The sequence below is a fragment of the Streptomyces atratus genome (assembly GCF_900119365.1).
Classification (GTDB): domain Bacteria; phylum Actinomycetota; class Actinomycetes; order Streptomycetales; family Streptomycetaceae; genus Streptomyces; species Streptomyces atratus_B.
On the sequence record NZ_FPJO01000018.1, the window covers coordinates 1 to 109,532 of the forward strand.

The following is a 109,532-nucleotide window of genomic DNA, read 5'->3' on the forward strand; positions in this document are numbered from 1 at the left end:
ATACCGGTGACTTTGTTGGTGGTGGGTCGTTGGGTGTGGTGTGCCAAGGCCTGGACAGGTGAAGTCGTCGGGTGAGCGGTTGTCGGACCGGATCGCTCTGGGTGTGCTGACGCGGGTGTTTCCGCCTGAGTTGGTGGATGAGGTGGTTGTTGGGTGTGGGCGTCTGGAACAGCGGTCGCGGCTGTTGCCGGCCCGGGTGGTGGTCTATTTCGTGCTCGCGATGTGTCTGTTCTCCGGGCAGGGCTATGAGGAGGTGGCCCGGCTGCTGACGCAGGGGCTGGAGCGGGTGCGGCGGTGGGAGAAGCCGTGGCGGGTGCCGACGACAGCGGCGATCGGCCGGGCCCGCCGACGGTTGGGGGATCACCGGGACCCGGTTCCCGCCGGCTCGGCGCCATCAGCATCATCGCGCGCCGGAACCGCACCGAACTGGTGCTGCCCCGGCGCACGATCTGCTGCCGCTTCTGCCCCTCCTGGTCGGTTATCTGCGCACACGGACAGGCTCGGCCATCGCGCCTCCAACGGTCGGATCGGACGTCACCGCGCACATCCAACCGCCGCGACCACGAGCCGGGCGAACCTTCCTGGTCCGAGGGCTACTTCTCGCGCAGAGTCTCGACTTCGGCGGCCAGCACAGTCATGTCGCGGACGCGCGTGTAGTACCTGGTCGCGTACTCGTCGTCGATCGCCGGGAGAACCTTCTCGAACACCGCCGTCAGCCGGATCAAGCCTTCACCGCGCTGTTCGTCGAGCGGGCCTTCGAGAACGCCCAGGGCGTAGCCGTAGACGTCCGCATCAAGCATCACCATGTCCTGGTCCTGAATGTCCAGGCCGCGGAAACCTGGCGGGAACGGCATGGCCATGTGCTCGGCCATCACCTGCGAGAGCGCTTCGAGCTTCTCTTCGAACATGCACGAGATCCTGCCGTATCCCACCCGGCGAACCAATGCGGTCACGGCACTAGCCAAGCCTTCGCAGCACCTCGGCAATGGTGGCCCGGTACGTCCGCAGCGCCTGCAGTCCGGCGGCGTAGTGGTCGCGGTGCCGTGTGATGTCCACGGCCTGCTTCCGCGCCCGTGCAGCGTGCCAGAGCTCGGCCGTATGGTGGCGGCGCTTGCAGGTGACGTCCGCGACGGCGGTGGCACGCTCCCGCTGTGTATGCCGGGTGTTGCCGTCACTGCCCCGCTGCCAGACGGTGTCTGTGTACGCCGCGACGGGGTCGGGATAGCGCCTGAATCCTTGTTCTGCCACACAGCGGGACCACACGTCCCAAGCCGCGCGGAGGCGCGGGTCGCGCTTGACCGCCTTGTCGATCCCGATCGCCCGTGTGCTTGCGTAGAGCCAGTCCCGCTTGAGATTGATGCCGCGCATCAGCCGCCGACTCGCCTCGGCGTTGCAGGCGGGGAAGTCCGCATACTCGGCATTGGTCATCCGGCGGCCCGTCGGCCGGAGAGCCCGGGACTTTGCTGGGTCCCAGCCGTAGCCCCAGCGGCGGGCGGTGGCGAGATCCAGGGCGCCGTAGTCGGTGCTGACCGCGGTGGCGACGACGGGGTCGCTGGGGTAACGGGGGTCGAGCGGGAAGTCCGAGTGACCGCGCTCCGCCATGCACTGCCGGACCAGCAACGCCGAGGCCCGCTGCGATCGCTGGTAGTCCTGCGGCGTGTAGTCGTAGCGGTCGGCCGGCAGGGGGCCGAGGTCCGGCGCCGTACGGATGGCCTCCGGGCGTCCTGGACCGGAGATACATATCGCTGCCAGCACCGCCACGACACCCAGTCGCCACCCCCGCTTCGTCATGCGAAGGGATGCTAGCGAACAGCGTGCAGTGGTCGGCGGTGGCCCCCCGGCAATCCACGCCCGCCAGGAATTCAACGCGCTGGCGATCTCCACCGGGGCGGCACCGGCATAGTTCGCGAATGCCGCCGAGGTGGAGAAGCGGTGAGCCCGTCCGGTGCGGCCGATCAGCCGAGCGGCCATGACCGGCCCGATGCCCGGGGTGTCCATCAGCGTGCTGCTCGATGCCTCTACCAGGCTCTGCATCCGGGCAGCGTTGTCCGTGAGCTGCTTGTCCAGTTTCCGGGTCTCGGCGACCAGGTCCCAGGCGATGTCCTTCCGGACGGTCTCGATATCGCCGGCGGGGCGGACGGATCGCAGCAGTTTGGCGGCCAGGTCCGCGGACAGCTGGGTCGGGGCGCCGCCGGGCAGCAGGTCACGCAGCAGCGCGTGGAGCTGGTTGACCGTGCGCACCCGGGCCTGGGCCAGGTTCACACGCCGTTCGTCCAGGAGGGCCAGCGCCGTGGTGTGATCCTCGGGCGCGAGATCCCGCCCTTCTCCCTGCAGATTAGCAACGGTGGCTGCGGCCGCTGCGTCTATCTGGTCGTTCTTACGCCGTCCACCGCGGGAAAGTTCGCGCACCCGGCTGGTCGCCGCGGCAGGCACGTCGACGACGCTCTCACCGCGGGCGATGAGCCACTGGGCGAGATGCCGGCCCGGGCCGTTGGCGTTCTCCACAGCCCACTTCCGCTGTGGCCACCGCTTGGCCCAGGCCAGCAGCCGCCGATAGTCCGCCAGACTGGCCTCGATCCGCATCGACCCGACCTGCTGGTTCGAGACCGGCTCGACGGCGGTGGCGGTGTGGGTGGACTTGTGTGGGTCGACACCGAGCAGTATCACGGGACCTGATTCCTCACAGTCGGACGACGGGGACAGCCACGGTCGACACGCCGACTTCCGGAACCAACCTGGCCGGGACACGCCTCTGTTGAGTCAGACCGCGGACGGACACCGGACCGGCGACATACCCCGGGAGAGCCAGCCCCGAATCACGAGTCACCCGGACCGGCGTCCTACGGCACGCCACGAGCGGCCAACCCGACCGCGTCCCGCTTTCCCCATATAAGTCGGCGGTTCACTACACCCAGGCAGCCCGGTTGACACCCGAACCGACGGCCAAGTACCAGCGGGGCGACCGGCGAGCGGGTCGGGCAGTCGTTCACCCTGCAGGAGCTCCTCGGCGAGTGCGCCACATTTCCCCCGCGGTAGTCGACTGGGGATGGGACCCTGAATACGAGAACCAAGGCCCGGACGTCTTCCAGTCCAAGTTCCTCGGGGCAGCTATCCCCTTCGGGACAGTCCTGGAAAACGCCGGCGAGCTGTCCCGGGAAGGACGCGGCACCTCACTGCGCCTTGAGGCGCTATCTCTCCTGGAGACCGCGGTGGCCAACAGCAACCCGCGCCGGTTCGTAGTCGGTCGCGGCGAGCAGCAGGCCCTGGCAGGCAACCAGGTTGGCGCTGGCAGCCAGCGGACGACACCGTCACGGGTTCACTCGGACGGGTGTTGTACCTCGCGCCTCGGCCTGCCCCGGCTAGGTGAGGGGGCAGGTGAGCGGGAGGACCCGCTCGGCCAGCCGGCCGGTGAGACGGGTGGGTGTGAGGGCGGGTTCGGTGAGCCAGTCCGCTGCGGCCAGCTGGTCGGCCAGAGGAGCCAGTTCGCCGGGGCCGACGGCGCACCAGGAGGCGAGGTGGTCCAGGTCGATGCCCTGGCCGCCGGGGCCCAACCGTCCGTCAGGGAAGCTGTGGGTGGCCAGGACCAGGGCGAGCAGCCGGGGGCCGGCGCCTGCTTTGGTCTTGCGGAGTTTCTTGTCCGAGACGACTTTCTGGGCCCATCCGGAGAGCTTGGGCCGCAGTTTCTTGCCGAACGTGAACGGTCCCGAACCGCCATCGTCGGGAACCAGGGAGGGGACGGTGATAGGGGTGGGGTTCTCGGGCCGGGAAGCGAGCAGGTCACTAGGGGTATTGGGCAGGCGCAGCCAGCCGCAGTCGGCCAGCTGCGTGACAAGGTCCTCCGGATCGCTCAGGCCCAGCCCGGTGAGGTCCTGGCCGACGAGGTTGCCCGTGCCGGTGTGCGCGGTGCGCAGAGTCAGCATCACCACCAGCAGGCGCGCCTCCGGCCCGGGCAGCGGGACGGTGTCGGTGACGTGGGCCAGGACGGACCGGGCGTGGCCCCACTGGGCGGGGCCGGCCAGCAGGCGGGCCACGGCTGCGGTGTTGCTGTCTGGGTCGGTGCTGCTCGTGGCCAGGCCGGTGCGCTGCTGGTGCTGGAGACGGGCGGCGGTGGCGGCCTGCTCGGCACGCTGGGCGTCCAGTTTCAGGCGGGTGTCGCCGGTGGCCTCGGCCCAGGCTGCGAAGGCGCTCGCCTTGCGGGTGTGGAGGTCGGCCAGAAGCGCCAGGTCGGGTTGGTCGCGCTGTTGGTAGGTGCGGAAGAGGTCACCGAGTTCGATGAGTTCGTCCCGCAGGGCGATGGGGCGCAGATTGCGCGGGATGACGCGCTGGGCGATCTTCACCTGCGGTGGGCGGCGCCGCACGGGTGCGGAGCGGGGAGTCGGCCCCCCCGTCCCGGCTGCGACCTGGTGGTCGGAGAACTGCGGCGTGCCCGCGCCCGGGGCTGCGGGGGCCGGGCGCTCGGAGAGCTGGGGCCCGGGGGCCTGGGAGGTGGCTGCGGTCTTCGCTCCGGGTGTGGCGGCCGCACACCGAGAGCAGCACTCCATGGCCTGCCACCAGCGTCCTCCCCGGTCGGTGATCACGGCCAGGACGATCGGCCCGCCGCACCGCCAGGGTTCGGCACGCGCATGCCGGCCGGTGTCGGGCAGATGAGTGTGGCAGCCCTCGGCCCTGCACGCGCAGTACGTCCCGGCCCTGGGGGCGGGGGCGGCGCGCAGGTGGGCCTTGAGGTGGGCGACCGCGGCAGCACGGCCGGTGGTCGCGGACGGCAGACGCTGCTCGGCACATGCGGGGCGGCTGCATGAGATGCGCACCGCCGCACTGTCCCGGCCGGCGGCGTCCAGCCGCACTGTCCACCGGCGTCCTGGCACCCGCTCGTCCAGCTCGCTCCCCGCACCCTGTGTCATCCCGCTCTTCCTTCCCGTTCCGTGTCCCTGACTGCCACCCGCTGCCTGCCATGGCCGACGGCGCGCGGCGGGCCTAGCGTATGCGGCTCACCGAGCCAGCAGGGGCGCCCGCGAAGCGCACGTCCGCGACTGATCCGCCGCGTGGTATTCGGCCAGGTCCGATGGCTTTGTGCCATTCGTCGGCAACCCGCCTCCAACATCACTGAGGCCGGGCTACACAAGAAGGCGGGGTGGCACGTAGCGGCCTCATCTGTGTGTAGGCCGGTCGTACGGGAGGTCTGGGCGGTTGCTGACTATCAACGTAGCTTTGCTGCTTGCAGTCATCGTCTTCTTCCGGCTGCGCCGGCGTACGGAGGCCCGCAGCCGCTTCGACGAGAAGATGACCGTCGTCATCGTCCTGGCGCTCGGGATCCTCCTGGCGCCCACCCCGGTGGGCCAGGGCGTCCTGAGCTTCCTGGGGCAGCTCGCGAGCGGCGTGACACAGGCCAGCCGGTGAGCCCCCGCAGGCGCCGGCCCGCGGCCACCAGGCGCACGGCGGCGCGGCGGCGTACCCGCAGGCGTGGCAGGCGGCAGCGTGCGAATGACCGGCTGGTCGTGCTCCTCGTGGCCGCGGTTCTGGCCGTCGCCCTGGTCAACTGGCTGCTGGTTCACTGGTGGGTCCTGGTCGCCATCGGTGTCCTTGCCGTGCTGGCCGGCGGCGTCTGGCTCCACCAGAAGCAGCAGCGAGCCCGGTGGGAAGCGGTCCGTACGCAGGGCCTGCGCTACAGGCTGACGCAGCTGGATGGCCTGCACCACGCCCGGTTCGAGGACGCGGTGCGGGAGCTGATGCAGCGTGACGGCTGCCAGGACGCGGTCCGCGTCGGAGGCGGCGGCGACCTGGGCGCCGACGTGAAGGCCACCGACCCCTACGGACGGCGCTGGGTCATCCAGTGCAAACACCGCCGCAACGGCCTCGCCGGCTCCGCCGTGGGAAGCCCGGACCTTCAGGTCCTCAACGGCACCGCCCGCCAGGTCCACGGCGCCGACGTCGCGGTGATCGTCACCAACGGCCGCGTCACGGCGCCGGCCGTGGCCTTCGCCGAGCAGCAGCGCCTCCATGTCGTCGACCGCCACACCCTCGGTGTGTGGGCGGCCGGCTCACGCCCCTTGTGGGAACTGCTCCGGGCCGTCCCACCGCCCCGCAAACCGACCTCGCTCTCCTGAAGCCGCGCGCGGCGCCCTCGTGCGCCCCGCCTTCCTGACCGTTCGAGAGCGAGACAGGCAAACGAACCAGCAAAAGGCCCCAATCATGCCAAGTGGGCTGCCTGCAGGCCTGGTGACGCGGCGTGATCGGCAGAAAGGCCGGGGCAAGAGGGGGCGGTGTGGCGAAGCCGAAGAAGAAGCGGGGTGTCGGATCCCATTCGTGATGGACGCCCGCGAGGACAAGTACGACCGGTCCGCGATCGATGTCCAACCGCATCCCCCGTACGTGGAACCGCTCAAGTGCTGGGAGTGCGGAGTCGATGTCCACGTCCGGCATGGCAACGCCGATGACCTGGACTCCAAGTCGTCGCACTGCGTCAAGAACCCCGGCAAGGACCACGGCCCGCGCTGTCCGTACGACCTGGAGCGCCGCGGCAAGGAGCTCGTGGACCCGAGCCAGAACGGTGGTCCGCAGGGACGGGCAAGGCGAGGCCAAGGAACCATGTTCCCTAATAAGACCTACCGAGGCTCCAACCGGCAGACTCGGTGCCTGGTAGCCGCCGGCAGGTGAGCACTCTTTGTTCCCTGGACACCGAGTCCTGAGTCGGCCGGGGCGTCGGGCGACGTGCCAGGCCAGAGACCTGCCTGTGTCCGCGGGGGTCGTGTGCGGTCGAGTGCGTGTTGCCAATGAGCAGGTCCGGTGTCGGCGCCGCGTTCGCGACGATGACAGTGGCGTGTGTTGCATTCTAGCCCCGCCGATATGACGCAATTCACTGCAGAGGTCCTGGTGGCGGAAGGTGAGGGCGGAGGGCGTCCTCTGTGGCAGGGTCGGACCATGCTCTTTGATCACAACGACCACTATCACCGCCTGCTGTTGCGCCAGGTGCCACGAAATGGGGGTGCGGCACTGGATGTCGGTTGCGGGACCGGCCGGTTCGCGCGTCGACTCGCTCACCTGGGCATAGAGGTCGATGCGATCGATCCGTCGGAGGAAGCCATCGCGGAGGCCCGCGCGCTGTCCGGGCCGATAGCCGGTGACCGGAGCCCGCGCTTCCAGCACGCGGACGTCACCGAAGTCGAACTTCCGAAGGAGCACTACGACTTCATCTCGTGCCTCGCCAGCATCCATCACATGCCGTTCGACACCGTCACTGCATTGCGTGACGCGCTCGCGCCCGGCGGCGTCCTCGTGATCTTGGGCTGCTATCCGGAGAGGACCCGGCTCGACTGGGCTTGGAGCCTGGCAGCCGTGCCCGCCAACGCCGTCGCCAGGCTGGCCGTAGCCGTGAGGGACAAGCTTCGCCCCGTCTCTACTGCGGCGACTGGTCGAGAACAGGTGCAGGCGCCAGTGAGACAGCCGGCCATGCCCCTGCTCCAGATCCGCCGGGAGGCCGCAGTGCTCCTGCCTGGATGCAGCATCCGCAGGCTCCTCTTCTGGCGCTATCTGCTCGTCTTACGTAACAACGACTGACAGGACCACGTGGACTCTCCCCTCTGCTTCGCCCGTATCAACTGCAGCTTCCGATCACGGTGGTTCGCAGTGCGGGAAAGTGGCTCACTCGGGTGTCCCGGCGGAGATCTCGCGGAGCCGGACGATCTGTTCATGTTGGGCGGCGAGCCGGGCCAGGGCCTGGCTGCGGAAGTCGGTGAGCTCGTCGATCATCTGCTCGGACTTGGCGAGCCGTTCCCGGAGATTGGTGTTCTCCGCCTTGAGCCGGGCGACCCCGGGCTTCGCGAGGATCGGGGATCTCGCCGGCCTCGCGCATGACGTTCAGGCGGCGTTCGAACTCGACGCGGGGGTGAGCGTAGGGGCGGGTGCCGTAGAACGCGGTGCGGACGACCGCGGCCTCGCTGGCAAGGGTCTTGATGTCGTGCCTTCCACCAGGCGGGACCTCGCCGCGCAGGAGCCGGTCCAATGGCGGCCGGGACGCGGTTCTCGTTCTCGGCCCGCTGGGCTGCGGAAATCCTCATGCGGACTCCTCGTCCATGGTGCTGGCGGCGTCGATCTCGGCGACGACGCGGAGGGCCCGGTCGTAGTCGGCCTGGAGCCGAGTGCGTTCAGTCTTGCGTGTGGTGCCGAGCCGGCCGAGGAAGATCTCGGTGCGTTCGGCGTGCTCGGCCCAGACTGGACGGTGGCAAGGGTGACGAGTGGCCTGCGGACAGCGGGGGGAGTCACTACGCGGCGCAAATGGCCTCGACGAAGTGTCCCACCTGCTCCTCCGGGAGGCGACGTGCGAGGTCCGCCTCGCTGATCATGCCGACCAGGCGATGGTTCTCGATGACCGGCAGCCGCCGGATCCTGTGCTCCTCCATGGCCCGCAGAACGTCATCCGTGTCGGCCCCGGCATCAATGCTGATCGGCTTGCCCTGCTCGAGCATGCCCGCGGTCGTGCTCTTCGGGTCCTTGCCCTTGGCGAGACACTTCACCACGATGTCGCGGTCGGTGACGATCCCGTGGAGCCTGTCGTCCGGCCCGCAGACCGGGAGCGCTCCGACGTCCAGCTCACTCATCCGGCGCGCCGCGACCTCCAGCGTCTCGTTCTCCTCGATGCAGGTTGCACCAGCGTGCATGATCTCCCGTGCAATGGTCACGGCCGTCTCCTTCGGGCCTCAGGATCTACGCGGGCAGAGCCCATGGATTCGGGCACGCCCAGAATCGGTCCTCCATGAATCCAGTGTGGATTCTTCGTATCCCGTACGCATGCCGGCCAAGAGGGGCCACCACTTGAGCCCTCGCTGCGAGGAGGCAGATGGCCAGGTCACAGCTGCCGCTGTACGAACCGGCCGCATATGGCTGCCCGGCCCCGGCCCGGCCAGGGGTGACCGGCGAGGGACCGCGTCCGCAGCAGCGCGGGTGACGTCGATCCCAGCACCAGGGCGTGCCGCACAGGGCGCACGCGCCGCCAGGCCAACGATGGGGAACTGATACCTGAGACCGCACGCGTGCTCGGGCCCGGTCGGACCTGACGTCGACGTCAGGTGACACCAGGACAGCCTTGCACAGGTGTCGCCTCGGTACGCGCGCCGCAGCCCAGTGGTGGGCGCTCAGGGCACCGCCGTTCCACGGTAGCCCCGCCGAAGCGGGAGTCCAGGCAACACTGTGGACGGGGCCCGCAGCCGCGTGTCGGCGGGTTCCTTCCGCACCGGACGACCGGCGAGGGCCGCGACGATGTCTGCTGCGGCCAGCACCCCGGCGAGACGCCCGCCTTCCTCCAGCACCAGCACGGCGTCGGCTTCGGTACAGCTCATGAGGTCGGCTGCGTGCTGTACGGTCTGCTCGACATGTACGAGCGCCGACCTGCGGGCGGGCAGGAGGTCGCCCACGCGCAGGCCGGACAGCGAGGCGGCCGGTGCCGCACAGACGACCGCCACGTCGGCCCTGTCCAGCAGGCCGGCACAGCGACCGTCCGGATGCACGACCGGAAGGTGACGGGAGCCGGATCGCTCCAACAACTCCCAGGCCACGAGCACGGTTTCGTCGACATCGATCGTGACCACAGCGGTGCGCATCACGACGGCAACCGTCCGCGCCAAGACCTCCTGCTCACCGTGGACCGGCCCCGGCTGGTTCTTCTCCATGGTCGCTCCTTCTTGTTTGCGAGCGTCGCCGCGGCGTCACGGGGAGGGCGTCGGCTTCCCTTTCGCCGTGTTGTGGTGGCCGCCCGACCGCTGTTGCTGTTGGAGTACGTCCAGGACTACTGCTCCGTCGACGGTCTCGCGGGTGGCAAGCAGTCCGGCAAGGGTGTCCAGCGCCTCCCGGTGGTCGCGCAGCAGAGCCACCGCGCGTTCCTCGGCCTGCCGCAGCAGTCGGGCGGTCTCCTCGTCGACGATGCGTTGGGTCTGCTCGGAATAGGGCCGGTGCAGTGTCTCTTCGGTGCTCTCGCCGCCGAGGTAGCGGGGGGCTCCGGAGCCATACCCGATGGGGCCGAGAGTCGGGGACAGGCCGAACTCGCGGACCATGCGGGCGGCGAGCTGGGTGGCACCGGCCAGGTCGTCGGCGGCACCGGTCGAGCCCTCGCCGAAGACGACCAGCTCAGCCGCGCGGCCGCCGAGCCGGACGGTCAGCAGGTCGGTCAGATAGCCCTCGCTGTACAGGTGCCGTTCGGCCTCCGGGAGCTGCTCAGTGGCACCCAGTGAAGGCCCGGAGGGCAGGATGGTGACCTTGGCGACCGGGTCGGCGTGCTCACAGAGGGCCGCCGTGAGCGCGTGTCCGGACTCGTGGACGGCCACGGAACGCCGTTCCTCCGGCAGCAGGGCGTTGGTGGACTCCCGCCGCCCCAGCAGCAACCGATCGCGGGCGTCGCCGAGACCCTGGGCGTCGATGACGGCACCTCCTGCCCGGACGGCATTGATGGCGGCCTCGTTGACCAGATTGGCAAGGTCAGCGCCGGAGAAGCCGGGCGTGGCCCGGGCGACGGTGTCCCAGTCGACGTCCGGTGCCAGGTTCTTGCCGCGGGCGTGGACGGCCAGGATGGCCGCCCGCTCAGTCTGGTTGGGCAGCGGCACGGTCACGTGCCGGTCGAAGCGGCCGGGACGCAGCAGCGCCGGGTCGAGGGCCTCGGGCCGGTTGGTCGCGGCCAGGACGACGATGCCGCTGGCCTGGTCGAAGCCGTCCATCTCGGCGAGGAGCTGGTTGAGGGTCTGCTCGCGTTCGTCGTTGCCGCCCAGCCGGGCAGCCCCGCCGCGACGGCTGCCGACGGCGTCGATCTCGTCGATGAAGATGATCGAGGGGGCTCGTTTGCGTGCCTCGGCGAACAGGTCGCGCACCCGGGAGGCCCCGACACCGACGAACATCTCCACGAACGCCGAGCCGGTCACCGACAGGAACGGGACCTCCGCCTCGCCGGCCACCGCGCGGGCGATGAGGGTCTTACCGGTGCCTGGCGGGCCCACCATGATCACACCACGTGGTCCCTTGGCTCCCGCGACCGCGTAACGCTCGGGGCTGCGCAGGAAGTCGACGATCTCGCTGATCTCCTGCTTGACGCCCCCGTAGCCCGCGACGTCCTCGAAGCGGGTGGTCGGCCGCTCGGTCTCGATGATCTTGGCGCGGGCCCGCCCGATGGCACTCAGCCCCCCGCCCAGTGTCCTTGCTGCCTGGCGGCCGGTCCACATGAACAGAGCGACGATGAGCAGAAGCGGCAGGAGCAGCACCAGCAGTGTCCCGAGGGGGCTGCCGTTGCTGCTCCGGGACGCGGTGATCTTCACGTTCTTGGATTGCAATTGCTGCTCCAGGCGACTGTTGTCCAAAGCGGTGGGTATCCGCGTGGTGAATTTCTTGCCGTCCTTGAGGGTTCCCTTGATGGCGCCCTTGTCGTCGATGTCGACCGTCTTGACCTGACCGACGCCGACCTTTCCCACGAACTCGCTGTACGAGAGCGAAGCGCCTTCCTGGGGTGCGGAAGTTCGGATCAGCACCACGATCAGCAGGACCAACGTGGCGATGGGCAGCAGCCAGCGGGACCAGGAAGGCCCCGGCGAAGGCGCCGGCGGCTTGGGCGCCTCGCGTGGGGGGCCCGGTTTGGCCGAGCGTGACAGATGCCGGCCTGACAGACGAACTGATGTGATCACCGGACGGCTCCCTTGGCGGAAGGGTGAACCTCGGGCGAGACCTTTCCCGTGATTCGAAGAGGTGTGGATCGCAGACGGGCGTCCCACTTCCAGGATCAACGCCTTCTCCGCCATCGGCAGGAGCGAACGCACCGAGTCGGGTCCGGGTCACGCGCGGTCCCGGCCGGAGAAACCAGCCGACCAGAACCAGGAGTCCTCGGCCCTCCACCACACCGGCCTTGGGCGACGAGTCTGGAAAGTGCTTTTCAGGAGCTTGTTATGAAACGATCCGCACCTCAGCAGGCCCCCGAGCTCCACGTGCAGGTCCTCGGGGAGCTGTCACCGGACGGCCGGGTACGCGCGGGACAAAGTACACCCGGAATGGGCGGAGGCGGACCCGCAACGGGGGCGCAAGCGGACATGAACGGCCGCGGCTACCCCCTCGGCCGACCACCAAGTAAGTCTCCGTCCCACGGCGCTCCCCGCACCGCTCTCCGTCCGCGGTGAGTCCGTTGTGAAGTGAGCACCGGCAGTCAGGGCCGGGGCCTTCCGGGGCTACCCGGGGACCGACGGCCCACGGGTGTCTCACGTCGGTGCTCTGGCGACTGCTGCCACTCGTCGCGCGCTCCCGGGATCAGGCGGCAGCGTCGCCCGCGCCCACCGGTTCTCGGCCGTTCGGGCAGCCTACGGTCCGTGCGCCCATGGCCGGGAGCCTTGGTGCCATGGAGAGGACTCCCTGACGAAGGGAGCTGCCACTCCGGGCACGGCTGTCGCGCAGACTGAGGATGGGTGTCTGCGAGCGCGTTCATCGATGTATTCCGGCGTGCGTACGGATACACGCTGGGGGCGCACCGGCACCCAACTGAGCAGGGGCATCGAGTAGAAGCGATCTGCGGCCTTCGTCGTGATCGCTCAGGTTGAGGACAGACGCCCACTCATGTCCGGGCGGTGCGCGGCTGCGTGGGGCGGGAACGAAGCAGTCACGGTGCCGGTGATCACGTGAGTGTCTACGTCCCATGAACACCGAGCGAGCCCGTGCCTGCCCTGACATCCTCCAGCAGCGTCCCCGCCGTCGCCCAACTGGGCCCCCGGGACACGTCCGATCCCACACAAACCGTCTGTGACCTGCGTGTCTTCCTGGAAGCGATACCCGATCCGAGGAAGGTACGCGGACGCTACCGGCTGGACTCACTGCTGTGCTGCGCCATCGCCGCGGTCCTGGCCAGCGGGCGGTCACTGGCCGCGGCCCGCGAAAGGGCCACCGACGCCCGGCCGAACTCCTGCACTGGCTCGGCCTGCCCCGCGACCCGCTCACCGACCGTATCCGCCCACCCCACCCCGGCACGATCCGCCTGCTCCTCACACGACTCGACGGCAACGCCCTGGACCTGGCCATCGGCCGTATCTCACCGCCCGCGCCGCGCCGCCCGGCCCCGACGAGGACCCGCCGGCCCACAAAACCGTGATCAAACGGGCCATCGCCGTGGACGGGAAGACCCTGCGCGGCTCACGCACCGCCCAGTGCACAGCAACCGTCCTGCTCGCAGCCATGGCACACGCCGGGGAAGTCCTCGCTCAGCAGCAGATCGCCGACAAGAGCTACGAAATCCCCGCCTTCGAACCCCTGCTCGCCCCGCTCGACCTCACCGGCGCGCTGATCACCGCGGACGCCCTGCACACCCAGCACGACCACGGCGGCTATGCGTGGCGGGAGCCGGAACAGGCGCAGCCCGTCGTGGAAGGAGCGGCGGGCTTCTACTTCGGGGTTGGTGGAAGGGTGGAGGGACAAGGCCAACTCGCCACCGTTACCGGGGCCTGGCGATTCCCACTCCCTGGGACGCCACGGGATGAGGGCAATCACCACGATGCCGTCGGGGCTTGAGGAGAGCCGGGCGCGGTGCTCGCATGCCCGGTCACCGACCTGCCCGGCAACGTAGGCGCACAGTTCGGTTATCAGCCACTCGACCAGCAGCAGCGAGCCCTCGCGCAGCCTGCCCGTCCTCCTGCCAGCTCTCCAGCGTTTCCGTCAGCGTGCGGTGCAGCTCCCAGTTGGCCGGCGGCGGTCCGTCCGCGCCCGGAGCGTGCCGGGCGGCTACGCCAAGGAACGCACTGCCCTCAAGAAGCAGTGGCAGCCGGTGAACTGGCACTGGGCCGACGGAACAGCCCCACTGCACCGCCTCTGATGGCGCAGCGCGGCCGGGCCCGGTGCCATGAGGCGGCGTTCCTGTTTCCGCCCGTCCGCCCTCACGGGCCGACGGGCGATTCGCGCAGATTCAGACAGTCTTGTAGGCGACGTATCCCCATTGCTCACTGTCCGCACACGACATCCAGCGGAACAGTTCCAGGCGGGCCAGTGCTTTCGACGTCCAGCGCCGTCCGTGCAGCAGTTCCCGCTTGAGGCCCTGGAAGAACGACTCGGCGGCTGACTTGAACCGGCAGTGGGGCGCCCTCCCCGTGCGGGGCCCCCGCGGCCGGGGCTCACTCGTACTCAGTGCCGCCCTTGCGGGTCAGGTACGCCGGGCTGACCGCCTTGGCGATCGCCCGTCCGCCGACCACCGGGCTGTGGCGCTCGACGGCCGGGCGGATCACCACACCCTCACGCAGATGCAGTTCACGCCCGGAGACGGTCTCCCACCCCGAGGCGAGCTCCAGCACCTTGTCGATGTCGTACGGGCCCTCGTACAGCCTGGGTACGAGCGGCAGTTCACCCTCCAGCAGGTCTGCCGGATTCAGCCGGCGAACCTGTCCGGCTATTTCTGCGGACAGGTCGAAGACCGCGTACCCCAGCGTCTCGCCGCGGGCGTCCGCGCCGTAGTCGAGGTCCTGCACCCCGGCGCCGTACACCTCGCCGAAGATGCCGACGCGTGTCGCGCCCAGCTTCTCGGCGAGACGCGCCGCCGCCGCAGGCACGCCATGGGCGTGGACCGCGCGCCAGCACAGATTGCGCGGGTCCTCCTTCAGGGCGAGCCCCTTGGCCCCGAACCCCTTGGACGATACCCATGTACGACCGTCCTCCACGGTGTACGTGACCAGGCAGGCCGAGCCGTGCACCTTCTCGGTGAGGACGACCGGCTCCCCGGGCTCGAAGATGCCCGGATAGCGCTGGACGTTCTCGATGTCGCACCAGGGCAGCAGATCGGGCGCGGACTCCACCTCTCCGTTCATCGTGGGCGGGATCGGCGGCACCCACTTGGTGATGCCCAGCAGCTCGGCGAAGTCGGTGCCGTCCGCGGCCGCCCGGGCCAGGTCGACGTCCGCCAGCGCCCCCGGGCGGCAGACGATGCCCTGCGACAGCTCCCCGCGCAGCCGCACCGCCTTCACCCGGTCGGCCGTGCTTCCGGCCAGACGGCCGGTCAGGCCCAGCTCCTCGATCAGCCCCTGCGGGAGGACGGACTGCTCCGGAATGTAGACGGCGACATCACCGCTGCGGTACGCGCCCTTGGCGACGACGGCCCGGTACAGGCCCACCTGGGCCAGTTCGAGGGCGTCGGCGTTCGGGTGCTCGTGGATCGTCAGCGTTTCGGCGGTCACATGCAGCGTCGACATGTCAGGGCTCCTCCGGTGTGGTTTTCATCGCCCCCTACTGTCCGGAACGCGGCCCGTCCGATCCACTGAATATTGTGAACGCCGCCGACGTCAACTCCCCGTTGGACACGGCCCGTAGGCCGTCGAGCAGGACCAGAACATCCTTCAGACCGAACGTTCTGTCCCCGCTGTTCCCCGCTGCTGGAGCACCTCGTCACTGCCGGCTGTCTCGGCCGCAAGACCGGCCGCGGCTTCCGCAACTACAGCTGTGCGTCAGTCCAGGCAGAACTCGTTGCCCTCAGGGTCGGTCATCACGATGAAGCCGGCGCTCATCGGGGGAGCGGGCTCATAGCGACGTACCCGCTTTGCTCCCAGTGAGACGAGCCGGTCGCACTCGACCTCCAGCGCCGCCATCCGCTCCTCTCCCTGCAGTCCGGGAGCCGCGCGGACGTCGAGGTGGACGCGGTTCTTGGCGACCTTGTCCTCCGGCACCTGCTGGAAGAACAGCCGTGGGCCGTGCCGCCCCCGCTCCCGCCTCAGGTACGCGAGGGCCCCTCCCTGAAGTGGCCCGCGGGCGCGGGGGAGATCAAGGGCGCCTACACCGACGTCGAGGTCTACCCCACGCACACGACCAAGTAGGGGTGGTGCCCGCGGGCTGCTCCTGGCGGCGGGCCTGCTGAGGGATCACCGGCCCGGACTGCGCGGCAGGTGCCGCGCCGCGGTACGTGGTGGCCGCCGCCCGCTTCAGCGCCTCCTGGCCGCATCCTTCCCGGGGCCGGCCCCGGCGGGACGGACGTCGGAGGTGTGGGGGACCGGGCCGGGCTCGGATCGTCGCTCCGCCCCTGGTCGCGGTCACGGTGATGGCAGGTCCCGCCCTGTTCTGACGCAGACGAGCTGGATCCAGGAGTGCATCCGCTCACTCAGCCGGATGTCTGCGCTCGGGCGGGCGCGCCGTCCAGGGAATGGGCTCGCCTTGCGCGCTGAACCGGGCTCCTGCTTGCCGTCAGGGACGCGATCGCCTCCACGATCACCACGCTGCCCGAGCAGCTGCGTCGCTCGTTGACCTGGGACCGCGGCAAAGAACTCGCACAGCATGCCCGGCTCCGCGTCGACACCGGCCTCGAGATCTACTTCGCGGACCCGCACAGCCCGTGGCAACGCGGCACGAACGAGAATACGAATGGGTTGCTGCGGCAGTACTTTCCGAAGGGCACGGACCTCTCCCGATGGCAGACAGACGACCTCGCAGCCGTTGCACTCGCCCTCAACAGCCGCCCCCGCAAAACCCTCGGATGGAAGACACCCGCTGAAGCCCTCGACGAACACCTGCTCTTGACTCAAGAAGCCGGTGTTGCGACAACCGATTGAGTCCGCGCAAGATACGTCGATCAAGCTCACAACTCGCCTGCTGCGAGCGGGGATCCAGGCGTCCATGGGCTCAATCGGGGACTCGTACGATAACGCCCTCGCGGAGAATCTTTGGATGCTGATCAAGACGGAGTGCATCCGCGGCCGGGTCTTCACCACCCGAGCCGAGACCAACCTCACGCTCTTCGAATACATCGACGGCTTCTATAACTCCCGCCGCATCCAGAAACGACTCGGCTACCTCAGCCCCGTCGAGTTCGAGGAGAAGCACTACGCCAACCAGGCAACGACCGAACGAACGAACCTGAAGCCCCGTCAACCCGCACTGACCAGCTGATCAACACCTCCCGCAGGTCGGGGGAACCTCAAACACGTTCCGGCATGACGGATGGTTACGGCATTCCACTGGGCCGCGTCCTGGCCGGAGCCAATCGCCACGACTCCCCGCTGCTCGTCCCGACCCTGGACCTGCTGGACGACCTCGGCCCCCTGCCCGACGACATCACCGCGCACCTGGCGCCGGCTACGACTCCGACAAGACCCGCGCCCTGCTCGCCGAGCGCGGCCTGCACGGCCGAATCGCTCACAAAGGCGAGAAGGCGCCGATCCAGGCAGGTCAGAGGTGGCACGTGGAGCGTACCCACGCCTGGCAGGACGCCTTCCAGCGCCTCGCCCGCTGCTACGAGCGGCGGACCATCGCGATCAACGCGTTCTTCGATCTCGCCGACACCATCATCACCGTACGCAGCCTGATCCGCCAGGCATGGACAACCCACCGCTGGGACGAACGCCCGCACCGCCGCTCATGAACCCACGCCTATCCGCGCACGATCGATCCATCCGGCCGAATCCTGGTCCACGGGCCGGTATCGCTGGTGCCCTTCGAGGCCACGATGACCTCGGCGACGCCATCGCGGAATGGCCGAACGGCCCTGAACCTGGTGCCGTACGGGATCCGCCAGGTGCCCGACCCGTCTATCAGCCCGTACACGCCGTGATCACCGCCGCATACGCCAGGGCCCACCCAGAACAGGTCGAGGTCTTCGGCGGTGTACGCGGCCTGGTCGTAGGAGCCGCCCAGCGCGTATCCGAGCAGGTGGTAAGAATCATCTGGGCCAACGCCAGCCATGCGCGGCTCGTCAACAGCCTTGTCGTAAGCCATTCGCAGTTCGGCTACCTTCGCATCGTCGAACTCGGCGATGTGCTGCTCGTGCAGATCCATCTCCGCGTCGAGCCATTCGGTGAACGTACCCGCCACGTCCTGGGGCGCACCGTCATAACCGATCCACACGGCGATCTTGTCCTCGTCCCCGGCTGGACCGAACGAGTAGCCCGCGTAATCGGGCAAGTCCCAGCTGGCGAAGAGCGCGTGCAGACACCGGGTTGGCTGGTCCTTGGCAGGACGGGGGAAAGCGAAGTCGGGATCGCATTGATCGACCGACTGTTCGGGACCGCATTGATTGACCGACAGTGCGGCCATGGCCTCAGGGGGAAGAAACGCGAACCCTTCAATATCGCCGCCGTAGTTGAGCACGGGATAGCCGACCTCCGCCACGAAGGCGCGGTAGTCGGCAGGCAACAGGTGCTCCAGGTCCGCCCCCTGCGGGTGCTCCACGCTACGTACGTAGCGAATCTGTGCCGGCGTGTAACGCAACCCCCACCCGAGCCCCCTCCCGACAAGTAGCCGCTCGAACTCCCTCCAACGGGCCACCGCATTCATGGCACCGGCAGCCGGCTCATCCGCAACGCTGGGCTCAGCCCCCAGGCCGTCAACACTCAGATCATCAGGCATGACCGGCACGATAACTGCACGCACCGACAGGTGACGTCCACGAGGCTGAACCGCCGACTTAGACCGACCGGCAAATGGATCACTTGAGGCGTCGGGTGTTGGGGCGGCCGTCCCAGCGGTAGCGGCTCGTCGAGCGTCGAATGAGCATGCGGAGCGTGACGAGTGCGGCGGCGAGGTAGAGGTAGAAGTCCACGACTTCGCCGCTCCTCTCGGTGCAGCGCCGCAGCTTGCCGTAGTCGTTCATCCACGAGTGCGTGCGCTCCACCACCCAGCGCTTGCCGGCCTGGATCGGGGCGGGCACGCCCTTGCGGGCGATCTCGGCCGAGAATCCCAACTCGCTGATCAGCGCACGTGACTTGATGCTGTCGTACCCGCGGTCGAGGTTGACGTTGACGGCCTCCGGCATCGCACCAGTCTGCTCTTTGGCCGCTGCCAGGGTGGGGCCGAGCAGCGGCGAGTCGTGCCGGTTCGCCCCGTCGGACACGATCCCGAGCGGGACCCCGCACGCGTCGGAGGCGACCGAGCGCTTCAGTCCCTGCTTGCCCCGGTCGACGGGCGAGCGCCCCGCTTTCTCTCCGCCGCACGGCGCCTTGGTGATGCAGCCGTCGACCGAGATCTCATCAAGGTCGAGGCCGATCATGCGGTCGTACGCCTCCAGGGCAATCCGGTGCAGCGCTTGCGAGATCCCCATCTGAGCCCACAGCTTGACGCGGCGTCGGATCGTTCGGTCGGAGCATCCGGGCGAGGAGATGCGCTCGTATCCGGAGCCGTGGACCAGCGCCTGGACGACGTGTTCGAACACCACGCGGTCCGGTATGCGCCGCCGATGGCAGCCGAGCGGATGGTTGGGGTCAAACTCGTCCCGGTCGGGCAGCAGGGCCCTGAACTGGTCCCAGACGGGTTCAAGCAGGCATGATGGCAGCGCGGGCACAGTCGTCCTTCGCGGTCACAGAGCGTAGAGAACTCCATGATCACGCGGACCTGTGCCCGTTCTGCTGCCACCCCTCATCGCGACCGTGCTCCGCCACCTACTGCCGGTCGGTCTTATATGGGGAAAGCGGGACGCGGTCGGGTTGGCCGCTCGTGGCGTGCCGTAGGACGCCGGTCCGGGTGACTCGTGAACCGTCTGCCGCTCTTCGGGGCTGGCTCTGCCGGGGTATGTCGCCGGTCCGGTGTCCGTCCGCGGTCTGACTCAGCAGAGGCGTGTCCCGGCCAGGTTGGTTCCGGAAGTCGGCGTGTCGACCGTGGCTGTCCCCGTCGTCCGACTGTGAGGAATCAGGTCCCGTGATACTGCTCGGTGTCGACCCACACAAGTCCACCCACACCGCCACCGCCGTCGAGCCGGTCTCGAACCAGCAGGTCGGGTCGATGCGGATCGAGGCCAGTCTGGCGGACTACCGGCGGCTGCTGGCCTGGGCCAAGCGGTGGCCACAGCGGAAGTGGGCTGTGGAGAACGCCAACGGCCCGGGCCGGCATCTCGCCCAGTGGCTCATCGCCCGCGGTGAGAGCGTGCGGCGGCTTCCTGAATGCGGAGGAAACGGGGTGGTGGGTGGCCTCGTGAAGCGCCGACCGTAGGGGTTGGTGGCCTTCACGTCCGAACCCAATCTATGCGAGTGCCCGGCCTCGACCGGCTCGCCATTCTGCCCGGTCAAGCGCCAAGCACCTCGTCGGCGCTGCGGGGTTCTCTGCGCGGCTGCTGGTTGAGCTTGTGGCGCGCGATGGAGGAGTGCCGGTAGACCTCCTTGCGGGCCCGCATGATGTTGCCCAGGGGTGCGTGCTCGGCGGTGACCCGCCATGGGGTGAAGGACAGTGAGTCCATCTTCTCCAGGTTCTGCGGGCCGGAGATGTCCTGCTGCGGCAGCCGCAGCTTTGCCACGGTGACGGACGGCGAGAGCTGTTCGGGCCACTCCACGGTGGTGTCCTCCACCGGCATGCGCTCCAGGTCGGTGCAGAGCTGGACCTGGATGTCGAAGGCGTAGGGCCGCTCCTGCAGTTCGGCTTGCAGGGCCGGCCGGAAGACCTCCTGCGCGGAGGCCGGGTCGATGGCGCGCCGGACCACCGCGGCGGCGAAGGACGGGTCGGGGGTGATGCGCACCTTGGCGATGTGGTCTCCGTGCCGGACCGCGCCCATCGTCCAGTAGCTCGACAGCAGCAGGTTCGTCGGAGGGGTCTTGGACAGGCGCAGGAAGGCCAGGAACTCGTCCCATGCCCAGTTGTCCTGGTCCAGCGTTCCTTTTCCGGTCACGAACTCGGTGAAGAAACGATGTGCGCCGGGTCGTCCCTGGGAGAAGTAGGCCGGGGCGTTCAGGAACAGTTCCTGGATGAACAGGTAGTGCTCGACCGTGTTGCAGAAGAAGATCGGTGCGTTGATGTTGGCGTAGTCGAATGTGCCCGTGTCCGGTTCGTCTTCCAGCAGGGTCGGGCCGGGGATGTCGAAGATTTTCAGCGCCAGTCCGGTGGCGGCGCCCAGTCTTGCGTCGGCTCCGGCGTGGGGTGAGCCGTTGGAGAAGCGGATGAGTGCATCGTGGGTTCCCGGAGTCGCGTAGATGCCTTGGGCGTACTCGGGGGGAAGCCCGTTCAGGATCTCCACTTCCCCTCGGACCAGCCCGTAGCCCTTGGCGTGGGCATCGCGGAGGGCGCGTCCGGTGCCACCGGCCTCGACCGACTCGGCGATGTATTTCTCGGTCTTTTCGATCACCGTCTGCACGTTGCGGTCGAAGTGGGGGTCGTCGTCTTCGACGTCCGGCGTGTAGCGGACGAACTGTGCTGCCATGACTTCGACCTCTCCTCAAAGACCGTGGTGGGGCCTCGGGCGTGGGACGGTGCCGTCAGTCCTCCAGTTCGGCGAGCCAGCGCAGGGCGCGCAGACCCGGTACGAAGCAGTACTCACCGCCGCGGGTGGCCACGAAGCTGGGCAGGTTCTGCAGGCGGCGCCGGATCGGCTTGTCCGGGATGGTGGCGCTGCCGGTTCCGCCGTGGTGCCCGGCCACCGGGTCCTTCTCGCCGGGGTAGCCGATGAAGTTGCCGTCGTTGACCCACTCGGCCTTGATGAATTCGAACTGCCGTTCAAGGTGTGCTCCGATGAAGACTCCGACCAGGCCCCGGTCGGCGCCGTCGTCCTCCAGCACGCCCTCGGGCAGCGGTGGGCCGTAGGTGGTGCCGCGGCGGATGAGGCGGTGCATCCGCGCATCGCCGATGATGGTGGAATCGCGGGGGTTGGTGCGCCGGATGTGCGCACCGGCGGGGCACCGGAAGCCGCGATCGTCGTTCTCCCGGTACAAGAAGTTGTTGACACGGTGCGGATCGGCCGCCAACTCCCGGTCATCGTGCTCCGGCGTCAGCGTCAGCGGCGCTCCGCTGGGCCAGCGTCCGACCATCTTCGCCGCCAGGAGTGTCTCCTCCTCGGCGCTGGAGCTGTTCGCGCGCAGGTACCGGCGCCAGGCCGCCACGTTGGTGCGGACCTTGCGTACGGCCGCGTAGGTTCCATTGCGCCCCAGCACGTCGGGACTGGGCATGGGCGGCAGGCTGCCGGTTTCGTCGGGGTAGCCGAGGATGAACTCGCCCGCTTTGATGGGGACTTCCTGCGGGTTGGAACCGGGCAGCCCGACGCCCTCGATGTTCGGGTGGCTGATGCCGTCACGGAAGCCGAAGGTGGTGCGCCCGGTCGGCAACTGGTGGACGTCCTGCTGCCAGATCACCTGGACACCGGGCGTGTCCTCGTAGGCGACACGGGCCCGCTCCAGCTCCTTGTCCAGCTGCGCCGCATCGGAAGACAGGGCGCTCAACGCGATATGAACCTCGCCCGTTCCGAACGGTGTCTCCCAGTGGGTCGGAGCACTCTCGCCCACATCCCCGATCAGCTCCGCCCGAGCGGCCATGCCCTCACGAAACGCCCGCGGAAAGCTGTCCAGCGACTCCTGCGGCACCCCCAGGGCCCTCAGCCCCTGGTAGGTGAACGCCACAGCCACCCAGGCATCCTGACTCCGGTCCGCGCCGGGCAGACCACCCGAGGCCACCGGGAGCAGCCGCCGCAGCAAGGCACGCCCGGCATGGCGGTCATCGACGCGCAGGAAGACGAACTTTCCCTCGTACGGCACAGGCCGTGGACGCAGCGCCCCGCTCTGGACGTCGTCGATCTCGACGCCCACGCCGACTGCGCTGCTGCTGTCCGCCGTGTTCATGTTTGCTTCTGCCTCCGCATCGGTCTCTGTCTGGACAGCTCCACAGCGGCCGACCGACGTGCGTCGACGCGGGTCCAACGGTGTTGGGTCGGCTGTGAGGGTTGGCGGGGTCCGGGTGCTAGGCAGCGGCTTCCTCCATCAGCTTCTGGAAGGCGGGCGTGGCCAGCAGCTCGGCGTTCGCCGGGTTGTCGAGCGCTGCACGGAACTCGGGGGTGTCCAGTACCTCCTGGAACGCCTCGTCCACGCGCTGGTCCTTCCAGATCTGCTGAACGGTCAGGTCGGGGTACGAGCTGACGAAGACTCCTGCGGGCTCCTGCTGGGAGACGAACCAGTCCTTCGCCCCGGGATCGGATACGCCGGGGAACCCTTCGGTGTGCGAGAAGACCTTGTCGAAGCGGGCCCCGACTACCGTCTTGGCGAAGTCGTCGATGTAGGTGTCCCAGGAGCCGTCGAAGACGCTGGCGAACATGAACCGGGTGTCGTTGTCGAAGATCACGTGCCGTGCGTCGTGCAGGGTGCCGATCTGGCGCAGCGCCGCACGGGCTTCCTTGTCAGCTGTCGCGTCGGCGAGCGCGGTGAGGTCCTCACGCAGCGCATCGGCGTGGCCCGGCTTGATCCTTGTGAAGACGGTGAACTCGCTACAGACTCCATCTTTCCTGCCCGGGCGCTCGGGCTGAGCTGACTGGGCTGCACCCGTCGTCGCAGTCATCGGAGATTCTCCTGCCGCGGATCGGTGCGAGGGTCGCCAAGCGCCCGAATACGGGGCGCCATCGCCCTCACCTCTTCTATCCTGACGGCATACGCGTCGCGTCGCACCCCCTGCCCGGGATGATGGAGTTACCCTGGGAGGGTATGTTGCGGGGCTCCGGCGCTGCGGGTCCAGACTGATCGGTTCGCCACTCCCTCGCTCCGGTCGGCTAGGTCCTTGCCAGATATGCCGTCCGGGGTGTGCCTCGCCCGCCGTCCGTCACGGTGCCGGGGGGAGCATTCTCGGTTGTCGGCCCCGTGTCGAGCCCTATGGGGCACCACCGCGGCAACGAGTAGGCCGAGGCCCGCGCGCTCCAAGAAGCCCCCGAGGACAGATCCGCAAGGGCGCAGCACCATGGAATGGGGACGTGCCGAATTCGTCGTCGCGTTCTGGAGCAACTGCTTCCGCTTGGCCGAGAAGGAGCAGCCACATAGCCCACCACGTAACCCGCGGCGCTGCTCCGGCTGGACCGTGAGCGGGATTGAGCGGCGAAACACTCAGCAGTGCTGGAACATGGGGCCGAGCTGCGGACGGTACTGACCGCTGAGGATCCCTCTCCGGAAGGACCGGTTACGGAGAGGGTGGCAACCCAGTTCCGGGGCCCTTACAACACGCCCCGGACGCGTCCACGACAGTCCTGTGGCTGCGCATGCAGACGGGTCGGGTCATGCACCCCCGCCTGACCCTGCTCGACTCGGTCACACCCTGACCCCCACCTGGAGGCAATCATGGGCACGGTTCTCGGTGACGTACTGGGTTTCGCGGCCGGCGTCGCGATCAGCCCGCTCCCGATCATCGCGATCATCCTTGTCCTCGCCACGCCTCGGGGACGTCTCAACGGACTGCTCTTCACCGTCGGCTGGATCCTGGGACTGTCGGTACTGGGCGCGGTGATGCTGACGATCGCCTCCCCCGCCGGCGCCTCCACCCACAACCACCCGGCCACCTGGGTAGGAGCTCTCAAGCTCGCTCTGGGCATGCTCCTCGTCCTCTTCGGCGCCCGGCAGTGGCACCGGCGCCCCAGGGATCCCTCGCAGGCCCAACTGCCGAAGTGGATGGGCGCGATCGACCGCCTCACGCCGGTCAAAGTCTTCGGACTCGGAACGGCCCTGGCCGCACTCAACGCCAAGAACGCCCCGCTGACCCTCGCCGCGGGCGCCACGATTGGCTCAGCAGGACTGCCGGTCGGGCAGCAGATCGCATCGCTGGCAATCTTCGTCCTGATCGCCACCCTCGGCCTGCTGGCCCCCTTGGGAGTCTTCCTGCTCGGAGGAGAGCGAGCAAAATCGACGCTCGGCGGTTGGAAGGACTGGGCAGCCCAGCACAATGTCGCCGTCATGGCAGTCCTGTTCTTCGTTCTCGGGCTGAAGCTGCTCGGAGACGGCATCTCCGTCCTCACCTCCTGACAGGCTCGTTCTGTCGAGTCTTTGTCTTTGTGAAGTCACTTCTCGATGGCATTGGGAGGCGCCCGCCGAGCCCGGATTTCGATATCGACGACCACGGGAGGCGCCGTCGGCCAAGAGCCGCCTGTCGGCTGTGGAGCCGGACCACCGTGCCACCCGCTCCGCAGCCAGTATGTTTGTCCGTTGACCGCTTGATACCGACGGCGGACGGCACAGGCCGACACCGCCGAGTGCCGTCCGAACGCGTGGACACTCCCGCCCGCTGTCAGGCGTCCGCGCCTCCCGAACTGCCCGAGAAACGCTGCTCTTCGTCATCGACAGAGCGATCGCTAGGAACGCGCTGCCGCATGCCGTGACCGCCATGTCGTCCATTCGCTTGGGCCCTCTGCCCTGAAAGAACGACATGGCACCCGCTCACCAGCACGTAGATGCTGGCCGCGAACAGCGTCTCATCAGGTGTGTCCTGCGTCCCGCCGCCCTGCGGACGCACCCTCGACGGCGGGACCAGCGGCTTCGCGATCTCCCACAGCCCGTCCGGAACAATCCAACTCCAATTGCCCCGCCCCGTGGACAGCACAACGCGCGATCGCCATGTTAGGACACCATCTTGCTCGTCCATGAATTCCTGATGCTGTACCGGTTCAGCCTGTCTGGGTGTAGTGCTGCAGATAGAGGAAGATCGACTTCCAACCCGATCCCACGTTGACGATGTGCAGCTGACCGCCCGATGGACCGAAGTCCCAGGCGGCGATTCCCTGAACCTCATCTCCGGACTCGACGTCCTGATGGAACTTGTAGGCAACCTGACCGGAGTTGATGTCGATCGAGTGAACTGACTTCGCCGAGTCGTCCACGGACGCATAGAGCTTGCCCTGCCACATCGCGGCGCCCTGGATCCTACTCAGGGGCTGTGACAGCGTCACGGTCCTCACCACAGGAAGCGTCGAACCGGCCGGAAGATTCAGCAGGTCATTCAGGCTATAGGCGACTAGTTTGTTCGTGCCCTGCGCGGCATCCTGATCCCAGGGCGAGGTGTAGACCAGTCCCGCAGCGGCGTCCACCGCGACCCACGGCACCCCGCCCGGCATCTGCGCAAGGGGCAGTTGCACATAGCGACCCGTGTAGCTCAGGTCACTCGCGTTGTACAGCGCCAGCAGCGGATGCTGGTAGCCACTGTCACCATCCTCGATCGGCGCGATCACATAGCCGCCGTAGTACTCCACGTCCCCTATGTGATCGCTGCCGTACGTCCCGCTCAGCTCCCAGGGAATCGGGGCCACCGATGATGCGACCTCCGAGTCGTTGGCGACGGTGGCCTTCACCATCCCGCCGGGTCCGGCATAGTAGAAATACGTCCCGTCCGTCGCCACTCCCTGCCCGCGCTCCAGCGCATTGAGCCCAGTCCACCGCTGATAGTCGGCCGTCCGTGTCCAGGTCGCGGCCATTGCGGGAGACGCCGCACTCCCGATGAGTGTCGCGGCCGCGATTGCCGCGACCGCCGAGACCCTGCCCAGCTTCATCTGATTCCACCCTCCCTTTGTTCTGCAATGCGAAACGTCGCTTTTCGGGGGCGAGTGGATTACAGCAGCGGCGGACGACCACCGTCAATGAGCACTGGATGAATACCGGTTCACCTACGAAGCGGGGCAACGACTCGATGACTGGCCGGTGGCAGTGGTAAAGACGGCGGTGCTGGACGGGCAGCCAGCGGCCGTCGCCGGCAGGAATGCCGCTCGCTCGTCGATGTGCGGGCCGCAAGCATGCGGGTGTGTGTCCGGCACGAGCGGTGACAGCTGGAAGCGGACACCGACCAGCCCCCTGGCCGAGCTCGGCCGACAGATCAGCTGATCACCCTGACACGCTGGCCCGCAGCGGACGGACGACAGGAACCCCCGGGGGTCGGCGATCTCATCGGCGGGCGTACGCCACCCCGTCGTGGATGCTGTCGTTGCCGACGATGCGGGCTTTGTGGAGGCCGTAGAGCAGGTCCTGCGGCAAGTTCGCGACCTGTGCGAGGTTGTCGATGCGGGCCTTGATGTTCTTCCCAGTCGCGCCACGGTCCTTGCAGATCGCCTCGACGACGGCGCGGAATCCCACACCAGCCAGCCGGCAGGCACTGTGGCACTCGGCGATCGCCGCTTCCCGGAACTGATCGCGGTGTGCTGTACCGGTTGAGGAAGGCGGTCGAGGCGATCCCATCGTGACCACGAAGGTCATCCACAAGTCTGTCGGCCGTCATCCATGACGTGCACAATCAGCCACATGACGATCACGGCGGGCGCGCCGCCCACACACAACACGCCTACCGACCTCGCCCTGGGGTTCCTGACGGGCGGGGTGATCGGGGCGTCGCTGACCGCCTTCATCGGCGGTTGCATAGTCGAGAGGGCGCCGCTGATCGTCACGGGGCTGGTCCTGCCTGCGGTCTGCGGGCTGGTCTTCTTCCTCGCCACTCTGCCGCGCCGGGCCCGGGAGGCGGCGGTCGTACCGCGTACGGCGCTCGCGGTGATCGAGGATCTGGAGGCCGTCGGGGGTGAGACCAGCGACGTGCCGGTGCGGTTCGAGCTGTCCGTCGCGCCGGACGACGCGCCCGCGTTCCGCGTCGAGATACGGCAGGACGTCAACCTCGTCGAGCTGCCCGACTACCGGCCGCGCGGGGTCGTGGTGGTCGAGTATCCGCCGGACCGGCCGTGGAAGGTGCGGATCGTGAAACGGCCGACGCCGCAGTGGGAGGAGCGGGCAGCCGGGGCGCGCCTGGACTCGGCGCCCGGTCCGACCATGACGAGCGATCCCCCGGCGGGCTGCGCCGGCGGTCTGCTCACGCTCCTCGGCCTGCTGCTCGGCGCGGTCGCCGTGCTCCTGCTGTTCCGCGTCGATCTGTTCGGCCCCGACGAGAGCAGCGCCTCCCCAAGGCCGTCTGTTTCCTCCTCGTCGTCGTCCACGACCACTGTGACGTCGGCTACCGGCACGGTCACCCTCGGTCCGGGCCAGTCGATGCTGGACAAGGGTGAACTGCGCAAGGCCGTCGAGTCGTTGACGCAGGGCGGGGACAAGCGCCGGGCACTCACCGTGGTCGTGCAGGACCGCCTGCTGACGGTCGTCTTCTCCCCCACCGGTGTGAAGACCGCCGGGTTCGACCCGAGGTCCCTGCCCTACGATCGTGTCTCCTCGCTGGTCGAGGAGGCCAGGACCACCCTCGGCGTCGACTCCCCGCAGAGCTGGCAGCTCACCGCCGACGGCGTCACCGGCTCGCTCACACTCAGGGTCACGGTGACCGGCGACGGGGGCACGGGAACGCTGGAGGCGGATGGGCGGGGCAAAGTGCAGCGGCACAGCGGCAGTTGACCGGAACGGGAGGAGGAGTGCGCATGGGGTGGGACGAGTTTCTGGTGCTGTGGTGTGGGGTGTGGGGTGTGGTGGCGGTGATCGGGTTCGCCCGGTCGCTGGCCGGGGTGACGAAGGCGCAGCGGACAATCCGGCTCACGGGGCGGATCGAGCGGGTGCGGGCGCCGCGGCACGGCGGGTCCCGGGTGGGCGGGATATCGGTGGTCGTCTCCTACCGTGACCCGGCCTCCGGTCAGGAGGTCAGCGTGACGAACGACGGTGAGCGCGGCGAGATGATCACCTCCGCGTGGGAGGGCCGGGAGATCGGGGTCAGTCACCCGCGGGGCAGACCGCACGCCTACCGGTTCTCCAACGTCCCCGAGGAGCCCAGTCGTGGGTTGGGCTGGCCGGGTTTCGCGGTCTTTCTGGTCTACGTCGGGCTGGTGGTCCTCGCCGCGGTCGAGTGGGGGTGGCCGTGGGCGCTGATCGGCCTCGGCGGTCCTTGGGCGGTCTCCGGCGCCGTTCACCTGCCCGGGGCGGTACGCGCCAAGAACCGCCGCGTCGAGAGGCTGGCTGCGATGGAGACCGTCGCGGGACGGGTCGTCGCGGTCCTCAAGGACGTCAGCGTCGACCAGGACGACGGTCACACCTGGACCACGATCACCCCGGTCGTATCGTTCACCACTCGCGAGGGCACGGCCGTTACGGCCCACTGCACGTCGAACCTTCAGGACCCCGCCGGCGCATACGGCCGTGCCGTGACGGTCCACTACACGCCCGCCGACCCGGCCGAATTCACGCTGGACCGCGCGGCCGAACACCGCTCGGAGGAGCGGGACGTGACGTTCAACGTCCTGGTGTTCGTCGTGCTCGTGGCGACGGCCGTGGTCGGAGTGGTGTTGCTCTGAGGCCCAGGAGGGGCTTGGGACCAGGTGGGTTACCTTCTCCCCCACGGAACCGTTCACGTTCGACTACGAGAACCTGCATGCGCGTGTGGACCGGGGGGTGTTCGAGCTGTTCAACCTGGACAGCTCGGCGCACACGTTCCGTGTCCCGCTGCGCTGGCTCGGGGTGTCCCTGCACCACAAGAAGCCAGACCGGCCCGGCACACTGTACTTCGGTGTCGTACGCGATCCGCAGGCCGCCCTTTACAACACCGACCCGCTCGCCTTCCGGCACTCGACCTCGCCCGCGTTCCAAGTGCCGCCCGGCGACGAGCCGTTGTTCCGCGCCTACTTCACCGAGGTGTCGCGGCTCGCCGACCGGCCGGTGGTCTGACGGGGAACCGGTGGTCTTCGAGCAAGACACCGTGCACATGCGGGTCGACCACGCAATCTTCGAGGTGTTCCGGCGCAACCGCGTCATCGCGTCGTACCGGGCCCCTCCGCACTGGGTCGAGGTCCGCGCGGAGACCCGCAGGGCCGGTGTGACCCGGCTGCAGGTCCGCCGGGCTATTTCACCGGTCTTCGCTCCCCCTACCACGTAAAGGGCAGGGTCTCCGCACCAGGTGAGTGTCCCTTGGCCAGCTCTGCCTCCAGCTGCGCGAGCTGTGCCTCGCTCAGCCTCGGCAGCGAAACCGGCCCCCGCGGCCGCAGAGCCTGCGGACCGCCCTCGTTCCATGTCCGCCGCCACCGCTGCACCGACCGGACACTGACCCGCAGGTCCATTGCAATCACCGCTCTCGCCTCACCCAGGGCGAACCGATCCGCAGCCTGGAGCCGTAAACCCTCGCGGAACTCCTACCGTTCGGCGGTCAACCCGCCCCCTTGTGGATGCCTCATGCCCCGGTGATACCCCAGCAGCTGACCATCCGTCGGCTTGTTGGAATAGAACAATCTCTCGCTCTCGAATCGGTCGACTCCTACCCTGATTTCCTTTCTGAACACTGGCATGATCCCCATGAGGGCAAGTCAGGCACTATGTAGCATCTACACAATTCAAGGAGGATCGTGTGACCCGTAACGGTCGCGTGCTGGTGACGGGCGTCGGTGCGATGACGCCACTGGGAGCGGATGCACCGTCGTCGTGGTCGGGGCTGCTGGACGGTAAGTCGGGGGTACGTTTCCTGGAGGAGGAGTGGGCCGCGGACCTGCCCGTGCACGTTGCGGCCGGGCTGACGGTGGACCCCGCCTCCCTGCTTCCGAGGGCCGAGGCCAGGAGGCTGGACCGCGGCGAGCAGGTCGCCATCCTCAGTGCGCGCGAAGCTTGGCAGGACGCCGGTGCTCCGCAGGTCGAGCCGGATCGACTCGCCGTCGTCATTGGTACTGGGACCGGCGGTGTCCTCACCACGCTGGGGCAGGACGACGTCTTCGAACGCGCCGGGATTCGCCGGCTGTCGCCATTCGCGGTACCCATGCTGATGCCCAACGGGCCGGCTGCTTGGGTGAGCATGGACCTGGGCGCGAAGGGAGGCGCCAGGACTCCGGTGAGTGCCTGTGCGTCCGGGGCGGAGGCACTCGCCCTGGGGCAGGACCTGATCCGCAGCGGGCGGGCGGACGTGGTCGTCGCAGGTGGGGTGGAGGCATGCCTGCACCCCTTCACTATCGCGGCATTCGCCCAGATGAAGGCCCTGTCGACGCAGTCCGTGGACCCAGAGACCGTGTCCCGCCCGTTCGACGTCAAGCGGTCCGGGTTCGTTATGGGCGAGGGCGCGGGGATGATGGTGCTTGAACGCACCGGGTTCGCCCGGGCCCGTGGCGCACGTGCCTACGGCACGCTGGCAGGCAGTGCCGTGAGTTCGAGCGCGAACCACATCACGGCCTCCGACGCGGAAGGCCAGGCCTTCACCATGGAACTGGCGCTGCGCGACGCCGGCCTGGCCCCGGCGGACATTGGGGTCGTCCACGCCCACGCCACCTCGACGGACTCCGGTGACCTGGCGGAGGCCGAGGCGATCGGCCGAGTGATCGGCAGCCACGCTGCGGTGACGGCGACGAAGTCGATGACAGGTCACATGATGGGCGCATCCGGAACGGTTGGCGCTATGGCCGCCCTGTTCGCGCTCAAGGACGGCACGGTGCCGGCCACGCGCAACCTCGACGAACTCGACCCTCGCGTGGAACTGGACGTGGTGCGCGGTGAGCGACGCGCCGGTCAGTGGTCTGCTGCGCTGGCCAACTCGTTCGGGTTCGGCGGACACAACGTCAGCCTCGTCTTCACCAAGTGACGACGAGACCTTGACCGCCACGCTGGGCGGCATGGGCCCTTCAGGCCCGGTTGCGGCCCACTCTCGTGATGTCGTGTCGTTCCTCAGACCGACCTGACCATCAGGCCGGTCACGACATCACGAGTTCAACCTCAACAACAAGCGCGCCGGAACTGGCGGCGGCCAGGACGTGTTCCAGCCACCAGTAAAATGGCAGCCGGGTCGCGCTCGCCCAGGCAGAACGCGGAGCCGCCCCGCCCGACCTTCCCGCCGTATGAACGAAGCGCCTGCTTGGGCAGTCCGTTCCCGGGTGCGAGCAGAAACGCCCTGGGCCTCGGGTCCTGTGCCGGGCAGAAGGACCGACACGTACCGACATCAGGATCCGGCAGTGGATACGTGGCGAACCAACTCGGTGGCCAGGCGTCGCATGACCGTACGGTTGGCGCGCCGCATCGTGGCCCGAACGACGGGCGCCAGCAGGCGGTCGGCGAGCGGGGCGCGCGCCCAGGCGTACGTGAACGACAAGTGACTTCCGGCGGTCCGCAGCGGTTCGATGGTGTAGGCGCCGTGGGCCAGGCGTCGGCCGGCCGCGCTGACGTTCCGTTCGACGATGCGCCACGGCGGGTCGGCCTCGACGACCTCGATGGTGACGTCGGTCTTCGTGCCGCCCAGCGCGGCTGTGACCGTGGCGCACGATCCGATGCCTCGGCCGGGGCCGCTGTAGTGCCAGTCGGTCAGGTAGTGGTTGGTGAATCGCTCGTGGTGAGCCATGACATCAAGGAAGTCGTAGACCTGCTCGGGCGTCTGCGGTACGTCGATCGACACGGTGACAGACTTCATGTACCACACGGTACACAGGGTGTGTACCAATTGGTACACTCGCGACGTGGTGAATACAGACGGCTCGCATCCTGAGGGCAAGGCCGCGCCCGGCACAGACGTAGACCGGCGCTCTCAACTGGTGAACGCGGCCGTCGACTACGTCGCGGCACACGGCTTCGCGGACCTGAGCCTGCGCGGCCTGGGCGCCGCGATCGGCGTCAGTCACCGCATGCTCATCCACTATTTCGGCTCCAAGGAACAGCTGCTCGTCGAGATCGTCCGGATGTCGGAGCGGCGCCAGCGTGATCTGCTGTCCCGGTTCCGCCTGGAACCCGGTCTCTCGCCCTCCGATGCTGCGAGGCTCCTCTGGCAGCAGCTGACGGACCCTCGACTGGCCAGTCAGGAGCGGCTCTTCTTCGAAATCTACGGGAACGCCCTGCGGGGCCGCCCCGAGGCCGCCCCGGCCCTCGAAGGGTTCGTGAACAACTGGCTGGAGCCGCTCGTGGCCGCCGAGGTCGCCGCAGGTGCGGACCCTGCCATGGCCCGGAACCGCGCCAGGCTGGGACTCGCCACCGTCCGCGGCCTGCTGCTCGACCTGCTCGCCACCGGTGACCGCGCCGGCGTCGACGCGGCTATGGAGGAGTTCCTCCGGCTGTACTACGGCTCGAAGTGACGGAGTCCCCATCCAGCGTGGCGAACGAACGCGCGATACGAAGCGGGAAACCCTCCGCCGTCCGTGAAGCGGTATGCATCGAGCGCTTCGAAGTCGATGTGCTCGATCGTGGGCGCATCCCGAAGGCGCAGTTCGGTGATTGCATCGCTGTCCATCCCGTCGATGGTAGCGATCGCGCCGAACCGGAGCAGTAGCTGCTGCACACGCTCTGCAAACGTGGTGACAGTCCTGATACCCGTGACCGCGAGTGCGTTCCCAGGCGCCCCGCCGTCATGAGGAATGACTCGTCTGGTTCTCGGCCTTCCACTGCTCTCGGGTGACGTCGTACTCCACACCCCGAAGGTCGGTGCCCGGTGGGAAATGGCTGGGGTCCGCGGTGAAGTCTCGTACGTGCTGCAGTCCGACAGAGACCATCGTCGCTCGGAAGGCCTCATTCGCAGCGGCCGCCATGGCCGGGATCCGGGTCAGCCCGAGATCCTCGAACCCGTAGCGAAGCACCTCGCGCGAGCCCTCCTTGGCGAGTCCCCTGCGCCAGTAGCGCTTGAGTAGCCGGTGCCCCAGCTCGCCTCGGCTGGATCCCGGGTCACCTCGTCGACGGCGCGGGCGGTGGCTACGTCCGTCGGGCCAGTGCCCGACGGACTGCGAATGCGGCGGCGCCGACGGCGAGCGCTGCGGCCCCGGTGACGACGGAGGAGAGCGGCAGGGCGAAGGCGAGGACGAGGCAGCCGGCGAGGCCCGCCACGGGGATGATCCGGGCGGGGCGGCCCTCGGCCGGGGTGAGTGTGAAGGCAGAGGCGTTGGCGACGGCGTAGTAGGCCAGGACGCCGAAGGAGGAGAAGCCGATCGCCCCGCGGACGTCCGCGGTCCCGGCCACGATGGCGACGACGGCGCCGACGAGGAGTTCGGCGCGGTGCGGGACCTTGAACTTCGGGTGCACGGTGGCCAGGGCGTGGGGCAGGTGGTGGTCACGGGCCATGGCCAGAGTGGTGCGCGAGACACCGAGGATCAGGGCGAGCAGCGAGCCGAGCGCCGCGACCGCCGCGCCGGCCCGGACGACCGGGGCGAGCCAGTCGGCCCCCGCCGCCCGGGCCGCCTCCGTCAGCGGAGCTGTGGCCGCCGCCAGCCCGCCCGGGCCGAGGACGAGCAGCACCGAGACGGCAACGGCAGCGTAGACGGCGAGGGTGATGCCGAGCGCGACCGGGATGGCACGGGGAATGGTGCGGGCCGGATCGCGGACCTCCTCGCCCAGGGTGGCGATGCGGGCGTACCCGGCGAACGCGAAGAACAACAGGCCCGCCGCCTGCAGGACACCGCCGAAGGCGGCGTCCGAGCCGACGTCCAGCCGAGCCATGTCCACAGCTGCGGAGGTCAGCGAGGCGGCCACGACGGCGGCGAGGACAGCCAGGACCACCGCCACGATGACCCGGGTGAGCAGGGCTGACTTCTGCACCCCGGCGTAGTTCACCGCGGTCAGCGCCACCACCGCTGCCACCGCGACCGCGTGGGCCTGGCCGGGCCAGACGTAGGAGCCGACGGTCAGTGCCATCGCCCCACACGAGGCGGTCTTGCCCACAACGAAAGCCCACCCGGCCAGGTGGCCCCAGAACTCCCCGAGACGCTCGCGTCCGTAGACGTAGGTGCCGCCGGATGCCGGGTAGAGGGCGGCGAGCCGGGCGGAGGATGTGGCGTTGCAGTACGCGACGACCGCTGCCAGGGCGAGTCCGATGAGCAGGCCGGAGCCGGCCGCGCGGGCGGCCGGGGCGAGGGAGGCGAAGATCCCGGCGCCGATCATCGAGCCCAGCCCGATCAGCACCGCGTCCGACACCCCCAGGCGCCGCTGGAGTTCGTCCGGGGCCCCGGGCGTGGGCGAGGTGGTGCTGCTCAACGGCGTCTCTCCTTGTCGGTTGTGGCCGCCCACGGGTGCTGCGGTCCGCGCAGACAATAAAGGATCGACCTGAACACGCAATGACCTCGGTCCTGCGCCGCACCGACAAGGCCGGACACTGCTGCCGCTGGAACCTGGAGAGCTCTACGAGGACTGCTCACACTCTGGCCCGACAGCACCAGCCCCACCCGGTCGCGAGTGAGCGGGAGCTGGGTGAATCGGACACCTGTCGCATCCCGGAGTGCGTTGGCGAGGGCTGGAGCGGCCGGATCGAAGGGGCTCTCGCTCATCGGCTTGGCGCCGAGTGGCCCGATGGCGTCGGCCGTCTCCATGAAGTGGACCTCAGTACGCGGGATGTCGGCGTACCGAGGTAGCCGGTGGCGGCGGAAGGCAGCCGTCCCGGCCTCGCCCCGCTCGCCGATGCGGACGTTCTCGAAGAGGGTGGCGCCCAACGCCTGGGCAACGCCTCCCTCGACCTGGCTGCGGCACTGCATCGGGTTCATGACGTTGCCCGCGTCGGCGGCGTGCCCGCAGCGCAGGATGCGGATCCCCCCGGCGTCGGGGTCCACGGCGATCCGGAACCGGCGCGTGTTGAAGGCGTCCGAGCACGGGATGCCGCCGAAGTGCCTTTCAGCGGCGAAGCCGACCCCGACGGCCTGTGCGGCTGTGTACAGATCCTTGAGCGTCAGTCGTCCGTCGCGTGATCCGACCGGCCTGCCCGCGGCCGAGGACCTCAGTGCCTACCGGGGTCCTCGGCTGCGAACCCCCCTCCGAACCGGGTCGAAGCCGCTTGGTGTTGCATTTCGGCGAGAAGTGCCGCCGAGGCCCCGGAGTCCACGCCTCACCGGTCGGCAGGGCCCGCTCACGTGGTGGTGCCACTCCCCATGGTGTTGCCACCGACACCCCGTACCCACGGCCTGGAGCCAGTGACCAAGGCTCCGGCTCGGACCAGAGTGGTGCCATGCCCACTCGACGCGAAGCCCTCGCCGCCTCGGCCGCCCTCACCGGCGGCGCCCTCCTGCCCGCCGCACCGCCCGCGACAGCCGTCCCCCGCATGACTCCGGACCGTGCAACGGCTGCCCCCGGTCAGCACCCCGGCCGCGCCATCGCCCTCACCCACGCCACCGTTCTCGGCGCGGGCACCGACCACACCGTCCTCGTACGCGACGGCCGCATCATCCGTACGGGCCGTTCGGCCGAGGTCCCGATTCCCCTCGGGACGACGACGTACGACCTGACCGGGAAGTACATCGTCATGGGCGGACTCGTCGAGTCCCATGTCCACAACCAAGGGCCCGAGACCGTGCTGCCGCCCCTCTTCCCGCTCAACGGTGTGACCACGGTCCGCGAGATGTGGGGCGGCCCCCTCCACCACGAGTGGCGCGACAAGGTCCGCGCGGGCAAGCTCCTCGGCCCGCGCTGGGTGATCGCCAGCTCGATCATCGACGGGCAGCCCTCGCTGTGGGCCAATGACACCGGCGAGCGCGTCGTCGAGGTCGCCGACGCCCCGTCCGCGCGTCGCGCGGTGCGCGAGGCGAAAGCGAGCGGCGCCGACTTCGTCAAGGTGTACTCGCGGCTCACGCCAGAGGCGTACGAGGCAATCGCCGACGAGTCCCGCCGACAGGGCCTGCGCCACGCGGGCCACTGCCCCGACACCCTTCCCATCGCCCGCGCGAGCGACGCCGGGCAGCAGTCCATCGAGCACCTCCACGCCCTCCTCCTCGCCACCTCGGACCGGGAGACCGAGATCAGGCGGGCCATGGCGAAGGTCCGTATCGACCCCACCCTCGGCACCAGCTTCGAGCGCTACGCGAGCTGGTTCCGGCAGGTGCACGCGGTGGAGTGGCAGGCGATGCGGACGTACGACGTCGGCCGTGCCCGCGCCCTCTTCGACCGGCTCGCCGCCAACGGCACCCGCGTCGTTCCGACCCTCACCGTCCACCATTCGCTGGAGCGCACCGACCAATTGCCCACCGACTCACCGGAGTTCGCGTACCTGCCCGGATGGATGACCGACTACTGGCCCGCCATCTGGTCCTCCCTGACCGCGGGCCGCACCGCGCGGGACACCTCCCGCATCCACCAAATCTACGAGCACCGGCTGCGCCTCGTCGCGGAACTCCACCGGGCCGGTGTGCAGTTGGTCGCGGGCACCGACACCGGCACCGGCTACGCGGTTCCCGGCTTCTCCCTCCACCACGAGTTGGAACTGCTCGTCGAGGCGGGACTGCCCACACAGGACGTCCTCCACGCCGCAACCACTGCGCCCGCCCGGATGCTCGGCCTGCCGGCCGACCGCGCCGACCTACTGGTCCTGGACGCGGACCCGCGCACCGACATCCGCCATACGCAGCGGATCCACTCCGTCCTGGTCGACGGCCGATATCTGGACCGTGCGGAGCGCCTGCGTCTGCTGGCCGACGTGGCGCGCGCCGCTGCCGCGAGCGAGCCCCCGGTCACAGGCATCGTGGCTCCCCACATCTGCGTCCACTGACCGCCCTGCTGCCGTACTCGCGGTACGGCAGCAGCCGCGCTTCTGCCCACCGCGAAGGCCATCGGGATCACGGCGTTCGTCGACGCCGACTGCATCGACCCGATCCGGATCAGCGACTCATCCTTCCTCGCAATCGACGGACAGGTCGCAGTCAAGCCCTACAGCTTGCTCCGCAAGGCGCCGGAGCAGTCCGACAAGGCAGCCGTCGCGAAGTTCGCGTGGCACAACCGCGAGAGGCTCGGGCTGCTCCGGGCGCGCAAGGCGTCCGCAGCACCCGGTGCACCTGCGGATGGCAACAACCTGTCCCTGGCCGAGGCCATCGACAGGCTCCCGGCGGTTACTGAGGACCGCACCGGGTACGAGCGCGACTCCTTCCACCTGTCCGTCGACGCGGACAAGAACCGCTGCGACACCAGGAAGGAGGTGGGCGACGGGCCAGGAGCCCCAGCAGGGCGTACTCGAGCTTCACGGACGTCGTCCAGGGCGAAGCCCCGGGTGCCGGGTTGCCGTTCGGCGGCCGCCCGCGACTACGAACGGCTCATTCAGTACTCCGAGTCGCTGATCACCTGGGCTGCGATCACCCTTATGACCAGACGAATCACCCGCCGAAGCTCCCGCAGGAACGGACTGCCGGCCTCCCGCGAAGCCCAACGCGACTCATCGTCCTGGCGCTGACAGTCAGCAGCCTCACCCGGACCCCACACCGGCTTGACGGCGCGGGGTCCGTCCGCCAGGACCGCCAGCCGGCGGGCAGCGCCGGGGCGGCGGAGACGCCGGCAGCGGTTGCCGCTCCGCCGGTCCTCCTGTCCGGCGCGAAGTGATATGCCGACACGCCTGCAACGATGACGGCCACCACGGCGCCGGCGGCGAGGACCAGCCTGCGCCGGTTCTGGGGCGAGGCGATGGACTGGACCCTGCACGAGGTGACTGACGATCAGGCAGTGTTGCGCTCCGCCAAGGGTGTCGGCCCGTATCTCGAGTTCCTCCGCACGCCCGGCGTGAAGACCGTGCCAGACCGCGTCCATATTGACCTGCTGCCGTACCCCGGTGACGGTCAAGAAGCGGAGGTGGCCCGGCTGCGGGCCCTCGGCGCGACCGACCTCGACCTCGGCCAGGGCGACGTCCCATGGAGGTGCCTGGCCGACCCGGAGGGCCACGAGTTCTGCGTCCTCGCCCCGCGCTGACGTGGAGCCTTGACGACACCCCGACACGTAGGCCCTGCCTGCTCATGCACCATGGCCCTGAGCGGGTTGCGCTGCGGCGTCCCCGGTGTCCGCCAGCTGGAAGAGACACTGTCACGAGCCCCGGGTGAGTCGGACAGCTCAGCGGTCATGTCCGCGTTGTGCTGTTCGAGCTGAGTGATCCGCTCCCGGAGTGCATGGATGTTGGTGGGGCCCCCGAAGCCCGATTCTCGCCGGCGATTCGGCTGTTGTGATCGTTGGCGTTTGCGAGGTCTGCCTGCAGCGACGCGGTAGTGACTTCATGCCCGCCGTCGGCCTGTGGCTGCGCTACGGCGGGCTTGGATTCCCTGGAGCAGATCGCCGTGGCGACAGAAGAAGTTGCGGTCCGGGCCGGCTCCGCGGGCGATGCCGGAGACGCTGACAGGTTGGCCTGCGGCAAGTGCATCGCGCAGGGCGGCGCGAGCCCGTCGCGGCGGCGAGATGTGACGGCCTGCCGGCCATGGTGCAGTGAGGGCGTCATGAGCTGAGTCCCGAATGAAACCGAGAAAAAGTGCCTATCCGTACATCGCAGTGCTGTAGACGTACAGGGCGACCACGCCGGTGAGGCAGGCAAGGATCACCCATGAACCGAAACTGGTGTGTTTCCCACGGCATTTGGGCCGCACGGCCTTCCCGGAGCGATTGGACCGGCCAGGCGCCGCCCGCGGCCCGACCGGCGCCGCATCGGCTGCCGCCTCGGCGAGCAGGCGACGGCAGGTCGCGGCGAGCACACCTGTACTCGCGGAGAGGGAAACCACGGCCTCCGAACGCGCCGGAGCGGTGGTGCCGCCGTCCAGGATGCGCCCCGCGCGTACAAGGACCTCGTCCCGGCCGCCCGCCGGAGCAAGGCTGATCCACCGCCGTACATGCTCACCCCGGATGACCACACCGCCGGACCGCTCCCGGTACACGGTGTGTTCCCGCCATAAGATCTCCGCCAACTCACCTGCGGTTTCTCTCAGTTGCGCGCTCATGACCTCTCCCCCTCCGCCTAGCGGCGAATCGAACAAGCATCGCACTCTAGCGGTAGGCGCAGAGGGGGGATCCAGCAGCCCCCGGCGGCCGCGCCCGCCCCCCGGGCCCCGTGATGTTGTCCGGTCCCCGGGTCAAGTCTCTCCGGCCGTCGCGGCAGTGACCCACGCGGCGCGGAGTCAGGCCCCTTGCCGGAGCGCCGCCCGGTAGGCAGCCGAGGTGGTGCCGTAGGCGCGGGTGAACCCTCCCGGACGAGATCCTCACCGAGGTGCGGCATCCGGTAGCGGCACCCGTGGTGGACAGCCGACTGTCCGTCGTGGCGTTCGTCCGGATTGAATGCCACGACCAGTCCGGCCGCGCCGACGTGCCGCTCTCCCCCGCACATGGACGACTGTGCACCGTCGTCGGTGATGCCGAAGGAGTACGTGTCATGGGCGTGCACCGGGTACGCGTACTGCTCGCAGCGGGCGTCCATGGCCTCCAGCGCAAATCCGGGAACCCGCCAGTAGGCGGCGCGTTCTCCGGCAGACGTCATGTTCCAATCGTGCCGCACGAGCGTTCAAGCCCCCACGCGCCTCCATGGCTCACGCTGGACACCAGCACCTCAACCAGCGAAGGAACCGTAGGAATGACCGAGAACGTCTCAGCAGCACCGACGAGCCTTCACAAGACGGAGAAGGTCCGCCTGGCCGTCTACCACGGGTTCGCGCGCACCGGCCGGGCCCCGAGCGTGCCTGAACTTGCCGCACACACCGGACTCGCCCCGGACCACGTGCGTCAGGAACTGCACACCCTTCACGCACGTCATGACGTGGTCCTGGACTCGCAGGACAGCGACCGGGTCGTGATGGCCCACCCCTTCGCGTCGGTGCCGCTCGGCTTCTCCGTCATGGGATCGCACACCCTGTGGTGGGGCGGCTGTGCGTGGGACTCGTTCGCCCTGCCCCACCTGCTCCGGAACGAGCCCGATGTCCTGGTCGCCACCCGCTGCCCGGCCTGCGACACCCCGCACGCCTGGGTGGTCGGCCGAGAGGCACCCCCGAAGGGTGACCAGGTCGCTCATTTCCTCACCCCCATGCACCGGGCCTGGGACGACATCATGCACACCTGCGCCAATCAGCGCCTGTTCTGCTCCACCGACTGCGTCGACTCCTGGCTGCAGCAGACGGGCCAGGAGCGTGGCTACGTGATGGATCTGACCACCCTGTGGCGCTTTGCCGGCGACTGGTACACCGGACGCCTGGACCCGGGCCACACCCGCCGCGACCCCTCCTCCGCCACTGCCTACTTCGCCCAGGTCGGCCTGCACGGATCCTTCTGGGGACTGCCGGAATGAGGTCTCCATTCGCACGATGGGTCTACCAGGAGCGAAGCGCTTGACCCTCACGTGGCGTCATGCCGCATTGTCGGTGGCATGGAAGAGCACCTGACCGTGGGACGCGTGGCCGAGCTGGCCGACGTGAGCGTCCGCACCCTGCATCACTACGACGCGATCGGCCTCGTGCAGCCGTCCGCGCGGACCTCGGCCGGGTACCGGGCCTACTCGGCGGGCGACGTGGAGCGACTGCGGGAGGTGCTCGCCTACCGGCGGCTGGGCTTCGGACTGCGCGAGATCGCGGATCTCGTTGACGACCCGGCCACCGACGCGGTCGCGCACCTGCACCGGCTGCGTGGCCTGCTGCTGGACCAGCGCGACCGAGCTGCTGGCATGGTGACGGCCATAGACAGGGAACTGGAGGCACGGGCAATGGGGATCAGGACGACACCAGAGGAACAACTGAAGGTATTCGGCGCGCAGTTGTACGAAGCCATCGGGTCCGCCTACCCGGCGACGCGACGCACCGAGCCGCGGATCGCCGCGAGGGTCTGGGATGCGCTCGGCGACGCACGGACGGTACTGAACGTCGGGGCCGGCACCGGCTCCTACGAACCCCCGGACCGCGATGTCACGGCGGTGGAACCGTCGGCGGTCATGCGGGCGCAGCGTCCCGCAGGCGCGGCGCCATGCGTGGCCGCCCGTGCGGAGAGCCTCCCGTTCGAGGACCAGTCCTTCGACGCCGCGATGGCCTTCAGCACCGTTCATCACTGGCAGGACCCGATCGCCGGGCTGCGCGAGATGCGGCGCGTGGCCCGGCGCGTGGTGGTGTTCACGCACGACGCCAGTGACACCGGCTGGCGTCAACGGTTCTGGCTCACCCGGGACTACCTGCCTGAGGTCGCCGGCCTGGTCGCCGGACGGCCCTCGGTGGACCAGCTGGCCAGCACGATCGGGGCCCGCCTGGAACCGGTGCTCATCCCGTGGGACTGCGCTGACGGCTTCTTCGAGGCCTACTGGCGCCGACCCGAGGCGTACCTGGACGAACATGTGCGCCGCGCGATATCGGTATGGACCAGAGTCGGGCCGGAGGCCGAGCAGCGGGCGGTGAACCGGCTTCGCGACGACCTTTCCTCAGGCCGGTGGGCCGAGCGCAACCGCGACCTCGTCGCCCTCGACGCGGCAGAGCTCGGCCTCCGCCTTCTCGTAGCCTGAACCATCGTGCGCGAGAACGCCGCAAGGACTGACCCGCCACTTCACGGTCGATCGGTGATCAAACGCCCCGGATCCCCACTGTTGAGAGCGTCTGTACCGGACTTCTGAACCACGGCCTATCCCTTGATCACGCCGGTGATCAAGGCGTGGAGCTGCGCAGCCGTGTGATCGAGGGGGTCCGTGTTGCGCTTGGCCCGGCACATGGCCACCGCGCCCTCGATGGCCGCGACGACCAGCGTCGCGATCTGCGCGGCCTGTTCGGCTTCCGCTCCGTGACTGCGCAAGGAGGTGGCGAGCAGGCCGACCCACGTGTCGAGGACCTCCGCCGCGGCTACCAGGGCGGGCGGGATCTCGTCGGTCTGGGGTTCCTCGATGGCGACCGCCAGGACGGGGCAGCCCGCGTGGAAGTCGCTCTCGACCAAGATCGTCCGGTACACGTCGACGAACGCCATGAGCCCCGTGTCCGGGCCGGCGCCGGGCTCCCCCCGGAACGCGCGGACCGCCCACTCGCCTGCGTACCGGACCGCTTCCGTGGCCAGCTGCTGCTTGCCCTCGGGGAAGAAGTGGTACGTCGAGCCGAGTGGTGTCCCGGCGTGTTCGGCCATCTTCCGGATGCTCATCGCGCTCAGCCCGCGCCGGCTCATCATGTCGGCGGCGCCTGCCACGATCCGCTCGCGCGACGACGTACCGCTCTCCGCCATCCCACACTCCCCTTCTTGCACATAACAACTGTCATATCGTAGCGCGACCACACGTTATAACGGCTGTCATACATCACTCGCATGATCGAAGGAGCCACCATGCCGATGATCAGGCTGACCGTCCCGTCAGGGGCCCTCACCAAGGAGGGGCGCGCCACCGTCCAGCGCGACCTGGCCGCTGTCGTCCTGCGCTGGAAGGGCATGCCCGACACCACGTTCTTCCGCTCCCTGGCCTGGGGTCATCTCGTCGAATTGCCCGAGGGCGCGCAGGTCACGGCGGAGGACGACGCCCCGCGCTTCCTCGTGGACATCACCGTGCCCGGGGGCGCGCTCTCGGAACGCCGCAGGGTCGGCCTGATAGGAGAGGTCACGAAGACCGTTCTGGCGGCTGCAGGACTGCCCGCACAGGAGGCACTGCGGGTGTGGGTGCTGGTCCATGAACAGCCCGACGGCACATGGGGCGCGGGCGGCTCGGTCGTCCGCCACGCCGACCTCGTCGCCCTGGCGCAGAAGAAACGCGCGAACGTGACGGAAGCTCGCATCTGAGCGCCCTGTCGCCGAATACCCGCCTGCTCGGTGGGAGACGACGGGAGCTCGGCGGCAGGGCCTGGCCGGAGAGCTCGTCGCCGTCACCCTCCGGGGGCGAGGCGGTGCTGAACGGGCCACAGAGCCCGCGACCGGGTCTGCCGGCGTGTCAGGAGCGGGGGTCCACCAAGATCTTGACGGCCGTCTCGTTGTGGTGGATCAGGGTCTCGAAGCCTTCGGTCACGAGGTCGTCCAGGCCGATGGTCTTGGTGATGAACGGCGCCAGGTCGATGCGCCCTTCCTGTACGAGCTTGATGGTTTGCGGGTGGGAGTTGACGTAGGCGATCGTGCCGCGCAGGTCGACCTCCTTGAGGACGAGCTTCTGCATGTCGAGCGACGCAGGCTTGCCCCAGATCGAGATGACGGTGATGACGCCACCGGGCCTGATGGCGTCCAGCAGTGTGTCGAGGACGACGTTGACGGACGTGGCCTCGAATGCGACGTCCGCGCCCTTGCCGCCGGTGAGGCGCCGGACCTCCTTGGCAACGTCGGTGACGGCGGGGTCGATGACGTGGTCGGCGACCTTGGCGTCCAGCGCCTTCTGCCGGCGCAACGAGCTGAGCTCGGTGACCGCGACCTCGACGCCCATCGCCTTGAGCACCGCGCAGGTGAGCAGCCCGATGGGGCCGGCGCCGCCGACGAGGGCGAAGTCGCCCGCCTTCGCGCCCGAGCGCTGGAACGCGTGGTATCCCACCGACAGCGGCTCGATGAGTGCCGCCTGGTCCAGCGGGACGTCTCCGACCGGGTGGACCCACCGGCGTTCGACGACGATCTTCTCCGCAAGCCCGCCACCGCGGCCGCCCAGCCCGATGAAGTTCATGTCGGGCGAGATGTGATAAGTCGGGTTGTTCTTGCTCGTGTCGACGTCGGAGCGCAGGATGTAGGGCTCGACGACGACGCGGTCGCCCGGCTTCAGGCCCTCGACACCATCGCCCACCGCGTACACGACGCCGGACATCTCGTGACCGAGCGTAACGGGGGCGGACTCGCCCGAGACCGGGTGCGGGTGGCCGGCCGGCGGAACGAAGATCGGCCCGTCGAGGTACTCGTGCAGGTCGGTGCCGCAGATCCCGCAATACGCGACGTCGATACCCACCGCGCCCGGTCGTACAACAGGTTCCGGGACGTCCTCGATACGGATGTCACCGCGGTCGTAGTAGCGTGCAGCCTTCACTTTGGGCCGACTCCTTTGTCTGTTGTCTGCTCACGCCTCATGTCGAGACTTGACGTGGAACGAGGTACGTACCTCGCTCCACGTCATATTCACACTAATAGACAACAGTACGACCCAATACGGACAGGCGCTCGCGTCAACAGCCTGGGCCCAACAGCACGCCCCGTGTCTGCCGTACCGCGCACGCACTCCCCCGATGCATGCGGCACAGGCCCGGCAGTCAGCCGACCAGTGCGAAACTCCACCACCAGGCGCGCCGCCGTTGTCCCTGTTCCGGTGCGAAGCTGCTGCTCCTGCGCCGGCGACACCGTGCCTGCCGCCGCGGCGAGGGCTTGGGCGCCCTTCAAACGGGTGACGAAGAAGCAGGGTTGAAGCTGAGGGCAGCCTGATCCAGGTGATGCCGGGGAGGGCGAGAGCGGCCCTGACAAAGCCGGAACGTAAAGACCGTTGCAGTACTGGAGGTCAGGTCTCCGCAGCTGGAGCTGCCGCGTGCCCGCCGTCACCGCCCCTGGCAGTTGGCGGGCACCGGGCCCGTTCTCGGCACGCCGACAGGCCGGTTTTCAGGGCAGGCCGGATGTCAGGGCAGGGCGAGGACGTCGTCGATCGCGGACCGGATCGTTTCGTCCTGGAGGATCGCCCGGTAGTCACGATACGTCGACAGCGGCCGGTCGAATCCCTGCACCGTCCGCAGGACCGCCCGCGCCGCCGGGGAGATGGTTCCGATCCGGGCGAGGGCCTGCAGCGCGTAGAGAAAGCTGCCGTAGGTGTCGCCGCCGTGTGCGATGGGAGGAAGGTACTCCTCCAAGACGGACACACTCGGCTCCGGTTCGCCCGTGATCGACCAGAGCGCGACCGCCGCTCGTGGCCGCGACCAGGTGTCACCGTGCTCCATGAGGTGCCGTACCCGGTCGGCGTAGGGAGCGGCCGCCGGGCCGAATTCGCCGAGGAGGCCGACGGGACCGTAGAGCGGCCCCTCCTCGGTCAGCACCGCTTCGCCGATCCGCCGCAGCGCCGCATCGCGGTCGCCACCGAGACGCCGGGCTGCCCACGCCACCTTGTGATGGTTGCCGGGGCAGTCGAGGACCGTGCACCGGCGTACGGCGGGCTCGGCGGAGGCAGCGGCCGGTCCCATCGCCACCAGCGCGTCGACTGCGTCCAGCGAGTACCGGGCATCGTCCAGCAGGGCCACCACCTCCGGCAGCGCGGGCGCCGCGGCCGGCCCCCAAGCCTGAAGTACACGCAGGAAGGTACAGGTCAGCGCGCCGCCCTTACCATCGTCGCGGAGCAGTTGCCGCACCTCGGGCAAGAGGATCTCCGCGTGTGCTCGCAGTGGGGCCAGTACCTCCTCACCTCCGGCAGATGCGGGTCACCCACGCAGTATCCGCGGGAGTACTGGTCTCGGTACGGCGCGTAGAGCCGCTCGACCAGCTCCGGCAGGGCGCGCTGGTCACCCATGCGGGTCAGCGCCCAGCGGGCGCGGTCGCCCACAGTGCCCTCGAAGCAGTCGTCCTCGCCCAAGTCGTCGAGGAGCGGCAAGTTTGTCAGCGTACGGAGCCGCCCGCGCACCCAGCGCCGCGAGCAGGTGGGCCGCCCGGTACCGTACGCCGTCGTCCGGGTCGGAAAGCAGTGCGCCCGCGTGCGGCAGCAGCGCAGATTCCGCGGACGGCATCACCACCAGCAGCCACCACGCCTCGTCGAGCGCGGCCCGGCACAGCAGGGTGTCCCCGGTCCGGCGCGCCGCGTCGACGAGTCGGACGACGAAGGAGAGTGCCGTCTGCGGCGCACGGCAGCGCCGCGGTCGCGACGGAGGTCACGCGTCCGGTGCCCAGCGCGACGCATTCGAACAGTGGGTAGCAGTCTTCCTCGGTCGCCGCCGCGCCCTTGCCTGCCAAACTCCGAAGGGCACGCCGCAGTTCAGCTCCCACTCGTAAGCACCCGCCCCGCTGCGCGGTGGCCTGACACCGGACAGCCGCCTCTCAGCCCACACACATCGCCATCTGACAGATGCACTTCGAGAGGACGCGAGGAGTTGAGCCCTTCGGCGAGACGGTCGTGAAAACGGGCTGAGGGACGAACCTGGCCCGTGCTTACATGGGCGCCATGGTGTCTTCCGAGCGCTTGCTTGCCTTCGCGGCCATGTCATTCCTGCTGATCGTGATCCCCGGACCCAGTGTGCTGTTCGTGATCGGGCGGGCGTTGGCGCAGGGGCGGCGCGCCGCGCTGACCACGGTCGTGGGGAACACGTTGGGCGCCTATGTGCTCATCGTGGCTGTGGCTCTCGGGGTCGGGTCGATCGTGGAGCGCTCCGTTCTTGTCTTCACGGTGCTGAAACTGGCCGGTGCCGCCTACTTGGTATATCTGGGTGTCAAGGCGTGGCGGCAACGTGGCTCGCTGCAGGCCGCGTTCATTGCTGACCAGACCACGCAGGGCGGCCTGCGCACGTTGTTGGAGGGGTTCGCCGTCGGTGTGGCCAACCCCAAGACCATTGTGTTCTTCGCCGCCGTGCTGCCGCAGTTCGTCGACCGGGGCCAAGGACACATCGTGGTTCAGATGCTGGTGCTCGGGCTGGTTTTCAACATCATCGCGGTGGCCTCCGACAGCCTGTGGGGACTGATCGCGGCAACCGGGCGGGACTGGTTTGCTCGCTCACCTCAGCGGCTCTCCCTGGTCGGAGGAGTCGGCGGGCTCACGATGATCGGCCTCGGCATCACCGTCGCCGTGACGGGACGCAAGGACTGATCCCGTACCGGAGCGGCGACCGGGTCGGTCGGCGGCGCGCTCGGCCTGTGTCTTGCCGTGGGCGAGGCGGTGGGGCCCGGTGACGGTCTGGTGGATCACCGCCGGCTGCGGCATCACGATCGCCACTCTCACCCGACACCACACCCGCCAGAGCACCACCACCGGGCACAGCACCGAGAAAGACCGTTCGGCACCGGCCGCGAGCCCCGCGGTCGGGAACGCAATCGGATGAGCCCGGGAGTTGGACGCATGCGCCGCAAATCGAAGCACTCGGGTGACCGGCAGCAACCTCGTGTAGCCGTCCTGGAACCCGAAGCCAGAACAGCAGGAGCGCCGCCGGGACGAGGTACCGGGGCCGCTGTCACAGCCGGCTGGTATCAATAGGCCGCATGAACACCGAGCACGTGGATCCCGACGACCTCGCTGCGATTCGTGCGGCCTTCGACATCGACGACGGCGGTGAGTCCGCTCTGGGTTGGGAAGCGGTGCAAGCCTTCGAAGCGGAGCACGGCATAGTCCTGCCCGAGCCCTATCGGACCTTCGTGGCGGAGGTCACCGACGGGTCGCACTCCGGTCCGCCGGATTATGGGTTGGTGGGACTGGCAGAGCTGCCCGACGACTGGGGTGACGGCCGTGGGGATCGCGACCTGAGTCGGCCCTTCCCGCTCACCTCGAATTGGCTGTGGGATGAGGACCCAAGGCCGTCGGAGGAGATCGAGCCGATCCTGGACCAGATGTTCAATCACGGGACGATCGTGCTCGGGACAGACGGCTGCGGTATGTACTGGCATCTCGTCGTCACCGGCGCGCATCGCGGACACGTCTGGTTCATCACTGGCGAAGGGGCAACTCCATTCGGATCCGGGTTCGGGTTCACCACGGCTGAACCCGGATTCGCAGGGTGGGTCAAGCACTGGGCTGCCAACAAGCCCTGGTTCGACGCGGCATGATGCGTCGGTGATGCTTATCCCGGCCGGCCACCACTGCCGGAATTGGCCTCACGACCTGCATCACCACCTGAGTGCCGGGCGAGCCGGCCGACCGCGCCCCCGCCACGCGCGCTGCGGACGCGGCCGACATCCTGGCCGCCTTCCTGACAGCCCTTCACCAACCCGCTCCCACCGGGGCGCCCGCCGGTCGTGACCTCGGGGGGCCGCTGGCCGACGGCACCGAGGGGTTCACCAAGATGCTCGCCTCGGCCACGGAGCTGGGGCTGATCCCCGACCCGGACGGCGTCCGCGCGGTCTGGGAAGGCGCCGCCGCGCCCGACTGGGAGGGCCCGGCACTGTGGCTCCATGGCGACCTGCATCCGGCCAACGTTCTCACCGCGGACGGCACCTTCTGCGGCGTGATCGACTTCGGCGACCTCTTCGCAGGCGATCCGGCCTGTTCGGCCGCCCACGTCCGCAACTCAAGCCCCGACGTGTACTCGATGCAGCACACGCAATTGCGGGATCAGCATGACCAACGATCGCTCCTTCGCGGTTTCGGCCTCGATCTCCTGCCAGAGGTCCGTCGCCAGTTCGGCGGGAGCAATTTCTCCCTCGGCGAGTCGCGCCGCCAGCCGGCGCAGACCGTGGCGTTGTGCCAGGCCCGGAACAGGCAACTCGATTCCCAACTCGGAGAGTGCTTGCTCGAACGCGCTGCGGACATCATGAGCATCTGCGTTGCGAGGCCAGCCGGCGAGCTCGCACAGCTTCGAGGTGTCCAGCCCTGCCGCGAGTGCCTCAGCAGCAATCATCGGCAGGTCCTCCGGGAGGATCTCGTCCGCCTGATATCGACACGCCACCTCACCGAGAATCATGAGGCCACTCAATATGGGGGAGTACGGCTCCGGTGTCGTTCCTGCTTCTCCCCCATGGTGCCAGCACCGTGCCCGAAGTGGATGCCCAGGGGCGGTTGGCCCGGTACTCACCTCGCGTGTTCGCCTGAGCCCAAGGCCCAAAGCCCAACCCCCGAAAACACGGAAGACCTTGGGGACCATCGGCACGGCGAGAACCATCATGGTCGGCTGCGCCGTTTCCCTTCGATCACCGGCTGCCTTCCCGAGCGCCCGAACCCGCCCGACGCCGGGCCGGCCGGAATCGGAAACCGGGTGCGGGCTGTCGGTGGGATGGTGTGTGATCGGGGGTATGGCGATTGTGTTGGAAAAGCCGGGAGTCGACGGGCTGAACGAGGCTGTGGGTGTGCTGCGGGAGTGGCAGTACGACGGGGCGCCGATGCAACTGCATCCGGGGGACCTGGGCTGGTTCTGGCGGTCGGGTGCGGAGGCGACCGCCGCAGCGGTGAGGACGTGGAGCCGGGACGGACGAATTCTCGCCGTCGGGCTGCTGGACGGTCCCGGGCTGTTGCGGCTGACGATCGCGCCGGAGGCGCAGCGGGAGGAGGAGCTGGCTCAGCAGTTGATCGAAGACATGATCGAGCCGGAGCGTGGCGTGTTGCCCGCGGGGAAGGTGAGCATCGAGGCTCCGATGGGTGCGTTGGTCCGGGATCTGTTGTCCGAGGACGGCTGGAGTGTCGACGAGCCGTGGACGCCGCTGTGCCGCGACCTCGCGGAGCCGGTGAGCGACCCGGGCGTGCGGATCGAGGTGGTCGGCCCGGAGCAGGCGTACGTGTTTGCCGCCGTTCATCGGGCGGCGTTCGACGGGTCGAGGTTCACTGACGAGCGCTGGCACGCCATGGCGGCCGGGTTGCCGTACGCCGATGCCCGGTGCCTGGTCGCGTACGACGACCGGGGCAGTGCGGTGGCGGCCGTGGCGGTGTGGTCGGCCGGTCCGGGTAGGCCCGGACTGCTCGAACCGATGGGCGTGCGCAGGGAGCATCGCCGTCGCGGCTACGGCGAGGCAATCACCGTAGCCGCAGCGGCCGCACTCCAGGAACTGGGCTCGTCGAGCGCGATCGTCTGCACCCCGAGCTCCAATGCCGGCGCCGTCGCCACCTACAAGTCGGCCGGCTTCCGGCAACACCCCGAGGTGCGGGACCAATACCGGAGCGTCTGAGGTCCCGCTCCTCCGGTGGCGAGGGCGTGCAGTTGTCGTCGGTGCGCTGGTCGTGTCTTCAGTGTTCCTTGTGGTCGAGGGCAGCGACCTCTCGTATGGCCTCGGCGATGGCCGGGGACTCCTTCTTCAGGATCGCACCGTGGTTGAGTGAAGTCTCGCAGCGCGCTCCGCTCAGCCGTCGAAGCAGGTCAGCACGGGCGCCCTGCATGAGAACCGGGAATGGCCTGCGGCGCTCTGGCGAAGCCGCTGGGTGCCAAGCCGATGTCGGCAGGCAGGCAACCGCGTTGCGCGCGGCGGTGGGAAAGCGGAGACCGTCAGCGGGTCCTTCGTTATTGGTGGGTTGGACGGGGCCGTCGTAAGGTCCAGAGGCCCAGAGACACCGGGGATGGCTTTCAGCGGTTTGCACTCGATGGTTCACTTCACCTGGCCGCCCGGTACCTCACGACGGCTCGGCCGCTGATGAGCAGCTGCGAACCCCTGCGGGAGTATCGCTGAGTAGGACCACGCTGGCGAGGTACTCGGCGCCTGCTCGCCGACGCCTCGTCCTCGTGGAGACTGCCGGCCCCACGGAGAAGGCATCCCCGACCGCTCCGAGGACGTACGAAGAACCAACACCCCATCGCCAGGAGGAAGTGATCGGGTACACCGTCCGGCCAGGCCAACTTGGCGTGCCGCAGCACGATCAGTCGGGCCGGAACAGGCCCGCCTCCCGCAGCGGGAGGCGCCCGATCTCACGGATGAGTTCCAGGCCGAGAATCCGGTCCAAGGAGGCGAAGGTCTCGAACTTCGCGCCCTCGGGCACGCCATCGGCCACCTCGGCGCGGAGCAGCAGGTCGAGTACAGCCGGTGTGCCGAGGTCTGCTGCCAGCGCGTCGGCCGCCGCGCGGCCGACTTCCTGCGGCACCGGTTTCGACGGCGAACACGCCCAGTGCGCAACTCGCTCCCGCCAGCGCAGCAGTGTCCGATCGGCCTCGACGACGTCACTGGACGTGAGAGTGACAGGCCGGTGGTAGGGCCGGCTGAGCAAACCGAGCCTGATGGCCAGCAGATCCTCACCCGCGGCCGGACACTGCCCGTGCGCCCCGGTCCCGTCAACGCGTCCCACCCCCACCCACACCCCCGGTTCGGCGTCATGTCGTCCGTCGCCGAAGACACACACGTCGGCCGGGCCTCCAAGGATGTCGAGTACCTCTCCGCTGCTGCTGGTGAAGGAGGCCGGGGAGTGCACTCCGAGCGCGGTCATGAAGGTCTGCAACGTCCTGACCCGCTCCGGTGACGGGTCAGGAACCTCGCAGGCCCAGATCAGCTGGTGACCGTCCGCCTCCAACGTCCGCAACAGCACGTCCGCGACGACGAGTATCCGTGCGTGGACCGGCCCTGGCTCGCCGTTGATGACGGGCAGGTGCACGCTCATCCGCAGCAGCCGATCACGCGCCGACGGAAGTGCCACCGCATGACGCGTGCGGCCGTCAATGATCGTCGTCACAGCCTGATTCCTTTCCCCCGGCATGCAGTTCAGTCCATGCATCCGGTGAGCTGGAGGTAGGTGTGCTGGGCATCCGCCACCAGTCGATCGGCCTCCTTCCGGCTGCCGCAGCCCATCACCTGACACGTGGAGCCGGGCGAGAGCCGGCCGAGCGCAGCTGCCCATGCGGCAGGCTCCGCGTGCCAGCGGCCCAGGTCCGCAAGGTCGACCAGATCGACGAAGGGCTCGGCCTCGGCGACGCATACCACTTCGTCCAGGTCAAGTCGACCGTCGCTCAGGTGCAGCACCGCCACCGGCCAGGCGGATACCTCGTCGCCCGGCCGTGCCGGATCCTGCATCAGGACCATGGTCCGCACGGACCGGCCGTCCTCGCCCAGGGTGTCCTGAGCGCATCCTTCGCCCACGGGCCAGCCACCGGCGCGGCTCGGCGCATCGTGCTCGGTGGACTCCGGACCGCCGTGCCTCCCGATGGAGGACCCGATGGTCGACTCGACCTCGACCTTGATGCGAGGCACCGCGCCCACCTCCGTAATGCCAGACGGCTGGGTCACGCAGAGGTCATCAGCGCCGCATCGGCGCGGTTACGGCGAGCCTCATCGCCCGATGTGTCCAGTGTCCCGCGCACGGCCGGGCGGTACAACCGCCGGTCCCGGCCATGCGCGGGAGAACGTTCCCGGCGCCGGGCAACCTGCCTGGAGCGGTGATTTCGTTCTCATCGCACGGCGGTGGGGCCCGCCGTACCCGAACCGTGGCGACGACGCCGCCAACGGTCCCTGCTTGCGACGCGCACTCGTGTATCCCCGTGCCCGGCGAGTAGGAGACGTGCATGGAAGAGCCCCAGGCTTCGACGCTGAACGAACCGCCACGGAAGACACCACTGGGGTCAGGACCGGGGCTGACCTGGGCCGTGTCGCTGTGTTGTCATCGGGGAGGAGTTCGTAATCAGGCGAAGGCGGTCCTCAGCGCGGACCAGGCGATCTTCGGGTCGGAGAGGCCGTGGTACATCGTCGGGATCTCCTTGTCGACGTCGAAGTGGTGGTAGACCGCGAGCATGGCAGCGCGGACCGAGTGCTCGACGGTGAAGACGACGTCCTCGGGTACCGGCAGAACTCTGCTGGACCGCATCCAGGAGGGGATCTTCGACCCCAGCGAGGATCTCCGCTCGCGCGGGCAGTCGCGCGCGCAGCTACCCACGTCCGGGGCCGGCGTGATCAGTGAACCGGGCGAGCCTGAGCAGCTCGACCTCCTGTTCCTCCGTGCGGTGTGGCAACTCCTCCAAAGTGCCACCGGCCCTCCTTCTTCCCATGGGCCCAAGTGTCAGTGGTGATCGCCATCATGGGGATATGACCAACCAGAACCTGACCACCGGCAGCATCTGGCGGCTCCACCACGGCGATCAGGAGATTGCCCGGCTGACCGTGACCGGCGCCGACATGCCCTGGACTCACGCCGAAGCGGAGACCCTTCCTGGCTTCGAAGAGTTCAGTCCCCTCTTCGCTGAGCAGGAGCGGGCGGTCGACGAGGAGGACTGGGACCGGGCCGACGCCTGCTGCACCCGGATCCGCGGTGCGCTCACGATGACGTTTCCCGATGGCAGTCCGGTCGCCGAGTTCATGCTGCACATCCACGACGACGGCACCGCCGGCTGGCGCTGGCACGACAAGCCCTTCGACGCGGTGAACCAATGACGCGCCGGGTTCGCTGCTTCCGGGACGAAGAGCCGTCCCGTTCTGCTTCGAACTCCGATGGCTGTTCAACCTGCCGCAACGTCACGTCCGGCGGCAACAACAGCCCGTGACACCGCAGAGCCGCCCGGTGCGGTGCGGTGTGTCACGGACTTGGCACGGTGTCGTGTTGAGGGCCGCGGTCCTCAACGCGGCCGCGAGGCGGATGACGGGTTCGGCCGGCGGCTCGGGAATCCGGGCCAGGAGCAGGCGCCGGAGTTCCTGTGGCCCGCCGCGTACCGGCAGGATGCGTACGCCGGAGGGCGCGGCGGAGGCCATCGCGGCAGTCACGGTGGTCAGGCCGCAGCCCGCGGCCACGAGATGCAATTTCGCCATCCAGTCGCGGGCAGTGTCCACGATCTCGGGTCGCTCGTCCAGCCCCGGCCACAATCCCATGAGCCGGTCCGCGCCGGAGGACGAGCCGGCGATCCACTGCTGTCCGCGCAGGTCGGCGATGTCGACGAAGTCGCCGCGGGCCAGCGGGTGGGTCGTGGGCACGGCCAGACGGAGCGCGTGTTCGGTGAGCGTCTGCAGTACGAGCGGGGGCGATTCGGTGTCCGGTGCTCGAAACGGCGGGGCGGATGCCAGCAGGGCGAGTTCGATGCTGCCCGCGCGCAGGGCGCGTGCCAGTGCCGGGGTGGTTCCTTCGCGGCTGATCACGTGGACGCCCGGGTCGCCGAGCATCCAGTGGTGGGCCCGCGGATCCTCGATGCCCAGCGCGTTGGGGCCGGTACGCAGGTAGCGGCCGTCCAGGTCACGCGGGACCCGGCCGGTCACCTCCAGGCCGAACGCGGTGAGTTCCTCGGTGACCGGGGCGAAGGCCCCTTCCAGGAACGGGGATGTTTCCCCGCCTCCGGCTCCAGTGCTGCTGGTGGCGGCCTGCGCCGCGGTGGCGTAGTGGCCGAGACCGTAGCCTCCTACGACGCTCCCGGCCGCCGCGAGTGCCGCTCCCCGGAGGATCCGTCGGCGTGTGTGACTGGTCATCGCTCTTCCCCGTCCGTGATCGGTGCCCGGCGGGTCCTCGCCGGTCCTGGGGAAGAGTCTGCTGCGCTGCCGACGGCGCGTCAGGTGGCCTGAGGCCCGTGTGCGGGGGTGGTGCTGGTGCCCCCCCGCACACGGTGGCGGGCCCCGAGAGGTGGGACTTCTAGGTTTCCGCGGCTCAGCCGATCGTGAGCCACCTGGTCCAGGCGCCGGTGGTGTCGTTCGGTCCGGTGGCACCGTTCCGCGTGACGACGCGGAAGCTCACCTGACCGTCCTCCCTCATGTTGTAGTTGCAGTATCCGCCCGCTCCCGCGCCGCCGACCTGGTGGCACTCGTCGTTCGGACGGTCGTAGTTGTATCGGGCCTCCACGATCACTCGCAGGCCGTCGCTCCTGAGGTCCTCGGCCCAGATCTTGTCACCGTAGGACTCGAAGCAGCCCCGGCCGGTGAGGACTGTGCCGACGTAGAGAGTCGAGCAGGCGTCCTGGCCCGCCGGCGGAGTCACTGTCGGACTGGTGGATGCCACAGCGACCAGGCCCGCATCGGCGTGGGCGGGGCCTGCCGTCAGAGCGAGACCCACGAGGCCGGTGACAGTCACTGCCGCAATTCGAAGCTTCACGGTTCTTCCTCCAAGGTGAACTCATGCTGTGCAGCGTGTGCTGGTGCAGGGTAACCAGCGCGTTCGCTTGGCGAAGCGTAATTACCTCTGCACAGCGATGAATTGACGTTGACCCACACACTGCCCTCGACTCGCGGGAGTCGGATGCACCCGGAGGGAAGTCGCCCTCGTCACCCGCACAGCGACTCATGCTCCGGCTCCGGGCGTAGTTCCATTATCGCTGTGCGCCGAGGTTCCTGTCACCGTTCTCCGTAATGATCTTTGCGCCCGATATGCGCCGTAGGGTTTCCGGCAACGAGCTCAAGGAACTCACCTGACCCAGGAGTTGAGAATGGCGCACGACGTTGCCGCGCTGGCCGTGGAACTCACGGACATGGCTGCCGCCGATCACCGGTCCTCGATCCGCGCGAACAGCGACGACCCGGCAGAGCAGTTGGCGTGGCGCAGGTTGACCGCACGGCACGGTGACCGACTCGGCGAGATCATGGATGAGTACGGATGGCCGACGGCAGATCTGGTCGGCGAGGAGGCCGCACGTGCGGCGTGGTTGATCGCCCAGCACGCCGACCGGCAGCTCGACATCCAGCGTCGCGCCCTCCGGCTGATGGAGCAGGCGGTGTCGGCAGGCTCGGCCGGCCAGCGCGAGCTGGCCTTTCTGCGCGACCGCACGCTGGTCAACGAGGGCCGCAAGCAGGTCTACGGCACGCAGATCGCCGGCGTGAAGGACGGGACACCGCTTCCGTGGCCCTGCGAAGATCCCGAGCGTATGGACGAACTGCGTGCGGAGGTGGGCATCGAGCCCTTCGACGAGTACGTCGCCAAGTTCGCGATGGCCTGACGACCTGTCACGGGTGGTGGGGACGCGGGCCCGTGCCGACGGCGGAGCGCGGTCAGCGGCTGTGCAAGGTCTCGATCGCCCTCGGTACGGAAGCGAGCGGTCTCGTCGAAGCCGTTCAGGGCCTGGATGTCGGAGCCGGGCACGCTGGGCCAGATGCTCATGGCCGCCATTCCTCGCGGTAGTCGGGGTGGTCGGCATAGGGCAGGGTCAGGTGACGGAAGACCTCCAGGAGGACCGTGCGTTCCACCCCGGCAGTGAGCTTGTTGGAGGAGTCCGGCAGCACCGCACTCGTCTCCGGCTCCTCGTACCGCTTGAGCAGTCCGCGCTTGGCCTCGACTTCACGCAGGGCGCGAGCGGGGTCCTGGTGGGCGATGTGGGCGGCGTGCTGGTCACTCACGCCGGCGTCGTACGTGACCACCATTCCGGCGTCGTCACTCACCAGGCCGCTCCCTGAGCCGTGGTCCAGCCAGCGGAGCCCGTCAGCGTTTGCGCCCCCGGCAGCACGGGCCACGGACTCGTCCTCGTCGATCCTGTCGCGAAGGAACTGCATCAAGTCGTCCATGGGGCCATCCTCTCGTGTCGGCAGAGCCGGGACGGGAGGATTGGTGAACCGGGGGTGGAGCCGGATCTGTGACGAGCGGCAGACGTCCGCGGGCATCGACGTCAGCAAGTGGCGCCGCCGGCGGACTTCGACCCGAAGCGGTCAGTCAGACCGGGAACAGCATCGCGACCGTCACCTTGAAGAGCAGTCCGATGTAGGCCCAGGCGTGGATGCGGTCGGGAATCCTCTGCGGGCATCGCCGCAGTACCGCGATCACCGGCAGGGCCCCCAGGAGCAGCGCCGCGGCGGCGCGGAGGTCGATGAGGCCCACCAGCCGCACCTGCGCCTGCGTGGCGGCGGGGACCGCTGCCACGCACAGGGACACCGCGGTGGCCGGCAGTGCGATGGCGAGGGTGAGGGGGTTGGCCAGTGCGGTAGCCGCACTCATCGTGTGCCCGGCCCGTCGCATCGCGGGGACGGTCATGACGCTGCCGCCCACGCCCAGGAAGGCGGCGACCGCGCCGATCGGTGCGCCAAGGGCGGACGGCAGCGGACGCGGGGCATCCGATGCCGTTCCGGCGTGGGTGCTCGGGCGGAGGAAGCCGGGGCGCAGGAGCAGGTCGGCGATGGTGAGCGCGACGTACGCAACAAATGCCCAGTGGGCCAGAGCAGCCGGAGCGAGGCGCGTGGCGAGCGCACCGGCCGAGGCACCGGTCGCCAGAAGCAGGAGCAGCATGCCGCTGCCGCGGAGCGAGAGGAGTACCCGCCGCGGTGTGACGGCCGTCGCGAACCCCGCGTTCACCACCATCACCAGGGCCGAGGTGGCCGTCGCCACCCGCATCACGTCTGCGCCGAGTGCGGCGTCCGCCCAAACCACGACCGGTACCGCGACGAACCCTCCGCCGAAACCGAACAACACAGTCGTCACTCCGGTGAGGAGCCCGACCCCGATCAGCATCACGAAGTCCATGGCTCCCACCCCATCAGCCGCGGCGGCCTACTCGCATGCGATGGTCAGCACACTTCTTTCGTGTGTCGGCCACTAGTGTGGACGGGGTGAAGAACGTCCCGCTGGCCGATGTCGACCACGTCGACCGAGCCGTCCTGCCGATCGGCACCGACTACCCGCCCGGCCACGTACTGGACTGGCACGAACACCGGCGCGCCCAGTTCCTCTACGGTGCCACCGGAGTCATGGTCGTCGACACCGCCGAGGGGACCTGGACCGTTCCGCCCGAGCGCGCCGTGCTGATCCCGCCCGCTACGCGGCACCGGGTCCGCATGCTCGGGGTGAGCACCCGGAGCCTGTACATCGAGCCGCATGCCGTCCCCTGGTGGCCCGCCACCTGCACGGTCGTCGACGTGCCGCCACTGCTTCGCGAGCTGCTCCTGGCCGCTGTCGAGTTCAAGGTCGACTACAGCCTGTCCGGGCGTGAGGGCGGCATCGCCGCACTCCTCCCGCACGAGATCGCCGAGCGCGCCCCGCTCCCGTTCCACGTGGGGATTCCCGCCTCCGCCGATCTCGCGAAGCTCTGCCGGGAGTACCTGGCGGCCCCGGACGCCGACGCCACCAACGCCACGTGGGCCGCCAGGACGGCGATGAGTGAACGGGCCTTCACCCGGCGTTTCCGCGCCGAGACCGGCGACAGCCCGGCCGTCTGGCGGGGGCGCGCCCGTCTGCTCGCGGCCGTCCCACTGCTGCGCACCGGGTCGGTCAGCGAGGTCGGTGGCCGTATCGGTTACGCCTCTCCCGCGGCGTTCACCGCCGCCTTCACCCGTGCCTTCGGGATGCCCCCGTCCCGCTTCTCCGCGAGCCGCCAGGGCGGCGGTCGGCGCTGACTGCCCCGGGACGCGCGCTGCGACGACGCGATCAGGGCACTGTTGCTGCTCATGCCGCGCGTGGTCGGGCGCGCGAAGCGGATCCCGGTGCCGGATCGCTCGCACTGGCGCCACGGCACCTGTCGCTGCTGTCCTGTCTGCTCTTCGACGGGCCGATGACCGTCAACGAACTGGCCACGCGCCTGGAGGTCGCGCCGACCACGGTCAGCCTCATGGTCGCCCGAGCAGCAGGCGATGTTCGTGCAGACCTTGCGGACGTACGAAGCCGCCATGGCCGAAGCGGAGACGGGGGGCAGAGGCAGGCGTGGACGGCTGAGCTGCTGAGCGGCTGATGGGGCGCAGCGACGGATGCGCCGGGGCGTCTCCGGCGGTTGGGTGGACCCGGACGCCGCGAGCGGTTCACCCGGGCTCGTCCACGGGTGCAAAAAATGTCGGACGGCGATGTCGAGAACCCGTGGCCGGCTGCGTCCCTGCTATGAACGCGACCACAATGGGTCGCACCAGCACCGAGGAGAAACACGATGGCCAAGTACTTGCTGCTCAAGCACTATCGCGGCGCCCCGGCCCCGGTGAACGACGTGTGCATGGACCAGTGGACGCCGGAGGAGATCTCGGCCCACGTCCAGTACATGCAGGACTTCGCGGACCGGCTCGAGAAGACCGGTGAGTTCGTAGACGGTCAGGCGCTCGCTCCCGAGGGGACGTGGGTCCGGTACGACGGCGAGGGGCGCCCGCCGGTCACCGACGGCCCGTTCGCCGAGACCAAGGACCTGATCGCCGGCTGGATGGTGATCGATGTGGACAGTTACGAGCGCGCCGTCGAGCTGGCCGGGGAGCTCTCGGCCGCCCCCGGGGCGGGCGGGAAGCCGATCCACGAGTGGCTTGAGGTGCGCCCGTTCCTGGGCGCGTCGGCCACCATCACGGAGTGACCCCGGAAGTGGACGAGAATCTGCTCCGGAGCCTCACTCCGAGCGTGCTCGGAATCCTCGTCCGCCGCGGAGCCGACTTCGCGGCGGCCGAGGACGCCGTGCAGGACGCGCTGGTCGAGGCGGTCCGCGTCTGGCCGTCCGGCCCTTCTCCCGGCTCTTCGGGCAGGGAAGACCCCATCCGGGACCCGAAGGGCTGGCTGGTCACCGTGGCCTGGCGCCGGTTCCTGGACGCGACCCGGGCGGACGCGGCCCGCCGCCGGCGTGAGGACCTCGTCGACGAGGAACCGGCTCCGGGGCCCGCGCCCGCGGTGGACGACACGCTCCAGCTCTACTTCCTGTGCGCCCATCCGTCGCTGACGCCGTCTTCCGCGGTCGCGCTCACGCTGCGCGCCGTCGGCGGGCTCACCACTCGCCAGATCGCCCAGGCCTACCTGGTGCCCGAGACAACCATGGCGCAGCGCATCAGCCGGGCCAAGCGCACCGTCTCCGGTGTGCGGTTCGACCAGCCCGGCGATGTAGCCACCGTGCTGCGCGTCCTCTACCTGGTCTTCAACGAGGGCTACTCCGGCGACATCGACCTCGCCGCCGAGGCCATCCGGCTCACCCGGCAGCTCGCGGCCGCGATCGACCACCCCGAGGTGGCGGGGCTGCTCGCCCTCATGCTGCTCCACCACGCCCGGCGCGCCGCCCGGACCGCGCCCGACGGCAGCCTGGTGCCGCTCGCCGATCAGGACCGCGGCCGGTGGGACACCGGGTCGATCGCCGAGGGCGTCGGGATCCTTCGGGCGGCCCTCGCTCGCGACCGGCTCGGCGAGTTCCAGGCCCAGGCCGCCATCGGGGCGCTGCACGCCGACGCGCCCATCCCAGAGGAGACCGACTGGGTGCAGATCGTCGAGTGGTACGACGAGCTCGCGCGCCTGACCGACAGCCCGGTCGTCCGACTCAACCGCGCGGTGGCCGTCGGCGAGGCCGACGGACCTCGTGCCGGTCTGGCGGCGCTCGCGTCCCTGGACGACTCGCTGCCCCGCTACGCCGCGGTGGCTGCGTACCTCCACGAGCGCGACGGCGACCTGACGACGGCGGCACGGCTGTACGCCGAGGCGGCCCTGAAGGCAACCAACCTCGCCGAGCGCGACCATCTGACGCGCCAGGCCGCCCGGCTCAATACCCGGGGGCGTAGCTGATGGTTCACGCTCGGAATTCGCCGCGATACTCGGCGTGGCCCATGGCGAATTCGTCCGCGTCGTCCCGGGCTCACAGGCTCAGCACGACGGCGGCGCCGATGCCACCCGCGAACAGCGCGAAAGCGGCTTCCGGCCAGCCGCCCCTCCCCCAGCGGAACGGTCTGTCGAGGGCGAACCGGCCGGGACCGATGGCAGCGACGGCCAGCGCCACGACCGCGATGCACACGTTGTATTCGGCGCCGCCTTGCGTCGCCCACAGGCCATGTGCGGCGGTGACGGTCGCCATGGCATTGATCATCACGCCGATCAGGGCGGCCGATGCCAGTGGGGTGAACAGCCCGAGAGCCAGGCCCAGGCCGCCGAGGAATTCCGAGCCACCGCCGATGGCGGCATAGACCGCTCCCGGTCGGTAGCCCAGAGCGGCGAAACCCTTGCCCGTTGCGTCAAGACCTTCACCACCGAGCATTCCGAAGAGCTTCTGGGATCCGTGCCCGGCCATGAGGAGGCCGAAGGCGATCCTGACAAGGAGCAGACCGCAGTCGCCGGCGGAGATCACAGGCTTCGCCGAAGTCCGGACCGCCGACCGGGGCGGGGCACGCAACTTCTCATCGATGAACTTCATTGGAGGCTCCCTCTCCATGGGGCTGCCGCCCCCTCCGTCGAGCCGCCGTTCGCTTTCGCATCGAAATGCGCTGTGCTGGATCTTCCTTCCATCGTTACCCCTCCCCCGGCCGGGATCGACCCTGGAACGGTGGAGTGCGCGCGGTATCAGCAGGTGTGAGGAGGCGTGACCACCCTGGTACGGACCCGATGACGACAGCCTCGGGCCCTGAGGCTGCAGCCTGCTGTCAACAGCAGGCCGAAGCCCACGGGTCACCGCCGGCCCCGGACTTGACCGGCGTGTTGTCCAGGTCCGGAAGTGCCCGGCGTCAGCTGCAGTTCACAAAGACCGCGTCTGCCGCGTGGTGCGCGTCCGTGGAACCGGGCGAGTTCCGGTCCCGCGGTCGTGCAGCACGACGGCCGGCCTCCCGCCACTGATCCTGACGTTCGGGGCCTCCACCCACTGCCCGTGGTGGGCGACCTGGTCGATCGTGAAGCTCGCCAGCTGCCCCCAGGAGGAACTGCTGCCGGCGTGGACGGTGTAGTAGGACGGCGCGCCGCCCACGTGCCGGATGTCGCCGGAGTCGGGGATGTGCACACTGATACGGGGCAGGAGCCCGAGGTGACGGCGCCGGTGCTGAAGGACCAGGTCGCGTAGTTGCCCGCGTCGCTGCCGTCCCCGGACATCGGGATCGAGCGGAAACGTCCGTTGCAGCCGTTGGACGAGTAGCCGCCGGTCGCGGTCGTCCACAGGTCATCGTCGTCGTTGGCAACCTTGGACGAGCGGTGCTCGCTGTAGGAGACTCCGGAGCCCGAGCAGTGCGGGCCCGCGTAGGCGGAGACCTGCTGGCCCCTGACGATCGCGGTCCCGTACGCCGTGACTTCGTTCCCGCTGCCGGCCGACGGCCTGTCGCAGTGGCTGCTGCGGGTCACTCCGGCCACCGGCTTCGCCGTCCAGCAGACCCTGATCGAGTATCCGCAGGTCGTCGCCCACCACGCGCCCTCCGCCGGCTACTTCCCCTTCCGTAGTGGGTCGGGATCGCGGTGCTGTGTGCGTACACGGCGACGCTTCTCGGACTTGCTCCGAGCCGCCTGCCGCGAGGCGGACGGCGGACCGGGCAGCCGGTACGCCGGAGCTGACCCATGACAGCGCGGGAGCCCGCGAGTTCCCGCGCCCGATCAGCTGCAGCAGCCTCCGGCGTCGGCCTGATCGGCTGCTTGGTCCTCGAAGAGTCCGGCGCCGCCGCAGACCCCGGTTTCCGGGAGGGTGAGTTCGACCCTGTCGGCGGACTCGATGTCACCGGCGATGGCGGCGGTGACGGAACGGACCTGCTCGTAGCCCGTCATGGCCAGGAATGTCGGAGCGCGGCCGTAGGACTTCATTCCGACCAGGTAGATGCCGGGTTCGGGGTGCGAGAGCTCGCGGTGGCCATGCGGGTAGACGGTGCCGCAGGAGTGCTGGTTGGGGTCGATGAGCGGGGCCAGTGCGGTGGGGGCCTGGAGGCGTTCGTCGAGGCCGAGGCGGATCTCGGAGAGGAAGGACAGGTCGGGGCGGAAGCCGGTCACCACGATGGCCTCGTCCACCGGGTCCAGGCAGTGTCCGTCCTCGCCGACCAGGATCAGTCGGCCGTCCTCGTCACGCTCGACGGCTTCGGTGCGGAAGCCGGTGACCGCGTCCGCGTGGCCGTTGTCGACTGCGGCCTTCGCGGCCAGGCCGAGGGCGCCGCGGGCGGGGAGCTGGTCGGCGGTGCCGCCGCCGAAGGTGGAGCCGCTGATGCCGCGGCGCAGGATCCATACCGCGTGTGTGCCGGGCTCGTCCTTCGCGAGGTCGGCGAGGGTGGCCAGGGCCGTGAACGCGGAGGAGCCGGAGCCGATGACGGCGGTGCGCCTGCCCGCGTACCGGGCGCGGACTGCCGGGTCCTTGAGGTCGGGGACACGGTAGGTGAGGCGGTCGGCCGCGGTCTTCTCGCCGAGGGCGGGCAGACCGTCGGCCCCGGCCGGGCTCGGAGTGGTCCAGGTGCCGGAGGCGTCGACGACCGCGCGGGCGAGGACACGCTCCTCGCCGCCGTCGGCGGTGGCGAAGTGGACGACGAAGGGCTGGGTTTCGCGGTCGGCATCGACGATGCGGTCACGGCCCGCGCGCGAGACTCCGGTGACGGTGGCGCCCAAGCGGACGCGCTCGCCCAGGACGTCGGCGAGGGGCTGCAGGTACTGCTCGGCCCAGTCCCCGCCGGTCGGGTAGGTGGCCGCGTCAGGCTTGCTCCAGCCGGTCGGGGCCAGGAGCTTCTCGGCGGCCGGGTCGGTGAGCTCGCCCCAGGTGGAGAACAGCCGTACGTGCGACCAGTCGCGTACGCCGGAGGCGGCGGCCGGTCCTGCTTCCAGGACCAGCGGTTCGATGCCGCGCCCGACCAGGTGGGCGGCGGCGGCCAGCCCGGCGGGGCCGGCGCCGATGACGACGACCGGCAGGTCTGCAGTGGTGGTCATGACGGTGATGTCCTCCGAGGTGGGTGGCCTGTCCGACAGCTGCTTCGATCACTGTCGATATCAGGAGCTTGGCATTGGGTATCGATGAGTGTCAACATAGACGCATGTCGAATTCAGAACTTGTGGAGCCACCGGTCGTGGACGCGGGAGCCGTGGTGCCATGCTGCCCGCCGATCACCGCCGGGGAGCTGTCGCAGGACGACGCGGAGAAGATGGCCGTCATGTTCAAGGCCCTGTCGGACCCGGTGCGGCTGCGCCTGTTCTCCAAGGTCGCCTCGCACCCGGGCGGCGAGGCCTGCGTCTGCGACATCTCCGACGTCGGCGTCTCCCAGCCGACCGTCTCCCACCACCTGAAGAAGCTGCGCGAGGCCGGCCTCCTCACGTCGGAGCGGCGCGGAACCTGGGTGTACTACCGGGTCGCCCCGTCCGTCGTGGCGGCCATGTCCGCCATGCTCGACCTGCGCTCCTGACCGATGACATCGCGTAGCCGCCCGGGCGGACCGTGAGGTCAGACCGCTGCCCAGGGCTCGGCACGCCGGTCCGGCAGTTCCTTGTCCAGCCATTCCTCGACGGTCCGCCGCCGAGGGTCGACGGAGTCGCTGCCGACGGCATCGGCCCAGATGTCCGCCGCCAGTTGCGGGTCGACGACCAGGCTGTCGAGGAAGGCGTCGAAGTCATCGGCGACTGCGGTGAAGACGGGCAGCCACTCTTCGATGCCCGCGAGTCGCTCGCAACCGACGGCGACCGCATCCGGTGATCACGAAATGGTCGGACTGAAGTACGGCGAGTGCGCTTTCAGTAGTCTGAAGCAATGTCAGAGGATCCGACATCCCGCTCCGTGCCGGACCCGGCCTCGGTCATCCGCCGGAGGATCATCCTCTTCCGGAAGTCGGGGGACCCTCGGCATCTGACCGATCCGCGGGCGGAGGACGAGCACGCGGCGGCCATGGCCACCGCGATCCGCACCGGCCGTACCTGCGAGCCGGAATACGACATGACGACGGTGGCGGAGTTGGCCCGGTTCCGCTTCTGACGGGGCGTGGACCCAGGTCTTCCACCGGACGGGCGACCACGCGCTCCTGGACGAGGCGATCACCTTGGCCGCCGAGGCGGAGCACGAGTTCCCGGAGCACGGGGACTTCGTCAGGAACCCGCTTTCCACCCTCTCGTGGCTCCTCCGCATGCGGGTCGATCTCTCCGGTGATCCCGACCCCGCTGATGTCGCGGAGATGCTGCGGGTCAGCAAACGGATGATCGACGCGGTCCACCCCGGCTCCTCCGATTACGGCCTCTTCCTCCGGAACCGCGCCGTGGCGCTGACGACGGACGCCCGGGCCGGGCGGGATGCGGCCTTGCTGGACCAGGCGGTCACCGCGGCGAGGCAAGCCGTCGAGGTCACCCGGTCGGGAGACGCCCGCCGAGGTGAATGGCCGTGGTCACTGGGGCTGATCCTGGAGCAGCGCCACGGCGTCACCGGGAACCGCGCCGATCTGGAAGCCGCCCTGGCGCGCTGGCGCGAGGCCGCCCGGGATCCGTACGGCGACCCGGACATGGTCATGCGGTGCGCGGTCCACGCCGGCCTGCTCGCGGCGAAGGAGGGCGACGTCCAAGGAGCGGTCGCGGACTACGGGCTCGCGGTCCGGCACCTGCCCACGGTCGCCTGGCACGGGATGCGGACCGGGGTGCGCAGCGACACCGTTCGCAGATGGTCGGGGCTCGCCTCCGAGGCCGCCGGGGCCGCCATCGCCGCGGGACAGCCCGCGACCGCGGTCGAAATGCTCGAACAGAGCAGGTCGGTCATCTGGACCCAGGCACTGCACCTCCGCAGCGATCTCACCGATCTGGCGTGGAGCGCCGGTGCGCTGGTGAACGCCCAACTCGGCGGAGAGTACGCCTTCGTGGCCACGGCCCTCGGCACGATCCGGCACCGGGGAATGGACACGTCGCCGCCGGACACCGTCGAAGGACTCCTGTACGCGCTCCCGGAGGACCGCTGCGTCATCGACGCCCCGAGACCGGCCACCGCCTTGGGCGACACGCTGCCCGCGCCCCGTGTGTCCCCCTGGTTCGGCTACGCCCCGCTCGACCCGGCCCACTTGGCAAGCACCGACGGCGTCGTGTTCGTCAAGGACATCCCGCAGAGTCAGGGACTCTGAAGGCGTATCTCCGCGAACACCGACGAGACCTCGCCCCGGCCGACGCGAGGCCGGCCGTAGGTGGTTCAGTGGGGCCCGGAGAGCAGTGCGTCGAGTTCGGGGAAGGCGATGCCTTCGGCCAGGGAGTCGTATGCGCCGGAACCGAAGAGCTCCTGCGCGGCGTGCGGCGGCGTAGGCGGCTTGTGCCACGCCCGAGCCGAGACTGACGCGGGCCACCCCGAGGGCGCCGAGCTCGGCAACGGCCGGGGCGCCGGGGCCGGCCATGATGTTCAGCGGAACGGAGATCTCCGTCGATGACGCGGGCGCTCGCGACGTCCCAGGCGTTGGCGAGCGCGAGGGGTGCGGATGGGGTGTGCAGGGAGCGGAAGGGGTGGGCGATGTCCGGCTGTGTGATGGTCATGGCCGCAGTCAAACACCGGCTGCCGTCCGTCTTCCGGCAGGATTCCGGCGTGGACGTCGATCTTGATCCGGGTAGGCGGAACGCCCCGCCTATCTCGCCGGAGTGCCGTTCTCGGACGAGTCGACGTTCGTCGACGGGATCACGGAACAGGCCAGTGCCGCGAGGGCCGCCACACCCGATGCGAGTGCCAGGGTGCCCGGAACGGACCAGGTCGCAAGCGGTCCGCCGGCCAACGCTCCCAGGGCGAATCCGGTGATCTTCAAACTGGCGCCGGTGGTGAAGATCTGGCCGCGCAGGTGTTCCGGGGCTTCGCGGTGGCGGACCGCGAACAAAGCGGCCAGTTGGGGTCCTTCACCGATCCCGGCCAGCAGTGCGGCCACGATCAGCACGGCCGGCCGGCCCGACGCGGTCAGGGCCAACGCGGCAGCCTGGACAAGGGCGCCGGCCCGGATGATGGTGTCGGGCGCGACCGAGCGCGGGAATCGCGCGAGTACGGCGTTGGCCGCCAGGGCGGAAATCGCCGTGCAGGCGAGCAGCATCGCGCCGCGACCGGCCCCGCCCAGGACGCGCTCGCCGAGGAGCGCGACGCAGGCCGTCAGCATGCCCTGAGCCGCACAGGAGACGGTCGAGGTGACGGTCGCCCGGGCCAGGGGCGGTCTTCTGACGGTGATCCGTATTCCGGCGGCAAGGTCGCTGACCACCGCGGCCGGCCGAGGGCCCCGACCCCGGCCGGGACGGTCGGGGAGCGACCATGCGGCGGGCAGCGCCAAGCAGACGAGCGCCGCGGAGACCACCACGGCCGTCGGGGCTCCCAGCATCTGCGCCACTCCGCCGGCGAGAGCCGGACCGGCCAGGCCCGCCGCACCGAACGTCATGGCGTCGAGGGCGTTCGCCCGGGGCAGGCGGTCACCCGGCACCACGCGGGGCAGCTGGGCCGTCCATCCGCCCGACAGGGCCGGCCCCAGCATCCCTGTACACACTGCGATCAGAATGGTGACGGCGAACGGCAGGCGGCCGAGCCCCACGAGGATCAGCCCCAGGCCGGCCGCGTACAGGACGAGGGCTCCGGCCAGCAGGCGGCCCGGCCGTCCTGTTCTGTCGAGGAGCGCCCCGAGCACCGGCCCGCCGACCGCGGCGGAGATCGTGATGCCCGCGAGCAGTGACGACGCGTCCGTGGCCGAGCCGGCCAGTGCGAATCCTGCCAGCATCAGCGCCGGGCCCGACATCTCGTCCCCGGCGCGGGCTGCCACGGCTCCGGCCAGATAGAGGTGGAGTGAGTAACGCCTTTTCATGAGCGAGACGTTACGGAGGTAACTCAAACATCAGCAATATGCGTTACATTCCCTGGGTGCCTTCCAACATCGACAACTGGTCCACCCGGCACTCCGTGCTGACCATGGCCGGGCGGACCGCCGCTCTGATCAACGTTCTCGACGACGACCCTCCCGACCCGGACAAGGTCGCCGATGTGCTTCGTGCCTACGGCGAACCGGACCCCATCGACCTCACCACTCACGATGTCGCCGGGATGCGTGCGGCTGCCGCCCTGCTGCGGGAGGTCTTCACCGCCGAGAGTACCGACGGTGCCGCCGCCGCTCTCAATCGCCTCCTGCAGGAGCACACCGGACCGCTCCGCCTGACGTCGCACGGCGGAAGCACCCCCTGGCACCCCCACCTCGACGACGATGACAACGCCCCCTGGGACGAGTGGCTCCTCGCCTCGTCGTGCATCGCCCTGACCGTCCTCATCTGGGACCACCAGCGTCCGCCCGGCAGGATCTGTTCGTCGCCCGGCTGCCGGATCGTCTTCATCACCCAGGGCAGCGGCCCGGAGCGCCGCTACTGCTCCCGCCGATGCGCGACCCGCGAACGGGTCGCGGCCCACCGACGTTCCCGCTCCGCCGCGCAGTCGGGCCGGCCCGAGTAGGGCGCACACCGACCATGGCCGGCACGGAACTTCACCAACACCCTTTGGTTCAACCGCGACAAGGCCACCGCAGCCTGGCGGCACCACCTGGGCTCCTCCCCCGCCTCGCCGTACGCGGCACCGGCTCGGGCCGACGATCTGTCGGGCCTGCCACCCGCCTGCATCGCCAGCGCGGAGTTCTGCCCGAACCGCGACAAGAACATCGAATACGCGCTGACGGCTCTGTACCGGGAAGCGATGTGCGGCAGCGCAAAGGCCCAGGTCAAGAATGCCGCACAGGACCCGGCGTCCGACCGGTAGGCCCAGAGCGCCGCGTGCTCGGGGGCATTCTCGGCGGCGGTGCCCGGTCCCGGGGGTTAGCCCTACCTGGAGCCCGCCGGGTAGCAGGATCGTCCCGGGCGGTCGCATCCGGAAATGCTGGTTCCGGCACATACCGCCGGTTTCCCATCGTTTCCACAGGAGTTGGCTCGTGCGTGAGCAGGCATGGCAGAGGGTTCGTTCTTCCGGGCAGCGGCGGGGCGGCCGGCGCAGAGCCGCGGCCGCGATGGTCGTGGGCGTCATGACGGTGGGTGTACTGGCATCGCCCGCGGCGTCCGCGGCCCCCAGGCCGGGCACCGTCCAGCAGGGCCTGAACGCACTGCTGCACTCCGATGGCCTGCCCGCCGCGCTGGCGAGCGTCACGGACCGTGCGGGACATACCCGTACCTACACCGCAGGGGTCGGCGATCTGGCCACCGGCTCGAAGGTGCCCAGGGACGGGCAGGTGCGGATCGGCAGCAACACCAAGACGTTCACCGCGGTGGTCGTGCTGCAACTGGTCGGTGAGGGGAAGATCCGCCTCGACGCGCCGGTCGACACCTATCTGCCGGGGCTCGTACGCGGGGAGGGCATCGACGGACGCCACATCACCGTCCGCCAGCTCCTCCAGCACACCAGCGGACTCCCCAACTACAGCAACTACCTCGGCGCCGAAGTCCGTTACTTCGCACCCCGCGAGCTTCTCGGCATCGCTCTCCAGCACAAGGCCGACTTCGACCCCGGGGAGGGCTGGAAGTACAGCAACACGAACTACGTACTGGCCGGGCTGATCGTCGAGAAGGTCACGCGCCACCCTCTCTCCAGGGAGATGGACCGGCGCATCATCAAGCGCATCGGGCTGCACCACACCTACTTCCCCGCCCCGGGCGACGCGACCATCCGCGAGGCCCATCCCAAGGGCTACTACCGGGATTCGGCCGACGCGCCGCTGGTCGACGTGACGGAGATCGACCCCTCCTGGGGGTGGGCCGCAGGTCAGCTGGTCTCCACCGACTCCGACCTCAACCGGTTCTTCACCGCGCTCCTGTCCGGCGACCTCCTCCAGGAAGCCCAGCTCACCCAGATGCGCACCGGCACCGAACCCGCCGGCGCCACCTTCGGCCCCGGCGCCCGCTACGGACTGGGGCTCGTGAGCAAGCCACTGCCGTGCGGCGGGCTCTACTGGGGCCACGGCGGCAGCTTCCCGGGATACGAGACCAGGGGCGGCGCCACCGACGACGGCCGCGCCGCCAACGTCGCGGTGACCATGCAGCTGACCGACGAGGCGGCCAGGCAGCGTGTCGACCATGTCGTGGACACGGCCCTGTGCCGCTGAGCCACGCCTGACAGCGGTCCGCACCGGCCGGGCGCGCTTGCCGGCGTCTCATGACGCCTGCAATGCGCGCACCGGCGGCGTGCTGGTGGGCGCGCCCGCCAACGGCCGGTCGCGGAAGTGCCCCGGAGTACGCGCGCTTCAGTCCCTCCCTGCTCGGGTCAGGGCGTCCTCGGCCTGGGCGGCCGGCGCGGCAACGAGACCGGCTGCCGGTGGCACGTCATTGGCGAGGTCGACGCCCTCGCCCGCCCACACCGGCAGCGGCGGCACTTCGCCTCGGACCACATCGGCCTGATAGGCATGCCGCGCCTCCGGGTCGGCAGCGAGCTCTGCTTCCCTGCCTCGCCAGCGGTCGAGTCAGGGATGGTCGAGGGTGCGAGCCGTGTACTTCGCCGCCGGCCGTCCCGCTCCCCTGGCGATGTCGAGGACGCCGCTGCGTTCCGTGTCCTGCCCGCGACCGCTGACGATCGCCTCGGCGGTCGCGGGATCGGCCAGGGACTCGGCCGTGGCCTGGAATCGGGTGCCGATGAGTGCATCGGCGGCCCCCAGTGCCAGGGCGGCTGCCACGCCGCGGTCGTCGGCGATCCCACCGGCCGCCAGGTCCGCCGGCCGACCCTCCCATGGGCGCAAGGGCGATCGGGGGGTCGCACACCGAACATCTTCGTGGACGCAGTCGACAACGCCATGACCGCCGTCCTCGCCCGTGTCGGCTCTCTGAAACATCAGCCAGGAAAACGGCCCCGTGTCGGGGGGACTGCCCCGTCCCGAAGGCTCTCGTCCCTTGCCCCGGACCCGTAGCCCCTGCCGCGTCAGTCGGACACTACTCGGACCAGGCCGCGTTCCGTCCGGCCGCCGAAGCGAAGCCGAGCCACGTGTGCCGGTTCCCCGCCCAACACCAGCCCACCTTCGGCGCGTTACGGTTCTCCCGGCCATCGCGCCCGGTCCCGTTGCTGATCCACAGTGCTGGGGTTCGCGCGTCGAGCGTTCCGTTGTCCTTCCGCAGGCGGGAGCCGATGGTCATGAAGCAGCGGCCGCGTTCAAGTGCCGCCGGCTGCTGGAGCACCCAGTGCATGCCCTCGACCAGGAGCAAGGGAGTGCGGCCTCCTTCGGCGATGGCGGGCAGCGCCTCGTGAGGGCTCCAGTTCGCCATGTCATCGCCTCGGTCGATGCCTTCCACTGCATAGAACGGCTCGTCGGGCACCTTCGTGGACTCGATGGGCGAGAACTGATCGATGTCGGGCATGTCGACCACGACGAACCCCGGCTTCCCCTGATGCCGGAGCAGCGGCGCGAGGGCCGACGCCGGGACTCTGTCCGGGTGGACGACAAGAAGGCCGGCACGAGCCTCGGCCTTCGCGGCCGTCGAGCGCAGCTCGGCGGGCCGGAAGCCTCCGAGCTCATGAACTCCGAGCTCGATGAGTCGCTCTGCCTGGTCGGCGATTGAGGGCAGAGTGTGCGATTCGGCTGGCATGCGACTCCTTGAGACGTCGAAGCAGGACAAGTTGAACGTGCCCGCCTACAACGCGGCGGACGCCGGATTCGTTCCGCGTCGCCGCAGCCGCCGCCCGACAGCTGTCGCCCGCGTGGCGGCGACCTGCTGGGGTGTGGTGGCGCCGGCGATGACGGAGGCGAAGCCGTCCTGTGCCAGGAGCCGGCCGAATGCGAGCTCGATGATGCTCCGCCCGTGTTCGCCCGCGAACCGTGTCAGTTGTTCGACCTTCCGGTAGTTCTCCTCGGTCGCCACCTCGGCGAAGTACGGGATGAGCGCGAAGCGCGATCCTTCGGGGCAGGGCTTCTCTGCGGCGTACTTGACTGTGAGGAGGCCGCAGGGAAGCGGGAAGTAGGGCACGACGCCCGTGCCCGCCGTCCTGGCTGCCGGAACGACGTCGGTCTCCACGCCGCGCGAGAGCAGGTTCCACTCGGTCTGCACCCCGGTGAAGTGGGCGAGCCCGAGCTTCTCGTCGGCCCGGCGGGAGCCGTTGATCTGCTCCGCTTCGACATTCGAGGTGGCCAGGTGCAGCACCTTGCCGGCGCGCACCAGTTCGTCGAGCGTCTCCACGACTTCCTCGACCGGCGCCTCGGGATCCGGGTAGTGCTGGTAGTAGACGTCGATCCGGTCGGTGCCCAGGCGGCGCGGGCTCGACTCGCACGCCTCGCGGATGCGCGCCGCGAGAACGCCCGGCGCGTAGGGCTCGTCGAGATTCTGGAGCCGTGGGCCGACCGGCTGCGCTTCCTGCCGCGGCCGTCCGACCTGCCTGCGCCCGACGTGCAGGCGGTCCACCGGCGCACGGTCGGCGAGGTCGGCGCGTCCCTGTCCGCCCGACCTCTCAACTCCGCGGTGGAAACCCAGCGCGAGGCCCTCACCGTCTGGCAGCCCTTCGGCGACGAACTGCTCACCCACTGGCTGGAGACAGCCGGGACCGGCCGCGTGCTCGACCACATACCCGACGACACGTGGCAGGAGCGCGGCGAGCTGCTCCTGCGCCGCTACCGGAACCTCGCCGCGGCCCACACACGCTGCACCAAGCACCGTGACCCGAAGGAGAACCTGGGCATCCTGCGCGGCGCCCTGGAGGAAACCGTCGCAGGCCGGCCACTGGACGCGCGCCGGCTCGGGTTGCTGCGGCACGCGGTGGAGTCGATGGTTCGACGGCGCGGTCGTCCCGGCTCCGGACAGCACAGCGAGTTGCGTGCCCGCCAGGCGGCGCAGGCTGCCCTGCCCTCGCACCACACACTGGCCCAACTCGTTCTGCGCCGGCTCTCCGGACTCCCGCAGCAGACCGGTGCGGCCGATGTGGCACCACTGGTCTCGGACGTCTCGCCCCGCGAGGCCGCCGAGACCGGGTTGCCGGCGGGGGCGGTGATCCCGGTAGCGGTGCGACGCGTCGTGGAAGCGGCGCTGAGTGCTCCCATCAGCACACTTGTGGAACGTGGTGTGGTGCCCTCGGCAGAGGTCCTGGCCGAACTGGTTCCGCAACTGGTCGCCGCAGCCGATTCGCAGGCGTATCAGGACCCGTCACTGCGCACCTTGATGGCCGCGAACTACCGGGCGTTCCGCAACCGCCGTTCGCTGCTCCTGCTCGACCTCGCCCGGCAGGTGCGGACGGAGGAGCTGCCCTGGGTGGGCGCCGTGGCCGAATACCGCGCCGACGACCACGGGCAGGAGGAGGTGGCGCACACCGCGTTGCGTCAACTCGGCGAGCTGGCCGTGCAGGCCATCCCCGGCACGCTCCTGCCCAACCCGCTGGTCCGGGAGCTCGGCGTGCTCGCCCGACAGGCCGACGCCGGCGCTCCGTTCGTCGAGGAACTCGCCTCGGACATCTTCATGGGCACCTTCACACCGAAGTTCCTCGCTGCGGCACGGGTCGCCGCCGAGTTGCTCGGCGGCACTCTGTACGAGCGCTACTACGGCATCGACTACGCGGCGGTCCGCAACCTCGCGATCACCGAGGCGAGCGAGTCGCTGCGCCGTACCCATCGGGCGCGCACCTCGCCCGGTTTCGCGAAGCTGTGCGCGGCGCGGTCCGGTGAGTCGGACGCGCAGACCTGGTCCATAGCGGCCAACGGCAAGGTCATCGAGCAGGCCCAGATCCTCACCACACACAATCTGGCCACCCTGGTCGGCCGGGTCGGCATCAGCCCCGCACCTGGATGGGCGGACCTGGCCCGGCGTTGCTTCACCACCGTGTGCCTGACGACCGCGCGGACACAGGGCAATCCGCGCCCGCTGTCGTTGATCAAGGACGCGGCGTACGCATGGCGTCAGATGGTGTTCCACCTGTCGCTCTGCGGTCCTGAGGAACAGGCCCGGTTGATCGCCCGCCTGGACGAGGAGACGGCTCGCCATCCGGCTCATGTCGCGGTCCGGCTCGCTCCGGCGCTGACCGGCCTGCGCCAGGCCGCGGCCGGCGGCTCACCGGAAGCGGGCGGGGGACGCCGTCTCCTCGGCTGGACCACGGAGGCCCACTGGCTGGCCCGATGAGAAGCGGGATGGCGACGCCGCACAGGGGCAACCAGTGTCCGCGATGCCGCGGCAGGTCTCCCTCAGTCGTCGAGCAGCCGCCATGCGGTGAGAGCGATCCCCGGCCCGTATCAGTCCGGTGTGCTCGGCGAGTTCGATGCCCAGGGTGCTGCCGGATCTGTTCGGGGCGACGCGCGACGCTGCTGTGGTGCAGATGGAGAAGGCCGGCGGCCCTGCGCTGGGAGCCGGTCGCGCAGTAGGCGTCCAGGTTCTCCAGATCTTCCGTGTTGCCAGGGCCGCCGGCCACCCGGGCGACGACGGCCACGTCGGTGTTGTCGCGCGAGACGTCCTCGGGCATCTCGGCGAGCAGCGCCGGCGCGCCCAGGTCGTCGTAGTGGATGACGGGTTCGCGCGGGGTGGTGAAGCGAAGAGCTGTGCGGGCTTCGCGCCACGACCGGCTGGGACTTTCGCCGGTTCCGATGCCCGCACGTACGCCTGCGGGAAGCCGGCCCGGATCGATGGCGGCGGCCAGGATGACGCCCACGTCAAAGAACGGTGCCGCTTTCACCGGGCGGGCAGACCGGGCCGCCGATCCGGTCGAGCAGAAGTTTCGAGCGTACGGCGATGACGTGGACCGGCAGGTCGGCGGCGAAGCCCAGCAGCCGTAGTGCGCGGGCTCCGGCCGCATCGTCACTGCCTGAACTGATCACCAGTTCGACGAGAGCGGGGTCGGCCATGGTGGCGTGGGCCGGGCCGAACCGCTCGACGGCCGCCGCGGCAGCGATGGCGAGCCGGTCCAGCAGGAACGGCCAGTGCCTCCATGCCAGAAGGGCAGGTAGAAGGACTGCGACCAGGGCAAGGAGTTCACCGACAGGGCACCACCGACATACTGAGTATGCTCATGGAATGAAGATCACGGTTCTGGGCCTCGTGACAGGGGCCGGGTTCGGTGCGGTCACCTCGCTCACCAATGCCCTCTCGTCCCCGTACTCGACACTCGGCGCCCCACTGGCAGGCACCCTCTGGGCAAGCATCGCCAAGGTGCTCAGCCTCCTCGTGGGTCTCGGCTGGGCGTGGGCGGCGCTCGCTGTGGTGGTGGGGCGGCTGGCCGGGACATGGGCTCGGGGCGCCATGACCGCGGCGCTTGCGCTGATGGCGGCCACAGGGGCGTACTACCCGATGGACGCGTTGCTCCGGGACGAACCGCTCGGCTGGTACTGGCCGGAGATGCTCAAGTGGTGGGCGGCGAGCATGCTGTTCGGATCCGTTCTAGGTGTGGTGGGGGCGGCCATCGAGCGGCCCGGCGTGACCGGCCTGCTCGCCGGGCTGACGGTGCCCGTGGGCGGCGCCGCGCAGATGATTGCGCTGCCGCCCCGGCCGGGCCTGACCTTCACGCAGGAAACCGTTCTGGCCGAGGTTCTCATCTGGACGGCCCTGGTAGTGGGCGCCGGTTGGACCGTCCACCGCTTCTGGGTTTCGAAGCCGGTCAAGCACAGTCCGGCAAGCAGCCGACGCCGCTCCCCCTCCCGCTAGGATCCGGCTCACCGGACGGAGCCCACGGCGAGTCTGCTTCACAGGAGTTCGTCGGCGACAACGGCGAAGAAGCCCCTGCCTGTAGAGCCCCTGCCTGTGGTGGTAGGCCCGTCGAGGACCGGCAAGACCGAGCACCGCGGCCCTCCGGCCGTCCTCACCATTCCCTGGCGGCGATCAGCTCCTCCGTGTCTGCGTCCGTGAATCCGTAGGCGGACGCCACGAACCAGAAGTCCTCGGCTATCTCCTCTCGCGCAACGGTCTCGATCTCACTCCCTGCCGCCTCGAACTCGGCCTCCAGCAGATTGAACTGCTCTGTCGCCGCCTCCGTCAGCCCGTACAGAGCCTGCAGATCCGCCGGCTGCTCTGCCTCGATCCGCTCGCACAGCCTCAGCAGGATCTCCCTGCCCTTGTCGACGACGTGATCCGGAAAGTAGTCGTCCGCGTACAGGGGTTGCAGAAAGGCGTGCTCAGTCACTTGCTGGTTCGTGATCGGCATGGTGCCCCATCTCCTTCGAAGAGCCATCGCCCCGATCATGCGCCACGCCACTGACAAGCTCGGTGCGAGACTTCGGACCAGTACTTTCACAGTCAACGGCGTTGCCTTCCAAAGGATGGAGGAACGGCAGCGCCGGGCCACTGACCAGAGAAATCCGTTGGCCGCGACTTGGCGGCGCCCATAGCATCCGCCCGTGATCGAAGACACCGGGATCGCGGGCAATGAGCATGAGGCAGAGGCTGGAAGGGAGCTTTCCTGGCGTGCCAAGGCTGTCGGTCTCGCGGCAGTCGACATCGACGACGCCGAACTCTTGCACGGTTGGCGATCCGACCCGGTAACCGCCTATGAGATCGGCATCTGGCCGCGCTGCCTCACCGCGACGCGCGAGCGCATCGAGCGCGACAGTGACGACGCGCCGATCGCGACGACTTCGTCGTCCTGCTCCCCGACAGCACCCCCATCGGCCACATCGCACTGACCGGCCAGAACATCGTCAACGGCACAGCACAGGTCGAGCTGATGCTGGCTGCTCAGCATCGCGGGCACGGCCACGGCACCGACGCCCTCGACACTCTGGTGGACCTGGCGTTCGGCGAACTCCCGATGCACCGCCTCACGGCAGAGACCCACACCGGCAACGCCGCCCCTACGCGTCGGCCGGCCGGCGGGCGCCGGTGCTGTGGGCCTGGGACATTTCTGCCATGACCTGGTCGGGTTCCGGAGCAGGTGTGGTCGTACGGTGCTGGGAGTGACCGACTGCGGTGGGCCGCGGGCGGAACGGCCACCAGATACTCCGCCCGAGGAGCGCGGCGAGGGCGGGGACAAGCACCAGCGACAGGACGATCGCGGAGAGCAGGATGCCGAGCGCCAACGCGAAGGCAACCTGTTCGTTTCCCGGGGTCGTGGCAAGCGAGGCGAAGGAGCCGGCAAGGACCAGCCCGGCCATCGCGATGGCCGGTGTCGTATGCCGTACCGCGCGGGCCACGGCGGGGCGGGCCGGGCCCGGTCGCTGCATCTCCTCCCGGATCCGGTCGGCGATCAGGATGTTGTAGTCGGTGCCCAGGGCCACGACGAACAGGAAAAGCACCAGAGGGAGGGTGAAGTCGACGCCCGGATTGCCGAGGCCGTGCTGGAACAGCAGCGTGGCGGCGCCGAGGGTGGCGGCGAAGCCGAGTCCGACGGAGAGCATCAGGACCACCGGTGCGAGCAGGCTCCGCAGGAGCAGCAGGAGGATGAGCGCGATGAGTGCGGCCGCGACCGGGAACACGGTCCTCAGGTCGTGGTCGACGGCGCTGGAGATGTCGGCGAAGACCGCCGCCGTTCCGCCGACGTGTGCCGTCGTCCCGGCGGGTGTGTGCCGGGCGACCGCGTCCCGGATCGGTCCGGAGGCCAGGTCCCGGGCCTGCTGGCTCTGCGGATCCGCGGTCGGGTAGAGGTCGATCCTGGCGGCCCGGTGGTCCTTGTTGAGGACGGTCGCCGCGGCCTGTCCCACGCCCTTGACCTGGGTGAGTGCCCGATGGAGGCCGTTCAGCCGGCCGGTGGTGAGGGTGCCGCCGCGCTTGGCGGTGACGAAGACGCTCGTCGGGTCCGACACTCCGGCCGGCAGCGCGCGGGAGATCTCGGCCGCGGTGGCCGCGGCGGCGGTCCGGTCGCCGAAATCGCTCCGTCCGTAGTCCATGCGGATGCCGGTCAACCCGGCGGCCAGCGCGGCGAGCAGGGCCACGGAGGCCGTCAGCATCGTCAGCGGTCGTCGCGTGACCAGCGCGCCGAATCGGGCGGCACGGCCTTCGCCCGGCTTGTGGCGAAGGGCCTTGGAGGGCCAGAACATCTTGCGGCCGGCGGCCGCGAGGAGCGCCGGCAGCAGGGTGAGGCTGCCGAGCAGCATCACCAGGACCGCGACGGCGATCGCGGGGCCCAGCGAGCGGAACTGCCCAAAGGTCGCGAGGCCCAGCGTGGCGAACGCGGCCACGATGGTCAGCGCCGCCGAGGTGATCGCGGTGCCCACCCGGCCGGAGACCTCCTCGGCAACCTCGCGGGCGGGCCGCTCCGGCCGGTTGCGCAGCTGCTCACGGAAGCGGAACAGCAGGAACAGCAGATAGTCGATGCCGATGCCGAGCAGGACCACATTGATCAGATTCGGGGTGCCCGCGTCGAGCTTGTGCCCGGTGAGCATCGCGGCAACCGCGACGGCTCCCACCGCCACTCCGCCGATCATGGCAACCGCGATCAGCGGCAGCAGGGCTGCCGGCGCACTGCGGAATGCCAGCACGTTGAGCAGGATGATGAACCCCATGACGAGGGCGCTCCCGACCTTCGCTGCGGTCTCGTGGGCATCGGCGGTGTCGACGCTGTCGGCGAGCCCCCCGGTGAAACCGGTGCGCATTCCCGACTCGGAGAACTGCGCCCGGGCAGCGTCCCGGAAGGTCCGGTAGACACCTTGGACCCCCGTGTCCGAGGGATTCCCCGCCAGTTGGACGGAGAGCAGTTCGAAACTGCGGTCGGGCGCCGTCATCGCTGGTGCTATCCGGGGTGTCTGTGAGTGGTCCGGGAGCAGGAACCGCGGGCCGTCGTCCTCCTTGGGCATGATCACCCGATGCCGGGCGAGCTTCGCCGCCTCGGTCTCGACCCGCTTCTGGTCGGCAGGGCTCAATGCCTTGCCGTCGGACCGCGCGACCAGCACCGTCACCGTGGTGGCGTCGGGGTTCACCCCGAACTGCTCCTCGGCAATCCGCAGCGCGGCGGCCGAGTCGTAGCTGCGGGGCAGGAAGTCCCCGGTCCGGTGGTGGGTGACGCGAGCGATCAGGGTCGGGGTCAGGGCGACCAGTACGACACCCAGCACCGCCCAGAGGGCGATGACCTTCCACGGGTGTCTGGTGGAGTATCCGGTCAGGGCGCGGATCACGATGTCCTCCGGCGGACGGAGTTGATTGCGGACGTCGGCCAGGGGATTCCGGCCGGTCTCCAGACCATCACTGCGCGAGCCGGTGATCGTCGTGGCAGCGGATGATCCGGACCGGGGCCCTGGGTCCCACCCCGCCCCTTGACCAGGACCCTGGTCCTGGTCAAGGTCCTGGTCAAGGGCCACGGACTGCCGCCGCCGATGCTGTGCAACCCTGTCCCGGGGGCCGGGAGGCCGGACACAGGGAGAACACACATGCCCAGGAGCCGACACAACGGGCCCGGTGATGCCCGGAAGTCACTTCACGTCGACAGCGCCGAACCGCCGTGGACCCGTAACGACGCACTCGTGACCGGCGGGGCGTGTGTGATGAACCTGCTCAGCTACGTGTTCTTCGACGATCCCGACGGCCGGCACGACGTGAGCGTGGCCGGGTTCCTCTATGTCGCGCTGGCGGCCATGCCGCTGCTGGCCCGACGCAGGCACCCGGTGGCGGCGCTCGCCGCCGCTCTGGCACTCGACGCGACGGCCGCCCTGACCGTCCCGCTGCCCAGCCACTTCGGTGCCGTCCTGGTGGTCGCGCTGTACTCGGTCGCCAGGGCCTGCTCCGGACGGGTGACGGCGGTCGCGGCCGTCGCGACGGTTTCGCTGACGCTGCTGAGCCAGAGCAGCGGCCGGATTCCGCCCTGGCAGGAGGTCATTACGCCGCCCTTCACCGCCCTGATCGTCGTCGCCACCGCTCTGGCGATCAACCGCTGGCAGCAGGAGGTGGCCGCCAACCGCAAGCTCCTCGCCGACTGTGCGGTGGCCGACGAACGCCGTCGCATCGCACGGGAGTTGCATGACATCGTGGCCCACCACATCACCACCATGCAGCTGATGGCCGGTGGAGCCCGGGCCAACCTCGCGCAGACGGAGGTGGTCCGGGACGCCCTGGTCACTCTGGAGTCATCCGGGCGGCTCGCGCTGCGCGAAATGCGCCAACTCCTCGATGTACTGCGGGCCGGCGACGAACCGGAGTCCGCGCCGTCGCTCCCCCAGCCCGGCGCCGGCAACCTCGACCGGCTGGTGGCCGAGTCGCGCCTTGCCGGACTGCCGACCGACTTCAGCGTCCATGGGCATCAGCGTCCGCTGCCGCCGACCGTCGGCCTCACGGTGTTCAGGATCGCCCAGGAGGCTCTTACCAACACCCGCAAGTACGCGGGGGAGGCCCGCGCGTCCGTACAACTGACGTACCACGAGGAGCGGATCACCATCGAGGTACGGGACGACGGCGGAGGCACTCCGCCGCAGGAGGGGGCGTTCGCCGCAGGCTCGGGCGGTTACGGCCTCATCGGCATGCGCGAGCGCGTCGCCCTGCACGGCGGCACCCTCACCGTCGGACCGCAGGCCGACGGCGGATTCGCCGTGGTGGCCGACCTGCCACTGACCACCGACGAGGCAGCCGAGGCGGCCGTCCAGCACGAGGGAGCACACCGATGACCGGGACCGGACCGACGACGACACCACCGCCGCCGCCGCCGCCGCCGAGGATCAGGGTGCTGATCGCGGACGACCAGCCACTGGTCCGGCGCGGCCTGTCGCTGATCCTCTCCCCCGCCCCGGCCATCGAGGTGGTGGGCGAGGCCGAGAACGGTGCGCAGGCCGTCACCCTCGCCCACCGGCTGCGCCCCGACGTCGTGGTGATGGACATCCGGATGCCCGTCCTCGACGGGGTCGGCGCTACGGGGGAACTCGCCGCCACCGTGCCCGGCTGCCGGGTCCTGGCCCTCAGCACCTTCGACCTCGACGAGTACGTCGTGGGCGCCCTGCGCGCCGGGGCCTACGGGTTCCTGCCCAAGGACAGCTCCCCGGAGGACCTGATCGCGGCGATCCGCACCGTCCACGCCGGCGACGCCGCCGTCGCGCCGCGCCTGCTCACTCGGCTGATCTCCACCTACGTACGCGCACCCCACGGTGCGCCGCCGGCCCCTACCGGCCTGGGTGAACTCACCCCTCGCGAGGTCGAGGTGTGGCATCTGATGGCCACCGGCCTCGACAACACCGAGATTTCCCGCGCCTTGGACATCAGCCTCTCCACGGTCAAGAACCACATCACCAGCATCTTCGACAAGCTCGCCGTCCGCGACCGCGCCCAGGCGGTCATCGCGGCCTACGAATCGGGCCTGGTCACCGCTCGCGACAGCCGGTGACCACGCCCGGCAACTCCGATGTGTTCCGCACAGGGCAGGCCCTCCGGCGCCAGCCCGGCGGGGACGCTGATCGCGGGGTGGCCGGTGTCGTTGAAGACGGAGGTGCAGGAGATCGGCAGAGTCCGCTCGCGCACGGCTGTTCCCAGCACGACTTGCTGCTCATGCCCACTGTGCCCATTGCGCCCACAACAGCATGGGCCGCGAAGGGGTCGGACGTGTTCCTCGCGCAGATCAGGCCGGGCGCGGGATGTAGGCCAGTCCGTGGGAGCCGGGCTCGCCGAGTCCGGCGATGTCCAGCCGGGCCAGGCCCTGAAGCGTGACCAGGTCGACGATGTCGACGGTGGACGAGGCGACGCAGGCCACGTACCCGATCCGGCCATCGGACGACGAGGTGATGGTCAGCGGCCCGAGGCCCACCTCGATCTCACCCAGCCGCTTTTGGGCGTCGGCGGAGAACACCGTGAGGCGGCCCGGTGCGTGGCGTCCGAGCAGGGACACAGGGTCGGGTTCCATGCGAAGTTCGCCCGCGAGCAGCTTTCCCGTCGACGTGAGGTGCACCGGCAGGACGACGTTCTCCGTGGGCAGTGTGTCGACGACGGACGCGGTCCGGGCGTCGATGACCCGGATTCCGTTGGCCGGTCCGTCATCGGCGGCGGCCTTGCCGAAACCGGCGTACGGCGAGGCGACGAAGACCTGCGCGCCGTCGGCGGTGCTGCAGGAGCGAGGGCGGGCAACAGCCGGACGCCCCGGCGCGTCCGGCCGAAGTAGCCGGCGAACAGCTCACGCATCGGCCGTCACGCGGACCCTAGCCGTGCTCGGCGACGTGCTCTCGCAGAAAGGCACCCGCGTGCGCGGCCGCCTCCTCCTTCGTTGCGTAGTACGAGGTGTTGTCGGCCTCGTCTCGCGTCCCGTCGGCTCCCTGGCCGACCCACCGCCAGCCGCCGGACGACGGCTCCCGGGACAGTTCGGCGCTGCCACCGCACAGCTCGATGACGCTCGGCTCCGACTCGGCAGGGACCGACCTGTCGATGGCGTCGGGCCACTTCTTGCGAGCACCCTGCCGGGTGATACCCCAGGCAGCGCCCAACTGCTCGTAGCTCGCACCGTAGGAGCCGGCGGTCCTTGCCGCGATTGCCGTCAACCGCTTGACCTCCGCGTCCACCACCTTCCAGGTGGTGAGGATCGACAGAGTGACGCCGATGGGGTCGGCTTCCCACATGCGCTCTTCAGGGAGTCCGGTCGCCCGGGCACGCATGGCCGAGGCGAGTGGGTCGAGGGCATCGAGGAGAGCCTTGTCGAGGACTGTCTGTTCCGCGGTCGTGATCTCGGGCAGCGTCATGCCGGTAACTCTAGTTACCGAACACCGATACCGCAACTAAAGTTACCGCAATGAGGAAGGGTGGGGCCCTTGGCCGCCCGGAGCTTCGTCCGGATTGTGGGCCAGGAAGCTGGCGATCGCCCTCTTCCCCTCTTCGGCGGGTTCCTGGACCAGCCGGGTGGTCACCACCAGCCCTGCCCGGCCCAGCAGTTCGGCGATCCGGTCTGCCGGCAGCAGGTAGGACTCGAAGTACGCGGGATGGTTGCCATAGGCGCTCCTCTCACGCCGATGCTCGCCGTTCCCCACCCGCCCGACGACCATCAGATGCCCACCGGGTGCCAGGGTGCGGTGGAAATCGGTGAACACGACGGGGAGCGCCTCGGGCGGCGTGTGGTGAGTGGAGTAGTAGGCCAGGATGCCGCCGAGCTCGTCGTCAGCGAGGTCCAGTGCGGTCATCGAGCAGCCGTGGTCCGCGACGGCCCCTCGGTCGGCGGTGCGCACGAGTTCGGCGGAGCGTTCTCGTCACTGCGGCACGAGCCGCGCGCGAAGCAGCAGACATCGCGCCGCTGCTGCCGGAGCCGACGGAAGGTGATCCCTCTGCCTGACGCCACTCCGCGGCTGCCCTGCTCCCACCTGGTCATGGTGATCTCGTGCCAGGAGGCATGTCCCGCATGGCCCGGTGGCTGGGCAAGGTCGCAAGGCATCCGGCAAACGCCAGCCCGACAGTGATGATTGCTGCGCTCATGGGCCGTCACGCTAGGCCCTTGTGGTGAGCAACTCCGCCAGGGTGTCGACGAATTGTGTGAGCCAGTCCAGTTGCCGCCCTCCGCGCGCCCTGCGAAATCCATGGCGGCGCCCCCAGAAGGCGGCCCGGACGGCATGGAACTGGGCCCAGCGCCGGGCACGTTCGCGGTCGACTTCGGCCGCCTCGGCGAAAACGTGCAAGGTACGATGCAGCGCCTTCCGCAGGTCGCTCGCCTCGATGAGCGTCAGCGCCCGTGACTTGAGCAGAGTGCCGGCGTCGTAAGCGGGGTCTCCCGCGTGCCCCTTGGGGTCGACGGCGAGCCACGGCTCACGATCGGCGCGCAGGATGTTACGGGCGTGCAGGTCGCCGTGGATGAGGGTGTCCGGCTGATCGTGGCCGAGCTCCCGGGCTGTCGCCAGGGCGGCATCCATCGCGTATCGGGACAGCGTGTGCGTCAGTTCCTCTTTGTCCTGGTGGAGTTCGGCCTCCCATGCCTCGACCTGCTCCCGGAGCCGGGGCAGTCCGGGCGGCGCGGGGATGGCCAGTCGACGGCTGATCCGTCCTGCGATCCTAACTGCCTCATCGCCCTCTTCGAGCTCCGCCAGGGTGGACGACCGTACGCGCTCCAGCAACATGGCGAAGTGCTCGTCATCGCGCTCGTGCAGCAGCACGGCTCCACGTCCGCCCCAGGCCGCAAACGCGTCCGGCTCACACACATTGCCGGGATGGGGGAACGACACCTTCACCACGGCCCCGTCGGCCTGCCGACGCACCGGAACGATGACCCCGACACCCCCGTGCATGACCTCGCCGTCCGGCACACAGTCCCAGCGGTCCAGCAGCTCCTCCACCACACCGGGCAGCCCGGCCAGCCAAGCCGCGCCCGGCTCACCCTCGCGCTCGATCGTGCTCCGTGCGAATGCCCCTGGTGCTTCAATCATCCCCGCACCCTACGCACCGGCCGAGCAAGCAAGGGAATCGACATGACACCTCACACGGTCCCGGCACCGGGCTCCGTCGGGTGTGCTGGTGGGGTCGGCCCACGGCCGGTGCGGCCCGTGGCGGCTGCGCCAGCGGCGAGGGTTGAATTCTCCGTATGGACGATGCCGAACTCGCCTCACTCCTGGCCGGATGCAGCGGTTCCCCCCACCCCGGTGCATAGCAGGACACACCCTTCGCGGAACGCACGGCCGAAGGGGAACGGTACGTGCTGGTCGCGCTCGACCCTGGGTTGAGCGCGCTCGGCGTACGCCGTGCCGACGGCTCACTGTGGGGCCTGCCGGAGGACGGCATACCTCACTTGGTGAACTCCAGCGCTGCGGTATTCGTCGCGTTCAACCGCGCCTACGAGGAGGCCGCGGCCGAGGCGAATGCGTACGAAGGGCCCGACAACGACTCCGACGCGGCCGAGGATCTGGCCGAAGAGGCTGCCGACGCGCATACCGAGGCGCTGGTGGAGCGGTTCGAGGCGATCGACGCGGCGGCCGTCGCCGGTGAGAACTCCTTCTGGCGCGTCGCCGCGGAGGAGCTGGGCTACGCCATGAGCGTCTGATCACGCACAACAACCGAGACACCCCGCCCGCGAACCACGTCGCGGCTTTCCGGATCTCCGGATCTCCGCATCCGGCACCGCGTTCAGGCGCGTTCAGGCCCGCTCGATGGTCCGGGGGCCCCCGCCCGCAGGCCGTCCATCACAAGGTCCAGAAGGCGCTTCGCGCGCGGCTGCCAGTCGCTGTGCGGGTCAATCTGCCAGAGCCCGGCGATGGCGAGTACGAAGTCTTCGGGGGGCAGCCCCGGACGGATGGTGCCGGCCTGCTCGTTCGCGTTCAGCAGCAGCGTGACCGCCCGAGTCACCGGGCCGTGCCCCAACTGGGCCAGGCTGCCGTACCTTCCGGTGGACTTGCGCAGGGCATCGGCCAGGCCGGCCTTGGCCATGGCGTACTGGGCGAGACGGTCCATCCACTCCCTCAGCGCCTGGTCGGGCGTGCGGGTCCGGAGCAGTTGGACCGCGGTGTCGGCCACCTGCTGCATCTCGTAGCGGTAGACCTCCAGAACGAGAGCCTCGCGGTTCGGGAAGTTGCGGTAGAAGGTCCCCTGCCCGACACCCGCCTTCTTCGCGATCGTGCTCAGCGGTGCGTCCGCCGCCCGCGTCAGCTCGGCCAGTGCGACTTCCAGGATGCGCTCGCGATTCCGTTGCGCGTCCGGGCGCAGAGGCGCGCTCTTCTCGTCCTGCACCCGTCCTCCTCCCGGAAAGCACGGCCAAGTCCGGCCTTGCTGAGCGAACAGCTGTCCGCTAGGTTCGACGAAAAGCGGACAGCTGTCCGCTTGGATTCACCATAGCGGCAGATCCGGCCGGCGTGGCCGAGTTGCGCCCACCGTCAATGGTTAAATCACCCTCATCGCCCTCTCCCTTCCGGAATGTCCACCGGGATCGTCTCGTTCGACGCGCATCAGCAATGCGAAAGAAGGCTGATCATGGCTCCATCGACGTCCAGTGCCATCACCCTGAACATCAATGGCGAGAAGTACACACTGCCGGTCGACCATCGCACCACCCTGCTCGACGCCCTGCGCGAGCGTCTTGACCTGACCGGTTCCAAGAAGGGCTGTGACCAGGGGCAATGCGGTGCCTGCACGGTGCTGCTCGATGGGCGCCGGGCTGTTTCCTGCCTCCAGCTCGCGGTCGCGGCCGAGGGCCGCGTGATCACCACCATCGAGGGCGTGGCCGATGGTGAACAGCTCCATCCGGTGCAGCAGGCCTTTCTCGACCTCGATGGATTTCAGTGCGGATACTGCACACCCGGGCAGATCTGTTCGGCCATTGCGGTGATCGAGGAACACGCGGCGGGCTGGCCGAGCGCGGCGACCGACGACGTCCGGCCCGAGGCGGGGGTGCCCGCACTCGGTGCCGAGGAGATCCGCGAGCGCATGAGCGGCAACCTGTGCCGCTGTGGCGCCTATGTGTCGATCGTTCAGGCAGTCGCGCAAGCCGCGGAGGCGACCGGAACCCAGGACAAGGAGGCGGTGGCGTGAGGGAGTTCGGCTACGAACGGGCCTTCGGCGTTTCCGAGGCGGTCGCCCTGCTCGGTTCCGCCCCCGACGCCCGTTTCCTCGGCGGCGGCACCAATCTTGTCGACCTGATGAAGGCAGGTGTGGAGCGGCCCGCGCTGCTCGTCGACGTACGTGAACTCCCTCTCGACGGAGTCGGTTTCACCGGGGGCGGTGGACTGCGCATCGGTGCGACCGTCACCAACAGCGATCTCGCGGCCCACCCCGAAGTGCGGCGCCACCACCCGGCGTTGGCGCAGGCCGTGCTGGCCGGCGCCTCCGGGCAGCTGCGCAACATGGCCACGGTCGGCGGGAATCTTCTCCAGCGCACCCGCTGCGGCTACTTCACCGACATCAGCAAGCCGTGCAACAAGCGCTCCCCCGGCAGTGGTTGTCCCGCCGTCGACGGCGAACACCACAACCACGCGATCCTCGGCGCCTCCGCGCGCTGTATCGCCACCCATCCCTCGGACATGGCAGTCGCGCTCGCCGCGTTCGACGCCGTCATCTCGTACGAAACGGCCGACGGACCGGGCGAGTTGCCCATGTCGGAGTTCTATCCGCCCGTGGGCGACACGCCGCACATCGAGACCGCTCTTCCGCCCGGCGCGCTGATCACCGGCGTCACGCTGCCGCCCTCCCCCGTCGCCGCCCACTCGCGGTACCGGAAGGTGCGCGAGCGCGCCTCGTACGCGTTCGCGATCGGCTCGATCGCCGCCGCGCTCGATGTCCGGGACGGTGTCGTACGCGAAGTGCGTCTGGCACTCGGGGCTGTCGCGTCGAGGCCCTGGCGGGCGCGTGCGGCCGAGCAGGCCCTGATCGGCGGGCCGGCGAACGCGGAAGCGTTCGCCGCCGCGGCGGATGCCGAACTGGCCGCCGCCGAGCCCCTTCCCGACAACGGCTACAAGGTGACGCTGATGCGCAGCCTCGTCGTGGCCGTGCTGACCGAGCTCACCGAGGAGGTCTCCCGATGACCACGACGACCGGGGTCGCCGCCGTGACAGGAGCCGTCGGCTCCGCCCACACCCGCGTGGAGGGCCGCGACAAGGTCACCGGGGCGGCCCGCTACTCCGGAGAGGTTCCGTTCGCCGAACTCACTCATGGATGGCTGGTGTTGTCGACCGTGGCCCGCGGCCGCATCCGTTCCGTGGGGGACGGCCCCGTCCTGGCCATGCCGGGCGTTCTCACCGTGCTGCACCACGGGAACGCTCCGCGCGTGGACACCGACTACATGGGCATGCTGGGGCGGCCGAACCCGATCGTTGGGCTCTTCCAGCACGACCGCGTACCCTTCGCGGGCTGGCCCGTGGCGTTGGTGGTGGCCGAGACCTCCGAGCAGGCCAGGGAGGCCGCCGAGGCGCTGGTGGTCCAGTACGACGAAGAACCGCACGATGTCGCGTTCCACTCCGGCCGTTCGGACGCCTACACGCCGGGGGACACTCCGATCGTCAAGGCCGAGACGGAGAAGGGGGACGTGGAGGCTGGGCTCGATGCCTCCGCCGTGGTCGTGGACGCGGAGTACACCACTCCGGAGGAGCACCACAACCCGATGGAACCGCATGCGGCGACGGCCCGCTGGGACGGCGGCCGACTCGACGTCATCGACTCCAACCAGGGCAGCAGCTGGGTGGCGAGCGAGCTGGCGCAGCTCTTCTCCTTCGATCCGGCCTCCGTGCGGGTGCGGTCCGAACACGTCGGGGGCGCCTTCGGGTCGAAGGGTCTGAGCCCGCATCAAGTGGCGGCCGTGATGGCCACGACCGTGCTCCATCGTCCGGTCCGTGTCGTGCTGACGCGCAGCCAGATGTTCTCGCTCATCGGTTACCGCAGCCCTACCGCTCAGCGGATCAGGCTCGGTGCCGACGCCGATGGCCGGCTGCGTGCCTTCGACCACCAGGCGCAGAGTCTCACGTCGACCGTGCACGAATTCGTCGAGTCGAGCGCCGTGCTGGGGCGGGTGATGTACGACGCCGACGCGCATCACACCCTTCACCGGCTCGTACGGCTCGATGTGCCGACTCCGACGTGGATGCGCGCCCCGGGCGAGGCACCGGGGTCCTTCGCCCTCGAATCGGCCCTCGACGAGCTGGCCGAGAAGTGCGGCATCGACCCGATCGCGCTGCGCGTGCGCAATGAACCCGAGGCGGGTCCGGTGTCCGGGCTGCCGTTCAGCAGCCGCAATGTGCTGGCCTGCTTCGAGGAGGGCGCCCGCCGGTTCGGCTGGGCGGACCGGGACCCCCGTCCCGGACTGCGCCGCGAGGGGCGCTGGCTGCTCGGATCGGGCACGGCGGCGGCCACCTATCCCTCGGGGGTGGGGCCGTCCACCGCGGCCGTGACCGCGGAGGCCGACGGGACCTTCACCGTACGGATCAACGCGGCGGACGTCGGAACGGGGGCGCGGACCGCGATGACCCTGGTCGCCGCGGACGCGCTGGAGGTGGATCCGGACCGCGTCCGGGTGCGCATCGCGGACAGCGACCTCGGCCCGGCGATGATCGCCGGAGGCTCGATGGGGACGCGTTCCTGGGCGTGGGCGGTGACGGTCGCGGCGAACGAACTGCGGGAGCGGCTGTCCCTGGGTGGTGGCATTCCGCCGGAGGGGATCACGGCCCGGTCGAACACGGCCGAGGCCATCGGCGCTCTCACGCAGAAGGAACGCCACTCCTTCGGAGCCCAGTTCGCCGAGGTCGCGGTGGATGTGGACACCGGTGAAGTGCGCGTGCGACGGCTGCTCGGCATCTACGCCGCGGGCACCATCGTCAACCCGCTCACCGCCCGCAGCCAGTTCATCGGAGGAATGATCTGGGGGCTGTCCATGGCGCTCCACGAGGAGGCCATCAGGGACCAGGCCTCGGGCAGCCACGTCGGCGCCGACCTCGCCGGCTACCACTTCGCCTCGCACGCCGATGTGCCGATCATCGAGGCGGACTGGGTGGACGATCCCGTCCCGGGCGATCCGGTCGGGATCAAGGGCATCGGAGAGATCGGCATCGTGGGAGTGGCCGCCGCGATCGCCAACGCGGTGTGGCACGCGACCGGTGTACGTCACCGGGACCTCCCGATCCGTCCGGACCGCGTCCTGTGTGCGGCGGACGAGGCCCGGCGCCGGGCAGCGGGAGGAGCCGGGAGTGCTTGATATCGCCGAGGAGCTGAACCGGTGGTTCGAGGAGGGCCGGGACTTCGCCGTCGCCACCGTCGTGGCCGTCAGCGGCAGCGCGCCGCGCGGTCCCGGCGCCGCCCTGGCCGTCGACGGTGACGGCACCGCCATCGGTTCCGTCTCCGGCGGTTGTGTGGAAGGCGCGGTGTACGACCTGTGCGTCCAGGCACTCCAGGACGGGCGGACGGTACGCGAGCGGTTCGGATACGACGACGAGGACGCCTTCGCGGTGGGGCTCACCTGCGGCGGTGTCATCGAGGTCCTGGTCACACCGGTGCGTGCGGACGCGCCGGTGTTCCGGGCCGGGGTGTCGGCCGCGCACCGGGGGCAGCCGACGGCCCTGGCGCGGGTGGCCCGGGGCCCGGTGGAACTGCTCGGCAGGGCCCTGCTCGTGCACCCCGACGGCTCGTACGAGGGCAGCCTCGACGGCCGTCCGGAGCTGGCCCGGACGGCGGCGGCGGAGGCCCGCGCGATGCTGGACACCGGCCGCACCGGCACCGTCGAGATCGCTGAGGACGGGTCGCGCTGTCCGGGCGGCGTGACGCTGTTCGTGGAGTCGAGGGTGCCGCCGCCCCGGATGATCGTCTTCGGTGCCGTGGATTTCGCGACGGCGCTCGTACGGGCGGGCAAGTTCCTCGGTTACCACGTGACCGTGTGTGACGCCCGGCCGGTCTTCGCTACGCGCGCCCGTTTCGTCGAGGCGGACGAGCTCGTGGTCGACTGGCCGCACCGCTACCTCCGGCGCACCGCGACCGACGGACGAACCGTCCTGTGCGTGCTCACCCATGACGCCAAGTTCGACGTTCCGCTCCTGGAGACGGCCCTGCGGCTGCCGGTCGCTTTCGTCGGCGCGATGGGCTCGCGCCGCACCCACGAGGACCGCAATCGTCGCCTTCGCGAAGTCGGCCTCACCAACCGTGAGTTGGCGCGCCTGCACTCCCCGATCGGCCTCGACCTCGGCGCCCGTACCCCCGAAGAGACCGCCCTGTCCATCGCGGCGGAGATCGTCGCGGCGCGCCGGGGCGGTACGGGTGTACCGCTGACCGGATCGGGTACGCCCATCCACCATGACGTGGGCGGGCGGGATACGGGCGAGCACCACTCCCGTACAGCGGCATGATCTGGCGAGGCCGGGCGGGCCGAGAGGTAGGGGCTGGGGCTCGACGGATGCGGGGCCGGCAGAGCCTCCAGAATCACGGCCACGTACGCGCCCGCAACGGTGGAGCGCCAGGTCCAGGACGAACGCGCATTGGCCTCGATGAGCAGTGCGGAGAAGGTGAGCGCGTTCACCTGCGAGATCCAGGCTGCGGGTCAGGCTCCACGTAGCAGGTGAGGCTGGTGTCCCTTGTCCGCCTGGTCTCCTATCCTGGACGTCATCTCGTGCCCGCCCGCGGCCGAGCAGGCGCTCCGTGTCCCCACCCGTCGGTAGGTGGGGACACGGTCCGACCACGCCGCCGTCAAGGCCCGGTGCTTCGGTCAGGGTCCAGAGGCTGCCGGATCAGAACACGAACGGTCCGGGCGACTGAGCGGAGGTCGCGTTGCAGGTTGCGGTGATGCCGAAGACCACAACCTTGAGGGACTTGGCCACCAGGCTGTCCCCCGAGGCGACGGTCCCCTTGAGCGGCCCCGTCGAAACAGGGCTTCCGGCGGGGATGGCGGGGTTGGAGTTGCCGGTGAAAGTCACCGTACCCGTACCCTTGTTGGTGAGCGTGAGTGTCGACTTGACCGAGTTGGCCCCGACGCTGATCGGTGCCGTGATGGCGGACGTCGAGACGTTGATGACGGCGCTCGTGCCGCTCTGGGTGGCGGTGAGGGTCGCGCTGCCCGAGCCGTAGGCTCCGCAGTCGAAGGAAATGGTGGCGGTGGTGGGGGTGACCGCCTCGGCCGTAGGTGCGAGCGCGAGTGCGCCCGCGGCAAGGGCGGAGCAGATGGCGAGTCGCCGTGTGCCATACCTCATGGTGATTGCCCTTCATGTGGGGGGACTGCCGGCGCACTGGATTCGACGTGCGCGCCGGAACACAGCATTTCCCTGACGAACCGTCAGGGGCGGCTGCCTACCCCATTGAGGCACGACCCCCTTGAAGCAACAAGGCACATCACCATGATTCTTGACATGCCTCGACCAATTTTGGTCACACCCCTGACCGCCCGGGCCCGGTACCCGAGCGCCGGGCTTCCCTGGCCGTTCCGTCAGGAGGGCAGCTTCAGGTCCGTGCAGCCATGACGCTGCGCCGCCCGTTCGGCGAAGGCGCTCAGAGCGGTGCGGAGGTAGCCTCGCGGCGGGGCCGCGTACTCGGTGTCGTTGACCGTGAACAGGGCGCGCGGTCCCGCACCGCATGCGGCGCTCGCCCAGGCGCTGTGGCGGTCGGCGCCCGCGTCGCCGTGGTAGCTGCCCGGGTCGTCGTCGGCGGTGCGCAGGCGCTGCGCGTACGGGCCGAACGCGGTGCCGAACCAGTAGAGTTCCTCGTCCCGCGCCTTGGTCTCACCGAGTGCGCAGGTCTCCATGAGAGCGGTGCCGGGGGCTGTCGTCTCGCGGTGCCAGTCGACGGAGTCGTCCCCCGGGACGGGAACCCCCGCGCAGGTGCCCGTGGCATTGCCGGGCGTCGGGCTGTCGGCCGGCATGGGGATGGGCGGCACACCGGTGCCGTGCGGGGCGTCGCACGACCATCGATCGGCGGCCCGTTCGGCGGTGGCCGTGGCCAGCCGGGCGATCTGCCGGGTCTCCGTGCTGTTCTCGTGCGACTCGTCGGCACGCACGGCCACCACGAGGGAGGCGGGCCTGTTGGTGCAGTTGAGCACGACGCCGGTGTCACGGAAATCGGTGTAGCCCTGCCAGTCACCGCCGACGGCGACGGGCAGGTGATCGGAGTCCCCGTTGCGCAGCATCGAGAGCGGGTCGCCGAAGAGACTGCGGTTACGGACGGCCTCGTGCGGAATCAGGGCGATCAGCAGCCTCGTGTCCGCCACCCCGCACTCGTCCCAGCGGTCGTCGTCCGCACCGCCCGTACGGTCCCCCGGCAGTCCGGGGTCGATGGAGTACGAGGTCAGGGCGGCGGACTCGGCTACCGGCAGCAGCCCCTCGCAGTACGTGGCGAGCCGGTCCTCGTACCTCCACCGCTTGCCGGTGTCGCTCATCCGGTACCAGCCGTAGCCGACCGCGAGCACCAGGACCAGTGGCACCACGGCGTACAGCGCAATCCTGCGCATCCTTTTCATAGGGCGTTGCCCTCCCCCGTATCGATCTCGCACTCCAGGCTGTCATCCGTGGCCCGGGGTCCGACACCTGCCGGTCCCGAAATGAGAACCGCTGCGGGCTTGGAGCAGACCGGATCACACCGCCTGGGCCGGACCCGTCCTCGACAGCGCCACAGTGCGCAGGCGGAAGCGGAAGCGGAAGCGGAAGCGGAAGACGCTAGGCCGGCCACACGATCTGCCCGTTCGCGACCTTCAGCGCCTCCGGAGTCAAGTCTTCGTGGAATCTCAAGCAGCCGATCGAAACGGCATCGTCCGCGAGCAGGTGGGCGTCGTGAACCCGCGCGGCCAGCCAGCCGAGCAACTCGCCGACCTGGTCGAACTCGTCCGGGTGGATCTCCTGCCGGGAGGTAAGCGACCAGCCCTTCCGCGGCAGGTCCGCACGGTCGGCCAGCGCCGAGCCGAGCACACCGCCCACCCGCCAGGCCGGGCCGCTGCCGCCGAGCAGCGGGCGAGGTTCGTCCTCGACCACCGGGTCCCCCGACTCGTCCTCCACCACGATCGGGAACCGGGTCACGATGGACAGGCGCTCCGGCTGCGGCCCGATTCCCAGATGCCAGCGCAGTTCGGCGAGCTCCTGCTCGGAGAGCTCGTCCCGCAGATCGACCGATATCGCCAACTCATATACGTCACTCACGCCACGCACCCTACCGAGGGGGTCCGACATGCCGCTCCGGATGCGGGACAGCCCGGTGTGCCCACTCCCAACCCTGGTCAATGGCCTCGGCGAGCAGTGCCTGAAGCCCCCTTCGCTCACCGGTTCACAGCGTTCGTGCGAGTCGGAATCCCAGGTCGTCGATGCGGAAGGTGGGGTGGCTCTTGCGGCGGCACCGCGCCCGGCAGCCTCGGGGGCGGTCGAAGCCACCGCCACCACGGAATACGCGGTACGGGCCGTAGACCTCGGGGTCGTAGAGGTCCCAGCACCACTCCCACACATTGCCGATCATGTCGTGAAGACCCCATGCGTTGGGCTTCCTGGTCGCGACGTCGTGGACCTCACCGCCGGAGTTCCCGCGGTGCCAGGCGATCTCGTCCAGGTCCCCGTAGCGGTCGCCGGAGGTTCCGGCTCGGCATGCGTACTCCCACTCCGCCTCGGACGGGAGCCGATAGCCGTCTGCCTGCCAGTCGCAGAGGACGTGCAGCCCGTCGGGGTCGTCGCCCGTCGAATAGCAGGGCCGGAGTCCCCTCGCCTGCGACAGCAGGTTGCAGAACCGGACAGCCTCGTTCCAGGAAATCTCGGTCACCGGTGTACGCGGACCGGCCGAACTCTCGGGTACCTCGCCCCGCACCGCGTGGTACAGCTCGCGCGTCACGGGATGCGGCGCCAGCCGGAAGGCACCGACCTCCGCCTTCCATTCCGTCCTCGTGCCCTCGTCGCGCAGGACGATCTCCCCGGCGGGAATGCTCCTCATCCTCTCGGCATCCACCTGGCGAAGTATGGATTCCACGCTCATCGTCACAACTCCTCATGTGCTCCGGCACATCGAGCCGGTGCGCCGGACCGGCAGCCTCGCGGGGTAGTGCTTCGCGCTGCCGTCCCCTGATCAAGTGACTGTACAGACAAGTGCGATCGTGGCCGGGTCAGTCACTGCCGCCGGATTTGGTGGTCCAGAGCGGATCGATGTCGCCGAGCCAGGCGTCTTGCTCGTCCGCCAACGGCTGTTCCAGAGGAAGCGGAAGGAAGCGGCAGGCGAAGCCGAGGCCGGCGTCGTCGCCGTCTCCTCGGACCTGGTGCTCCCACGCATCAGGAGCGTCGGCCGGCGCGCGGAGGAAGAAGAAGGTGGTCCTGCGCGGCGCGGGGAGCGGTTTCCTGGGACGATCCCGCGGCCGCTGATCCGGTGCGGGTACGGGCCGGCGCGGTGGTGATTCGTGACGAGCGGATACTGCTCATCGGCTTCGAGGAACACGGGCAGCCGTTCTACGAGATCCCCGGCGGCGGGGTCGAGGACGGAGAGACGCTGCACGCCGCGGTGATCCGTGAGCTGCGGGAGGAGTCCGGCCTGAGCGGCGAGGTGGTCGGGGAAGTGGCCCGCGTCTGGAAGGACGGTCGCCGTGAGCACTACTTCCTTCTGCATGCCGAAGGCGCCATCGGTGCCCGTGCGGAGCTCGACAATCACGGCGGGACGCCCACCTGGATTCCGGTCGCCCGGCTGCCCACCACCCCGGTGTGGCCGCGGCGGCTGGCCTGGCGCATCGCTCACTGGCACGCGACAGGCTGGCCGGCCCGGCCGGCCGAACTCGCCGACAGCATCAACGATCTGCAGGCCCCATGCACTTGGTGAGGCGCACGGCGCCCGCGTCCCACGAGGAAGGCCCGCCGCGCCCGAGCGATGGAGCTCGGGTCGCGGCAGGCCCCGTGTGCGCAGAAGGCATCGGACGGCCCGGGTCCGGCCAGGCCCTGCGTCCCGTCAGGCTGTGTGCAGGGTCAGCCCGTACCGGTTCAGGATCTCGTTGATCGGCTGGTGCCACGTCTCCCCGCCGCTGGTGCAGTTGCCCCAGCCGCCCGAGGTGACCCCCTGGGCCTGGTCCCCGCTGAGGAACGAACCTCCCGAGTCTCCCGGCTCGGCGCAGACGCTCGTCTTGGTCATCTGATAGACGGCACCCTGGCTGTAGTTCACGGTCTCGTTGGTGGCCAGCACATTGCCGCAGTGCCAGTGGCTGGTGGAGCCGGAGCGGCATATCGAGGCGCCGATGGGAGCCACCGCGGAGCCCCGGACCAGCTGGTCGGAGACGGTGCCCCAGCCGAGTACCACGGGGACGGTCCACCAGCCGTTGCCCACGCTGACCCACGCGTAGTCGTCACCGGGGAAGGACGACCCCTGGAAGTTGCCGAGGGCAGAGCGGTCCCATCCGCTGACCGCTGCGCCGGCCTGTCCGCAATGCCCTGCCGTGACGAAGCCGCCGTGCACGGAGAAGCCGATGGAGCATCGGACGTTGCCCGTGTAGTAGGGATCGCCGCCCACTGTTCCGGCGGCGAAGGTCCTGGGCGCCTCGGGTGTCCGGTTCACCAGTACGGGGCCGGTCTTGCGGGCCCGTTCGACGAACTCCTGGACATCGTTGTCACCCTCTGCCGAGGCGACCACATCGACGACGACCCGGTTGGCCTTCGGGTCGACGTGCCAGCCGCCGACGCCCTCCGGCGCGGCCATCCTGTCGATCCGCGTCTTGGCCGCGTCGAGCTGCCGCGCACTGTGCCGCACCAATTGAGCGGATGCGCCGGACGCTCGCACGGCGCCCGACTTCCGCTTGTCGGTGAGGGCCACGGTGAGCCTGCCCGTGGCCGGATCGAACCAGGAGCCGGCGTAGGACGATCCGGCGGCCCGTCGCGCCTTGCCCTGTACGGCGATTGCCGTCTTCTCCGCGGCCAGCCGCGCCCTGGCCCCACTCTCCGTCAGGCCGAGGTCTCTCTGCATGGCTGAGAGCAGCCCTGCGGACGCCGGTGCTGCATCGGTCGCGGGACGGGGTGTCGCGGGAGCCGGGTCCACCGCGGCGGCGGATGCCGGACCGGAGGCGAGACCCACGGTTGCCCAGGCTCCGACAACCAGCACGGCAGCCAGGCTCGTACGCAGCGCGTTCATACATCTCAAGGCAATGGCCCTTCTGTTGTTCCGGCATCGTGGGGAAGGAACAGCAGGCGTCCGAGAGCTCTCACCTGAGAGCGCTCTCAGAGTGTGCCGCAACGGACTGTAACGCAGCTCGCCTATCAGGTCCATGCCAACGACTGGTTTCCGGCACCCGGGTCGGCGGACACGCCCTCTCCGCGACGTCCCCGCACCCGGACCCGCGGCCCTCCACACAGCGCGTACACCTATGCTCGCGTCAGACGATCGCGCGCACCCGAAGCGTTGGCTTCCACCTCCACCACGGGTCTCGCGAACAGCAGCGCACCCGCCCGCAGGAGTCTCACCGTGACAAATTCCGCCGACGCAACCAGCTCCTGGACCAGGGTCCACCAGGGCTCCCCACGAGTTCCCCATGCTCCCCTCGATGAGGAGACACGACGCAGTGCGGAACTTCCGGGCACGTTGCTGCCTGCACCGGAGGGGATGAATCACCCGTTCGTCTTCGAACCCGCACTGAAGCAGTTCGCCAGTGCCTTCCGGGCAGGAGAGCCTGAATTCGGCGATGGCGAGAAGGAGATGGGGCGGGCCTGGCATCGGGCGCGGCGTACCGTACTGGACACGGTGCTCGCGTCCATAGCGGACGGCCCGTGGGGTGGTCATCTGGTGCTGCGCGGCAGCGTGTTGATGGCCACGTGGTTCGGAGAGGCCGCCCGCGACCCGGGTGATCTGGACTTTCTCTTCGTGCCCCGGGACTGGGCCATGGATGACCCACGGGCCTCGGGTCTCTTCGACACGATCGCCCGGGACGCAGCTGCGGCCGCCGCGCACGGCCCCGTCCGGATCGACGCGGCGGGCATGGTGTCGGAGGACATCTGGACGTACGACCGGGTTCCGGGGCGGCGCGTTCTGCTGCCATGGACGGCGGACGGGGTGCCCGGCGGCACCGTGCAGATCGACGTGGTGTTCAACGAGTCCCTGCCCTCCCCCGCCGTGCTCACCGGGCTCCGGCCTCTGGGAGACGGGCCGGGTTGCCGCGTGCAGGCCGTGTCCCCCGAGCTGTCGCTGGCCTGGAAGTTGCTGTGGCTGGTCACCGACGCGTACCCACAGGGCAAGGATCTGTACGACGCCGTGCTGCTCGCGGAACGCACCCCGCCGAGTTACGAACTGGTGCGGGAAGCCTTCGTGCTCGGCGGCACCGAGGGCCTCCGGCCCGCCGGCGGCTGGTGGCTCGACGAGTTGGGGGTGCAGACCGGATGGGAGCACTTCACCGCCGAACACCCATGGGCCACGGAGAGTGTGGCGAGCTACTGCGAACGCCTCGCGCGGGCGCTGGCACCCCTGATGGAAGCGGCGGAACGAACGGACGGGGTGGAAGGGGCGGACGCGGAGGCCTCGGGCCGGTACCGACAGTGGGCTCGGTGGCTGCAACCGCTGGTCGAGTCCACGCGTACGTCTGCTGCGGGAAACCATGCCGCCTCGCTCGGGTATCTGGACGAAGGCGGGTGGGACGGGCTCACTGCGGCCGTCGTGGTCGTACGGGAGATCGTCGGGCGTCGGCGGCTCGGTCTGACGGACGCACTGGCCGTCGTCCTTTCCCACGAGGAAAGTTGGCAGTACTGGCGGGACCATCCCGAGGCGTGCGCCCGGGCCCTCGACGAACTGCGCTGATCATCTCCCCCGGGCCCCGGCCCTGTTCAGCCGGCCCGGCCGATCGCGCTGCGCAGCATGGCGACCGTCGTCGCGGCGGCCGCTCGCTCCGCGTCGTCGTCCGTCGCACGCACTCGTTCCTCCAGGAGGACCACGGCCGCCTGAAGGACGCCCACACGCACCGGAACGCTCTGCATCGCCGTGAGTACGGCCGCCGCCTGTTCGGCCGCGGTGGCCGTTGCGGCCTGCGGAATGAGGGTGGTGATTCCGCGCCCGAGCGCGCGGTCGCGAGGCGGCTGAGCCGCGGCTGTGGTCACCCGAGAAGTGTGCCGCACCCGACCGGGGGAATCGGTCAGCGACCTGCCTTCGACTCTTCGGCGCCTTCGTGGACATGGGCGTGGACACGTCTCAACAGTGCCGCCAGCTGGGCTTGTTCGGACCCGGTCAGGGGGGCGAGCAGTGTCTCCTGCACAGTCAGCGCCTCGGCCTGGAGTTCCCTGAGCGCCGCACGCCCGGCCGGGGTGGGCGTGACGGTCACCCGGCGGCGGTCGCCGGTGTCCCGGGCGCGGTCGATGAGGCCGGCCACCGCGAGATCGTCCACGATCTTGACAATGTCGCTCCGGTCGATCCCGAGCCGCGATGCCAGTTCCCGCTGCACATGAGGGCCGAAGTCGACGAGCGCCGACAGCACGGCCATGTGCCAGAGCCGCATGTCCCGGTCGGCCAGCCGCGCCGCCAGCCGGCTCCGTGCCGCCTTGCCGGTCTTGGACAGCAGATATGTCGTGAGTCCCAGGAGGCTGGGCGGGGTCTCGCTCATCGGCACTATTTTAGGCCCGCACCAATCATGGGCCCTCACCTACTATCGGAGCGCGGCACCCTGCGCCGCGCCTCCCGGCCCCGCCATTCCGGCACGGCGCCTATCCTCGGGCCCAGTCGCGCATGGCGGTGCGCGAAGAGAAGGCGGCGACGTCCTTGTCGAGCGGCTGGTCGGTGTACTGATGGATACGCCAGGAAGCCTTGATCCTGGGCTTTCCCGCAGTGACGTAGTCGGCAATCCACAGGCCGTCCCCCGCATACGACGTGGTGTCGTGGTTCAGCCAGAAGTCGCGGTTGCAGTACAGCAGAACCCTGTGGTGCGGCCGCAGCCGCTTGACCTCGCGGATGAAGCGGTCCTTCTCGGCATTGCTGGCCCTCGTGCCCTCTCCGTTCTGTTCCCAGTCCACGGCGAGCAGATCACCCGTCTCCTCCGGGGCCTTGCTCACGAAATACTCGGCCTGGGCCGTGATGTCCCCCGGCCAGAGAAAGTGATAGAAGCCGACCACGCACTCCGCGTCCCTCGCGCGCTTCACCTGCGACGCGAGATGCGGATTGACGTAGGAACGCCCCTCGGTGGCCTTGATGAAGACGAAGTCCAGTCCGTCCGTGTCGAAGGATGACTGATGGGAGCTGACATCGACGCCATGCAGCATGGGCACCGCCTTCAAGTGGGCTCGGTGATTCCGTTCTCTTCCTGTACGTGCCCCCAGCCACTCGCTCCCATCCTTCGGGTGAACGTGCGAATCGTTTTTCCATCGCCAGGAATACCGACCGGCAATGGGTAGTTGGTGAAGCCGCGAGACCACATCACCTATCGCAGGCGCCATCGGAAGGTCGGAACCATGAAGATCGGCATCATCGGAGCGGGCAACATCGGCGGAAACCTCACCCGGCGCCTCACCACGCTGGGCCACGATGTGTCCATCGCCAATTCGCGCGGCCCGGAGACGCTCTCCGCGCTTGTCGAGGAGACCGGCGCCACCGCGGTCACCGCCGCGGAGGCGGCCCGGGGAGCCCAGGTCGTTGTCGTCACCGTCCCCCTCAAGGCCGTCCCCGATCTGCCCGCCGGCCTGATCGACGGTGCCGCGGAAGGGGTCGCGGTCATCGACACGGGCAATTACTACCCACAACAGCGCGACGGCCGCATTGGAGCGATCGAGGACGGCACGCCCGAGAGCCGGTGGACCGAGGAACAGATCGGCCATCCGGTGATCAAGGCGTTCAACGGGACGTACGCACAGGACATCCTTTCCAACGGTCTTCCCGAGGGCAGCGCCGGCCGTCAGGCGCTGCCGGTGGCCGGCGACGACGCGGCGGCCAAGCAGGTCGTGCGCGACCTCATCGACGAACTGGGTTTCGACACCGTGGACGCGGGGGGCCTCGACGAGTCCTGGCGTCAGCAGCCCGGCACACCCGTCTACGGGAATCAGGGTGACGCGGAAGCGATCGTGAAGGCGCTCGCCGAAGCGTCCCCCGAGCGTACGGCCGAGTGGCGCGCCTGACCGTCCCCGATGCCGAGGCCCTCGGGCGCGCTCAGGCGCGCCCGAGGGGGTGCCCCTATGTGTTTGGTCAAGCGGTCTGGGGCCGCGTGGCAGCCACGCCTCGGCTCCGGGCTTGATCACTCCGAATGTGGCGTCGGCACGGAGGTCGGTCCCGCCACCGGTCGGGATCCATACTGATCCTCGAGTGTCTTGGGGGATCTGATGAGTACGTGGGCAGAGCTTGGGCGGCACCTGATCTTTGGGGTCGTTACTTTGATGGTGGCGTTCAACTACCGCGATGTCGCGTGGCGGATCCATCGCTTCACGGCAAACGCAGGGGGCGTAGAACGGCTCCTGACGCCCACGACCGTCAGGCACCTGTGGTGTTCTCGCCGCCCTTTCGATACTGAACGCGGCGGATGGTCTGGCTCAGCCCTAGGCGAATGAGGACCGTCGGTAGATGACTCAGTCGCCGTCGGCATGCGCCGGGCCGTCCGGCCCGACGGGGCACGCTCCTCAACCGTCGAAGGCGGTGCTGCGGCTGACCTTCTCCCATGCGAGGGTCTCGGCACGGGCCGCTTCGAGGTGGGCCTGGATCGCGTCGACCGCATCGTTGCCGAGCGGCAGCCGCAGCGGCGTCTCCTCGGCGGCGAGAGCGGTGAGGATCGCTGCCGCCGCCTTGTCGGGGTTGCCCTCCTGCTTACCGTCCGAGCCGGGAAGATTCGTCCGTACGGGGCCGACCGTCGCCTCGTACGCGGGGAGCTCGGCGGTCAGGCGGAGCGCTCCTCCCCCGGCGAAGCCGGTCCGGAACGATCCGGGCTCGACGATCAGAACCTCGACCGGTGCTACCGGGCGTCGTCCGGAAGGGCCGGAAGACTGTCCATGAACGAGCTGACGGAGAAGACCGCGCGTCCGGGTCCGGGCGGACCGTATCCGGGGGGCGAGCTGAGACCGTACTCCTCCATGGTCGCGCGATAGGCGTCCAGCAGACGGATGTGGTACTCCAGCGGCGCTCCGCCCGGGTTGGTCTTCCCGAGCGGAGTGGTGGGCTCCGGGCACCAGGTGGTGAACCTCGGGGTGATGCCGTGCGACATGAAGAACCGCAGGCCCTCGGTGGTCGATGCGATGGCTTCGTCCACCGTGGTGAAGCCGAAGGGCTCGGCCATCTCCACGCCCGCCACGAAGTTGGGGATGACATTGCGGGCGCCGAAGACCTCGGACGAGTCCAGGATGCGGCGGTGCCACTCGTCACGGCCCACGTAGCGTTCCTTGCCCGGGCAGTAGAGCTCGAACAGCCGGCGGTCCCACACCTCGTAGTTGGGGTGGTAGATCTGCACGCCGTAGTCGTGGAACCGCTGGACGTCGGCCTTGGGCAGGGCCTGGGCCACGACCTTGCCGATCCAGCGGCCGGGGAATCGCTCCTCGATGGCCTTGGCGTACTGCCCGTAGAAGTCTGCTTCGTCGCGGCCGCCGATGTGGGAGGTGATGGCCCCGCCGGTGAGGGTGTAGGCGGTGGAGGTCTTCGCCGTGTCGTACTTGTCGATGATGGCGAGCGCCTCCAGGACCTCCTCGACCGGCTTCACCCCGGTGTACGGGCGACCCGCCGCCTTGTGCTGGCGCCAGTTGTGGTTGATGTCGCAGTACTGGCACTCCTCCTTCGCACCGAAGTACTGGCAGACCCGGAAGACGGTCAGGTAGACGAGGTATCCCCATTGGATGGTGGGGGCCACCTCCATCACGGACTTGCCGTTCTCCAGTGTGTGCCGGTAGTAGTCCGGCATGGGCGGCAGACCCACGTCGGAGATCCGTCGGCCGTCGAGATACAGCCCGAGCACACCGTCGTCGTCGGCCGCGACACGGTACGGGGACGCGGGGTTGACCCGGACGGACACGACGGTCCTGCGCAGGTCGTACGGACCGCCGGTGAGAACGATCTCCTCCGGCGGGCGGCGGAGTGCGGCCGCGCCCAGCTCGGGGAGGGTGCCGTGGTCGAAGGAGAAGATGAAGTAGGACTTCGGCTTGACGTCACCGCCCTCGTTGTCGCTGAGGGCGGACTCGTCGAACGCCACGCCGCCGCGCAGCAGATCCTCCTTGATGACGGCTTCCCGGGGCACGTGCGGGAACTCCTCCATGAGGCGCTCGACCAGACGGGTGCGGTTCCCGTCCGTGCGGCTCGGTTCGGTGCGGCTGCGGTCGGTACTGCTCGGCATGTGCGCGACTCCTCGGTCCGGTCGTCTGCGGCGTTCCGGGTACGCCGCACTGTGCAACGAACCGGACACGTCCACAGTGCCCAGCCCCACCGGCCGATTCGCCCCGGTGCGGCGTGAACGGTCGGCGGCCGTCGGTGGCGCGGTCCGGACCGGTCCGTCGGTGGCTGGCTGTCCCCGGGCCGGGGTTCACCTGTCCCAGTGCGTGGGGCGGCCGAGTGACGGAGGGAGCTTCGTCGCCGCGTCGCCGCGGGCCGCGTTGAGCTGGGCCTGGGTGAGGAAGAGGCTACCGGTGAGGTCGGCGCCGGACAGATTCGCGTCCCGGAAGTCGGCACCGATCAGATCGGCCAGACGCAGATCGGCACCGGTGAGGTCAGCTGCGATCAGATACGCGCCGCGCAGGTCGGCGCCCCGCAGATCGGCGCCCTTGAGCCTGGCTCCGATGAGGTCGGCGCCGCGATGGTCACGCTTCTTCCTGCGCGGCGCCGTCGCTCGTACGAGTTCGCTGGTACGAAGCAGCAGCTCGGCCACGACGTCGCGATGGCCGGCCACATCCAGGTCCGAGAACGCGTCGGCCGGGAGGTGGGTGAGGCGTTCCGTCTCGTCGAGGGTGCGCCGGATCTCGGCGTGGAGAGGCCGCGCCGGTTCCAGGGACAGCGATTCCGTGAGGTACCAGAGGAGTTCATGGAGCTGCCGCATGACCGGGAACACCTGGAACATCTGCCCGGCAATCTGCGGGGCCCTGCGCCAGTCCTGTCCGTCGAAGGTCTCGCCGGAGACCTTCTGGCCCGCCCCGAAGCAGTCGTACACGGTGCAACCCGGAAAGCCCTGCGTCCGGAGTTCGGTGTGGATGCCGCAGCGGAAGTCCTCCTGGAGGTTCCGGCAGGGCTTCCCGGCGTCCTTGTCGATCGCGAAGTCCGCGGACCGTGTCAGGGTCAGCGCCACACAGCACAGCCCGAAACAGTTCGCGCAGTCGGCGCGCAGCGCGGCACGGTCGCCGCGGTCGATGGCGGGGCCTTGGACGTTGTCGGGCACGGTGCGTGGATCCTCTGGGTACGGAACTGTCGGACGGTCGACCCTATCGGGATCCATCACCCGTTCGCGTCAATTTCATGATCAACGGATTCCGGGGGCTCCCAGGCGGGCCCGAGCGCTGCACGCAATGATGGTGGGTAGTACATCTTTGTAGGAGGTGGCCACGGACGTGGCGAACGCACCAGTGGACGGCATCCCTGCCCGGCGGGTACTCACCGATCCGGCCGGCCTTGCCCGGTATCAGCACGACGAGGCCGAGCGGGCTCCGTACGGAACACCCCTGGCCGTGGTGCGTCCGCAGACCACCGAAGAGGTGCGGGATGTGGTCCGGCACTGCCTGGCCCACCGCATCCCACCGGTTCCGCGCGGCGCGGGCACCGGCCTGTCGGGAGGTGCGAACGCCGTGGACGGGGCGATCGTCCTGTCCTTCGAGGACATGAACCGCATCGTCCACATCGACCCGGCGGAGCGGCTGGCCGTCCTCCAGCCGGGAGTGGTCAACGACGATCTGCGGGCGGCGGGCGCGGAACACGGGCTCTGGTACCAGCCGGATCCGGCGAGCTCGCCCTGATCTACGATCGGCGGGTGGCCGACATCGCCCATGCCGGGGACGGGAATCTGCACCCGCTCATCATCACCACTCCCGGCGACGAAGCAGCGCGGGCCCGCGCCCAGTTGGCCTTCGAGGACATCCTCGACGATGCGATCGCCCTAGGTGGCACGGTGACGGGCGAGCACGGTGTGGGGCTGCTGAAGATACGCGGGATGAACAAGGAACTGGGTTCCGCGGTCTGGCCATGCATCACGCGGTGAAGGCGGCGCTGGACCCGCACGGCATCCTCAACCCGGGCAAGGTGCTCGGCGGGGGCGCGTCGACGCTGACCGGTGAAGGGGACGCTCCGCGGGCGTGACGGAGGGGAGCGTGGCGCGGCGGCATCGGCGACGGCACGCGGCCGAAGCCCCGTGCCCGAGCCACTGTCAGTGGCGCGGCGCACACTGGCAGGAGAACGGCACGGGCGAAGGGGGACGCTGATGGGCACCGGGCACGAGACAGGGTTCGAACCGGCCACCGGGGACGGCCCGCAGGCGCCGGAGCGAGACGGAAAGCGCTCCGCTTCTGTACGGACGGCGTTCGAAGGAATGCTCCAGATCCGCCGGCTGACGAACACCGGGCACGCCGACCCGCAGGGCGTACCCGCCCAGTGGGAGACGCACCGTCCGGTGCGGGCCGTCGCCATCGCTCTGGAGGCATCGGGCCTGGCCGCCTCGGCCGTTGACGGATCGGGCGTGCGCACGGCGACCGGGTACCGCTTGCAGCAGGGCGAAACACCGGGTGGCGTACGTGTCGAGTGGCTCGGGCCGCCCGGCAGCGGAGCTGCCCATACGGAGGAGGCCGAGCTGGCCCGGTGCGCTGCCGTGCTGCGGGAGTTGGGCTGGACGGTGTTGCTGTACCGCGGAGCGCGCCGTCGAAGATTCCTGGAGGTCGAACCACCGGCCGGTACGCGAGGGCCGAACGACGGGTAGCGGGCGCCCCTCGCGCCGTCGTCGGCGGGCGTTGTCAGACCCATGAGGGATGCTGGTGGGCACGACACCTCTGACCGGGAGATGCTGAGATGCGCAATGCCGAACTCGCCGCGGCCCAGGCATATGTCCGACTGCTGGAGGCCACTCGCGCCGCGCTCGCGGACCCGGACGACGGCCCCTTGTACGTGCCGTTGCTCGCCTCGCCGATCGCCGAAGCCGATGGCGCGCTCCAGCGCGCCGGCCTCTGCGGCAATGAGTCCCGGTTCTTCGACCTGGTGAGCTCGCTGCAGCCGAGCATGTCCGGCAGTGGTCACTGAGCGAACCCGCCGAACGACACGGCGGGGCTCCGTGCTCCGCCGTCACCAGACGGACGCCGTCGCGTGATGCATTGATTCAAGAAGCCGAGACAACCTGACCGGCTCCTTGACTGGAAGCTTGTGGCGAACCTAGCGTACGGTCCGGATGAAACGATTCATACGCGCATCCGAACGGTCTCCGGTCGCTGGATGACTCTGCTTACGAGGTGTTCATGTCTGATGTGTCGGCCGTCAAGGCAGCTCTGAAGTCCCAGGTCATCGAGACGCCGTCGTGGGGGTACGGGAACTCCGGGACGCGGTTCAAGGTGTTCGCGCAGCCGGGTGTGCCGCGCGACCCGTTCGAAAAGCTGGAGGACGCGGCCCAGGTCCACGCGTTCACGGGCGTGGCGCCGAAGGTGTCGCTGCACATCCCGTGGGACGAGGTCGAGGACTACACCGCACTGACCCGGCACGCCGAGGATCTCGGGCTGCGGATCGGGGCGATCAACTCCAACGTCTTCCAGGACGACGACTACAAGCTCGGTTCGGTCACCCATCCCGATCCGAAGGTGCGCCGCAAGGCCACCGACCACCTGCTGGAGTGCGTCGACATCATGGACGAGACCGGGTCCCCCGATCTCAAGCTCTGGTTCTCCGACGGCACGAACTACCCCGGGCAGGACGACATCACGGCCCGCCAGGACCGGCTGGCCGAGGCACTGGCCGAGGTGTACGAACGGCTGGGTGGCGAGCAGCGGATGCTGCTGGAGTACAAACTCTTCGAGCCCGCGTTCTACACGACCGATGTACCCGACTGGGGCACGGCGTACGCTCACTGTCTCAGTCTCGGCCCGAAGGCCCAGGTGGTCGTGGATACCGGACACCACGCGCCGGGCACCAACATCGAGTTCATCGTGGCTTCGCTGCTGCGGGCGAACAAGCTCGGTGCGTTCGACTTCAACTCCCGGTTCTACGCGGACGACGATCTGATGGCCGGGGCGGCCGACCCGTTCCAGCTGTTCCGGATCATGCACGAGGTGGCCAGGAACGGCGGCCTGAAGCCCGAGACGAACGTCAACTTCATGCTCGACCAGTGCCACAACATCGAGGCGAAGATCCCCGCCGTGATCCGGTCGGTCGCCAACGTCCAGGAAGCGACCGCCAAGGCGCTGCTGATCGACATGGCGGCGCTGAGCGCCGCTCAGCGGTCCGGCGATGTGCTGGCCGCGAACGGCGCCCTGATGGATGCGTACAACACCGATGTACGTCCGCTGCTGGCCGAGGTGCGCGAGGAACTCGGCCTGGCCAGGGACCCGTTCACCGCATACCTGGCCTCGGGCAACCAGGAGCGGATTGCCGCCGCCCGGGTCGGTGGCGAGCAGGCCGGTTGGGGCGCCTGAGCCCCGCCTTCGCCCCCGTACGAACACCGACCGGTTCAGACGGCCCCCGACCACGAAGGAATCCCATGACCTCCGCGACGCACCCCGAAGTCGCTGCACTCCTGGAACGCGCCCACCGGATCGGCTCCGACGCCCGGAACACCAACTACGCCGGTGGCAACACATCGGTCAAGGCCACCGGCACCGACCCGGTCACCGGCGGCGCCACCGAACTGCTGTGGGTCAAGGGTTCCGGCGGTGATCTCGGCACGCTGACCGAGGCCGGGCTCGCCGTACTGCGGCTGGACCGGGTGCGTGCTCTCAAGGACGTGTACCCAGGGGTGGAGCGCGAGGACGAGATGGTGCCGGCGTTCGACTACTGCCTGCACGGCAAGGGCGGTGCTGCACCGTCCATCGACACGGCGATGCACGCCCTGGTCGAGGCCGCTCACGTCGACCATCTGCATCCGGACTCGGGGATCGCGCTGGCGTGCGCCGCCGACGGCGAGAAGCTGACCGCGGAGTGCTTCGGCGACAAGGTGGCCTGGGTGGGCTGGCGCAGGCCGGGATTCCAGCTCGGCCTGGACATCGCCGCCGTCAAGGAGGCCAACCCGCAGGCCGTCGGGGTGATCCTCGGCGGCCATGGCATCACGGCCTGGGGCGAGACGTCCGAGGAGTGCGAGCACAACGCCCTCTGGATGATCCGCACCGCCGAGACCTTCCTCCAGGAACGGGGCAGGGCCGAACCCTTCGGCCCCGCGTGGGCGGGCCGCGAGCCGCTTCCCGAGGAGCGGCGCCGGGAGCGTGCGGCCGCGCTCGCCCCGCTGATCCGCGGTCTGGCCTCCACCGACCGTCCTCAGGTGGGCCACTTCACCGACACGGAGCCGGTGCTGGACTTCCTCGCCCGCACCGAACACCCCCGACTCGCCGCACTGGGCACCTCGTGCCCGGACCACTTCCTTCGTACGAAGGTCAGCCCGCTGGTGCTCGACCTGCCCGCGGGCGCCCCGTTGGACGAAGCCGCGGCGCGGCTGAAGGAACTGCACGGGGAGTACCGGGAGGCGTATCGCGCGTACTACGAGCGTCATGCCTCCCCCGACTCCCCCGTGATGCGCGGCGCGGACCCGGCAATCGTGCTGGTGCCCGGGGTCGGCATGTTCTCCTTCGGCAAGGACAAGCAGACGGCCCGGGTCGCCGGGGAGTTCTACCTCAACGCCATCAACGTGATGCGCGGCGCCGAGGCCGTCTCCTCGTACGCACCGATCGAGGAGTCCGAGAAGTTCCGGATCGAGTACTGGGAGCTGGAGGAGGCCAAGCTGCGCCGGATGCCGAAGGCGAAACCACTGGCCACCCGGGTGGCGCTGGTCACGGGCGCGGGGTCCGGCATCGGCAAGGCCATCGCGCACCGGCTGGTCGCGGAGGGGGCGTGTGTCGTCGTCGCGGACATCGACGCGGAGAACGCCGCCTCGGTGGCGCAGGAGCTCGGCGGCTCCGACAAGGCGGTGGCCGTGACGGCCGATGTGACCAGTGAGGAGCAGATCGTCGAGGCGTTCCGGGCCGGTGCGCTGGCGTTCGGCGGCGTGGATCTCGTCGTGAACAATGCCGGGATCTCCATCTCGAAGCCGCTGCTGGAGACGACGGCCCGGGACTGGGATCTTCAGCACGACATCATGGCGCGCGGCTCGTTCCTGGTCTCGCGCGAGGCCGCCCGGATGATGCGGACGCAGAACCTCGGTGGCGACATCGTCTACATCACCTCGAAGAACGCCGTGTTCGCGGGTCCGAACAACATCGCCTACTCGGCCACCAAGGCCGACCAGTCCCACCAGGTGCGGCTGCTGGCCGCGGAGCTGGGCGAGCACGGCATCCGGGTCAACGGAATCAACCCCGATGGTGTGGTGCGCGGTTCGGGGATCTTCGCGGGCGGCTGGGGGGCCCAGCGCGCGGCGACGTACGGCATCGAAGAGGAGAAGCTCGGCGAGTTCTACGCCCAGCGGACCCTGCTCAAGCGCGAGGTGCTCCCGGAGCATGTGGCCAATGCCGTGTTCGCGCTGACCGGCGGGGACCTCACGCACACGACCGGACTGCATGTTCCCGTCGACGCCGGTGTGGCCGCGGCCTTCCTTCGATGACCGGATGAGATGTCGATGTCTGTGACCTCACGCAGTGACGCGGCCTTTGCCGCCGTGGACCTCGGTGCCACCAGTGGCCGGGTGATCACCGGCCTGGCCGGGCCCGGAAGGCTCGAACTGACCGAGGCGCACCGATTCGCCAATACGCCGGTCCGGTTGCCGGACGGACTGCGGTGGGACGTGCTCGCGCTGTACCAGGGGATGCTGGAGGGTCTGCGGACCGCTGCACGCGGCGGTCCGATCGCGTCGATCGGAATCGACACATGGGCGGTCGACTACGGCCTTCTCGATGCGGACGGGGCGCTGATCGGGCTGCCGTTCCACTACCGGGACGGACGGAACGGCAGGGGGGCCGAGCAGGTGCTGGCTGTGTGCGGGGCGCAGGAGCTGTATGCCGTGAGCGGCTTGCAGCACCTGCCGTTCAACACCGTGTTCCAGCTTGCCGCGCACCGTGCCAGTGCCCAGTGGGGTGCGGCCCGGACTTTGCTGCTGATCCCCGATCTGCTGACGCACTGGCTGACCGGCGTGGTGGGCGTGGAGATCACCAATGCGTCGACGACCGGTCTGTTCGACGCGTCGGCCGGCGGCTGGTCCGATGCGCTGATCGGCCGGCTGGGTCTGGAGCGTTCCCTGTTCCCGCCGTTGCGTGAGCCGGGTGACCCGGCAGGGACGCTGCTGCCGCACGTTGCCGAGTACATGGGTCTGCCGGCCGCCACACCGGTGACGGCCGTCGCCTCGCACGACACGGCGTCGGCGGTCGCGGCGGTGCCCGCGACCGGGCCCGGGTTCGCCTACGTGTCCTGCGGTACGTGGTCGTTGGCAGGGCTTGAGCTGCCGGCTCCGGTGCTGACGGAGGAGTCGCGCGCGGCGAATTTCACCAATGAGCGCGGGGTGGACGGCACTGTGCGCTATCTCCGCAACATCATGGGGATGTGGCTGCTGGAGGAGTGCCGGCGGACCTGGGGCCGGCGGGGCGAGGACCCGGGCCTGGCCGCACTGCTCGCGGAGGCGGCCCGTGCCCGGCCGTTCGCGGCGGTGATCGATCCCGACGACGGGGTGTTCCTTTCACCGGGTGACATGCCGTCGCGTATCGACGCCTGTCTGGTGGAGACCGGGCAGGTGGCGCCCGACAGTCCCGGCGGTTATGTGCGATGTGTGCTGGAGAGCCTGGCGCTGGCCCATCGCAGGACACTGCGGGAGGCGGCCGGTCTCGCGGGGCGGGAGTTGAACCGGATCCATCTTGTCGGCGGCGGTTCACGCAACGAGCTCTTGTGCCAGTGGACCGCGGATGCCACGGGGCTTCCCCTCACGGCCGGCCCGGCCGAGGCGACCGCGCTCGGCAACATCCTGGTGCAGGCGCGTGCCCGAGGTCTGGTGGGCGACCTCATGGACATGCGACAACTGGTGGCACGGACACAGGAATTGCGCCACTACACCCCGCAGGGGGACCAGCAGGCCTGGGACCGGGCCGCCGCGCGGCTGGAACAGGCCTGAGTCCATTCGGCCCTCGACGGAACCGGAGGAAGGATTCCCAATGACGTTGTCAACCCCGGTCGGTGACGTCTTGTGACTGGGTCATGCCGCTGCGGCGGCGGGGCTGGGG

111 protein-coding genes, 18 pseudogenes and 1 riboswitch are annotated in these 109,532 nt (G+C 69.4%); of the genes and pseudogenes, 67 read left to right on the forward strand and 62 right to left on the reverse strand.

What is annotated here, in order from left to right; translation table 11 throughout:
* Window positions 1-103 precede the first annotated feature (103 nt).
* Window positions 104-349 (forward strand): annotated as a pseudogene (locus BT364_RS43975) (transposase domain-containing protein); the annotation flags it as partial.
* A gap of 244 nt (window positions 350-593) precedes the next feature.
* Here BT364_RS43975 and BT364_RS25755 read toward each other — a convergent pair.
* The 3 genes from BT364_RS25755 to BT364_RS25770 form a co-directional block, all read right to left on the reverse strand.
* On the reverse strand, window positions 594-908 hold the full coding sequence (locus tag BT364_RS25755; RefSeq protein WP_072487628.1) for a hypothetical protein: 315 nt from the start codon (window positions 906-908) through the stop codon (window positions 594-596).
* 49 nt (window positions 909-957) lie between these two features.
* A complete protein-coding gene (locus tag BT364_RS41685) occupies window positions 958-2,667 on the reverse strand; it encodes an IS110 family transposase (protein WP_177328227.1) in 1,710 nt (569 codons plus the stop codon).
* 692 nt (window positions 2,668-3,359) lie between these two features.
* Window positions 3,360-4,901, reverse strand: a complete 1,542-nt coding sequence (locus tag BT364_RS25770) for a hypothetical protein (protein ID WP_072487629.1) — start codon at window positions 4,899-4,901, stop codon at window positions 3,360-3,362.
* A 286-nt stretch (window positions 4,902-5,187) separates the two neighbouring features.
* On the opposite strand from BT364_RS25770, the gene BT364_RS25775 reads away from it, so the two are divergent.
* The 4 genes from BT364_RS25775 to BT364_RS25790 all read left to right on the forward strand — a co-directional run bounded on the left by BT364_RS25775 (window position 5,188) and on the right by BT364_RS25790 (window position 7,554).
* Window positions 5,188-5,397, forward strand: a complete 210-nt coding sequence (locus BT364_RS25775; protein WP_072487630.1) for a hypothetical protein — start codon at window positions 5,188-5,190, stop codon at window positions 5,395-5,397.
* Window positions 5,394-6,104, forward strand: a complete 711-nt coding sequence (locus BT364_RS25780; RefSeq protein WP_072487631.1) for a restriction endonuclease — start codon at window positions 5,394-5,396, stop codon at window positions 6,102-6,104. Before BT364_RS25775 ends, BT364_RS25780 begins: the two co-directional genes overlap by 4 nt.
* A gap of 199 nt (window positions 6,105-6,303) precedes the next feature.
* Complete coding sequence (locus tag BT364_RS25785) at window positions 6,304-6,654, forward strand: hypothetical protein (RefSeq protein ID WP_143166548.1); 351 nt, start codon at window positions 6,304-6,306, stop codon at window positions 6,652-6,654.
* 264 nt (window positions 6,655-6,918) lie between these two features.
* Complete coding sequence (locus BT364_RS25790) at window positions 6,919-7,554, forward strand: class I SAM-dependent methyltransferase (RefSeq protein WP_072487633.1); 636 nt, start codon at window positions 6,919-6,921, stop codon at window positions 7,552-7,554.
* Window positions 7,555-8,258: 704 nt separating this feature from the next.
* Here the strand turns inward: BT364_RS25790 and BT364_RS25805 are convergent.
* The 3 genes from BT364_RS25805 to ftsH all read right to left on the reverse strand — a co-directional run bounded on the left by BT364_RS25805 (window position 8,259) and on the right by ftsH (window position 11,654).
* The gene (locus BT364_RS25805) at window positions 8,259-8,675 is read right to left on the reverse strand and encodes a CBS domain-containing protein (RefSeq protein ID WP_072487634.1); all 417 of its coding nucleotides are present in this window, start codon (window positions 8,673-8,675) and stop codon (window positions 8,259-8,261) included.
* A gap of 453 nt (window positions 8,676-9,128) precedes the next feature.
* Window positions 9,129-9,662, reverse strand: coding sequence for a CBS domain-containing protein (locus tag BT364_RS25810; RefSeq protein ID WP_072487635.1), 534 nt, complete (start codon window positions 9,660-9,662; stop codon window positions 9,129-9,131).
* 36 nt (window positions 9,663-9,698) lie between these two features.
* Window positions 9,699-11,654 carry an ATP-dependent zinc metalloprotease FtsH gene (gene ftsH, locus BT364_RS25815; protein WP_072487636.1) on the reverse strand — a complete coding sequence of 652 codons (1,956 nt, stop codon included), beginning with the start codon at window positions 11,652-11,654 and terminating at the stop codon, window positions 9,699-9,701.
* A gap of 1,175 nt (window positions 11,655-12,829) precedes the next feature.
* Here ftsH and BT364_RS41075 point away from each other — a divergent pair.
* The 3 genes from BT364_RS41075 to BT364_RS41695 all read left to right on the forward strand — a co-directional run bounded on the left by BT364_RS41075 (window position 12,830) and on the right by BT364_RS41695 (window position 13,816).
* Window positions 12,830-13,099, forward strand: coding sequence for a hypothetical protein (locus BT364_RS41075; RefSeq protein ID WP_143166549.1), 270 nt, complete (start codon window positions 12,830-12,832; stop codon window positions 13,097-13,099).
* Window positions 13,096-13,515, forward strand: a complete 420-nt coding sequence (locus BT364_RS44315) for a hypothetical protein (RefSeq protein WP_177328228.1) — start codon at window positions 13,096-13,098, stop codon at window positions 13,513-13,515. Before BT364_RS41075 ends, BT364_RS44315 begins: the two co-directional genes overlap by 4 nt.
* A gap of 154 nt (window positions 13,516-13,669) precedes the next feature.
* Window positions 13,670-13,816 (forward strand): hypothetical protein, encoded by a 147-nt coding sequence (locus BT364_RS41695; RefSeq protein WP_177328229.1) that lies wholly within the window; start codon window positions 13,670-13,672, stop codon window positions 13,814-13,816.
* A 295-nt stretch (window positions 13,817-14,111) separates the two neighbouring features.
* Here the strand turns inward: BT364_RS41695 and BT364_RS25825 are convergent, their stop codons facing one another.
* Window positions 14,112-15,179: an RNA ligase (ATP) gene (locus BT364_RS25825; protein ID WP_072487638.1), complete on the reverse strand. Its 1,068-nt coding sequence runs from the start codon at window positions 15,177-15,179 to the stop codon at window positions 14,112-14,114.
* A 252-nt stretch (window positions 15,180-15,431) separates the two neighbouring features.
* Window positions 15,432-15,677, reverse strand: a pseudogene (locus BT364_RS25830) (VOC family protein); the annotation flags it as partial.
* On the opposite strand from BT364_RS25830, the gene BT364_RS43275 reads away from it, so the two are divergent.
* The 4 genes and pseudogenes from BT364_RS43275 to BT364_RS25850 all read left to right on the forward strand — a co-directional run.
* Window positions 15,675-15,797, forward strand: coding sequence for a hypothetical protein (locus tag BT364_RS43275; protein ID WP_256260238.1), 123 nt, complete (start codon window positions 15,675-15,677; stop codon window positions 15,795-15,797). The pseudogene BT364_RS25830 and the gene BT364_RS43275 overlap by 3 nt on opposite strands.
* Before the next feature lie 360 nt (window positions 15,798-16,157).
* Window positions 16,158-16,526 (forward strand): annotated as a pseudogene (locus BT364_RS25840) (IS30 family transposase); the annotation flags it as partial.
* Window positions 16,507-16,863, forward strand: coding sequence for an IS3 family transposase (locus BT364_RS25845; RefSeq protein WP_072487640.1), 357 nt, complete (start codon window positions 16,507-16,509; stop codon window positions 16,861-16,863). The pseudogene BT364_RS25840 and the gene BT364_RS25845, both read left to right, overlap by 20 nt.
* Before the next feature lie 35 nt (window positions 16,864-16,898).
* A pseudogene (locus BT364_RS25850) lies at window positions 16,899-17,335 on the forward strand (IS5/IS1182 family transposase); the annotation flags it as partial.
* Between the two features lie 8 nt (window positions 17,336-17,343).
* Here the strand turns inward: BT364_RS25850 and BT364_RS25855 are convergent.
* Window positions 17,344-18,318, reverse strand: coding sequence for an SMI1/KNR4 family protein (locus BT364_RS25855; protein WP_143166550.1), 975 nt, complete (start codon window positions 18,316-18,318; stop codon window positions 17,344-17,346).
* A gap of 79 nt (window positions 18,319-18,397) precedes the next feature.
* Entirely contained in the window at window positions 18,398-19,249 is an 852-nt protein-coding gene (locus tag BT364_RS25860) for an IS5 family transposase (protein WP_072487642.1), read from the reverse strand.
* Between the two features lie 353 nt (window positions 19,250-19,602).
* Between BT364_RS25860 and BT364_RS25865 the strand changes: the two genes are divergently transcribed.
* The gene (locus BT364_RS25865) at window positions 19,603-19,893 is read left to right on the forward strand and encodes a hypothetical protein (protein ID WP_177328230.1); all 291 of its coding nucleotides are present in this window, start codon (window positions 19,603-19,605) and stop codon (window positions 19,891-19,893) included.
* A gap of 73 nt (window positions 19,894-19,966) precedes the next feature.
* Here the strand turns inward: BT364_RS25865 and BT364_RS25870 are convergent, their stop codons facing one another.
* From BT364_RS25870 to BT364_RS25880, 3 genes are all read right to left on the reverse strand, one after another.
* The gene (locus tag BT364_RS25870) at window positions 19,967-21,091 is read right to left on the reverse strand and encodes a catalase family protein (protein WP_072487643.1); all 1,125 of its coding nucleotides are present in this window, start codon (window positions 21,089-21,091) and stop codon (window positions 19,967-19,969) included.
* Between the two features lie 55 nt (window positions 21,092-21,146).
* Entirely contained in the window at window positions 21,147-22,499 is a 1,353-nt protein-coding gene (locus BT364_RS25875) for a Dyp-type peroxidase (protein WP_072487644.1), read from the reverse strand.
* A 118-nt stretch (window positions 22,500-22,617) separates the two neighbouring features.
* Complete coding sequence (locus BT364_RS25880) at window positions 22,618-23,208, reverse strand: hypothetical protein (protein WP_072487645.1); 591 nt, start codon at window positions 23,206-23,208, stop codon at window positions 22,618-22,620.
* A gap of 767 nt (window positions 23,209-23,975) precedes the next feature.
* Here BT364_RS25880 and BT364_RS25885 point away from each other — a divergent pair.
* Window positions 23,976-24,653: a GAP family protein gene (locus tag BT364_RS25885; protein WP_072487646.1), complete on the forward strand. Its 678-nt coding sequence runs from the start codon at window positions 23,976-23,978 to the stop codon at window positions 24,651-24,653.
* A gap of 403 nt (window positions 24,654-25,056) precedes the next feature.
* Here the strand turns inward: BT364_RS25885 and BT364_RS41700 are convergent.
* The 3 genes and pseudogenes from BT364_RS41700 to BT364_RS25900 all read right to left on the reverse strand — a co-directional run.
* Window positions 25,057-25,269 (reverse strand): annotated as a pseudogene (locus BT364_RS41700) (hypothetical protein); the annotation flags it as partial.
* Window positions 25,270-25,291: 22 nt separating this feature from the next.
* On the reverse strand, window positions 25,292-26,170 hold the full coding sequence (locus BT364_RS25895) for a hypothetical protein (protein ID WP_072487647.1): 879 nt from the start codon (window positions 26,168-26,170) through the stop codon (window positions 25,292-25,294).
* Window positions 26,171-26,558: 388 nt separating this feature from the next.
* Window positions 26,559-26,867, reverse strand: coding sequence for a DUF4145 domain-containing protein (locus BT364_RS25900; RefSeq protein WP_072487648.1), 309 nt, complete (start codon window positions 26,865-26,867; stop codon window positions 26,559-26,561).
* A gap of 45 nt (window positions 26,868-26,912) precedes the next feature.
* On the opposite strand from BT364_RS25900, the gene BT364_RS25905 reads away from it, so the two are divergent.
* The 4 genes from BT364_RS25905 (at window position 26,913) to BT364_RS25920 (ending at window position 29,460) form a co-directional block, all read left to right on the forward strand.
* A complete protein-coding gene (locus BT364_RS25905; RefSeq protein ID WP_072487649.1) occupies window positions 26,913-27,995 on the forward strand; it encodes a hypothetical protein in 1,083 nt (360 codons plus the stop codon).
* Between the two features lie 23 nt (window positions 27,996-28,018).
* Entirely contained in the window at window positions 28,019-28,882 is an 864-nt protein-coding gene (locus tag BT364_RS25910) for a DUF3592 domain-containing protein (RefSeq protein ID WP_072487650.1), read from the forward strand.
* A 97-nt stretch (window positions 28,883-28,979) separates the two neighbouring features.
* Window positions 28,980-29,252: a hypothetical protein gene (locus BT364_RS25915; protein ID WP_072487651.1), complete on the forward strand. Its 273-nt coding sequence runs from the start codon at window positions 28,980-28,982 to the stop codon at window positions 29,250-29,252.
* 10 nt (window positions 29,253-29,262) lie between these two features.
* Window positions 29,263-29,460, forward strand: a complete 198-nt coding sequence (locus BT364_RS25920) for a hypothetical protein (protein ID WP_072487652.1) — start codon at window positions 29,263-29,265, stop codon at window positions 29,458-29,460.
* A 28-nt stretch (window positions 29,461-29,488) separates the two neighbouring features.
* On the opposite strand, the pseudogene BT364_RS25925 reads toward BT364_RS25920, so the two are convergent.
* Window positions 29,489-29,755: pseudogene (locus tag BT364_RS25925) on the reverse strand (helix-turn-helix domain-containing protein); the annotation flags it as partial.
* A gap of 170 nt (window positions 29,756-29,925) precedes the next feature.
* Between BT364_RS25925 and BT364_RS25930 the strand changes: the two are divergent.
* Window positions 29,926-31,140, forward strand: coding sequence for a beta-ketoacyl-[acyl-carrier-protein] synthase family protein (locus tag BT364_RS25930; RefSeq protein WP_256260224.1), 1,215 nt, complete (start codon window positions 29,926-29,928; stop codon window positions 31,138-31,140).
* 354 nt (window positions 31,141-31,494) lie between these two features.
* Here BT364_RS25930 and BT364_RS25935 read toward each other — a convergent pair whose 3' ends face one another.
* Window positions 31,495-31,959, reverse strand: coding sequence for an SRPBCC family protein (locus tag BT364_RS25935; RefSeq protein ID WP_072487751.1), 465 nt, complete (start codon window positions 31,957-31,959; stop codon window positions 31,495-31,497).
* Window positions 31,960-32,005: 46 nt separating this feature from the next.
* Here BT364_RS25935 and BT364_RS25940 point away from each other — a divergent pair, with 46 nt between their 5' ends.
* Entirely contained in the window at window positions 32,006-32,614 is a 609-nt protein-coding gene (locus BT364_RS25940) for a TetR/AcrR family transcriptional regulator (RefSeq protein WP_072487653.1), read from the forward strand.
* Here the strand turns inward: BT364_RS25940 and BT364_RS41705 are convergent.
* The 4 genes and pseudogenes from BT364_RS41705 to BT364_RS25960 form a co-directional block, all read right to left on the reverse strand.
* The gene (locus BT364_RS41705) at window positions 32,599-32,769 is read right to left on the reverse strand and encodes a hypothetical protein (protein ID WP_177328226.1); all 171 of its coding nucleotides are present in this window, start codon (window positions 32,767-32,769) and stop codon (window positions 32,599-32,601) included. The two genes, BT364_RS25940 and BT364_RS41705, sit on opposite strands and share 16 nt — an antisense overlap.
* A gap of 115 nt (window positions 32,770-32,884) precedes the next feature.
* Window positions 32,885-33,187, reverse strand: a pseudogene (locus BT364_RS39355) (GNAT family N-acetyltransferase); the annotation flags it as partial.
* A gap of 37 nt (window positions 33,188-33,224) precedes the next feature.
* On the reverse strand, window positions 33,225-34,499 hold the full coding sequence (locus BT364_RS25955; RefSeq protein ID WP_072487655.1) for an APC family permease: 1,275 nt from the start codon (window positions 34,497-34,499) through the stop codon (window positions 33,225-33,227).
* Between the two features lie 170 nt (window positions 34,500-34,669).
* Window positions 34,670-35,194, reverse strand: a pseudogene (locus BT364_RS25960) (molybdopterin cofactor-binding domain-containing protein); the annotation flags it as partial.
* Window positions 35,195-35,460: 266 nt separating this feature from the next.
* Between BT364_RS25960 and BT364_RS25965 the strand changes: the two are divergent.
* The 4 genes and pseudogenes from BT364_RS25965 to BT364_RS25975 form a co-directional block, all read left to right on the forward strand.
* Window positions 35,461-36,993 (forward strand): amidohydrolase family protein, encoded by a 1,533-nt coding sequence (locus tag BT364_RS25965; protein ID WP_072487656.1) that lies wholly within the window; start codon window positions 35,461-35,463, stop codon window positions 36,991-36,993.
* 42 nt (window positions 36,994-37,035) lie between these two features.
* Window positions 37,036-37,254: pseudogene (locus BT364_RS25970) on the forward strand (Ku protein); the annotation flags it as partial.
* Between the two features lie 258 nt (window positions 37,255-37,512).
* Window positions 37,513-37,656 (forward strand): annotated as a pseudogene (locus BT364_RS44320) (IS5-like element IS4811 family transposase); the annotation flags it as partial.
* Between the two features lie 218 nt (window positions 37,657-37,874).
* Window positions 37,875-38,177, forward strand: a pseudogene (locus tag BT364_RS25975) (VOC family protein); the annotation flags it as partial.
* 551 nt (window positions 38,178-38,728) lie between these two features.
* Here BT364_RS25975 and BT364_RS25980 read toward each other — a convergent pair.
* A complete protein-coding gene (locus BT364_RS25980; RefSeq protein ID WP_072487657.1) occupies window positions 38,729-39,187 on the reverse strand; it encodes a hypothetical protein in 459 nt (152 codons plus the stop codon).
* 17 nt (window positions 39,188-39,204) lie between these two features.
* Entirely contained in the window at window positions 39,205-39,720 is a 516-nt protein-coding gene (locus BT364_RS25985) for an AraC family ligand binding domain-containing protein (protein ID WP_079179645.1), read from the reverse strand.
* 93 nt (window positions 39,721-39,813) lie between these two features.
* Between BT364_RS25985 and merB the strand changes: the two genes are divergently transcribed.
* On the forward strand, window positions 39,814-40,521 hold the full coding sequence (gene merB / locus BT364_RS25990; protein ID WP_072487659.1) for an organomercurial lyase: 708 nt from the start codon (window positions 39,814-39,816) through the stop codon (window positions 40,519-40,521).
* Window positions 40,522-40,599: 78 nt separating this feature from the next.
* Window positions 40,600-41,715 (forward strand): MerR family transcriptional regulator, encoded by a 1,116-nt coding sequence (locus BT364_RS25995; RefSeq protein WP_072487660.1) that lies wholly within the window; start codon window positions 40,600-40,602, stop codon window positions 41,713-41,715.
* Window positions 41,716-41,831: 116 nt separating this feature from the next.
* Here the strand turns inward: BT364_RS25995 and BT364_RS26000 are convergent, their stop codons facing one another.
* Window positions 41,832-42,416, reverse strand: coding sequence for a TetR/AcrR family transcriptional regulator (locus BT364_RS26000; protein ID WP_072487661.1), 585 nt, complete (start codon window positions 42,414-42,416; stop codon window positions 41,832-41,834).
* Window positions 42,417-42,515: 99 nt separating this feature from the next.
* On the opposite strand from BT364_RS26000, the gene BT364_RS26005 reads away from it, so the two are divergent.
* Window positions 42,516-42,962, forward strand: a complete 447-nt coding sequence (locus tag BT364_RS26005) for a tautomerase family protein (RefSeq protein ID WP_072487662.1) — start codon at window positions 42,516-42,518, stop codon at window positions 42,960-42,962.
* Between the two features lie 148 nt (window positions 42,963-43,110).
* Here the strand turns inward: BT364_RS26005 and BT364_RS26010 are convergent, their stop codons facing one another.
* Both BT364_RS26010 and BT364_RS26015 read right to left on the reverse strand, forming a co-directional pair.
* A complete protein-coding gene (locus BT364_RS26010; RefSeq protein WP_072487663.1) occupies window positions 43,111-44,175 on the reverse strand; it encodes a 2,3-butanediol dehydrogenase in 1,065 nt (354 codons plus the stop codon).
* Window positions 44,176-44,752: 577 nt separating this feature from the next.
* Window positions 44,753-45,481, reverse strand: a complete 729-nt coding sequence (locus tag BT364_RS26015; protein WP_143166551.1) for a hypothetical protein — start codon at window positions 45,479-45,481, stop codon at window positions 44,753-44,755.
* Window positions 45,482-46,275: 794 nt separating this feature from the next.
* On the opposite strand from BT364_RS26015, the gene BT364_RS26025 reads away from it, so the two are divergent.
* The 3 genes and pseudogenes from BT364_RS26025 to BT364_RS26035 form a co-directional block, all read left to right on the forward strand.
* Window positions 46,276-46,914, forward strand: a complete 639-nt coding sequence (locus tag BT364_RS26025; protein ID WP_072487752.1) for a LysE family translocator — start codon at window positions 46,276-46,278, stop codon at window positions 46,912-46,914.
* A gap of 389 nt (window positions 46,915-47,303) precedes the next feature.
* Window positions 47,304-47,864, forward strand: a complete 561-nt coding sequence (locus BT364_RS26030) for an SMI1/KNR4 family protein (protein WP_072487666.1) — start codon at window positions 47,304-47,306, stop codon at window positions 47,862-47,864.
* A 71-nt stretch (window positions 47,865-47,935) separates the two neighbouring features.
* Window positions 47,936-48,308, forward strand: a pseudogene (locus tag BT364_RS26035) (phosphotransferase); the annotation flags it as partial.
* 17 nt (window positions 48,309-48,325) lie between these two features.
* On the opposite strand, the gene BT364_RS26040 reads toward BT364_RS26035, so the two are convergent.
* Window positions 48,326-48,718 carry a hypothetical protein gene (locus BT364_RS26040; protein WP_072487667.1) on the reverse strand — a complete coding sequence of 131 codons (393 nt, stop codon included), beginning with the start codon at window positions 48,716-48,718 and terminating at the stop codon, window positions 48,326-48,328.
* Between the two features lie 328 nt (window positions 48,719-49,046).
* Here BT364_RS26040 and BT364_RS26045 point away from each other — a divergent pair, with 328 nt between their 5' ends.
* Window positions 49,047-49,913, forward strand: coding sequence for a GNAT family N-acetyltransferase (locus BT364_RS26045; RefSeq protein ID WP_072487668.1), 867 nt, complete (start codon window positions 49,047-49,049; stop codon window positions 49,911-49,913).
* Between the two features lie 682 nt (window positions 49,914-50,595).
* On the opposite strand, the gene BT364_RS26050 is transcribed toward BT364_RS26045, so the two are convergent.
* From BT364_RS26050 to BT364_RS26060, 3 genes are all read right to left on the reverse strand, one after another.
* Window positions 50,596-51,399, reverse strand: coding sequence for a hypothetical protein (locus BT364_RS26050; RefSeq protein ID WP_072487669.1), 804 nt, complete (start codon window positions 51,397-51,399; stop codon window positions 50,596-50,598).
* Between the two features lie 29 nt (window positions 51,400-51,428).
* Window positions 51,429-51,914, reverse strand: coding sequence for an inorganic diphosphatase (locus BT364_RS26055; protein WP_072487670.1), 486 nt, complete (start codon window positions 51,912-51,914; stop codon window positions 51,429-51,431).
* 30 nt (window positions 51,915-51,944) lie between these two features.
* Window positions 51,945-52,009: riboswitch (Fluoride riboswitch) on the reverse strand.
* Window positions 52,010-52,341: 332 nt separating this feature from the next.
* Window positions 52,342-52,524: a hypothetical protein gene (locus tag BT364_RS26060; protein WP_072487671.1), complete on the reverse strand. Its 183-nt coding sequence runs from the start codon at window positions 52,522-52,524 to the stop codon at window positions 52,342-52,344.
* A 218-nt stretch (window positions 52,525-52,742) separates the two neighbouring features.
* On the opposite strand from BT364_RS26060, the gene BT364_RS26065 reads away from it, so the two are divergent.
* Window positions 52,743-53,087 carry a hypothetical protein gene (locus BT364_RS26065; protein WP_072487672.1) on the forward strand — a complete coding sequence of 115 codons (345 nt, stop codon included), beginning with the start codon at window positions 52,743-52,745 and terminating at the stop codon, window positions 53,085-53,087.
* An 81-nt stretch (window positions 53,088-53,168) separates the two neighbouring features.
* Here the strand turns inward: BT364_RS26065 and BT364_RS26070 are convergent, their stop codons facing one another.
* Together BT364_RS26070 and BT364_RS26075 are read right to left on the reverse strand one after the other, a co-directional pair.
* Window positions 53,169-54,107: a LysR family substrate-binding domain-containing protein gene (locus BT364_RS26070; protein WP_079179633.1), complete on the reverse strand. Its 939-nt coding sequence runs from the start codon at window positions 54,105-54,107 to the stop codon at window positions 53,169-53,171.
* Between the two features lie 175 nt (window positions 54,108-54,282).
* On the reverse strand, window positions 54,283-54,723 hold the full coding sequence (locus BT364_RS26075) for a hypothetical protein (protein WP_143166552.1): 441 nt from the start codon (window positions 54,721-54,723) through the stop codon (window positions 54,283-54,285).
* Between the two features lie 331 nt (window positions 54,724-55,054).
* Between BT364_RS26075 and BT364_RS26080 the strand changes: the two genes are divergently transcribed.
* Window positions 55,055-55,561 carry a DUF6624 domain-containing protein gene (locus BT364_RS26080; RefSeq protein WP_072487674.1) on the forward strand — a complete coding sequence of 169 codons (507 nt, stop codon included), beginning with the start codon at window positions 55,055-55,057 and terminating at the stop codon, window positions 55,559-55,561.
* 157 nt (window positions 55,562-55,718) lie between these two features.
* On the opposite strand, the gene BT364_RS26085 is transcribed toward BT364_RS26080, so the two are convergent.
* A complete protein-coding gene (locus BT364_RS26085) occupies window positions 55,719-56,123 on the reverse strand; it encodes a DUF6221 family protein (RefSeq protein WP_072487675.1) in 405 nt (134 codons plus the stop codon).
* A 145-nt stretch (window positions 56,124-56,268) separates the two neighbouring features.
* Window positions 56,269-57,072 (reverse strand): sulfite exporter TauE/SafE family protein, encoded by an 804-nt coding sequence (locus BT364_RS26090; protein WP_072487676.1) that lies wholly within the window; start codon window positions 57,070-57,072, stop codon window positions 56,269-56,271.
* Between the two features lie 86 nt (window positions 57,073-57,158).
* Here BT364_RS26090 and BT364_RS26095 point away from each other — a divergent pair, with 86 nt between their 5' ends.
* The 4 genes and pseudogenes from BT364_RS26095 (at window position 57,159) to BT364_RS26110 (ending at window position 60,054) form a co-directional block, all read left to right on the forward strand.
* Window positions 57,159-57,941 carry an AraC family transcriptional regulator gene (locus BT364_RS26095; RefSeq protein ID WP_072487677.1) on the forward strand — a complete coding sequence of 261 codons (783 nt, stop codon included), beginning with the start codon at window positions 57,159-57,161 and terminating at the stop codon, window positions 57,939-57,941.
* Window positions 57,942-57,992: 51 nt separating this feature from the next.
* Window positions 57,993-58,210, forward strand: a pseudogene (locus BT364_RS43280) (MarR family transcriptional regulator); the annotation flags it as partial.
* Between the two features lie 252 nt (window positions 58,211-58,462).
* Complete coding sequence (locus BT364_RS26105; protein ID WP_072487678.1) at window positions 58,463-58,870, forward strand: YciI family protein; 408 nt, start codon at window positions 58,463-58,465, stop codon at window positions 58,868-58,870.
* 8 nt (window positions 58,871-58,878) lie between these two features.
* Window positions 58,879-60,054: an RNA polymerase sigma factor gene (locus BT364_RS26110; RefSeq protein WP_072487679.1), complete on the forward strand. Its 1,176-nt coding sequence runs from the start codon at window positions 58,879-58,881 to the stop codon at window positions 60,052-60,054.
* A gap of 70 nt (window positions 60,055-60,124) precedes the next feature.
* Here the strand turns inward: BT364_RS26110 and BT364_RS26115 are convergent, their stop codons facing one another.
* Both BT364_RS26115 and BT364_RS26120 read right to left on the reverse strand, forming a co-directional pair.
* Entirely contained in the window at window positions 60,125-60,610 is a 486-nt protein-coding gene (locus BT364_RS26115) for a DoxX family protein (protein WP_072487753.1), read from the reverse strand.
* 384 nt (window positions 60,611-60,994) lie between these two features.
* Entirely contained in the window at window positions 60,995-61,405 is a 411-nt protein-coding gene (locus BT364_RS26120; protein ID WP_072487680.1) for a hypothetical protein, read from the reverse strand.
* Window positions 61,406-61,531: 126 nt separating this feature from the next.
* Between BT364_RS26120 and BT364_RS39370 the strand changes: the two genes are divergently transcribed.
* Window positions 61,532-61,801 carry a hypothetical protein gene (locus BT364_RS39370; protein WP_079179634.1) on the forward strand — a complete coding sequence of 90 codons (270 nt, stop codon included), beginning with the start codon at window positions 61,532-61,534 and terminating at the stop codon, window positions 61,799-61,801.
* Between the two features lie 32 nt (window positions 61,802-61,833).
* Here the strand turns inward: BT364_RS39370 and BT364_RS26125 are convergent, their stop codons facing one another.
* Window positions 61,834-63,138 carry an NAD(P)-binding domain-containing protein gene (locus BT364_RS26125; protein ID WP_079179635.1) on the reverse strand — a complete coding sequence of 435 codons (1,305 nt, stop codon included), beginning with the start codon at window positions 63,136-63,138 and terminating at the stop codon, window positions 61,834-61,836.
* A gap of 104 nt (window positions 63,139-63,242) precedes the next feature.
* On the opposite strand from BT364_RS26125, the gene BT364_RS26130 reads away from it, so the two are divergent.
* The 4 genes from BT364_RS26130 to BT364_RS43285 all read left to right on the forward strand — a co-directional run bounded on the left by BT364_RS26130 (window position 63,243) and on the right by BT364_RS43285 (window position 65,294).
* A complete protein-coding gene (locus tag BT364_RS26130; RefSeq protein ID WP_072487681.1) occupies window positions 63,243-63,608 on the forward strand; it encodes an ArsR/SmtB family transcription factor in 366 nt (121 codons plus the stop codon).
* Window positions 63,609-63,640: 32 nt separating this feature from the next.
* Window positions 63,641-63,895 (forward strand): hypothetical protein, encoded by a 255-nt coding sequence (locus BT364_RS41080; protein WP_143166553.1) that lies wholly within the window; start codon window positions 63,641-63,643, stop codon window positions 63,893-63,895.
* Between the two features lie 54 nt (window positions 63,896-63,949).
* A complete protein-coding gene (locus BT364_RS26135; RefSeq protein ID WP_143166554.1) occupies window positions 63,950-64,171 on the forward strand; it encodes a hypothetical protein in 222 nt (73 codons plus the stop codon).
* A gap of 64 nt (window positions 64,172-64,235) precedes the next feature.
* Window positions 64,236-65,294: an erythromycin esterase family protein gene (locus BT364_RS43285; RefSeq protein WP_256260229.1), complete on the forward strand. Its 1,059-nt coding sequence runs from the start codon at window positions 64,236-64,238 to the stop codon at window positions 65,292-65,294.
* Between the two features lie 65 nt (window positions 65,295-65,359).
* On the opposite strand, the pseudogene BT364_RS43290 reads toward BT364_RS43285, so the two are convergent.
* Window positions 65,360-65,594 (reverse strand): annotated as a pseudogene (locus tag BT364_RS43290) (isocitrate lyase/phosphoenolpyruvate mutase family protein); the annotation flags it as partial.
* A 189-nt stretch (window positions 65,595-65,783) separates the two neighbouring features.
* Window positions 65,784-66,986 (reverse strand): MFS transporter, encoded by a 1,203-nt coding sequence (locus BT364_RS26150; RefSeq protein ID WP_072487683.1) that lies wholly within the window; start codon window positions 66,984-66,986, stop codon window positions 65,784-65,786.
* A 38-nt stretch (window positions 66,987-67,024) separates the two neighbouring features.
* Here BT364_RS26150 and BT364_RS26155 point away from each other — a divergent pair, with 38 nt between their 5' ends.
* From BT364_RS26155 to BT364_RS26165, 3 genes and pseudogenes are all read left to right on the forward strand, one after another.
* Entirely contained in the window at window positions 67,025-67,621 is a 597-nt protein-coding gene (locus tag BT364_RS26155; RefSeq protein WP_072487684.1) for a CGNR zinc finger domain-containing protein, read from the forward strand.
* A gap of 36 nt (window positions 67,622-67,657) precedes the next feature.
* Window positions 67,658-67,921 (forward strand): annotated as a pseudogene (locus tag BT364_RS26160) (alpha/beta hydrolase fold domain-containing protein); the annotation flags it as partial.
* Window positions 67,922-68,090: 169 nt separating this feature from the next.
* A complete protein-coding gene (locus BT364_RS26165; protein WP_072487685.1) occupies window positions 68,091-69,254 on the forward strand; it encodes a serine hydrolase domain-containing protein in 1,164 nt (387 codons plus the stop codon).
* A 138-nt stretch (window positions 69,255-69,392) separates the two neighbouring features.
* Here BT364_RS26165 and BT364_RS42315 read toward each other — a convergent pair whose 3' ends face one another.
* From BT364_RS42315 to BT364_RS41715, 4 genes are all read right to left on the reverse strand, one after another.
* Window positions 69,393-69,536 (reverse strand): hypothetical protein, encoded by a 144-nt coding sequence (locus tag BT364_RS42315; RefSeq protein ID WP_218172455.1) that lies wholly within the window; start codon window positions 69,534-69,536, stop codon window positions 69,393-69,395.
* Window positions 69,537-69,608: 72 nt separating this feature from the next.
* The gene (locus BT364_RS44325) at window positions 69,609-70,184 is read right to left on the reverse strand and encodes a nitronate monooxygenase (protein WP_218172456.1); all 576 of its coding nucleotides are present in this window, start codon (window positions 70,182-70,184) and stop codon (window positions 69,609-69,611) included.
* The gene (locus BT364_RS26175; protein ID WP_072487686.1) at window positions 70,072-70,722 is read right to left on the reverse strand and encodes a DUF5701 family protein; all 651 of its coding nucleotides are present in this window, start codon (window positions 70,720-70,722) and stop codon (window positions 70,072-70,074) included. The genes BT364_RS44325 and BT364_RS26175 overlap by 113 nt, the downstream gene beginning before the upstream one ends.
* 45 nt (window positions 70,723-70,767) lie before the next feature.
* A complete protein-coding gene (locus tag BT364_RS41715) occupies window positions 70,768-71,412 on the reverse strand; it encodes an aldo/keto reductase (protein ID WP_371268649.1) in 645 nt (214 codons plus the stop codon).
* Here BT364_RS41715 and BT364_RS41720 point away from each other — a divergent pair.
* Window positions 71,353-73,233 (forward strand): annotated as a pseudogene (locus tag BT364_RS41720) (hypothetical protein); the annotation flags it as partial. The gene BT364_RS41715 and the pseudogene BT364_RS41720 overlap by 60 nt on opposite strands.
* Window positions 73,234-73,757: 524 nt before the next feature.
* Here BT364_RS41720 and BT364_RS42320 read toward each other — a convergent pair.
* The gene (locus BT364_RS42320) at window positions 73,758-73,949 is read right to left on the reverse strand and encodes a hypothetical protein (RefSeq protein WP_218172457.1); all 192 of its coding nucleotides are present in this window, start codon (window positions 73,947-73,949) and stop codon (window positions 73,758-73,760) included.
* Window positions 73,950-74,118: 169 nt separating this feature from the next.
* Between BT364_RS42320 and BT364_RS26195 the strand changes: the two genes are divergently transcribed.
* Window positions 74,119-74,745, forward strand: a complete 627-nt coding sequence (locus BT364_RS26195) for a hypothetical protein (protein WP_079179638.1) — start codon at window positions 74,119-74,121, stop codon at window positions 74,743-74,745.
* Between the two features lie 154 nt (window positions 74,746-74,899).
* Here the strand turns inward: BT364_RS26195 and BT364_RS26200 are convergent, their stop codons facing one another.
* Window positions 74,900-75,241, reverse strand: coding sequence for a DUF5713 family protein (locus BT364_RS26200; protein ID WP_072487687.1), 342 nt, complete (start codon window positions 75,239-75,241; stop codon window positions 74,900-74,902).
* A gap of 193 nt (window positions 75,242-75,434) precedes the next feature.
* On the opposite strand from BT364_RS26200, the gene BT364_RS43300 reads away from it, so the two are divergent.
* Window positions 75,435-75,719, forward strand: a complete 285-nt coding sequence (locus tag BT364_RS43300) for a hypothetical protein (RefSeq protein ID WP_256260230.1) — start codon at window positions 75,435-75,437, stop codon at window positions 75,717-75,719.
* On the forward strand, window positions 75,716-75,946 hold the full coding sequence (locus tag BT364_RS43305; protein WP_256260235.1) for a GNAT family N-acetyltransferase: 231 nt from the start codon (window positions 75,716-75,718) through the stop codon (window positions 75,944-75,946). The genes BT364_RS43300 and BT364_RS43305 overlap by 4 nt, the downstream gene beginning before the upstream one ends.
* On the opposite strand, the gene BT364_RS26215 is transcribed toward BT364_RS43305, so the two are convergent.
* Window positions 75,888-78,143, reverse strand: a complete 2,256-nt coding sequence (locus tag BT364_RS26215; protein ID WP_072487690.1) for an MMPL family transporter — start codon at window positions 78,141-78,143, stop codon at window positions 75,888-75,890. The two genes, BT364_RS43305 and BT364_RS26215, sit on opposite strands and share 59 nt — an antisense overlap.
* 252 nt (window positions 78,144-78,395) lie before the next feature.
* Here BT364_RS26215 and BT364_RS26220 point away from each other — a divergent pair, with 252 nt between their 5' ends.
* Together BT364_RS26220 and BT364_RS26225 are read left to right on the forward strand one after the other, a co-directional pair.
* Window positions 78,396-79,622: a sensor histidine kinase gene (locus tag BT364_RS26220; protein WP_072487691.1), complete on the forward strand. Its 1,227-nt coding sequence runs from the start codon at window positions 78,396-78,398 to the stop codon at window positions 79,620-79,622.
* Window positions 79,619-80,332 carry a response regulator gene (locus BT364_RS26225; protein ID WP_072487692.1) on the forward strand — a complete coding sequence of 238 codons (714 nt, stop codon included), beginning with the start codon at window positions 79,619-79,621 and terminating at the stop codon, window positions 80,330-80,332. Before BT364_RS26220 ends, BT364_RS26225 begins: the two co-directional genes overlap by 4 nt.
* A gap of 231 nt (window positions 80,333-80,563) precedes the next feature.
* Here BT364_RS26225 and BT364_RS41725 read toward each other — a convergent pair whose 3' ends face one another.
* The 4 genes from BT364_RS41725 to BT364_RS26245 all read right to left on the reverse strand — a co-directional run bounded on the left by BT364_RS41725 (window position 80,564) and on the right by BT364_RS26245 (window position 83,336).
* Window positions 80,564-80,845, reverse strand: a complete 282-nt coding sequence (locus BT364_RS41725; protein WP_177328235.1) for a YncE family protein — start codon at window positions 80,843-80,845, stop codon at window positions 80,564-80,566.
* Between the two features lie 292 nt (window positions 80,846-81,137).
* Window positions 81,138-81,671 (reverse strand): hypothetical protein, encoded by a 534-nt coding sequence (locus BT364_RS26235; protein WP_072487693.1) that lies wholly within the window; start codon window positions 81,669-81,671, stop codon window positions 81,138-81,140.
* 42 nt (window positions 81,672-81,713) lie between these two features.
* Entirely contained in the window at window positions 81,714-82,151 is a 438-nt protein-coding gene (locus tag BT364_RS26240) for a class I SAM-dependent methyltransferase (protein WP_072487694.1), read from the reverse strand.
* Between the two features lie 255 nt (window positions 82,152-82,406).
* A complete protein-coding gene (locus BT364_RS26245) occupies window positions 82,407-83,336 on the reverse strand; it encodes an aminoglycoside phosphotransferase family protein (protein ID WP_072487695.1) in 930 nt (309 codons plus the stop codon).
* A 263-nt stretch (window positions 83,337-83,599) separates the two neighbouring features.
* On the opposite strand from BT364_RS26245, the pseudogene BT364_RS26250 reads away from it, so the two are divergent.
* Window positions 83,600-83,947, forward strand: a pseudogene (locus BT364_RS26250) (SUKH-4 family immunity protein); the annotation flags it as partial.
* A gap of 83 nt (window positions 83,948-84,030) precedes the next feature.
* On the opposite strand, the gene BT364_RS26255 reads toward BT364_RS26250, so the two are convergent.
* Window positions 84,031-84,630, reverse strand: coding sequence for a TetR/AcrR family transcriptional regulator (locus tag BT364_RS26255; RefSeq protein ID WP_072487696.1), 600 nt, complete (start codon window positions 84,628-84,630; stop codon window positions 84,031-84,033).
* Window positions 84,631-84,870: 240 nt separating this feature from the next.
* On the opposite strand from BT364_RS26255, the gene BT364_RS26260 reads away from it, so the two are divergent.
* Genes BT364_RS26260 through BT364_RS26275 form a run of 4 tightly spaced genes read left to right on the forward strand, consistent with a single transcriptional unit; the run spans window position 84,871 to window position 89,717 of the window.
* Window positions 84,871-85,428: a (2Fe-2S)-binding protein gene (locus BT364_RS26260; RefSeq protein WP_072487756.1), complete on the forward strand. Its 558-nt coding sequence runs from the start codon at window positions 84,871-84,873 to the stop codon at window positions 85,426-85,428.
* Window positions 85,425-86,417, forward strand: a complete 993-nt coding sequence (locus BT364_RS26265; protein ID WP_072487697.1) for an FAD binding domain-containing protein — start codon at window positions 85,425-85,427, stop codon at window positions 86,415-86,417. The genes BT364_RS26260 and BT364_RS26265 overlap by 4 nt, the downstream gene beginning before the upstream one ends.
* Window positions 86,414-88,576, forward strand: coding sequence for a xanthine dehydrogenase family protein molybdopterin-binding subunit (locus BT364_RS26270; protein WP_072487698.1), 2,163 nt, complete (start codon window positions 86,414-86,416; stop codon window positions 88,574-88,576). Before BT364_RS26265 ends, BT364_RS26270 begins: the two co-directional genes overlap by 4 nt.
* Window positions 88,569-89,717 carry an XdhC family protein gene (locus BT364_RS26275; protein WP_072487755.1) on the forward strand — a complete coding sequence of 383 codons (1,149 nt, stop codon included), beginning with the start codon at window positions 88,569-88,571 and terminating at the stop codon, window positions 89,715-89,717. The genes BT364_RS26270 and BT364_RS26275 overlap by 8 nt, the downstream gene beginning before the upstream one ends.
* Before the next feature lie 378 nt (window positions 89,718-90,095).
* Here BT364_RS26275 and BT364_RS26280 read toward each other — a convergent pair whose 3' ends face one another.
* The 4 genes from BT364_RS26280 to BT364_RS26295 all read right to left on the reverse strand — a co-directional run bounded on the left by BT364_RS26280 (window position 90,096) and on the right by BT364_RS26295 (window position 93,303).
* Window positions 90,096-90,554 (reverse strand): hypothetical protein, encoded by a 459-nt coding sequence (locus tag BT364_RS26280; RefSeq protein WP_072487699.1) that lies wholly within the window; start codon window positions 90,552-90,554, stop codon window positions 90,096-90,098.
* A 233-nt stretch (window positions 90,555-90,787) separates the two neighbouring features.
* Window positions 90,788-91,804, reverse strand: coding sequence for a hypothetical protein (locus BT364_RS26285; protein WP_072487700.1), 1,017 nt, complete (start codon window positions 91,802-91,804; stop codon window positions 90,788-90,790).
* Window positions 91,805-92,009: 205 nt separating this feature from the next.
* Entirely contained in the window at window positions 92,010-92,486 is a 477-nt protein-coding gene (locus BT364_RS26290; protein WP_072487701.1) for a hypothetical protein, read from the reverse strand.
* 124 nt (window positions 92,487-92,610) lie between these two features.
* A complete protein-coding gene (locus tag BT364_RS26295; protein ID WP_072487702.1) occupies window positions 92,611-93,303 on the reverse strand; it encodes a formylglycine-generating enzyme family protein in 693 nt (230 codons plus the stop codon).
* A 384-nt stretch (window positions 93,304-93,687) separates the two neighbouring features.
* On the opposite strand from BT364_RS26295, the gene BT364_RS26305 reads away from it, so the two are divergent.
* Window positions 93,688-94,131 (forward strand): NUDIX domain-containing protein, encoded by a 444-nt coding sequence (locus tag BT364_RS26305; protein ID WP_371268647.1) that lies wholly within the window; start codon window positions 93,688-93,690, stop codon window positions 94,129-94,131.
* A gap of 126 nt (window positions 94,132-94,257) precedes the next feature.
* On the opposite strand, the gene BT364_RS26310 is transcribed toward BT364_RS26305, so the two are convergent.
* Complete coding sequence (locus tag BT364_RS26310; protein WP_072487703.1) at window positions 94,258-95,427, reverse strand: alpha-lytic protease prodomain-containing protein; 1,170 nt, start codon at window positions 95,425-95,427, stop codon at window positions 94,258-94,260.
* Window positions 95,428-95,895: 468 nt separating this feature from the next.
* Here BT364_RS26310 and BT364_RS26315 point away from each other — a divergent pair, with 468 nt between their 5' ends.
* Window positions 95,896-97,080, forward strand: a complete 1,185-nt coding sequence (locus tag BT364_RS26315; protein WP_072487704.1) for a nucleotidyl transferase AbiEii/AbiGii toxin family protein — start codon at window positions 95,896-95,898, stop codon at window positions 97,078-97,080.
* A 26-nt stretch (window positions 97,081-97,106) separates the two neighbouring features.
* Here BT364_RS26315 and BT364_RS26320 read toward each other — a convergent pair whose 3' ends face one another.
* From BT364_RS26320 to BT364_RS26330, 3 genes are all read right to left on the reverse strand, one after another.
* Window positions 97,107-97,376, reverse strand: coding sequence for a hypothetical protein (locus BT364_RS26320; protein WP_072487705.1), 270 nt, complete (start codon window positions 97,374-97,376; stop codon window positions 97,107-97,109).
* A 35-nt stretch (window positions 97,377-97,411) separates the two neighbouring features.
* Window positions 97,412-97,876: a MarR family winged helix-turn-helix transcriptional regulator gene (locus tag BT364_RS26325; protein WP_072487706.1), complete on the reverse strand. Its 465-nt coding sequence runs from the start codon at window positions 97,874-97,876 to the stop codon at window positions 97,412-97,414.
* Between the two features lie 100 nt (window positions 97,877-97,976).
* Window positions 97,977-98,528 carry a glycoside hydrolase family 25 protein gene (locus tag BT364_RS26330; protein ID WP_072487757.1) on the reverse strand — a complete coding sequence of 184 codons (552 nt, stop codon included), beginning with the start codon at window positions 98,526-98,528 and terminating at the stop codon, window positions 97,977-97,979.
* A 153-nt stretch (window positions 98,529-98,681) separates the two neighbouring features.
* Here BT364_RS26330 and BT364_RS26335 point away from each other — a divergent pair, with 153 nt between their 5' ends.
* Window positions 98,682-99,377 (forward strand): NADPH-dependent F420 reductase, encoded by a 696-nt coding sequence (locus BT364_RS26335; RefSeq protein ID WP_256260236.1) that lies wholly within the window; start codon window positions 98,682-98,684, stop codon window positions 99,375-99,377.
* A gap of 824 nt (window positions 99,378-100,201) precedes the next feature.
* Here the strand turns inward: BT364_RS26335 and BT364_RS26345 are convergent.
* Together BT364_RS26345 and BT364_RS26350 are read right to left on the reverse strand one after the other, a co-directional pair.
* Complete coding sequence (locus BT364_RS26345) at window positions 100,202-101,566, reverse strand: radical SAM protein (protein WP_072487708.1); 1,365 nt, start codon at window positions 101,564-101,566, stop codon at window positions 100,202-100,204.
* Between the two features lie 186 nt (window positions 101,567-101,752).
* Window positions 101,753-102,655, reverse strand: coding sequence for a pentapeptide repeat-containing protein (locus BT364_RS26350; RefSeq protein WP_079179642.1), 903 nt, complete (start codon window positions 102,653-102,655; stop codon window positions 101,753-101,755).
* Between the two features lie 112 nt (window positions 102,656-102,767).
* On the opposite strand from BT364_RS26350, the gene BT364_RS44330 reads away from it, so the two are divergent.
* From BT364_RS44330 to BT364_RS26380, 8 genes and pseudogenes are all read left to right on the forward strand, one after another.
* Window positions 102,768-103,169 (forward strand): FAD-binding oxidoreductase, encoded by a 402-nt coding sequence (locus tag BT364_RS44330; RefSeq protein ID WP_371268648.1) that lies wholly within the window; start codon window positions 102,768-102,770, stop codon window positions 103,167-103,169.
* Between the two features lie 14 nt (window positions 103,170-103,183).
* Window positions 103,184-103,395: pseudogene (locus BT364_RS44335) on the forward strand (FAD-linked oxidase C-terminal domain-containing protein); the annotation flags it as partial.
* Window positions 103,396-103,509: an FAD-linked oxidase C-terminal domain-containing protein gene (locus BT364_RS44340; RefSeq protein ID WP_371268650.1), complete on the forward strand. Its 114-nt coding sequence runs from the start codon at window positions 103,396-103,398 to the stop codon at window positions 103,507-103,509. It abuts the pseudogene before it with no gap.
* 121 nt (window positions 103,510-103,630) lie between these two features.
* A complete protein-coding gene (locus BT364_RS26360; RefSeq protein WP_072487710.1) occupies window positions 103,631-104,122 on the forward strand; it encodes a hypothetical protein in 492 nt (163 codons plus the stop codon).
* A gap of 89 nt (window positions 104,123-104,211) precedes the next feature.
* Complete coding sequence (locus BT364_RS26365; protein WP_072487711.1) at window positions 104,212-104,439, forward strand: hypothetical protein; 228 nt, start codon at window positions 104,212-104,214, stop codon at window positions 104,437-104,439.
* 212 nt (window positions 104,440-104,651) lie between these two features.
* Window positions 104,652-105,818 (forward strand): L-rhamnose isomerase, encoded by a 1,167-nt coding sequence (gene rhaI / locus BT364_RS26370; protein ID WP_072487758.1) that lies wholly within the window; start codon window positions 104,652-104,654, stop codon window positions 105,816-105,818.
* A gap of 65 nt (window positions 105,819-105,883) precedes the next feature.
* The gene (locus tag BT364_RS26375) at window positions 105,884-107,929 is read left to right on the forward strand and encodes a bifunctional rhamnulose-1-phosphate aldolase/short-chain dehydrogenase (protein ID WP_072487712.1); all 2,046 of its coding nucleotides are present in this window, start codon (window positions 105,884-105,886) and stop codon (window positions 107,927-107,929) included.
* Window positions 107,930-107,944: 15 nt separating this feature from the next.
* On the forward strand, window positions 107,945-109,423 hold the full coding sequence (locus BT364_RS26380) for a rhamnulokinase (RefSeq protein WP_072487759.1): 1,479 nt from the start codon (window positions 107,945-107,947) through the stop codon (window positions 109,421-109,423).
* Window positions 109,424-109,532: the final 109 nt, after the last annotated feature.

What these genes read in the sequence shown, in the direction of transcription:
- BT364_RS25755 (WP_072487628.1), bottom strand. Translation starts at nt 908, where the DNA reads ATGTTCGAAGAGAAGCTCGAAGCGCTCTCGCAGGTGATGGCCGAGCAC.
- BT364_RS25770 (WP_072487629.1), bottom strand. Translation starts at nt 4,901, where the DNA reads ATGACACAGGGTGCGGGGAGCGAGCTGGACGAGCGGGTGCCAGGACGC.
- BT364_RS25790 (WP_072487633.1), top strand. Translation starts at nt 6,919, where the DNA reads ATGCTCTTTGATCACAACGACCACTATCACCGCCTGCTGTTGCGCCAG.
- BT364_RS25810 (WP_072487635.1), bottom strand. Translation starts at nt 9,662, where the DNA reads ATGGAGAAGAACCAGCCGGGGCCGGTCCACGGTGAGCAGGAGGTCTTG.
- BT364_RS25825 (WP_072487638.1), bottom strand. Translation starts at nt 15,179, where the DNA reads ATGTCGACGCTGCATGTGACCGCCGAAACGCTGACGATCCACGAGCAC.
- BT364_RS25855 (WP_143166550.1), bottom strand. Translation starts at nt 18,318, where the DNA reads ATGCCTGATGATCTGAGTGTTGACGGCCTGGGGGCTGAGCCCAGCGTT.
- BT364_RS25870 (WP_072487643.1), bottom strand. Translation starts at nt 21,091, where the DNA reads ATGGCAGCACAGTTCGTCCGCTACACGCCGGACGTCGAAGACGACGAC.
- BT364_RS25875 (WP_072487644.1), bottom strand. Translation starts at nt 22,499, where the DNA reads ATGAACACGGCGGACAGCAGCAGCGCAGTCGGCGTGGGCGTCGAGATC.
- BT364_RS25880 (WP_072487645.1), bottom strand. Translation starts at nt 23,208, where the DNA reads ATGACTGCGACGACGGGTGCAGCCCAGTCAGCTCAGCCCGAGCGCCCG.
- BT364_RS25885 (WP_072487646.1), top strand. Translation starts at nt 23,976, where the DNA reads ATGGGCACGGTTCTCGGTGACGTACTGGGTTTCGCGGCCGGCGTCGCG.
- BT364_RS25895 (WP_072487647.1), bottom strand. Translation starts at nt 26,170, where the DNA reads ATGAAGCTGGGCAGGGTCTCGGCGGTCGCGGCAATCGCGGCCGCGACA.
- BT364_RS25900 (WP_072487648.1), bottom strand. Translation starts at nt 26,867, where the DNA reads ATGACCTTCGTGGTCACGATGGGATCGCCTCGACCGCCTTCCTCAACC.
- BT364_RS25905 (WP_072487649.1), top strand. Translation starts at nt 26,913, where the DNA reads ATGACGATCACGGCGGGCGCGCCGCCCACACACAACACGCCTACCGAC.
- BT364_RS25910 (WP_072487650.1), top strand. Translation starts at nt 28,019, where the DNA reads ATGGGGTGGGACGAGTTTCTGGTGCTGTGGTGTGGGGTGTGGGGTGTG.
- BT364_RS25935 (WP_072487751.1), bottom strand. Translation starts at nt 31,959, where the DNA reads ATGAAGTCTGTCACCGTGTCGATCGACGTACCGCAGACGCCCGAGCAG.
- BT364_RS41705 (WP_177328226.1), bottom strand. Translation starts at nt 32,769, where the DNA reads ATGGACAGCGATGCAATCACCGAACTGCGCCTTCGGGATGCGCCCACG.
- BT364_RS25965 (WP_072487656.1), top strand. Translation starts at nt 35,461, where the DNA reads ATGCCCACTCGACGCGAAGCCCTCGCCGCCTCGGCCGCCCTCACCGGC.
- BT364_RS25980 (WP_072487657.1), bottom strand. Translation starts at nt 39,187, where the DNA reads ATGAGCGCGCAACTGAGAGAAACCGCAGGTGAGTTGGCGGAGATCTTA.
- BT364_RS25985 (WP_079179645.1), bottom strand. Translation starts at nt 39,720, where the DNA reads ATGACGTCTGCCGGAGAACGCGCCGCCTACTGGCGGGTTCCCGGATTT.
- merB (WP_072487659.1), top strand. Translation starts at nt 39,814, where the DNA reads ATGACCGAGAACGTCTCAGCAGCACCGACGAGCCTTCACAAGACGGAG.
- BT364_RS25995 (WP_072487660.1), top strand. Translation starts at nt 40,600, where the DNA reads ATGGAAGAGCACCTGACCGTGGGACGCGTGGCCGAGCTGGCCGACGTG.
- BT364_RS26000 (WP_072487661.1), bottom strand. Translation starts at nt 42,416, where the DNA reads ATGGCGGAGAGCGGTACGTCGTCGCGCGAGCGGATCGTGGCAGGCGCC.
- BT364_RS26005 (WP_072487662.1), top strand. Translation starts at nt 42,516, where the DNA reads ATGCCGATGATCAGGCTGACCGTCCCGTCAGGGGCCCTCACCAAGGAG.
- BT364_RS26025 (WP_072487752.1), top strand. Translation starts at nt 46,276, where the DNA reads ATGGTGTCTTCCGAGCGCTTGCTTGCCTTCGCGGCCATGTCATTCCTG.
- BT364_RS26030 (WP_072487666.1), top strand. Translation starts at nt 47,304, where the DNA reads ATGAACACCGAGCACGTGGATCCCGACGACCTCGCTGCGATTCGTGCG.
- BT364_RS26040 (WP_072487667.1), bottom strand. Translation starts at nt 48,718, where the DNA reads ATGATTCTCGGTGAGGTGGCGTGTCGATATCAGGCGGACGAGATCCTC.
- BT364_RS26045 (WP_072487668.1), top strand. Translation starts at nt 49,047, where the DNA reads ATGGCGATTGTGTTGGAAAAGCCGGGAGTCGACGGGCTGAACGAGGCT.
- BT364_RS26060 (WP_072487671.1), bottom strand. Translation starts at nt 52,524, where the DNA reads ATGCGGTCCAGCAGAGTTCTGCCGGTACCCGAGGACGTCGTCTTCACC.
- BT364_RS26065 (WP_072487672.1), top strand. Translation starts at nt 52,743, where the DNA reads ATGACCAACCAGAACCTGACCACCGGCAGCATCTGGCGGCTCCACCAC.
- BT364_RS26070 (WP_079179633.1), bottom strand. Translation starts at nt 54,107, where the DNA reads ATGACCAGTCACACACGCCGACGGATCCTCCGGGGAGCGGCACTCGCG.
- BT364_RS26080 (WP_072487674.1), top strand. Translation starts at nt 55,055, where the DNA reads ATGGCGCACGACGTTGCCGCGCTGGCCGTGGAACTCACGGACATGGCT.
- BT364_RS26085 (WP_072487675.1), bottom strand. Translation starts at nt 56,123, where the DNA reads ATGGACGACTTGATGCAGTTCCTTCGCGACAGGATCGACGAGGACGAG.
- BT364_RS26090 (WP_072487676.1), bottom strand. Translation starts at nt 57,072, where the DNA reads ATGGACTTCGTGATGCTGATCGGGGTCGGGCTCCTCACCGGAGTGACG.
- BT364_RS26105 (WP_072487678.1), top strand. Translation starts at nt 58,463, where the DNA reads ATGGCCAAGTACTTGCTGCTCAAGCACTATCGCGGCGCCCCGGCCCCG.
- BT364_RS26125 (WP_079179635.1), bottom strand. Translation starts at nt 63,138, where the DNA reads ATGACCACCACTGCAGACCTGCCGGTCGTCGTCATCGGCGCCGGCCCC.
- BT364_RS26130 (WP_072487681.1), top strand. Translation starts at nt 63,243, where the DNA reads ATGTCGAATTCAGAACTTGTGGAGCCACCGGTCGTGGACGCGGGAGCC.
- BT364_RS26135 (WP_143166554.1), top strand. Translation starts at nt 63,950, where the DNA reads ATGTCAGAGGATCCGACATCCCGCTCCGTGCCGGACCCGGCCTCGGTC.
- BT364_RS26150 (WP_072487683.1), bottom strand. Translation starts at nt 66,986, where the DNA reads ATGAAAAGGCGTTACTCACTCCACCTCTATCTGGCCGGAGCCGTGGCA.
- BT364_RS26155 (WP_072487684.1), top strand. Translation starts at nt 67,025, where the DNA reads ATGCGTTACATTCCCTGGGTGCCTTCCAACATCGACAACTGGTCCACC.
- BT364_RS44325 (WP_218172456.1), bottom strand. Translation starts at nt 70,184, where the DNA reads ATGGCCGGGAGAACCGTAACGCGCCGAAGGTGGGCTGGTGTTGGGCGG.
- BT364_RS26175 (WP_072487686.1), bottom strand. Translation starts at nt 70,722, where the DNA reads ATGCCAGCCGAATCGCACACTCTGCCCTCAATCGCCGACCAGGCAGAG.
- BT364_RS42320 (WP_218172457.1), bottom strand. Translation starts at nt 73,949, where the DNA reads ATGGCCGACCCCGCTCTCGTCGAACTGGTGATCAGTTCAGGCAGTGAC.
- BT364_RS26195 (WP_079179638.1), top strand. Translation starts at nt 74,119, where the DNA reads ATGAAGATCACGGTTCTGGGCCTCGTGACAGGGGCCGGGTTCGGTGCG.
- BT364_RS26200 (WP_072487687.1), bottom strand. Translation starts at nt 75,241, where the DNA reads ATGCCGATCACGAACCAGCAAGTGACTGAGCACGCCTTTCTGCAACCC.
- BT364_RS26220 (WP_072487691.1), top strand. Translation starts at nt 78,396, where the DNA reads ATGCCCAGGAGCCGACACAACGGGCCCGGTGATGCCCGGAAGTCACTT.
- BT364_RS26225 (WP_072487692.1), top strand. Translation starts at nt 79,619, where the DNA reads ATGACCGGGACCGGACCGACGACGACACCACCGCCGCCGCCGCCGCCG.
- BT364_RS41725 (WP_177328235.1), bottom strand. Translation starts at nt 80,845, where the DNA reads ATGGAACCCGACCCTGTGTCCCTGCTCGGACGCCACGCACCGGGCCGC.
- BT364_RS26235 (WP_072487693.1), bottom strand. Translation starts at nt 81,671, where the DNA reads ATGACGCTGCCCGAGATCACGACCGCGGAACAGACAGTCCTCGACAAG.
- BT364_RS26245 (WP_072487695.1), bottom strand. Translation starts at nt 83,336, where the DNA reads ATGATTGAAGCACCAGGGGCATTCGCACGGAGCACGATCGAGCGCGAG.
- BT364_RS26260 (WP_072487756.1), top strand. Translation starts at nt 84,871, where the DNA reads ATGGCTCCATCGACGTCCAGTGCCATCACCCTGAACATCAATGGCGAG.
- BT364_RS26270 (WP_072487698.1), top strand. Translation starts at nt 86,414, where the DNA reads ATGACCACGACGACCGGGGTCGCCGCCGTGACAGGAGCCGTCGGCTCC.
- BT364_RS26280 (WP_072487699.1), bottom strand. Translation starts at nt 90,554, where the DNA reads ATGAGGTATGGCACACGGCGACTCGCCATCTGCTCCGCCCTTGCCGCG.
- BT364_RS26285 (WP_072487700.1), bottom strand. Translation starts at nt 91,804, where the DNA reads ATGCGCAGGATTGCGCTGTACGCCGTGGTGCCACTGGTCCTGGTGCTC.
- BT364_RS26295 (WP_072487702.1), bottom strand. Translation starts at nt 93,303, where the DNA reads ATGAGCGTGGAATCCATACTTCGCCAGGTGGATGCCGAGAGGATGAGG.
- BT364_RS26310 (WP_072487703.1), bottom strand. Translation starts at nt 95,427, where the DNA reads ATGAACGCGCTGCGTACGAGCCTGGCTGCCGTGCTGGTTGTCGGAGCC.
- BT364_RS26315 (WP_072487704.1), top strand. Translation starts at nt 95,896, where the DNA reads ATGAATCACCCGTTCGTCTTCGAACCCGCACTGAAGCAGTTCGCCAGT.
- BT364_RS26325 (WP_072487706.1), bottom strand. Translation starts at nt 97,876, where the DNA reads ATGAGCGAGACCCCGCCCAGCCTCCTGGGACTCACGACATATCTGCTG.
- BT364_RS26330 (WP_072487757.1), bottom strand. Translation starts at nt 98,528, where the DNA reads ATGCTGCATGGCGTCGATGTCAGCTCCCATCAGTCATCCTTCGACACG.
- BT364_RS26345 (WP_072487708.1), bottom strand. Translation starts at nt 101,566, where the DNA reads ATGCCGAGCAGTACCGACCGCAGCCGCACCGAACCGAGCCGCACGGAC.
- BT364_RS26350 (WP_079179642.1), bottom strand. Translation starts at nt 102,655, where the DNA reads ATGGATCCCGATAGGGTCGACCGTCCGACAGTTCCGTACCCAGAGGAT.
- BT364_RS44340 (WP_371268650.1), top strand. Translation starts at nt 103,396, where the DNA reads ATGCATCACGCGGTGAAGGCGGCGCTGGACCCGCACGGCATCCTCAAC.
- BT364_RS26360 (WP_072487710.1), top strand. Translation starts at nt 103,631, where the DNA reads ATGGGCACCGGGCACGAGACAGGGTTCGAACCGGCCACCGGGGACGGC.
- BT364_RS26365 (WP_072487711.1), top strand. Translation starts at nt 104,212, where the DNA reads ATGCGCAATGCCGAACTCGCCGCGGCCCAGGCATATGTCCGACTGCTG.
- rhaI (WP_072487758.1), top strand. Translation starts at nt 104,652, where the DNA reads ATGTCTGATGTGTCGGCCGTCAAGGCAGCTCTGAAGTCCCAGGTCATC.
- BT364_RS26375 (WP_072487712.1), top strand. Translation starts at nt 105,884, where the DNA reads ATGACCTCCGCGACGCACCCCGAAGTCGCTGCACTCCTGGAACGCGCC.
- BT364_RS26380 (WP_072487759.1), top strand. Translation starts at nt 107,945, where the DNA reads ATGTCTGTGACCTCACGCAGTGACGCGGCCTTTGCCGCCGTGGACCTC.